This is a genomic window from Pseudorhodoferax sp. Leaf267, assembly GCF_001422405.1.
GTDB lineage: Bacteria > Pseudomonadota > Gammaproteobacteria > Burkholderiales > Burkholderiaceae_C > Pseudorhodoferax.
Map to the genome: position 1 here is coordinate 958,699 of NZ_LMMV01000012.1, position 93,392 is coordinate 1,052,090.

Annotated in this window: 86 protein-coding genes and 2 pseudogenes (1 of these 88 running past the window's edge); 33 read left to right on the plus strand and 55 right to left on the minus strand. The window is 70.1% G+C overall.

What is annotated here, in order from left to right; translation table 11 throughout:
- Nucleotides 1-1,386: the 3' portion of an urea amidolyase family protein gene (locus tag ASF43_RS16295; RefSeq protein ID WP_056183097.1), read on the plus strand. The gene continues 183 nt to the left of window position 1, outside the view; only the last 1,386 of its 1,569 coding nucleotides appear in the window; the start codon falls outside the window, past its left edge; the stop codon is at nt 1,384-1,386.
- The gene (locus ASF43_RS16300) at nt 1,383-3,113 is read left to right on the plus strand and encodes a biotin carboxylase N-terminal domain-containing protein (protein WP_056183100.1); all 1,731 of its coding nucleotides are present in this window, start codon (nt 1,383-1,385) and stop codon (nt 3,111-3,113) included. Before ASF43_RS16295 ends, ASF43_RS16300 begins: the two co-directional genes overlap by 4 nt.
- Nucleotides 3,114-3,204: 91 nt before the next feature.
- Here ASF43_RS16300 and ASF43_RS16305 read toward each other — a convergent pair whose 3' ends face one another.
- The 4 genes from ASF43_RS16305 to ASF43_RS16320 all read right to left on the minus strand — a co-directional run bounded on the left by ASF43_RS16305 (nt 3,205) and on the right by ASF43_RS16320 (nt 8,496).
- Entirely contained in the window at nt 3,205-4,980 is a 1,776-nt protein-coding gene (locus ASF43_RS16305; RefSeq protein ID WP_056183102.1) for a hypothetical protein, read from the minus strand.
- A gap of 113 nt (nt 4,981-5,093) precedes the next feature.
- Nucleotides 5,094-6,350, minus strand: coding sequence for a cyclopropane-fatty-acyl-phospholipid synthase family protein (locus ASF43_RS16310; protein ID WP_056183106.1), 1,257 nt, complete (start codon nt 6,348-6,350; stop codon nt 5,094-5,096).
- A complete protein-coding gene (locus ASF43_RS16315; protein ID WP_056183109.1) occupies nt 6,347-7,129 on the minus strand; it encodes a DUF1365 domain-containing protein in 783 nt (260 codons plus the stop codon). The genes ASF43_RS16310 and ASF43_RS16315 overlap by 4 nt, the downstream gene beginning before the upstream one ends.
- Entirely contained in the window at nt 7,126-8,496 is a 1,371-nt protein-coding gene (locus ASF43_RS16320; protein WP_056183495.1) for an NAD(P)/FAD-dependent oxidoreductase, read from the minus strand. Before ASF43_RS16320 ends, ASF43_RS16315 begins: the two co-directional genes overlap by 4 nt.
- A 111-nt stretch (nt 8,497-8,607) precedes the next feature.
- Between ASF43_RS16320 and ASF43_RS16325 the strand changes: the two genes are divergently transcribed.
- Nucleotides 8,608-9,282 carry a sigma-70 family RNA polymerase sigma factor gene (locus ASF43_RS16325; RefSeq protein ID WP_082497893.1) on the plus strand — a complete coding sequence of 225 codons (675 nt, stop codon included), beginning with the start codon at nt 8,608-8,610 and terminating at the stop codon, nt 9,280-9,282.
- Entirely contained in the window at nt 9,279-9,929 is a 651-nt protein-coding gene (locus tag ASF43_RS16330) for a ChrR family anti-sigma-E factor (protein ID WP_056183114.1), read from the plus strand. Before ASF43_RS16325 ends, ASF43_RS16330 begins: the two co-directional genes overlap by 4 nt.
- A gap of 15 nt (nt 9,930-9,944) precedes the next feature.
- On the opposite strand, the gene ASF43_RS16335 is transcribed toward ASF43_RS16330, so the two are convergent.
- The 4 genes from ASF43_RS16335 to ASF43_RS16350 form a co-directional block, all read right to left on the minus strand.
- A complete protein-coding gene (locus ASF43_RS16335) occupies nt 9,945-10,373 on the minus strand; it encodes a DUF2177 family protein (RefSeq protein WP_056183117.1) in 429 nt (142 codons plus the stop codon).
- Between the two features lie 55 nt (nt 10,374-10,428).
- A complete protein-coding gene (locus ASF43_RS16340; protein WP_056183118.1) occupies nt 10,429-13,137 on the minus strand; it encodes an Hsp70 family protein in 2,709 nt (902 codons plus the stop codon).
- A gap of 130 nt (nt 13,138-13,267) precedes the next feature.
- Nucleotides 13,268-15,091 carry an Hsp70 family protein gene (locus ASF43_RS16345; protein ID WP_056183121.1) on the minus strand — a complete coding sequence of 608 codons (1,824 nt, stop codon included), beginning with the start codon at nt 15,089-15,091 and terminating at the stop codon, nt 13,268-13,270.
- 58 nt (nt 15,092-15,149) lie between these two features.
- Nucleotides 15,150-15,737, minus strand: a complete 588-nt coding sequence (locus ASF43_RS16350; RefSeq protein ID WP_056183124.1) for a DUF2760 domain-containing protein — start codon at nt 15,735-15,737, stop codon at nt 15,150-15,152.
- A 168-nt stretch (nt 15,738-15,905) separates the two neighbouring features.
- Between ASF43_RS16350 and ASF43_RS16355 the strand changes: the two genes are divergently transcribed.
- The 4 genes from ASF43_RS16355 (at nt 15,906) to ASF43_RS16370 (ending at nt 19,692) form a co-directional block, all read left to right on the plus strand.
- On the plus strand, nt 15,906-16,178 hold the full coding sequence (locus tag ASF43_RS16355) for a hypothetical protein (protein WP_056183127.1): 273 nt from the start codon (nt 15,906-15,908) through the stop codon (nt 16,176-16,178).
- Between the two features lie 197 nt (nt 16,179-16,375).
- Nucleotides 16,376-18,829, plus strand: coding sequence for an ATP-binding protein (locus ASF43_RS16360; protein ID WP_056183129.1), 2,454 nt, complete (start codon nt 16,376-16,378; stop codon nt 18,827-18,829).
- 219 nt (nt 18,830-19,048) lie between these two features.
- Entirely contained in the window at nt 19,049-19,279 is a 231-nt protein-coding gene (locus ASF43_RS16365; protein ID WP_056183132.1) for a CopG family transcriptional regulator, read from the plus strand.
- Nucleotides 19,280-19,287: 8 nt separating this feature from the next.
- Nucleotides 19,288-19,692: a PIN domain-containing protein gene (locus tag ASF43_RS16370; protein WP_056183134.1), complete on the plus strand. Its 405-nt coding sequence runs from the start codon at nt 19,288-19,290 to the stop codon at nt 19,690-19,692.
- A 9-nt stretch (nt 19,693-19,701) separates the two neighbouring features.
- Here ASF43_RS16370 and ASF43_RS16375 read toward each other — a convergent pair whose 3' ends face one another.
- Nucleotides 19,702-20,943 (minus strand): serine hydrolase, encoded by a 1,242-nt coding sequence (locus ASF43_RS16375; RefSeq protein ID WP_056183137.1) that lies wholly within the window; start codon nt 20,941-20,943, stop codon nt 19,702-19,704.
- A 97-nt stretch (nt 20,944-21,040) separates the two neighbouring features.
- Complete coding sequence (locus ASF43_RS16380) at nt 21,041-21,781, minus strand: SDR family oxidoreductase (protein ID WP_056183139.1); 741 nt, start codon at nt 21,779-21,781, stop codon at nt 21,041-21,043.
- Between the two features lie 115 nt (nt 21,782-21,896).
- On the opposite strand from ASF43_RS16380, the gene ASF43_RS16385 reads away from it, so the two are divergent.
- Nucleotides 21,897-22,820, plus strand: a complete 924-nt coding sequence (locus tag ASF43_RS16385) for a LysR family transcriptional regulator (protein WP_056183143.1) — start codon at nt 21,897-21,899, stop codon at nt 22,818-22,820.
- Here ASF43_RS16385 and ASF43_RS16390 read toward each other — a convergent pair whose 3' ends face one another.
- From ASF43_RS16390 to ASF43_RS16440, 11 genes are all read right to left on the minus strand, one after another.
- Entirely contained in the window at nt 22,821-23,450 is a 630-nt protein-coding gene (locus ASF43_RS16390) for a DUF6134 family protein (RefSeq protein WP_156373339.1), read from the minus strand.
- The gene (locus tag ASF43_RS16395) at nt 23,447-24,250 is read right to left on the minus strand and encodes a DUF1295 domain-containing protein (protein WP_056183145.1); all 804 of its coding nucleotides are present in this window, start codon (nt 24,248-24,250) and stop codon (nt 23,447-23,449) included. Before ASF43_RS16395 ends, ASF43_RS16390 begins: the two co-directional genes overlap by 4 nt.
- Nucleotides 24,243-24,845, minus strand: coding sequence for a DUF2878 domain-containing protein (locus tag ASF43_RS16400; RefSeq protein WP_056183148.1), 603 nt, complete (start codon nt 24,843-24,845; stop codon nt 24,243-24,245). The genes ASF43_RS16395 and ASF43_RS16400 overlap by 8 nt, the downstream gene beginning before the upstream one ends.
- Nucleotides 24,845-25,903 carry a cyclopropane-fatty-acyl-phospholipid synthase family protein gene (locus ASF43_RS16405; RefSeq protein ID WP_056183151.1) on the minus strand — a complete coding sequence of 353 codons (1,059 nt, stop codon included), beginning with the start codon at nt 25,901-25,903 and terminating at the stop codon, nt 24,845-24,847. The genes ASF43_RS16400 and ASF43_RS16405 overlap by 1 nt, the downstream gene beginning before the upstream one ends.
- Before the next feature lie 93 nt (nt 25,904-25,996).
- Entirely contained in the window at nt 25,997-27,025 is a 1,029-nt protein-coding gene (locus ASF43_RS16410) for an NAD(P)/FAD-dependent oxidoreductase (RefSeq protein WP_056183154.1), read from the minus strand.
- A 13-nt stretch (nt 27,026-27,038) separates the two neighbouring features.
- Complete coding sequence (gene fdxA, locus ASF43_RS16415) at nt 27,039-27,368, minus strand: ferredoxin FdxA (RefSeq protein WP_056183156.1); 330 nt, start codon at nt 27,366-27,368, stop codon at nt 27,039-27,041.
- Nucleotides 27,369-27,477: 109 nt separating this feature from the next.
- Nucleotides 27,478-28,806 (minus strand): sulfate adenylyltransferase subunit 1, encoded by a 1,329-nt coding sequence (locus tag ASF43_RS16420; RefSeq protein WP_235578262.1) that lies wholly within the window; start codon nt 28,804-28,806, stop codon nt 27,478-27,480.
- An 8-nt stretch (nt 28,807-28,814) separates the two neighbouring features.
- Nucleotides 28,815-29,777 (minus strand): sulfate adenylyltransferase subunit CysD, encoded by a 963-nt coding sequence (gene cysD / locus ASF43_RS16425; protein ID WP_056183163.1) that lies wholly within the window; start codon nt 29,775-29,777, stop codon nt 28,815-28,817.
- A gap of 54 nt (nt 29,778-29,831) precedes the next feature.
- The gene (locus ASF43_RS16430; RefSeq protein ID WP_056183166.1) at nt 29,832-30,455 is read right to left on the minus strand and encodes a phosphoadenosine phosphosulfate reductase family protein; all 624 of its coding nucleotides are present in this window, start codon (nt 30,453-30,455) and stop codon (nt 29,832-29,834) included.
- An 18-nt stretch (nt 30,456-30,473) separates the two neighbouring features.
- Entirely contained in the window at nt 30,474-30,884 is a 411-nt protein-coding gene (locus tag ASF43_RS16435) for a DUF934 domain-containing protein (RefSeq protein WP_056183171.1), read from the minus strand.
- Between the two features lie 16 nt (nt 30,885-30,900).
- Nucleotides 30,901-32,697 carry a nitrite/sulfite reductase gene (locus ASF43_RS16440; protein ID WP_056183174.1) on the minus strand — a complete coding sequence of 599 codons (1,797 nt, stop codon included), beginning with the start codon at nt 32,695-32,697 and terminating at the stop codon, nt 30,901-30,903.
- A gap of 207 nt (nt 32,698-32,904) precedes the next feature.
- Between ASF43_RS16440 and cobT the strand changes: the two genes are divergently transcribed.
- Together cobT and ASF43_RS16450 are read left to right on the plus strand one after the other, a co-directional pair.
- Nucleotides 32,905-33,999: a nicotinate-nucleotide--dimethylbenzimidazole phosphoribosyltransferase gene (gene cobT, locus ASF43_RS16445; RefSeq protein WP_056183177.1), complete on the plus strand. Its 1,095-nt coding sequence runs from the start codon at nt 32,905-32,907 to the stop codon at nt 33,997-33,999.
- A 12-nt stretch (nt 34,000-34,011) separates the two neighbouring features.
- A complete protein-coding gene (locus ASF43_RS16450; RefSeq protein WP_056183179.1) occupies nt 34,012-36,210 on the plus strand; it encodes an EAL domain-containing protein in 2,199 nt (732 codons plus the stop codon).
- Here ASF43_RS16450 and nth read toward each other — a convergent pair.
- Nucleotides 36,183-36,821, minus strand: coding sequence for an endonuclease III (nth, locus tag ASF43_RS16455; protein WP_056183182.1), 639 nt, complete (start codon nt 36,819-36,821; stop codon nt 36,183-36,185). The genes ASF43_RS16450 and nth overlap by 28 nt on opposite strands.
- Nucleotides 36,822-36,917: 96 nt before the next feature.
- Between nth and ASF43_RS16460 the strand changes: the two genes are divergently transcribed.
- Genes ASF43_RS16460 through ASF43_RS16475 form a run of 4 tightly spaced genes read left to right on the plus strand, consistent with a single transcriptional unit; the run spans nt 36,918 to nt 41,082 of the window.
- Nucleotides 36,918-37,889: a tripartite tricarboxylate transporter substrate binding protein gene (locus tag ASF43_RS16460; protein WP_056183185.1), complete on the plus strand. Its 972-nt coding sequence runs from the start codon at nt 36,918-36,920 to the stop codon at nt 37,887-37,889.
- A 27-nt stretch (nt 37,890-37,916) separates the two neighbouring features.
- On the plus strand, nt 37,917-39,527 hold the full coding sequence (locus ASF43_RS16465; protein ID WP_056183188.1) for a gamma-glutamyltransferase family protein: 1,611 nt from the start codon (nt 37,917-37,919) through the stop codon (nt 39,525-39,527).
- Between the two features lie 23 nt (nt 39,528-39,550).
- Nucleotides 39,551-40,726 (plus strand): PLP-dependent aminotransferase family protein, encoded by a 1,176-nt coding sequence (locus ASF43_RS16470; RefSeq protein WP_056183191.1) that lies wholly within the window; start codon nt 39,551-39,553, stop codon nt 40,724-40,726.
- Complete coding sequence (locus tag ASF43_RS16475) at nt 40,723-41,082, plus strand: translation initiation factor Sui1 (RefSeq protein WP_056183194.1); 360 nt, start codon at nt 40,723-40,725, stop codon at nt 41,080-41,082. Before ASF43_RS16470 ends, ASF43_RS16475 begins: the two co-directional genes overlap by 4 nt.
- Here ASF43_RS16475 and ASF43_RS16480 read toward each other — a convergent pair.
- Nucleotides 41,079-41,705, minus strand: coding sequence for a glutathione S-transferase family protein (locus ASF43_RS16480; protein ID WP_056183197.1), 627 nt, complete (start codon nt 41,703-41,705; stop codon nt 41,079-41,081). The genes ASF43_RS16475 and ASF43_RS16480 overlap by 4 nt on opposite strands.
- 162 nt (nt 41,706-41,867) lie before the next feature.
- On the opposite strand from ASF43_RS16480, the gene ASF43_RS16485 reads away from it, so the two are divergent.
- Nucleotides 41,868-42,392, plus strand: coding sequence for a hypothetical protein (locus tag ASF43_RS16485; protein WP_082497896.1), 525 nt, complete (start codon nt 41,868-41,870; stop codon nt 42,390-42,392).
- Here the strand turns inward: ASF43_RS16485 and ASF43_RS16490 are convergent, their stop codons facing one another.
- On the minus strand, nt 42,393-43,115 hold the full coding sequence (locus tag ASF43_RS16490; RefSeq protein WP_082497897.1) for a ProQ/FINO family protein: 723 nt from the start codon (nt 43,113-43,115) through the stop codon (nt 42,393-42,395).
- Nucleotides 43,116-43,282: 167 nt separating this feature from the next.
- Here ASF43_RS16490 and ASF43_RS30750 point away from each other — a divergent pair, with 167 nt between their 5' ends.
- Nucleotides 43,283-43,465, plus strand: coding sequence for a hypothetical protein (locus tag ASF43_RS30750; RefSeq protein ID WP_156373340.1), 183 nt, complete (start codon nt 43,283-43,285; stop codon nt 43,463-43,465).
- Nucleotides 43,466-43,468: 3 nt separating this feature from the next.
- On the opposite strand, the gene ASF43_RS16495 is transcribed toward ASF43_RS30750, so the two are convergent.
- Together ASF43_RS16495 and ASF43_RS16500 are read right to left on the minus strand one after the other, a co-directional pair.
- Complete coding sequence (locus tag ASF43_RS16495) at nt 43,469-44,455, minus strand: LLM class flavin-dependent oxidoreductase (protein WP_056183203.1); 987 nt, start codon at nt 44,453-44,455, stop codon at nt 43,469-43,471.
- 49 nt (nt 44,456-44,504) lie between these two features.
- Complete coding sequence (locus ASF43_RS16500) at nt 44,505-45,203, minus strand: haloacid dehalogenase type II (protein ID WP_056183205.1); 699 nt, start codon at nt 45,201-45,203, stop codon at nt 44,505-44,507.
- A gap of 296 nt (nt 45,204-45,499) precedes the next feature.
- Here ASF43_RS16500 and ASF43_RS16505 point away from each other — a divergent pair, with 296 nt between their 5' ends.
- The 5 genes from ASF43_RS16505 to ASF43_RS16525 all read left to right on the plus strand — a co-directional run bounded on the left by ASF43_RS16505 (nt 45,500) and on the right by ASF43_RS16525 (nt 52,444).
- The gene (locus tag ASF43_RS16505; RefSeq protein WP_082497898.1) at nt 45,500-46,780 is read left to right on the plus strand and encodes an efflux RND transporter periplasmic adaptor subunit; all 1,281 of its coding nucleotides are present in this window, start codon (nt 45,500-45,502) and stop codon (nt 46,778-46,780) included.
- A gap of 18 nt (nt 46,781-46,798) precedes the next feature.
- On the plus strand, nt 46,799-49,969 hold the full coding sequence (locus tag ASF43_RS16510) for an efflux RND transporter permease subunit (RefSeq protein WP_056183208.1): 3,171 nt from the start codon (nt 46,799-46,801) through the stop codon (nt 49,967-49,969).
- Complete coding sequence (locus tag ASF43_RS16515) at nt 49,969-51,411, plus strand: efflux transporter outer membrane subunit (RefSeq protein WP_056183209.1); 1,443 nt, start codon at nt 49,969-49,971, stop codon at nt 51,409-51,411. Before ASF43_RS16510 ends, ASF43_RS16515 begins: the two co-directional genes overlap by 1 nt.
- A 66-nt stretch (nt 51,412-51,477) precedes the next feature.
- The gene (locus ASF43_RS16520) at nt 51,478-52,095 is read left to right on the plus strand and encodes a 2-hydroxychromene-2-carboxylate isomerase (RefSeq protein WP_056183211.1); all 618 of its coding nucleotides are present in this window, start codon (nt 51,478-51,480) and stop codon (nt 52,093-52,095) included.
- A gap of 34 nt (nt 52,096-52,129) precedes the next feature.
- Nucleotides 52,130-52,444 (plus strand): putative quinol monooxygenase, encoded by a 315-nt coding sequence (locus ASF43_RS16525; RefSeq protein ID WP_056183215.1) that lies wholly within the window; start codon nt 52,130-52,132, stop codon nt 52,442-52,444.
- A 1-nt stretch (nt 52,445) separates the two neighbouring features.
- Here the strand turns inward: ASF43_RS16525 and ASF43_RS16530 are convergent, their stop codons facing one another.
- The 3 genes from ASF43_RS16530 to ASF43_RS16540 are packed head-to-tail and all read right to left on the minus strand — an operon-like array spanning nt 52,446 to nt 55,467.
- Nucleotides 52,446-53,441, minus strand: coding sequence for a ketopantoate reductase family protein (locus tag ASF43_RS16530; RefSeq protein WP_056183218.1), 996 nt, complete (start codon nt 53,439-53,441; stop codon nt 52,446-52,448).
- Nucleotides 53,442-53,444: 3 nt separating this feature from the next.
- The gene (locus tag ASF43_RS16535; RefSeq protein ID WP_056183221.1) at nt 53,445-54,224 is read right to left on the minus strand and encodes a 3-hydroxybutyrate dehydrogenase; all 780 of its coding nucleotides are present in this window, start codon (nt 54,222-54,224) and stop codon (nt 53,445-53,447) included.
- 40 nt (nt 54,225-54,264) lie between these two features.
- Nucleotides 54,265-55,467 carry a patatin-like phospholipase family protein gene (locus ASF43_RS16540; protein WP_082497899.1) on the minus strand — a complete coding sequence of 401 codons (1,203 nt, stop codon included), beginning with the start codon at nt 55,465-55,467 and terminating at the stop codon, nt 54,265-54,267.
- A gap of 133 nt (nt 55,468-55,600) precedes the next feature.
- On the opposite strand from ASF43_RS16540, the gene ASF43_RS16545 reads away from it, so the two are divergent.
- Entirely contained in the window at nt 55,601-56,041 is a 441-nt protein-coding gene (locus ASF43_RS16545) for an FKBP-type peptidyl-prolyl cis-trans isomerase (RefSeq protein WP_056183224.1), read from the plus strand.
- Between the two features lie 8 nt (nt 56,042-56,049).
- Entirely contained in the window at nt 56,050-56,430 is a 381-nt protein-coding gene (speD, locus tag ASF43_RS16550; RefSeq protein WP_056183227.1) for an adenosylmethionine decarboxylase, read from the plus strand.
- Here the strand turns inward: speD and ASF43_RS16555 are convergent.
- The 6 genes and pseudogenes from ASF43_RS16555 to ASF43_RS16580 all read right to left on the minus strand — a co-directional run bounded on the left by ASF43_RS16555 (nt 56,427) and on the right by ASF43_RS16580 (nt 63,317).
- Complete coding sequence (locus tag ASF43_RS16555) at nt 56,427-58,001, minus strand: FAD-dependent oxidoreductase (RefSeq protein WP_056183230.1); 1,575 nt, start codon at nt 57,999-58,001, stop codon at nt 56,427-56,429. The two genes, speD and ASF43_RS16555, sit on opposite strands and share 4 nt — an antisense overlap.
- A 58-nt stretch (nt 58,002-58,059) precedes the next feature.
- The gene (locus tag ASF43_RS16560) at nt 58,060-59,583 is read right to left on the minus strand and encodes a polyamine aminopropyltransferase (RefSeq protein WP_056183232.1); all 1,524 of its coding nucleotides are present in this window, start codon (nt 59,581-59,583) and stop codon (nt 58,060-58,062) included.
- Nucleotides 59,584-59,587: 4 nt separating this feature from the next.
- Complete coding sequence (locus tag ASF43_RS16565; RefSeq protein WP_056183234.1) at nt 59,588-59,809, minus strand: DUF350 domain-containing protein; 222 nt, start codon at nt 59,807-59,809, stop codon at nt 59,588-59,590.
- A gap of 25 nt (nt 59,810-59,834) precedes the next feature.
- Entirely contained in the window at nt 59,835-61,337 is a 1,503-nt protein-coding gene (locus tag ASF43_RS16570; RefSeq protein WP_056183237.1) for a DUF4178 domain-containing protein, read from the minus strand.
- A 52-nt stretch (nt 61,338-61,389) separates the two neighbouring features.
- Nucleotides 61,390-62,423, minus strand: a pseudogene (locus tag ASF43_RS16575) (SPFH domain-containing protein).
- 54 nt (nt 62,424-62,477) lie between these two features.
- Nucleotides 62,478-63,317 (minus strand): IclR family transcriptional regulator, encoded by an 840-nt coding sequence (locus ASF43_RS16580; RefSeq protein ID WP_056183240.1) that lies wholly within the window; start codon nt 63,315-63,317, stop codon nt 62,478-62,480.
- 134 nt (nt 63,318-63,451) lie between these two features.
- On the opposite strand from ASF43_RS16580, the gene ASF43_RS16585 reads away from it, so the two are divergent.
- Together ASF43_RS16585 and ASF43_RS16590 are read left to right on the plus strand one after the other, a co-directional pair.
- Nucleotides 63,452-64,480: a TRAP transporter substrate-binding protein gene (locus ASF43_RS16585; protein WP_056183243.1), complete on the plus strand. Its 1,029-nt coding sequence runs from the start codon at nt 63,452-63,454 to the stop codon at nt 64,478-64,480.
- A 2-nt stretch (nt 64,481-64,482) separates the two neighbouring features.
- Entirely contained in the window at nt 64,483-65,160 is a 678-nt protein-coding gene (locus tag ASF43_RS16590; RefSeq protein ID WP_056183244.1) for a hypothetical protein, read from the plus strand.
- Here ASF43_RS16590 and ASF43_RS16595 read toward each other — a convergent pair.
- The 12 genes from ASF43_RS16595 to ASF43_RS16650 form a co-directional block, all read right to left on the minus strand.
- Nucleotides 65,157-65,570, minus strand: a complete 414-nt coding sequence (locus ASF43_RS16595) for a VOC family protein (RefSeq protein ID WP_056183247.1) — start codon at nt 65,568-65,570, stop codon at nt 65,157-65,159. The genes ASF43_RS16590 and ASF43_RS16595 overlap by 4 nt on opposite strands.
- Before the next feature lie 51 nt (nt 65,571-65,621).
- Nucleotides 65,622-66,602, minus strand: coding sequence for an isopenicillin N synthase family oxygenase (locus ASF43_RS16600; protein ID WP_056183251.1), 981 nt, complete (start codon nt 66,600-66,602; stop codon nt 65,622-65,624).
- Nucleotides 66,599-67,090 (minus strand): nucleoside deaminase, encoded by a 492-nt coding sequence (locus tag ASF43_RS16605; protein ID WP_056183254.1) that lies wholly within the window; start codon nt 67,088-67,090, stop codon nt 66,599-66,601. The genes ASF43_RS16600 and ASF43_RS16605 overlap by 4 nt, the downstream gene beginning before the upstream one ends.
- The gene (locus tag ASF43_RS16610) at nt 67,087-68,103 is read right to left on the minus strand and encodes an ABC transporter substrate-binding protein (RefSeq protein ID WP_056183257.1); all 1,017 of its coding nucleotides are present in this window, start codon (nt 68,101-68,103) and stop codon (nt 67,087-67,089) included. Before ASF43_RS16610 ends, ASF43_RS16605 begins: the two co-directional genes overlap by 4 nt.
- A 122-nt stretch (nt 68,104-68,225) precedes the next feature.
- The gene (locus tag ASF43_RS16615; RefSeq protein WP_082497901.1) at nt 68,226-69,479 is read right to left on the minus strand and encodes an EAL domain-containing protein; all 1,254 of its coding nucleotides are present in this window, start codon (nt 69,477-69,479) and stop codon (nt 68,226-68,228) included.
- A gap of 127 nt (nt 69,480-69,606) precedes the next feature.
- Nucleotides 69,607-70,527: a LysR family transcriptional regulator gene (locus tag ASF43_RS16620; RefSeq protein ID WP_056183259.1), complete on the minus strand. Its 921-nt coding sequence runs from the start codon at nt 70,525-70,527 to the stop codon at nt 69,607-69,609.
- 10 nt (nt 70,528-70,537) lie between these two features.
- On the minus strand, nt 70,538-71,326 hold the full coding sequence (locus ASF43_RS16625; protein ID WP_056183262.1) for an amino acid ABC transporter ATP-binding protein: 789 nt from the start codon (nt 71,324-71,326) through the stop codon (nt 70,538-70,540).
- Nucleotides 71,310-71,963 carry an amino acid ABC transporter permease gene (locus ASF43_RS16630; RefSeq protein ID WP_056183264.1) on the minus strand — a complete coding sequence of 218 codons (654 nt, stop codon included), beginning with the start codon at nt 71,961-71,963 and terminating at the stop codon, nt 71,310-71,312. Before ASF43_RS16630 ends, ASF43_RS16625 begins: the two co-directional genes overlap by 17 nt.
- 3 nt (nt 71,964-71,966) lie before the next feature.
- Nucleotides 71,967-72,629 carry an amino acid ABC transporter permease gene (locus ASF43_RS16635; RefSeq protein WP_056183267.1) on the minus strand — a complete coding sequence of 221 codons (663 nt, stop codon included), beginning with the start codon at nt 72,627-72,629 and terminating at the stop codon, nt 71,967-71,969.
- A gap of 34 nt (nt 72,630-72,663) precedes the next feature.
- Nucleotides 72,664-73,461: a transporter substrate-binding domain-containing protein gene (locus ASF43_RS16640; protein WP_056183269.1), complete on the minus strand. Its 798-nt coding sequence runs from the start codon at nt 73,459-73,461 to the stop codon at nt 72,664-72,666.
- Entirely contained in the window at nt 73,458-74,252 is a 795-nt protein-coding gene (locus ASF43_RS16645; RefSeq protein WP_056183272.1) for a GntR family transcriptional regulator, read from the minus strand. Before ASF43_RS16645 ends, ASF43_RS16640 begins: the two co-directional genes overlap by 4 nt.
- A gap of 81 nt (nt 74,253-74,333) precedes the next feature.
- The gene (locus ASF43_RS16650; protein WP_056183503.1) at nt 74,334-75,359 is read right to left on the minus strand and encodes an amino acid ABC transporter substrate-binding protein; all 1,026 of its coding nucleotides are present in this window, start codon (nt 75,357-75,359) and stop codon (nt 74,334-74,336) included.
- A gap of 371 nt (nt 75,360-75,730) precedes the next feature.
- On the opposite strand from ASF43_RS16650, the gene ASF43_RS16655 reads away from it, so the two are divergent.
- The 3 genes from ASF43_RS16655 to ASF43_RS16665 all read left to right on the plus strand — a co-directional run bounded on the left by ASF43_RS16655 (nt 75,731) and on the right by ASF43_RS16665 (nt 79,528).
- Nucleotides 75,731-77,596 (plus strand): diguanylate cyclase domain-containing protein, encoded by a 1,866-nt coding sequence (locus ASF43_RS16655; RefSeq protein ID WP_056183274.1) that lies wholly within the window; start codon nt 75,731-75,733, stop codon nt 77,594-77,596.
- Nucleotides 77,597-77,652: 56 nt separating this feature from the next.
- Nucleotides 77,653-78,144 (plus strand): cupin domain-containing protein, encoded by a 492-nt coding sequence (locus tag ASF43_RS16660; RefSeq protein WP_056183277.1) that lies wholly within the window; start codon nt 77,653-77,655, stop codon nt 78,142-78,144.
- A 133-nt stretch (nt 78,145-78,277) separates the two neighbouring features.
- Complete coding sequence (locus tag ASF43_RS16665; RefSeq protein WP_056183280.1) at nt 78,278-79,528, plus strand: D-amino acid dehydrogenase; 1,251 nt, start codon at nt 78,278-78,280, stop codon at nt 79,526-79,528.
- Here ASF43_RS16665 and ASF43_RS16670 read toward each other — a convergent pair.
- Nucleotides 79,522-80,088 carry a restriction endonuclease gene (locus ASF43_RS16670; protein ID WP_235578264.1) on the minus strand — a complete coding sequence of 189 codons (567 nt, stop codon included), beginning with the start codon at nt 80,086-80,088 and terminating at the stop codon, nt 79,522-79,524. The two genes, ASF43_RS16665 and ASF43_RS16670, sit on opposite strands and share 7 nt — an antisense overlap.
- 138 nt (nt 80,089-80,226) lie before the next feature.
- Between ASF43_RS16670 and ASF43_RS16675 the strand changes: the two genes are divergently transcribed.
- On the plus strand, nt 80,227-84,141 hold the full coding sequence (locus ASF43_RS16675; RefSeq protein ID WP_156373341.1) for a response regulator: 3,915 nt from the start codon (nt 80,227-80,229) through the stop codon (nt 84,139-84,141).
- Nucleotides 84,142-84,153: 12 nt separating this feature from the next.
- On the opposite strand, the gene ASF43_RS16680 is transcribed toward ASF43_RS16675, so the two are convergent.
- Together ASF43_RS16680 and ASF43_RS16685 are read right to left on the minus strand one after the other, a co-directional pair.
- Complete coding sequence (locus ASF43_RS16680) at nt 84,154-84,606, minus strand: hypothetical protein (protein ID WP_156373342.1); 453 nt, start codon at nt 84,604-84,606, stop codon at nt 84,154-84,156.
- Nucleotides 84,607-84,633: 27 nt separating this feature from the next.
- On the minus strand, nt 84,634-85,317 hold the full coding sequence (locus tag ASF43_RS16685) for a response regulator transcription factor (RefSeq protein ID WP_056183292.1): 684 nt from the start codon (nt 85,315-85,317) through the stop codon (nt 84,634-84,636).
- A 166-nt stretch (nt 85,318-85,483) separates the two neighbouring features.
- On the opposite strand from ASF43_RS16685, the gene ASF43_RS16690 reads away from it, so the two are divergent.
- The 3 genes from ASF43_RS16690 to yjjJ all read left to right on the plus strand — a co-directional run bounded on the left by ASF43_RS16690 (nt 85,484) and on the right by yjjJ (nt 87,875).
- A complete protein-coding gene (locus ASF43_RS16690) occupies nt 85,484-85,876 on the plus strand; it encodes an MAPEG family protein (protein ID WP_056183294.1) in 393 nt (130 codons plus the stop codon).
- A 54-nt stretch (nt 85,877-85,930) separates the two neighbouring features.
- Nucleotides 85,931-86,437, plus strand: coding sequence for a DUF1993 family protein (locus ASF43_RS16695; RefSeq protein ID WP_056183297.1), 507 nt, complete (start codon nt 85,931-85,933; stop codon nt 86,435-86,437).
- A gap of 106 nt (nt 86,438-86,543) precedes the next feature.
- A complete protein-coding gene (yjjJ, locus tag ASF43_RS16700; RefSeq protein ID WP_056183300.1) occupies nt 86,544-87,875 on the plus strand; it encodes a type II toxin-antitoxin system HipA family toxin YjjJ in 1,332 nt (443 codons plus the stop codon).
- On the opposite strand, the gene ASF43_RS16705 is transcribed toward yjjJ, so the two are convergent.
- From ASF43_RS16705 to ASF43_RS16725, 5 genes and pseudogenes are all read right to left on the minus strand, one after another.
- Complete coding sequence (locus ASF43_RS16705; protein WP_056183302.1) at nt 87,872-88,825, minus strand: spore coat protein U domain-containing protein; 954 nt, start codon at nt 88,823-88,825, stop codon at nt 87,872-87,874. The two genes, yjjJ and ASF43_RS16705, sit on opposite strands and share 4 nt — an antisense overlap.
- Before the next feature lie 25 nt (nt 88,826-88,850).
- Entirely contained in the window at nt 88,851-91,214 is a 2,364-nt protein-coding gene (locus ASF43_RS16710) for a fimbria/pilus outer membrane usher protein (RefSeq protein ID WP_056183305.1), read from the minus strand.
- A 10-nt stretch (nt 91,215-91,224) separates the two neighbouring features.
- Nucleotides 91,225-92,019, minus strand: a complete 795-nt coding sequence (locus ASF43_RS16715; RefSeq protein WP_056183307.1) for a molecular chaperone — start codon at nt 92,017-92,019, stop codon at nt 91,225-91,227.
- Between the two features lie 10 nt (nt 92,020-92,029).
- Nucleotides 92,030-92,599 carry a spore coat U domain-containing protein gene (locus tag ASF43_RS16720; RefSeq protein ID WP_056183310.1) on the minus strand — a complete coding sequence of 190 codons (570 nt, stop codon included), beginning with the start codon at nt 92,597-92,599 and terminating at the stop codon, nt 92,030-92,032.
- A 169-nt stretch (nt 92,600-92,768) separates the two neighbouring features.
- Nucleotides 92,769-93,379 (minus strand): annotated as a pseudogene (locus ASF43_RS16725) (spore coat U domain-containing protein); the annotation flags it as partial.
- Nucleotides 93,380-93,392: the final 13 nt, after the last annotated feature.

A 93,392-nucleotide genomic window follows, 5' to 3' on the forward strand; every position in this document is an offset into this window, starting at 1 on the left:
CGCGCCATCGCCGCGCGGCGGCTGGACGGCCCCGTCGAGCGCAACGCCACCTTGGTCGAAATCCCTGTGCACTACGACGGCGAAGACCTGGACGAAGTGGCCGGCCTGCTGGGCGCTACGCGCGAGCAGGTGATCGGCTGGCACTCGGGCAGCGACTACACCGTGGCCTTCGTGGGCTTCGCGCCCGGCTTCGCCTACCTGAGCGGGGGCGACCCGCGCCTGGATGTGCCGCGCCGCGCCACGCCGCGCACCCGCGTGCCGGCTGGCGCCGTGGCGCTGGCCGGCCGGTTCAGCGCCGTCTACCCGCAGGACAGCCCGGGCGGCTGGCAGTTGATCGGCGTGACCGACGAGCCCATGTGGGACCTCGCACGCGAAGTGCCCGCGCTGCTGCAACCCGGTGCGCGCGTGCGTTTCGTCGATGCCGGTGCCCGGCGGCCACGGCGCTCGCCGGCGCCCGCCCAGGCCGAGCCGGCCGCCATCACCGGCCCCGCGCTGCAGGTGCTGCAGCCCGGCCCGCAGTCGCTGCTGCAGGACCTGGGCCGCGCCGGCCAGGCAGGCCAGGGCGTGTCGGCCTCCGGCGCCATGGACCGTGGCGCGCTGCGTGCCGCCAACCGCCTGGTGGGCAACGCGGTGGACGCGGCCTGCATCGAAGCCGCCCTGGGCGGCCTGCAACTGCGCAGCCGTGGCGAGCACGTGGTCGCCGTCACGGGCGCTGCCGGCCCGCTGACGCTGACCAGCGCCGACGGCCGTTCCTGGCCCGTGCCGCGCCATGCGCCGCTGGCGCTGGCCGATGGCGATGTGCTGCTGCTGGGCGCGCCACAGGCCGGCCTGCGCAGCTACGTGGCGGTGCGCGGCGGCTTCGACGTGCCGCCGGTGCTGGCCAGCCGCAGCACCGACATGCTGGCGCGCCTGGGGCCGCCGCCACTGGCCGCAGGCACCGTGCTGCCAGTGGGCCCAGCCGTTGGCGTCGTCGGCATGCCCGACACTGCGCCCGCCAGCCTGCCCACGCTGGATGCCACCGTCACGCTCGACGTGGTGCTGGGCCCGCGCACCGACTGGTGCACGCCCGAGGCCGTGGCCCTGCTGGCCACGCAGGACTGGACCGTCACGACGCAATCCAACCGTGTCGGCCTGCGCCTGGCCGGCGAGCGGCCGATCACACGCGCCAACACCGCCGAGCTGCCCAGCGAAGGCGTGGTGCGCGGCGCCATCCAGGTGCCGCCGAGCGGCCAGCCCGTGCTGTTCCTGGCCGACCACCCGTTGACCGGCGGCTACCCCGTCGTCGGCGCCGTCGCCCCGCACCACCTGGACCTGGCGGGGCAGATCCCTCTTGGCGCCCGCATCCGCTTCCACCCCATCCGTTCGTTCGAGGTCATCGCGCCATGAAAAAAGTTCTGATCGCTAACCGCGGCGAAATCGCCGTGCGCATCGCCCGCGCCTGCGCCGACTACGGCGTGCAGTCCGTCGCCGTCTACGCCGACCCCGACCTGGATGCGCTGCACACCCGCGTGGCCGACGAGGCCTGGGGCCTGGAGGGCAGCCGCCCGGCCGACACCTATCTCGACATCGACAAGCTGCTCGCCATCGCGAGGAACAGCGGCGCCGACGCCGTGCACCCCGGCTACGGCTTCCTGTCCGAGAACGCCGGCTTCGCCCAGGCCGTCATCGACGCCGGCCTCACCTGGATCGGCCCGCCGCCGTCCGCCATCGCCGCACTGGGCGACAAGGTGCAGGCCCGCAAGCTCGCGCTGGAGGTCGGCGCGCCCTTGGTGGCCGGCACGCCCGGCCCGGTGCAGGGCGCCGACGAGGTGCTGGCCTTCGCCGAGCAACACGGCCTGCCGATCGCTATCAAGGCCGCCTACGGTGGCGGCGGCCGTGGCATCAAGGTCGCGCGGCGCATGGACGAGGTGGCCGACCTGTACGAGTCGGCCGTGCGCGAGGCCATCGCCGCCTTCGGCCGCGGCGAGTGTTTCGTCGAGCAGTTCCTGGACCGGCCGCGCCATGTGGAGGCCCAGGTGATCGCCGACCAGCACGGCCACGTCGTCGTGCTCGGCACGCGCGACTGCTCGCTGCAGCGGCGCAACCAGAAGCTCGTGGAGGAGGCGCCCGCGCCCTTCCTCACGGACGCGCAGCGCGCCCGCATCCACCAGTCCGCCAAGGACGTGTGCGCACGCGCCGGCTATGTGGGTGCCGGCACGGTGGAGTTCCTCCTCAGCACCACGGGCGCCATCTCGTTCCTGGAGGTCAACACGCGGCTGCAGGTGGAGCACACGGTGACCGAGGAGACCGCAGGCATCGACCTCGTGGTGGAGCAGCTGCGCGTGGCCGACGGGTTGCCGCTGTCCATCACCGAGACGCCGGTGCCGCGCGGCCATGCCTTCGAGTTCCGCATCAACGCCGAAGACGTGGGCCGCGGCTTCCTGCCCGCGCCCGGCCCGGTGCGCGTGTTCGAGGCGCCCGGCGGCATCGGCGTGCGCGTGGATTCGGGCGTGGTGGCGGGCTCGGTCGTGGCCGGCCAGTTCGATTCCATGATGGCCAAGCTCATCGTGACCGGCGCCACGCGCGCCCAGGCGATGGCGCGCGCACGCCGCGCGCTCAGGGAGTTCCGCATCGAAGGCCTGGCCTCGGTGCTGCCGTTCCACCGCGCGGTGATGGACCACCCGGACTTCACGGACGAGGGCCAGTTCAAGGTCCACACGCGCTGGATCGAAACCGACTTTGCCAACGACCTGGCGGCCGCGCTGCGCGCCGAGCCGCAGGGCGATGCGCGGCTGCTGCGCACGGTGGCCGAGATCGACGGCCGGCGCGTGGTGCTGGGCTTGCCGGCGGCGCTGCTGAGCGGCCTGCAGGCCGGCTCGTCCGCCCCTGCAACGGCGCCGGAACCAGGTGCCGACCCCGCCGTCGTGGCGGCCCCGGTGGCAGGCACCGTGGCGGCCTGGAAGACCGAGGATGGCGCCACGGTGGCCCAGGGCGACCTCATCGCGGTGATGGAGGCGATGAAGATGGAAACCCAGGTGATCGCGCACCGCGCGGGGCGGCTGGTGCGGATGGCGGCGCAGGGGGCCTATCTGGCGGAGGGCTCGGCGGTGGGCAGGGTCGAAGCCATCGCTTGAAGCCACCTGTCGGGCGCGCCGTGGTCACGCGTCGACGGCGCCCTGAGGGGGGCCTTGGCGCTCCAGCGTCGCCGAGCGCGCAGCCCGACGCTCAAGGCGCCGGCTTGTGGAACAGCACCATCTGCGTGCTCACCGTCACGTCCTCGGTTGCATTCGCTTCGCTGCGCGTCGTGAATTCCTTCGTGGCCATCACGTCGCCGCCCACGATGCGCCAGTCGCCGATCGCCATGCCCAGCGTGGGGTCGGCGAAGGGGTTGAGCCAGGTCGGGTAGGCGTAGTTGACCCAGTTCTCCGGCAGTGTGGCGGTGGCGGGCTGATCGCAGCCGCTGGGGGCGCGCGGGGACGACAGCGTCACGCTGTAGCTCGACCCGAAGCCGTTCGGCACGACCGGCAGCGTCAGGTAGAAGTCCTGTACCTCGGCGCGCTGCGCCACGCCGCCGGACTTGGCCGTGAAGCCCAGCATGCCCATCACGCCGGCGTTGACCGGCGCCGTGCTGTTGACCGAGGCGCACACGTGCGGATAGGCCACCTCGTAGCGCACCGAGTTCAGCGGCGCGGGGCCGGTGGTGCCGGACACGTAGGAGCCGCCGCTGGCGAAGAACGCGATGCCCAGGTTGAAGGGCATGGGCACGCGGGCGCTGACGTTCTCGCGCACGGTGTGCGCGTCCACGTCGGCGCCAGTGCTCAGCACCATCTGCGAATCGACCTGCAGCTCGAAGTTCAGGCAGTTGGCCGTGGCGGCCTCGGCGTTCTGCAGCCAGGCAGGGTCGGGCGTGCTGGCGCTGCCGGCAAGGCCCAGCAGCTGCGCCTGGCGCGACAGGCCGAGGTAGTACGGCAGCATGCGCGTGATGATGTGCTGGTCGCGGCACAGCGCGTATTCCTCGCGCGTGCAGGCGTCGCTGGCCTGGCCGAGCACGGTGCCGAACGTGGCGGCGTCGCTCAAGGCGTCGTCGGGCAGGCCCATCAACTGGCGCTGACGGGTGCGGCCCAGCAGCGTTTGGACGGCCAGCCGGCCCGCGGCGCAGCTGCTGCCGGCGGCGGCCAGGCGCGGCTTGAGCACCTCCTCGTCGTACTGGCGCATGAGGTCGCCGAGCACGGTCTCCAGGTCGGTCGCCGGCTGGCCGGCCAACTGGCGCTGGCGTTCCTGCAGCAGGCGTTCGGCGGTGGCGCTGGTGAGCCGGGCCTCGGCATCGCCGCCCAGCCGGTGGCGTGCGGGCTCCAGCGTGGCGTTCGTGCCGTTGCGCGCCAGCAGCAGCGCGTAGCCGCTGAAGTGCAGCAGCTTCAGGTGCACCTCGCGCGAGGTCTTGTCCAGCGAGGCCAGCGCCACGACGTTCTGCTCGCCGGCCCAGCCGATCGGGATCTGCTGGTCGATCGGTGCGCTGGTGCCGGGCGGTGGCGTGATGGTGAGCGTCACGAAATTGCTGAAGCGGGCGCCGTCCGGCCCGAGTTGCACGCCATAGGCGGCGTTCGCGGGCAGGTCGGCGACCGACAGGCTGGCCAGCGGCGTGACGGTGATGTCGGTCGGCGCCAGCAGCGCATCGGCCGGCACGGTCAGCGTGTAGAGAGCGCCGTCGGCCCCCGTGGCCACGATGCTGCCGCCGGCCAGGGGCACGGTCTGCGTGACGCTGCGCGCAGTGTCGGGCACCACGGTGGCGCGCAGCGGGTTGGCGTCCACGACCAAGCCGGTGCCCGTGCTGCCGCCGCCCGTCCCGCCGCCGGTGCCGCCACCCGCGCCGGGCGCGGGCGCCGCGTTGTCGTCACTGCCGCCGCCGCAGGCCGCTAGGGCCATCAACGCGCAGCACAGCAGGGCGGCGAGGGGGCCGCGCAGGCGGCGGCGAGGGGCGGTGGGCGATGCGCTCTCGTGCATGGGCTCTCCAGTGCGGCGCCAGGCGAGGGGCCGACGGCCGCGTATGGTAAGCACGATCAGTGCCGCCGAACAGGGGAGCGGCATCCCGTGGATGCGCGATGACGGGCGCGCGTTCAGCCGGCCGGTGACGCGGCCGCGTGCCGCAGGCTGTACAGCCCCACATCGACGCGACCGCTTCGGAAGCCGGCCTCGCAGTAGCTCAGGTAGTACTCCCACAGCCGCCGGAAGTTCGCGTCGAAGCCCAGCGCCTCGATGGCCGGCCAGGCCGTCAGGAAGCGCTGGCGCCAGTCGACCAGCGTGGCGGCGTAGCTGGCGCCGAAGGTCAGCTCCTCCTGCAGCACCAGGCCGGCGCGCGCCGCGTGCTCGCGCAGCGCCGTGGGCGAGGGCAGCATGCCGCCCGGGAAGATGCAGCGCTGGATGAAGTCCGCCCCGCGCCGGTAGCTCTCGAAATGCGCATCGGCGATGGTGATGGCCTGCACGACGGCATGCCCGCCGGGTTGCAGCCGCGCGCGCAGCGTCTCGAAATAGGTGGGCCACCAGGCCTCGCCCACGGCCTCGACCATCTCGATGGAGACGATGCGCGCGTACTGGCCCTGCACGTCGCGGTAGTCCTGCAGGCGCAGGTCCAGCTGCGGGGCCAGGCCCTGCTCCACGGCGCGCTGCTGCGCGAACGCGAGCTGCTCGGTCGACAGCGTGAGGCCGGTCACGCGCGCGCCGTGCTGGCGCGCCAGGGCCAGCGCCAGTGCGCCCCAGCCGCAGCCGATCTCCAGCACGTCGGCGCCCTGCGGCACATCCAGCAGCGCCACGATGCGGGCCAGCCGGGCCGCCTGGGCCTGCTCCAGCGACTCGTCGCCGCGCGCGTACAGCGCGCTCGAATACAACATGCTGTCGTCCAGCCATTGGGCGTAGAACGCGTTGCCCAGGTCGTAGTGGAAGGCGATGTTGTCGCGGCTGCCGCGCCGCGTGTTCGCGCGGCGCATGTGCGCCAGGCGCGACAGCCAGCGCGACCAGCCGCGCCCCTGCAGCGCGGCACCGGCCGCCGCGTCGTTGGCCGCGCCGAACTGCAGCAGCGCCACCAGGTCGGGTGTGGACCAGTCGCCATCGCGGTAGGACAGGGCCAGGCCCAGGTCGCCCTGCGCCATCAGGCGGCGCAGCGGGCGCCAGCGGTGCAGCACCAGTTGCGCGTGCGGGCCGGCTTGCGCGCCGCGTGCCACCAGGCGTTCGCCATGCGGCAGCACGACGACGAGCTCGCCGCAGGGCAGGCGGTCCAGCAGGGAGCGCAGCACGCGCCGCAGCGGCCAGCTCAGCTTCGATGGGCGCCCGGCGGGCGGCAGGGAGGCGGTGGCGGCGGGGTTGGTGCCGAGCTTCATGGCGTCTGGGATTCCTTGGCGACCAGGGTCACGCCCTGTATGGGTGCGGGTGGGTGGGGATGCAGGCGGGCGCCCTTGAGCCACAGGCGCAGGGCTTCCCAATGGATGGCGGCGACGACCTTGATCGTCAGCAGCGGGTGGGTGCAGAACGCGCGCAGCAGCGCGGCATCGCCGAGCGGGCGGCGCTGCGCGTCGAAGCGGGCGAGCAGCATGGGCCCCAGAGTGTCGTGCGCCTGCACGCCGATGGACAAATCCTCGCCGGGCGGGCGGATGCGGAAGCGGTAGTGCATGTCCAGCCCCAGGAAGGGCGAGACATGCATCTTCTTGTCGCATCGCTGAGCGATCCAGTTCTGGTCCTGGTCGGAGGCCACCTCGATGAAATAGCTATGGCGCTCGCCGAAGGTGTTGTTGACCTCGTACAGGATGGCCTGCAGCGCGCCGCCGGGCGCATGGCAGAAGTAGACCGACAGCGGGTTGAATGCATAGCCCAGGATACGCGGCATGGCCAGCAGGCGGATCGCCCCGCCCGTGGGCAGGCCGGCCGCGCGCAGCTGGCGCTCCACATGCGCGCGCGGGCCGGCGGCCTCGCCAGCGCCATGGTCGCGCAGGTGGATGCTGAACAGGTTGAAGCGGTCCACCGACAGCAAACGCAGGCGCTTGGCCAGCGCCGGCAGCTCGTCCAGGTCCACCAGCAGCGAGAACACCCGGTAGCGCAGCCTGTGCCTGAGCGGGCGCAGCCGCTGGTGCATGACGGTGCCGGTGTAGAGCGCGCTGTTCATGGATGGACGGCGACCGGCTCGCCCAGGTGGATGCGGCCTGACTCGTCGGTCACCTGCCAGGGCCGGCGCACGCCGCCCAGGGCCTCGGCCACGGCCAGGCCGGCCTGCAGGCCGTCCTCATGGAAGCCGGCGCCGAAGTAGGCGCCGCAGAACCAGGTGCGCTCGCGGCCCTGCAGCGACCACAGCCGGCGCTGCGCGCGCAGTGCGGCGGCATCGAACAGCGGATGCTCGTAGACCTCGGTGCGCAGCAGATGCTCGGGCCGGGGCGGCTGGATCGGGTTCAGCGTGACGAACAGCGGGTGCTCTTCGGCGATGCCCTGCAGCCGGTTCATCCAGTAGCTGACGCACAGCGCATCGGGCCGCGTGCGGTCGGCCAGGTAGTTCCAGGCCGACCACACGGTGCGGCGCCGCGGCATCAGCGCCGGGTCGCGGTGCAGCACGGCCAGGTTGCGGCCGTAGCCGAACGCGCCCAGCAGCTGCGATTCGTCCGCGCTGGCATCGGGCAGCAGGCGCAGCGCCTGGTCGGCATGGCAGGCCAGCACCACTTGGTCGAAGCACTCCGGGTGCCAGCCATGGCGCGTGCGCAGCCGCACGCCGCTCTCGCCGCGCTGCAGCTCCAGCACGGCGCTGTCCAGGTGCAGGCGGTCGGCAAAGCTGGCTGTAAGCCGCTGCACATAGGCACGGCTGCCGCCCTGCACGGTGCGCCATTGCGGCCGGCCGCTGACCTGCAGCAGGCCATGGTTCTGGCAAAAGCGCACGAAGGCCTCGGTCGGGTAGCGACCGACCTGGGCGGCCGGGGTCGACCAGATGGCTGCGGCCATCGGGTAGAGATGGTCCTCCCGCATGGCGCGGCCGTAGCCATGGGCGTCCAGGTAGTCGTCCAGCGGCTGCAGGCCGGCGGCGGCCGCATCGCGCGGCGCCTCGCGGTAAAACCGCATCAGCTCGCGCAGCATGGCCCAAAAACGCGGGCGCAGCAGGTTGCTGCGCTGCGCGAACAGCCCGTTCAGGTCGCTGCCTGCGTATTCCAGCGCGCCATCGTCCAGGCTCACGCCGAAGGACATGTCGGTCGCCTGCGTCGGCACGCCCAGGTGGGCGAACAGCGCTGTCAGGTTCGGGTAGGCCGGCTCGTTGTAGACGATGAAGCCGGTGTCCACCGGCACGCTGCCGCGCGGCGTGGGCGCATCCACCGTGTGGCTGTGGCCGCCCGGGCGGCCGGCGGCCTCGAACACCCGCACGCGGTGGCGTTGCGCCAGCAGCCAGGCCGCCGACAGGCCCGCGATGCCGCTGCCGACCACGGCCACGCGCAGCGGCGCGCCTGCGTGCGGCGTGACGGGATGGGCGGCGGTGGTGTCGGTGGCATCTGGCATCACGGGTCCTGCGGTCGCACGGGCGACCCTTAGGCTGCATTACGCAGGGGGCTGTAGTTTGGATCAATCGCGCGGGTGATCCAGGCGCGCCATGCGTGCGTAAGATGGTGCATGGACCTGCAGCCCCAACCCGCCACGCCATCGGAACCGGTGCCGTTGCGGCCGCGTGCCAGCCATCTGTCGGTCGTGCCCGAGGCCGCCCCGCGCAGTGGCGTGCCCACCCCCGACCAACTGGCCCTGTGGATTCGCGACGTGGCCCATGCCGGGGACCGTGAGGCCTTCTCGGCGCTGTTCCTGCATTTCGCGCCCCGGGTCAAGTCTTACCTGCTGCGCGCCGGTGCCGGCGACGAGCAGGCCGAAGACCTGGCCCAGGAAACGCTGGTGATGCTGTGGCGCAAGGCGGCGCTGTTCGATGCGCGCCAGGCCGGCGCATCGACCTGGGTCTTCACCATCGCGCGCAACCTGCGTGTGGACCGCTTCCGGCGCCAGGGCGGTGCCGCCGCGCTGCAGGTCGACGACACCGACATGGACACGCTGCTAGGCGACGACCCTGCGCCCGAGACCCGGCTGCACACGGTGCGCATGGAGCGCCATGTGCGCTTGGCCATGGGGCAGCTGCCGCCCGAGCAGGCCCAGGTGCTGCAGCTGTCCTTCTACGACGACGAGCCGCATGCGCGCATCGCCAGCCTGCTCGGCATTCCCCTGGGCACCGTCAAGTCGCGTGTGCGGCTGGCCGTGGCCCACTTGCGGCGCCTGCTCGCCCAATTCGACGATTCCACGCCATGAGCATCCAACACCATCCTGGCGACGATCTGCTGCTGGCCCAGGCGGCCGGGCAGCTGCCGATGGGCCCCTCGCTGGTGCTGGCGAGCCATGTGGAGAACTGCGCGCGCTGCCAGGCGCAGCTGCGCCTGCTCGAATTCGCCGGCGGCGCCTTGCTGGAGGCCCTGCCCGAGGCCGGCCTGCGCAACGACGCACTGGCGCGCACCCTGCAGTGCATCGACGCATCGCAGAGCGTGCCCATCACGCCCGTGCAAGGCCCGCCGCCGCTGCCGGCCGGCACGAGCTGGCCGCGCGCGTTGACCGGCTGTGCGATTGCGCGCTGGCGCTGGGTGGCACCGGGCATCCACTACAGCCGCGTGCAGGTCGCGCAAGACCCGGACGCCAACCTGTTCCTGCTGCGCATCGCGGCCGGCAAATACCTGCCGCAGCATACGCACAGCGAGCGCGAGTTCACCCAGGTGCTGCATGGCAGCTTCCATGACGGTCGCGCCCAGTTCTCGGCCGGCGACTTCGACGCCACCGACGGCCGCGTGCACCACCAGCCGGTGGTACAGGCCGGCGGCGAATGCATCTGCCTGGCGTCGGTGGAGGGGCGGGTGCTGTTCGACGGGTTCTTCGCGCGCCAGCTCGGGGCGCTGATGGGCATGTGAAGCTGGGCCTGTGGCTCAGTCCTTCGCGAGCCACCCATACACCCACGGCGCCAGCGCGGAGGCTGCCGCGGCCGAGACACCGGTCACGAAACTGCCCCAGGCCAGGTCGGCCAGTGTGACGCGCCAGGGCCAGTCCTTCAGCGTGGCCTGGTTCGTCAGGTCGTACGTTGCATAAGCCAGCAGGCCGAGCAATGCCCCCAGGCCCAGCGCAGCCAGTACCGGGCGACGCATGCCCTGCGCCGGTGCCACGGCGAAGAACACGATGCCTGCCACGTACAGCACATAGAAGATGACAGCCGGTGCCAGCGCGAAGCTCGGCGCCATCAGGTGGCCGATGGCCGGCCGGTACAGCCGGTCGGCCATGGCGCCGAGCCAAATGGCGTCCAGCCCGAGGAAGACCACGGCGGTCACGGCGTAGGCGATGGCGATCTGGGGCAATGGCATGCGGGGCTCCGGCGGTGGTTGTTGCCCCAGCGTACGCAGTGCAAAGCGCCGTGGATCACTGCGGCAGCAGCACCAACCCGGGCGGCAGCGCCTCGCCGAACACGCGCCGCTGGTCGGCCTCGTCCAGCACCATCACCTCGCGCACCATCGCTGCCCAGCGCGGGGCGGCGTGTGCGGCCTCCAGCTGCGCCGCGATGGCCAGGCGCTGGGCCTCGGGCAGGTCGCGTGCGCGGTCGCCCGTGGCCTGCGCGATCTGGGCCACGGCGAAGGCGGCTGGCTCGGTGCGCGCCCAGTCGGGCGTCTGCTGCGCGATCCGCGCGAGCCAGGCCTGTGCGGTGTCGGGCGGCAGCACGTGGTGCAGGCTGGCATACAGGGGCTGGCGCGCACCGACCCGGCCCAGCGCCCACCAGATCTCGGCACCGCCACCGTCCTGCAGGCGCTGCAGCAGCCAGCCGCCGAACTGCGTCTTGGCGGCCACGCTTAGGCGCTCGAACGAGGCCGCCATGCGCAGCAGCTCGTCCACGGCCTGCATGGGCGGGCCTTCGGGCTTGTCGATGTCGGTGCCGCCGGCCGGCTGCAGGTAGTACGCAACGGCCTCGAACACCATCTCCTGCTGCTCGGCGTCCAGCCCGCCGGCGATGCGGCGCCACAGGGTCCACCACTCGGACCACTGCTGGCTGTCGTGGCTGTGCGCGATGCCGGGGCCGAACAGTTCCCACATCTGCGCCATGCGCCAGCCGTCCAGTGGATCGCCGTAGCCGGGGCGCAGCGTGTAGCCCACCAGGCTGAACCAGCTGCGCTCGTGCGGCAGCGTGCGGCGCCGGCGTTTGGCGCCTTGCAGCAGTGCGCCAAAGAGGGCGCGCAGCAGCGGCGCCGCCCAGGTCTCGCGCTTGCCGAGCAGGTGCTCCAGCGTGGCGCGCAGCTGGCGCACCTCCTTGGCGTCCACGCCTTGCTTGCGGTCGCCATACACGCGCGCGATGGCCACGAGCGCATCGGGCAGGCGCGGGTGGGCGGCGACGGGCGCGTCGGCGGGCTCGGCAGCGGCCTGGCCGCGCAGCTGGAACTCCAGCTTCCAGCGCTGGCGCGGGTTGTCGGCGGCCACGCAGTGCATCTCCAGCGTGCCGACCTCGGTGATCTGCGTGGACAGCAGCACCTGCACGTCGCCGGCCGCGCCGGCCTTGGGGTGGAGCACGGTGGCGATCGGGGGCAGGCGCAGGAACTCGCCCGCGGCCAGCGGCACAACGTCGCCGGGGCGGTGGTGCAGGTCGGCCGCGCTTGTGGCCAGGTTGAAACGCACGGGGCGGCCCAGGCGCAGGCTGAAGCGCTGGGTGTCCAGCGTGACGGGCGCCGCCTCGGGCGTGCCGTGCGGCAGCAGGCAGATGCCCTGGCCGTCTTCCAGCACCAGGTAGTAGCCGCGCGCCGCGCCGCTGCGGATGCGCGGCGCCGTGCCGGCGCGGGCCATGGCATAGGCAACGGCGCCGCGGGCCACGGCGGCGTCGAGCTGCGGCGTGTCCAGCAGGCGCAGCGGCGGGGCGCCCGCGCTCTGCCAGCTGCGCAGCGTGGCGAGCAGGCGCTCGCGCAGCGCTTCGGCATGGAACACGCCGCCGTTCAGCAGCACGGTGTCGGGCAGCGCGCCGCCGCTGCGGCGCAGGAAGGCCGCAATGTGGCGCGTGATGGCCGCGTCGCTGGCGTAGGGCAGGCCGAACTCGACCAGGGCGCCGCGTGCGCGCTGGGGTTGCGCGTCCACGCCGACCTGCGGGAAGAAGCCTTCGACGAGCAGCTGGTCCAGGTCGGCGCGCGTGAGCACGGCCGAGCGCGCGCCGCCGATGAGCTTGCTGCCGCTGCCCTGCAGCGCGACGGTGGTCTCGGGCGGCGCGTTCGGCGCGAGCAGCCGTTCCTTGGCGCTGCGGCAGCGCTGTGTCAGCTGTGCGAGCTGGATGGCGGACAGGCGCCCGCTGCCGCTCAGCCGTGGCTCGATCCAGTGCGCCAGCGCCAGGTCCATGTTGTCGCCGCCCAGCACCAGGTGGTCGCCCACGCCGGTGCGGGCCAGCTGCGGCTGCCCGTCCTGTAGCGTGATGTCGATCAGCGTGAGGTCGGTGGTGCCGCCGCCCACGTCCACCACCATCAGGCGCTGTGTGCCGGCCAGTTGCTCGGCGAGGCGGTCGCGGTGCGCGTAGACCCAGTCGTAGAACGCGGCCTGCGGCTCCTCGATCAGGTGCACGCGGGGCAGGCCGGCCAGGGCGGCGGCCTGCAGCGTGAGCTGGCGCGCGCCCTCGTCGAACGAGGCCGGCACGGTCAGCACGATCTGCTGCTGCGCGAGCGGGGCTTGCGGGTGGGCCAGGTCCCAGGCCTGGCGCAGGTGGCGCAAATAGCTCGCGCTGGCGTCCAGCGGCGAAACCTTGGCCACGTCCTCGGGCGCGCCCCAGGGCAGGATGGCGGCCGTGCGATCCACGGCCGGGTGCGACAGCCAGCTCTTGGCGCTGGCGACCAGGCGGCCCGGCGTCTGCTGGCCGAGTTCGCGTGCGAAGGTGCCCAGGATGGCGGGCTCGTCGGAAGGCCAGGGCAGCAGCAGGTCGGCCGCGGCCAATGCGCCCTGGGCGGCGTGGAAGCGCAGCGAGGGCAGCAGCGGGCGCGGGGCGACCTCGCCGGCCGCGACGGTCTGCGCAATGGGGAAGACCTGGATCTCGCCGCCGGCGAGCGGCGCGAAGGCCAGCACGGTGTGGGTCGTGCCGAGGTCGATGCCGATGCGGTAGGTGGGCTTCACTCCCTCTCCCCTCGTGGGAGAGGGTGGGGGAGAGGGGGCCGTTCAGCCCACCGGCCGCGCCAGTCGCTCACGCCCCCTCTCCCCAACCCCTCCCCCGCGAGAGGGGAGGGGCTAAAAGACAGGCCCCGCCTCATCCGTTCTCGCGCACGTCGAACTCCACCTTCCACTGCTGGCCACCGGCCGCTTCGGCCAGCAACTCCAGCGTGCCGATCTCGGTCACGCGCGCGCGCAGCTGCACGGGCACGACGTCGCCCACGGCGCGGCCTTCGGCAGGCAGCAGGGCCTCGATCTGGGCCAGCTCCTGCAGCTCGTCGGGCGACCAGAAGTCCAGCAGCGTGCCGGGCTGGTCCTCGCGCCGCACGGACGAGCCGAAGAAGCGGAAGCGCACCGACTCACCGACCACCAGGCCGAGCTGCTGCGGCGGCAGCGGGGCTTCCGTGCCTTCTTCCATGCCGAAGGGCGCGACGCACAGCGCCTGTACCGGCGGCTCCAGACCCGGCACGGCCGGCATGCTGGACTCGATGCCCACGTAGTAGGCCTGGGCCGTGCCGCCGCGGATGCGGATGCCCTGGCCCCGGCGCACCTGGCCGTAGTAGGCGGCGCCGCGCGCGACGGCGAAGTCCAGGTCGGCGCCTTGCAGCAGCCGCGCCTCCGGTGCACCGTCGGCTGCGAGCCAGGCGTTCAGCGTGGACAGCACGCGCTGCGTGAGCAGGTCGGACTTGAATACGCCCCCGTTGAACAGCACGGCCGTGGGGTGCAGGAAGCTCGCGCCTTCGCGTGCCGTGAAGCCGGCCAGCGCATCGGTGGCGCCCCCCTGGCGGCCCAGCAGCGCGGCGAGGTGGCGGGTGATGGCGGCGTCCTGTGCATAGGGCAGGCCGATCTGCGTGAGGCCGGCGCGGGGCCGGCTCACGGGGCGCGCATCGCTGGCGACGACCGGGAAGAAGCCTTCGAGCAAGATGGTGGTCAGCAGCTCGCGCTTCAACTCCGTTTTGATCGCGCCGCCGATGAGCTTGGAGCCGCGGCTGGGCACGACCAGCGGCACGCTGTGCAGGTCGGCATCGCTCAGCAACTGTTCCTTGGCCAGGCGGCAGGCATAGGTCAGCGCGCGCATCTGCCACGGGTCCAGCGTCTTGCCGCCGGCCGCGAGTTCGCGCGCCACGCCATGGGCCAGCGCCAGGTCCATGTTGTCGCCACCCAGGAGGATGTGGTCGCCCACGGCCACGCGGTGCAGCTGCAGGTTGCCGGCCTCCTCGACCACGGCGATCAGCGAAAAGTCGCTGGTGCCGCCGCCCACGTCCACCACCAGGATGATGTCGCCCACCTGCACCTGCTTGCGCCAGTGGCCCGCGCTGCCGGCGATCCAGCTGTACAGCGCGGCCTGGGGTTCTTCGAGCAGCGTCACGCCCTGGTAGCCTGCGGCCTGCGCGGCCTCGGCCGTGAGTTCGCGCGCGCCGGGGTCGAAGGACGCGGGGATGGTCACGCTGACGGACTGCTGGTCGAACGGCGCATCGGGGTGGCGCTGGTTCCAGGCGTCGCGCAGGTGCTGCAGGTATCGCGTGCTGGCGGCCAGCGGTGAGATGCGCTCAACCTCGGCCGGCGCATCGGCCGGCAGGATGCCGGCACGCCGGTCCACGCCCGCATGGCCGAGCCAGCTCTTGGCGCTGGAGACGAGTCGGATCGGCGTCAACGCGCCGTGGCTGCGCGCCCATTCACCGGTGATGGCATCGGGCGCGGCGCTCCACGGCAGGGCCAGGTCGCCGGCCGCGAATTCGCTGGCATGCGGCAGGTACAGGAAGGAGGGCAGCAGGCCGTAGTCCTGCACGGCGCCCGGGCCACTCTGCTGTGCGATGGGCAGGATCTGCGGGGTGGCCTCGGGCGTCTGCAGGTCGACCCACGAGAGGGCGCTGTGCGTGGTCCCCAGGTCGATGCCGATGGCGTACTTCGCTTGGGTCATACGAAAACCTCCGCGCTGCGCGCTGCGGTGCAATCGCCTTCGGGCGGCCGGGCGGCGATCAAAGCTCCACCTCCGCCGGCGCGATCACACGCGTGTCGTGCCCGTCGGTCAGGCCAGGCAGACGCACCGCCTTGGCGCGCCAGCCCTTGTGTTGCAGCGCGCCCGTGAACGGCGGCTGGCCGACCACGTTGCCCGTCACGCGCACGGCGGCAGCGTCGAAGCCGGCCGGCAGCGTGATGCGGCTGCCTTCTTCTTCCGTGCGGATGGGTTCGAGGTCAAAGATGTCCTTGAGCACCTTGCGGCAGCCCGTGTGCAGCAGGCGCGCGGCGCCGCCCACGTCGGCATCGGAATAGGCGGCGATGTCTTCCTGCAGGAAATCCACCAAGCGGGCCTCGCGCTGCAGCAGGCCCAACAGCTGCAACGCCGCGTCGACCTGGGCCGTGGCGCGGATGTGCGAGGGCGCTGGCGGCGGCGGGGGCGGGGGCGCAGCCACGGGGGCCGGGGCCGGCACCTCGGACGCCAGCAGCGCGCCGCTGCGCAGCGTTTGCACCCGTGCGGCCAGCCGGCCGTCGCCCAAGAGGGCGAAGAAGGTGCCGAAGGCCAGGGCCAGGCGGGAGAAGAAGGGGAGGGGTTGTGGTTCGTTCATCTGGTGGTTCGCAGCAAGGCAAACGGCCGGCAGAGACGCGCTGGCCGTGGCGCTATTGTCGCGGGCCGCAAATTCCCGCTGCGGCTGGCGCCAAAACGTCGTCAAATTCTGACGTGCATTGGCGCTTGAATTGCGCATACTGGAGGCATCGAAGTCAGGAGGTGCCACATGTTCGACTTTCTTCGCCGTAGCCCCGCGGAACACCTGAAGCGCGCGGACACCCTGTTGCGCGAGGCGCACATGGCGCGCATCGACCACCAGGCCGCGGCCGAGCACCATGCCGCCCTGGCCGAGATGTACGCGCAGCGCGCTGCGCGGCTGGAGCGCGAGATCTATGCGGCCCGTGCCGTCGCCTGGCCCGTCGCCGCCGACGCGCCAGCGGAGATCGAAGAGAGCAAGGTGCGCCCGTTCAGCCAGCCCGACCGCATCGACCGGCGCTGAGCACGGCGCAGCCGGCGCCTGGGCACGGCGCCGACCCACGCCACTGACCGCGCAGGGCGGGGACGCGGCCCGCTCCAGGGCTTCGCGGCAGATGGACATTCATGACGGCTTGATGAATCATCTGCCACCCGATGCCCGCCCCCCATTGCCATGAAGCCACACTGCCGATGCCTTCTTCGCCGGGACCTGCCGCTGCCTTGAAGTCTGCGGCACGGCCGGGCCTGCAAGCAGCCGCCCGCTCGGTGCCGCGCCGCACCTGGCTGCTGCTGTCGGCCTCGCTGCTGGTGCTCGCACTGGGCTGTGCCGTCCTCATCCACCGCGAGACATTGCGCGGCCTGGCGCTGGCCGTGCGCCATGCCAATGCCCAGCTGGCCGACCAGGTCGACCGCAGCCATGGCGAGCTGACCGGGGCCATGGTGGTCCAGGGCCTGCTGGACCGGGACCTGAAGGACGTGCTGGCCGGCACGCGACAACCCGATGCGGCGCTGTACCAGGGCTTCTCCACGGTCATACGCCAGTTCGCGCTGGACAACATGCAGGTGGTCGACGCCCAGGGCACGACCGTGGCCTACGTGGACAAGGCCGGCAGGCACGACAGCCTGGGTAGCAACCGTACCGTGCGCGCGTTCGTGGACCGCGGCATGGCCGGGCTGACCAGCCGCGACCCCATGATCGGCCGCAGCTCTGGCGTGCGCGGCATCTATGTCGCCGCACCGGTGCGGGCCGACCGCTCGCCGAGCGCCCCGGTCGCCGGCATCGTCGTCGTGCGCATCGGCCTGGGGTCGGTCGACCGTCTGCTGCAGCAGCAGCGAGACCCGGCCATGCTGCTCTCGCCCGACGGGCTGGTGTATGCGACCAACCGCGCCGACTGGGCGATGAAGCTGGCCGAGCCCCTGAGCGACGAGCGCCTGCAGGCGCTGCGGCGCAGCCAGCAGTTCGGCAAGTTGCTGGCCACCAGCCGGCCCGATGAACTGCCCTTCGTATTCAGCCCGGGCACGGCCCGCCTCGACGGCCGGCATTACGACCTGGCCGAGGAGCGCCTCGCCTGGGCGGACGAGGGCCGCGGCTGGCGCCTGCTGCTGTTGCGTGAGCGTGGGTTCGCCGCCGAATGGGGCGCCGCGCTGGCCGGGGGCGGCGGCGTGCTGCTGGCCGGGGCGCTGGCGGCGCTGGTCTGGCTGCGCCGCCAGGCGCGGCGCATGGCGGCCGAGCAACAGCAGGCCGCGGTGCGCGCCGACCTGCAGGCGCGCGAGCAGCAGTTGCAGCACGTGCTGGAGTCGGCGCCGGGCGCAGTCATCGTCACCGGGGCTGGCGCCGAACTGCTGTTCCACAACCGCCATGCACTGGAGTTGCATGGCGAGCGGGTGCGCGACGTGCGCACGCTGTATGTGGACCCGGCCGCAGGCGCCGCGCTGAGCGACGCCGTGCGCCGCGATGGCCATGCGCAGAGCCAGGCGGTGCAGATGCTGCGCGGCGACGGCAGCCCGTTCTGGGCCCAGGTCACGCTGAGCCGGGGCCAGTTCGCGGGCCACCCGGACGCCATCTTCGGCTGGGCCGTGGACGTGACCGAGGCCCGCCAGGCGGCCGAGGCCATGCGCCGGGCCAAGGAGGCGGCCGAGGCGGTGGCGGCCACCAAGTCGGCGTTCCTGGCCAACGTGAGCCACGAGATCCGCACGCCCATGAACGCCATCATCGGCCTGGCGCATCTGGCGCTGCAGACCACGCTCACGGCGCAGCAGCGCGAGCACATCCAGAAGGTCTACAACGCGGCGCGCGCGCTGCTGCGCGTGGTCACCGACATCCTGGATTTCTCCCGGATGGAGGCCGGCAAGCTGGTGATCGAGCAGGCCGATTTCGATCTGGACGAACTGCTGGGCCAGGTGGCCACGCAGGCCGGCGAGCAGGCTGCGTCCAAGGGCCTGGCGCTGGCCTTCGAGGTGGACGCGGCGGTGCCCCGCCAGCTGCACGGCGATGCGCCGCGGCTGGCACAGGTGCTGGCCAACCTGCTGTCCAATGCCGTGAAGTTCACGGCCACAGGCCGCGTCACGGTGCAGGTGGCGCTCGCGCCGCAACCCCCGGGGCACGACGGCATGGCGCTGGACATCGCGGTCAGCGACACCGGCATCGGCATGGGCGCCGAGCAGCTCGCGCGCCTCTTCACGCCCTTCAGCCAGGCCGACGAGTCCACCACGCGCCGCTTCGGCGGCACCGGCCTGGGCCTGTCGATCTGCAAGCGGCTGGTCGATGCGGCCGGTGGTGAGATCGCGGTGGTCAGCACGCCAGGCGAGGGGTCGTGCTTTCGCGTCCGCTGGCCCTGCACGCGCGCCGAGATGCAGCGGCCAGCTGGCACGGAGCTGTTTCCAGCTGGCGCATCCGTCGACAAATCCGTGGAAGCGGCCGTGGACGCGGCAACCAATGGCCGCGTCGCGCTGGAGGACCCGGCGGGCGCCTTGCAGCGCCTGCGGGACATGCTGGAGGCCATGGACGGCGACGCCAACGATCAGCTCGCGGCCATGGCGCCGTGGCTGGCGTGGCAGTTGAGCCCGCCCGAATGGGTGGCGCTGCAGGCGCATGTGCGCAACTACGACTACGACGAGGCGCTGGCAGTGCTGCGGGCGGCACCGGGGCTGGTGGTGAAGGCCGAGCCGGTGTGAGGACTGCGAAGTCGTCTTGCTCGAACACCTGAGCGGTGCTACCCCGGGTTGGCCTGAGGGAAGGCGCTGTGTTGACCGGGTCGACCAGAGGCAGTAGCCAGCCCAGTCTCCCCCACGGCGCACTGTTGCCCTTGGCCCGCGCCGCTTGACGATGCACTGCCAAAAAATATACTTGGAAATATAAGTGTCGACGGCCGACGCATGCACGGAGCGAGCACCATGTCCCAAATTACCCTCTACCTGGACGACGCCACCCAGGCCCTGGTGGACCAAGCCGCCCAGGCCAACGGGATGTCCAAGAGCCGCTGGGTGGCCGAGATCATCCGCAAGTACGCGTCCCACGAGTGGCCCCAGGACTGTCTGGCGCTGGCGGGGCGGTTTGCCGACTTTCCGCTACGGGAAGCAGAACCGGCCGGCACGACTGCGGACGTGCCGCGTGTCGGCTTCTGAGCGCGCCCATGCTGGTGCTCGACAGCAACACGATCAGCTACTACTTTCGGGGCGACCCGCAGGTCGTGCCGCGCTTGCAGGCCGTCTCGCCTGCCGACCTCGGCGTGCCGGCCATCGTGGAGTACGAACTGCGCTACGGCTTGCAGCGCCTGCCGCAAGACGCAGCGGCTCCGCGGCTGGAGGCCTTGGCGCAACTGCTGCGGCCGATGCAGATGCTGCCGTTCGACAGCGCATGCGCCGCGCACGCGGCCAGCATCCGGGCTGCGCTGGAGGCGGCGGGCTCGCCCATCGGCCCGCACGACACCCTGATCGCAGCGACGGCCCTGCGCCATCAGGCCACGCTGGTGACCCGCTACGCGCGCGAGTTCTCACGCGTCGCAGGACTGCAGTGGCTCAACTGGCATTCGAGCTGAAGTCGCCCCTCACGACACCGCGCCGTACACCAGGTTCTTGTACAGCATCCGCGTGTGGATCCGGTTCGACGGGCACTGCGCCATCAGCACGCCCACCAGTTGCTCGCGCGGGTCGATCCAGAAGCTGGTGCCCCAGGCGCCGGCCCACATCGCGTCGCCCACGCTGCCGGGCGTCCAGCCCACGCCGTCGTACAGGCGCACGCCCCAGCCCAGGCCGAAGCCGTAGCCCGGGCCGGTGGTGGCGGTGGGCACGCCGGCCTTGCCGACCAGGTGGTCGGACAGCATGAAATCCACCGTCTTGCGCGACAGGTAGCGCGTCTTGCCGTCGGTGCCACCGTTCAGCACCATCTGCGCGAACTTGAGGTAGTCCGCGCCCGTGCCGACCAGGCCGGCGCCGCCCTTGAGGTACTGGCGCGGGGCCGGGTCCGTGTCGTGGCGGTAGGCGCGCAGCATGGACGCCTTCTGCGCGTCGCTGTCCAGCGTCTCGGCCAGGCGCGCGCGCTTGGGCTGCGGCACCCACCAGGCGGTGTCGACCATGCTTAGCGGGCCGATCAGCATCTCCTGGTACAGCACGTCGAGCCGCTTCTTGGTCACGCGCTCCAGCAGCAGGCCCAGAACGTCGGTGGCGATGGAATAGAACCAGGTGGTGCCGGGCTGGTAGGCCAGCGGGATGGTCCCCAGGCGCTTGAGCATCTCGTCGCCTGTGATGTCGGTCTCCAGGGACTCGATGTTGAGGTCGGCGTACATCTTGCCGATGCGCGCCGAGGGGCTGGCCGGGCCGTAGACGAAGCCGGCCGTGTGCATGAGCAGGTCCTGCACGGTGATCATGCGCGTGGGCGCCACGTCGCCCTGCGGCGTCTCGACCTTGAGGTTCTTCAGCTCGGGCAGCCAGTTCGTGACCGGGTCGTTGATCTTCATCTGGCCCTGCTCGACCAGCATCATGGCCACCACCGAGGTGATGGGCTTGGTCATCGAGGCCAGCCGGAAGATCGCGTCGCGCGGCATGGGCCGGGTCTTGGCGGCGTCCAGGAAGCCCACCGCCTCGTGGTGCACCAGCTTGCCCTCGTGCGCCACCAGCGACACCGCGCCCGGGAAGGTGCCGATCCCCACCTGGGCATTCAGCGCCGGGGCGATGCGGCCCAGCCGGTCGGGCAACACCATGGGGCGCGGCACCGCCGGCATGCTGCTGCATCCGGCCAGAAAGGTGCTGCCCAGGGCCGACAAGGTCAGCGCGCGACGCGAGATGGTCATGAATTTGTCCCCATTCGTTGTTGATTGGTGGCAAATTCTTTCCATCTTTCGCGTGGTTGGTGAATGGGTAAACCCGCGTGCCCTGTCGCGTGGGCGATCAGGCCGCAAAGCCGCCGTCGATCAGCAGGCTGGCGCCCGTGACCATGCCGGCCTCCGGCCCGACCAGGTAGGCCACCATGCCGGCGATCTCCTCCGGGTGCGCGTGGCGTTCCAGCGCCATCAGGCCGTGCATGCCGGCCGCCATCGGGCCGTCGGCCGGGTTCATGTCGGTGGCGGTGGGGCCGGGCTGCACGTTGTTGATGGTGATGCCGCGCGGGCCCAGGTCGCGTGCCAGGCCGCGCGTGAGGCCCACGATGGCGGACTTGCTCATGGCGTAGACGCCGCCGCCGGCCCAGGGCATGCGCTCGGAGTTCGTGCTGCCGATGGTCACGATGCGCCCGCCGTCGCCCATGTGGCGCGCAGCCGCCTGCACGGCCACGAACACGGCGCGCACGTTGACCGCCAGCGTGCGGTCGAAGTCGTCCAGGCTGAATGTGTCCAGCGGGCCCATCACGGCCACGCCGGCGTTGTTGACCAGCACGTCGAGCCGGCCGAAGCTGGCGGCGGCCTGGTCGATGGCGGCCGTGAGCGCGACGGCGTCGGCACTGTCGGCCTGCAGCGCCAGCGCGCGGCCACCAGCGGCTTCGATCTCGCCGGCCAGGGCCTGCGCGGCGTCGCGCGAGCCGGCATAGGTGAAGGCCACGGCCGCGCCGTCACGCGCCAGGCGGCGCACGATGGCCGCGCCGATGCCGCGTGCGCCGCCGGTGACGAAGGCGGCCTGGGGTGTTGGGGTGTTCATGGTGGAAGCTCCGGAATGGTTGGGAAGGAAGCACTGCAGTGTCCGCCTGCCATTGCGTTGCCGCTAGCCATGAGTGGGCTGGATCAATTTCAACTGCGGGTTGAGAATCTGCGCCATGCAACCCCTGAGCCATCTCGAATGCTTCGTGAAGTCTGCGCAGGTCGGCAGCTTCTCGGCCGCGGCCCGGCTGCTGGAGCTGACGCCCGCGGCCGTCAGCAAGAAAGTGGCGCGGCTCGAGGCGTCTCTGGGCGTGCGTCTGTTCCAGCGCAGCACGCGCAAGCTCACGCTGACCGAGGGCGGCGAGCGCTTGCTGCAGCAGATCGGCGGGCCGCTGGCGGCGCTGGCCGACGCCATCGACCATGCGGCGGAAGAAGACAAGCAGCCCGCCGGCACGCTGCGCGTGAGCATGGGCCAGGCCTTCGGGCGGGCCTACGTGGTGCCGCTGCTGGACGAGTTCCTGCGGCGCTACCCGGCCGTGGTGCCGGACTGGCGCTTCGACAACCGGCAGGCCGACCTGATCGGCGAAGGCTTCGATGCCGGCATCGGCAGCGGGTTGGACCTGAAAGCCGGCATGGTCGCGCGCGAGCTCGGGCGCATCCAGGTCGTGGCCGTGGCCGCGCCTGCCTACCTCAAGGGCCGGCCGCGCGCGCGCCACCCGGCCGACCTTGCGGCGCTGGACGGCATCGTGCGCCGCTCCAGCCAGAACAACCGCCTGTACCAGTACACGCTGCGCCACCAGGCTGGCGAGGTGGCGCCGGCGCTGCTGCGCACGCGCGTGGTGTTCGACGACCCCGAGGCCATGTGCCAGGCTGCGCTGATGGGCCTGGGCGTGGCGCTGGTGCCCATGCCGTTCGCGGTGCCGGGCCTGCAGAGCGGTGCGCTGGTGCGTGTGCTGCCGGGCTGGGCCATGGACGCCGGGCCCGTCTCGCTGTATTACCCGGCCAAGAAGCTGCTGCCGGCGCGCACGCGGGTGTTCGTGGACTTCGTGGTGGAGCAGTTCCGCGAACGCGGCTTCGCGCGGCTGATCCAGGCGGGCTGATCAGCGCAGCCGGTAGCGCAGGACGCGCCCGCCGCGCACGACGGAATCCAGGCCCACCCAGTCGCCGTTCGGCAGCGTCCAGACATCGATGGGCTGCTGCGGCCCGGTGATGCGCCAGCGCTCGGCAGGCGTCGATTGGCCGCGCACGTCGATGGGGCCGCTGCCCATGGCCTGGATGCGCACGCGCTCGTACTGGCCGGTCTGCGCGTTGAGCAACTGCGTCTGCGTGCGGATCGCCGGGCTCCAGTAGGCAAAGCTCATCACGCAGCCGGGCAGTGCCTGGGTGCCGGCGGCCGTTGACACCTCCAGTGCCTGGCCGCGCGCTTGGGCCTGCACGCGGCCGGCCTCGCCGTCGTCGTCGGTGGTGGCGGTCAGGCCCGCCAGGCAGTGGCCGCGCCATTGCTCGGTGGCCCGGTGCTGGTAACGGTAGACGGACAGGCCCAGCAGCCTCACGTCGAACTGCGCCTCGCTGGTCACGCTGCGGGCGTCCGCGGGGCCGGTGATGCGGAAGCGGTGCTGGCCGATGGGCTTGTCGTCCAGCGACACGCTGAAGTCCAGGTCCTGCGCGAACGAACAAGGCACGGCCAGCAACAGGCCCACTACGCCCACGTACAGGCGCAAGCTGCTCACGAGGCGCCCTTGCGCACCGGCCCGGGGATGAAGGCGTTGGTGCGCGCGATGTAGGCGCGGTAGGCTGGCCGGCGTTCGGTGATGTCCTTTTCGGTCAGGCTGACGCCGGAGACCTTGAGCAGCAGCACGGTCATCAGCAGCGGCGAGACCATGGTCCAGGCACCGCCCCAGCCCGCGCCGGCCACTGCCACGAGCCACAGGCCCCACCACACGCAGGCCTCGCCGAAGTAGTTGGGGTGCCGCGTGTAGCGCCACAGGCCACGGTCCATGACCTGGCCCTTGTGCGCGGGGTCGGCCTTGAAGCGCGCGAGCTGCCAGTCGCCCACGGCCTCGAACCCCAGGCCGAAGACGGCCAGCGCCAGGCCGATCGCATCGAGCACATGCAAGGCGCTGCCGGCCTGCGCGCCCGCGAGGAAGGGCGCCGACACCACCCAGGCCAGCACGGCCTGCAGGGCGAACACCAGGTACAGGCTCTTGAATGCGAAACCGGGCTCGTTGCGTGCGCGGATCTCCTGGTAGCGCCGCTCTTCTCCGTGGCCCCAGTTGCGCCAGGTGATGAACAGGCTGAGCCGCAAGGCCCACGCACTGGCCACCAGCAGCATGGCCAGCCCGCGTGCACCGGCCGTGGGCAGCAGCACCAGGTAAGCCCAGCCCGCGCCGACGATCAGCACCGACCAGACGCGGTCGACCAGGCTCACGTCCGAGCGCAGCAGGCTGGCGAGCCAGGTCAGCACGGCCAGGCCGGCCGTGAGCGCCAGGCCGGCCAGGGCCGCATGCAAAGGTGATCCGGCGTCAGGCATGGATGGCCTCCGGTTCCGTCACGCCGTCCAGGCGCGCCGACAGCCGCACCAGCACCGGCAGCACCACGGCCCAGACCAGCGCCAGCGTGGCAACGGCCAGGCCTGGGTGCAGGAACTGCGCGCCGCCCATCCGCACGCCGGCGCTGAAGGCCATCGGCCCTGCCACCGCGCCCACTGCGGCGGCCAGCCACCAGCGCCCGCGCAGCCAGCGCAGCGTGACATTCAGCGCGATCGCCAGCAGCGCCCACAGCGCCACCATCCAGTACGGCGGCAGGTCGGAGAACGGCTGGCCCGACGGATAGGCCACATTGCCCTGCAGCACCACCAGCGTCTCGACCACGGCGCCGACCAGCCCGGTCAGCAGCACCAGCTTCGCCTCCTGCGCGGGCCGTGCCGACACCGCCAGATGCCAGGCGATTGCCGCTGCCACGCAGGCCGTGCCCGCCATGGGATGCTGCGCGGCTGCGCCCAGCACGGCAGCGAACCAGGCCGCTTGCGATATGACGACGTTGGCCAGCTGCATGGCGCGCGTCGGCCGGGTGGTGGCGCCTGCGCCGGTCGGCGCCGCCGGGGCCTGAGGCCAGATGCTGGCCATCACGCGCGCGGCTCAAACAAGTAGTGGCTCACCCACCACTGCTGGCCGCCCGCGTAGCCGAACAGCTCTTCCACGGCCAGGAAGAACAGCCGCCAGCGGTTCCACCAGACGGTGGCCTGGTATTCGCCGTAGGTGGCGGCCAGGATGGGCATCAGCGTGGCGCGGCTGGCGTCCATGTTGGCCAGCCAGGCGGCGGACGTGCGCTGGTAGTGTTTGCCGTCCCAGCGCCAGCGCTGCAACAGGCGCAGATCGTCCTGGCACCACAGGGCCAGGTCGTCGCTGGGCATCATGCCGCCGGAGAAGAAATACCGGCTCATCCAGTCGCTGTCGTCGCGCGCCTCGAAGGGGTAAGGCGCCTCGCGGTGCGCGAACACGTGCATGAAGAAGCGCCCGCCCGGCTCCAGCCAGCGGGCCACCTTGGCGAAGGCGCGCGGCCAGTTGCGCAGGTGCTCGAACATCTCGACCGAGACCACGCGGTCGAACTGCTCTTCGGTGTCGAAGTCGTTCATGTCGCGCGTCAGCACGCGCAGGTTGGCCAGCCCGCGCCGCGCGGCTTCGGCCTCGATCCAGGCGCGCTGCGACTGCGAGTTGGACAGCGCCGTGATCCAGCTGCCCGGGTAGTGCTCGGCCATCCACAGCGACAGCGAGCCCCAGCCGCAGCCCAGTTCCAGCACGCGCTGGCCGTCCTGCAGTTGGGCGCGGCTGCAGGTGGCGGTCAGCGCGGCGGCTTCGGCCTCTTGCAGCGTCTGCACGCCGGGCGCCCAGTGGCAGCTGCTGTATTTGCGGTGCGGCCCCAGCACCTGCGCGAAGAACGCGGCCGGCACCTCGTAGTGCTGCTCGTTGGCTTTCTCGGCCAGCGGCGCCACATCCGCTGCGCGCATGTGGGCCAGGAACGCGCGTGTCAGCGAGGCGCAGGCTTCGGCATCGCCACTGTCCAGTTCGGCAAGCCGCTGGCGCAGCAAGTGGCGGATGCCGACCCGCAGAACGCGGTCGGGCAGGCGGCCCTGTTCGGCCCAATGCAGGGCAGTGGCCGTGGACAGGCTGGGGTTGCGGGACATGCGGGTATCCAGGCAAGAGGCACGCCGGGATGGCGGCCGTTGCCGGTCGTACGCAGGAAGGCGGGGTTTGGATCGCCCGCGCGGCCGAAAGGCTCAGACGCCCAGCAGGCGATGCAGCCGCGTGGACGTGGTCGTGTACTCCACCACCACCTTGCGCCCGGCCTGCAGCCGCTCGGCCGCGTCGTAGGCGGCCAGCGTGGCCTCGTGGAAGGCGCACAGGATCAGCTTCTTCTTGCCGGGGTAGTGGTTGATGTCGCCGACCGCGTAGATGCCGGGCATGGCGGTGGCGCAAGTGGCGGGGTCGACGACGAGCTGCTTGCGCTCCAGCGCCAGGCCCCAGTCGGCGATGGCGCCCAGGCGGGGTGACAGGCCCTGGCGCACGAGCAGCAGGTCCAGCGCCAGCCTGGTGTCGGCGCCTTCGGCGTGGCTGAGGACGAGTTGCGCAAGCCGGCCGTCACCGGCCAGCTCGAAGCCCGTGGGCTGGCCGATCGCGACCTGGACGCGGCCGGCGTCGCGCAGTTGCTGCAGCGCGGCGAGCTGGGCGGCGTCGGCCTCGAAGCCGTCGCGCCGGTGCACAAGCGTGATGCTGGCCGGTGGCGGTTCGGCCTGGGCGAAGTGCAGCGCCGAGGCCACGGCTTCCTCGCCGCCGCCGGCGATCGCCAGGTGCAGGCCGGTAACCGGCGCATCGTCCGGCAGGTGGTAGTGCAGTTGCCCGCCCTCGAACGTTTCGATGCCGGGAATCCGCAGGCGCCGCGGCTGGAACGCGCCGATCCCGGCGGCGATGAAGACAGTGCGTGTCAGGAACGCTGTACCGGCGCTGGTCGTGAGCCGCAGGCGGCCGTCTGCCTCGGTGGCCAGCGTGGCGATCTCCTGGCCCAGGTGGAAAACCGGGGCGAACGGCGCGACCTGTCGCTGCAACGACGCAACCAGCTCGCGCCCCGTGCACACCGGCACCCCGGGAATGTCGTAGATGGGCTTGTCGGCGTAGAGCGCCGCGCACTGGCCGCCCACGTAGGGCAGCACGTCCACGATGTGGCTGTGAGCTTCCTGCAGGCCGAGCTGGAAGGCCTGGAACAGCCCGGCCGGGCCGGCACCGATGATCAGCGCATCGGTTTCGATCACGGCCGTGCGGGGCTCAGCGGACGAGTTCGGACAGCTTGCCCGTCTTGTCCTTCCAGTCGTCGGCATCGGGCAGCGCAGCCTTGCGCTTGGTGATGCTCTTCCAGCCATCGGCCAGCGCGAGTTCGGCGTTGAGCTTGATGAAGGCGAGCTGGTCCGCCGGCAGGTCTTCCTCGGCAAAGATGGCGTTGACCGGGCACTCGGGAATGCAGACTGCGCAGTCGATGCATTCGTCCGGGTCGATCACCAGCATGTTCGGGCCTTCGCGGAAGCAGTCCACGGGACACACGTCGACGCAGTCGGTGTATTTGCAGCGGATACAGTTTTCGGAGACGACGTGGGTCATGGTGGTCGGGGTGCGGGCGGGTGGGCCGCTGGGGAAAACCCGCGATTCTAGGGAAATTTCCGCCGCAGGGCCTGGCGCGGCCTCGCGGCGGTCATGGATGTGGCGCGGATCAGCGCACCAGCACGGCTGCCGCCGTCTTGTGCGAGGCCTGGTCCACCAGCACCAGCGCGCCCAGCGTGCGCGATTGCTGGTAGGGCAACGTGGCAACGGCGTCCTGCAGCAGCAGCTCGACCTGGCCGATGGCGTTGGCCTCCAGTTGGGTTGCGTCTTCCTCGGCCAGCGTGTGGATGTCGAGCCGGTGCACGATGCGGCGCACCTTGGCCTTGACCCAGCGGTGGCCGTGCAGCGCCCAGTAGGCGCGGCCAGGCACGAGCGGCTCGTCGTCCATCCAGGCGACGGTGGCGTTCAGCTCGCGCGAGACGGGCAGGGCCGCGCCCTCGTCGGTCTCGGCCAGCAGCCAGTCGCCGCGCGACACATCGACCTCGCGGTCCAGCACGATGCCGGCGCTGTGGCCCGCGGCCACGGCCTTTTCGTCGCGCACATGGGTCAGCACGCGGGCGATGCTGGCGCTCTTGCCGCTGGGCATCACGCGCACGCGCTGGCCGGCTTCGGCCTTGCCCGTGGCCACGCGGCCCCAGAACACGCGCCTGCCCTGCGAGGTGTCGGACGAGGACGAGAACTTCTCGACCCACTGCACCGGGAACGCCAGCGGCAGCGCGGTCTCGGCCGGCGTATTGGACAGGCCCTCCAGGATGCGCAGCAGGGTGGCGCCGTGGTAGCCGCACCAGTGCGCCTCGGGCGCCGCGTCGACCACGTTCCAGCCCTTGAGCGCCGACACCGGCACGATGGCTTCGACGGCGATGCCGGCCTCGGCGGCGAAAGCCGTGAGGGCCGCCGAGATGCGCGTGAACGCCTGCTCGGGGTCGGTCACCGCGTCCAGCTTGTTGACGGCGAACACGATGGCCGGCACGCGCAGCAGCTGCACCAGCAGGGCATGGCGACGCGTCTGCTCCAGCAGCGGGAAGCTGGCGTCCTGCCAGGCCAGCTTGGTCGCGTCGACCAGCAGCACGGCGCAGTCGGCGCTGGATGCGGCCGTGACCATGTTGCGCGTGTACTGCTCGTGGCCCGGCGTGTCGCCGATGATGAACTTGCGCCGGGTGGTCGAGAAATAGCGGTAGGCCACGTCGATCGTGATGCCTTGCTCGCGCTCGGCCGACAGGCCGTCGGTCAGCAGCGCAAGGTCGGTCACGCGGCCGTCCTGGCCCTGGCGCTGCACGCCAGCGAGCTGGTCCGACAGCACGGCCTTGCTGTCCACCAGCAGGCGGCCGATCAGCGTGCTCTTGCCGTCGTCGACCGAGCCGCAGGTGATGAATTTCAGGGCGGCGGCGGGTGCCGCATCGTTGGAGGCCTCGGTCACGGCGGGGTGCTCAACAAGCATGGCGGTCATCAGAAATACCCATCTTTCTTGCGCTTCTCCATCGAAGCCTCGGAGGTCTTGTCGTCCATGCGCGTCGCGCCGCGCTCGCTCACGTCGGACAGCAGCGTCTCCACCACGATCTCGTCCGGCGTGCTGGCCAGGCTCTCGACCGGGCAGGTGCAGGTGATGTCGCCCACGGTGCGAAAGCGCACCTGGCGGCGCTCGGCGGTCTCGCCTTCCTTGAGCGGCGTGAGTTCGGTGACGGGCACCAGCAGGCCGCGGCGCTCGACCACGGTGCGCTCGTGGCTGTAGTACAGCGAGGGCAGGGCGATGTTCTCGCGGGCGATGTACTGCCACACGTCCTGCTCGGTCCAGTTGGAAATCGGGAACACGCGGAAGTGCTCGCCGGGCTGCAGCCGGGTGTTGAACAGTGTCCACAGCTCGGGCCGCTGGGCCTTGGGTTGCCATTGGCCGAAGCTGTCGCGGTGCGAGAAGATGCGCTCCTTGGCGCGGGCCTTCTCTTCGTCGCGGCGGGCGCCGCCGATCAGCGCGTCGAAGCGGAATTCCTCGATGGCCTCCAGCAGCGTGACCGACTGGTGCACGTTGCGCGACTCGCCCGGGTGGGCCAGGCGCACGGTGCCGCGGGCCATGGAATCTTCCACGCTGCGCACGATCAGTTCGGCGCCCAGTTCCTTGGCGCGCAGGTCACGGAAGTCGGTCACTTCATGGAAGTTGTGGCCCGTGTCGATCATCAGCAGCGGGTAGGGGATGCGGCCGGCGCCGAAAGCCTTCTCGGCGCACTTGAGCAGGACCAGCGAGTCCTTGCCGCCCGAGAACAGCAGCGTGGGGCGCTCGAAGGCGGCGGCCACTTCGCGCAGGATGAAGATGGCTTCTTCTTCCAGCGCGTCCAGTTGGGCGTTGGCCAGTGGGGCGTGGGCGACAGGCGGTTGCAGCATGTCGGTGTGTTCTTCGAATTGGGTGCGCGCGTTCATGGTGGGGTCTGTGTTTCGGTGAGCCGGGAGGGGCCTGATCGGTGCAGATGGGCTTCAGTGGCTCAGGTGCAGGCCGCATTCGCGGTTGTCTTCACCCTTGGTCGGATCCACATAGTCGAAGTTGTTGGGCAGGTCGTGGGCCTTGCAGTAGTCGTGCAGTTCCTTGGACGACCAGTGCAGCAAGGGCGCGACCTTGATCAGCCCGTCGGGGTTGAGGCTCACCGGCTCCATCTGGGCACGCACGGCGGTGTCGGTCGCGCGCAAGGCGGTGAACCAGACCTTGGGCGCCATCTCGCGCAGCGCGCGGGTGAAGGGCTCCAGCTTCACTTCCTCGGTGAAGGCTTGGTGCCGCGGGTCGTCCAGCGTCGGCGTAGCGCCTTCCACGGCTTCGCGGTGCGCGCGCGAGCGGCGCGGCAGGTACACGTGCAGGTTCAGCTTCAGGCGCTCGGTGACTTCGTCGACGAAGCGGTAGGTGGCCTCGGTGTTGTAGCCGTTGTCCATCCAGACCACCGGCACATCCGGCTTCGCCTGCGTGACCAGGTGCAGGATGACCGCCTCGAACGGTCGGAAGTTGGTGGTCAGGATGGCCGGCTGGTGCAGGCCGAGCGCCCAATCCACCAGCGCGGGCGCGTTGCGGCCGAGTTCTGTGTTGATGCGGGCGAGGTCGATCTGGGACATGGTAGGTTTCTCCAGCGCTCAGGCGGCGACCCGGCGCTCGACCTCGGCCTCGGCCTCGGCGAAATGCGGCTCGGCGTGCACGGCATCGCCCTGGTAGAAGCCGTGGAAGCGGTCGAACTGGCGCTGTGCGGCCTCCGGGCCCAGGCCCTGGCGCAGTACGGCGACCGTGAAGCCCGAGCGCGCCATCTGCACCAGCTGGTCGATCAGCACGTCGCCCGTGGCACGGATCTCGCCCTGGTAGCCCAGACGGCGGCGCAGCAAATAGGCCTGGCTGTAGGCGCGGCCATCGGTGAACTTGGGAAAGTTCAGGTCGATGCGCTGCACTCCTTCGAGCTGCACGTCGCGCGGGTCGATGGTGTTGTCCAGCACCAGCGTGCTGGCGTCGCCCTCGGCGGGGGCCTGGTGGTCTTCGAATTTCAGGATCTGCATCGTGGTCTCTCTGCGCTCAGGCGGCCTGGGCTTCGCCCTTGGGGGCGCGGGCCGTGCTGACGCGCGCGGCGTTGGCGGCGAGCTTGAACGGGTCGTGGCCCACGCGGCGCAGCGTGTTGATGAAGGTCTCGCCGGCTTCGCGCTCGCGACGGTAGGTGTCCAGCAGGGCTTCGATCACCTCCGGCACTTCGGCCGCGGCGAACGAGGGGCCGACGACCTTGCCAGCTACGGCCTGGCCCGACAGGTTGGAGCCGTCGGAGCCTGCCAGCGTGACCTGGTACCACTCCTGCCCATCCTTGTCGACGCCCAGGATGCCGATGTGGCCGCTGTGGTGGTGGCCGCAGCTGTTGATGCAGCCGCTCATGTGCAGGTCGATCTCGCCCAGGTCGTGCAGCTCGTCCATGTCCTGGTAGCGCGCGGTGATGGCCTGCGCGATCGGCAGCGAGCGGGCGTTGGCCAGCGCGCAGAAATCGCCGCCGGGGCAGACGATCATGTCCGTCAGCAGCCGGATGTTGGGCTTGGCCAGGCCCAGCTTGCGCGCGGCCTTCCACAGCTCGGGCAGCGCGTCGCAGCGCACCCAGGGCAGGACCAGGTTCTGGTCATGCGTGACGCGGGTTTCGCCGCCGCTGAACTGCTCGGCCAGTTCGGCGGCGCGGTCCAGCTGGTCAGCCGTCGCGTCGCCGGGCGCGAAGCCCAGGCGCTTGAACGACAGGGTGACGATGCGCAGGTCGGGGTTCTTGTGGGGTGCCACGTTCTGCTGCAGCCAGCGCGAGAACTCGATGTCGTCCTCGGCAGCCGCGCGCAGCACATTGGCGATCTTGCGTTCCGCGTCGCTCTTGTCGCAGTTCAGCGTGGCAGGCGCCACGAAATTGGCCGACACGCGGTCCAGCTCGGCCTGGCTGATGGTGTGGGCCGCGCCGTCGTTGGCGAGGATCTCGGCGTATTCCTCTTCCACCTCGTCGATGTAGCGCTGGCCCTCGGCCTTCACGAGAATCTTGATGCGCGCCTTGTAGATGTTGTCGCGCCGGCCCCAGCGGTTGTAGACGCGGACCACGGCTTCCAGGTAATTGATGATCTGGTTCCAGGGCAGGAACTCGCGGATCACGGTGCCCACCACCGGCGTGCGGCCCATGCCGCCGCCGACCATCACGCGAAAACCGACCTCGCCGGCCTCGTTGCGCACCACATGCAGGCCCACGTCGTGCCAGGCCGTGGCGGCGCGGTCGTCGGTGGCGCCGGTGATGGCGATCTTGAACTTGCGCGGCAGGAACGCGAACTCGGGGTGCAGCGTGCTCCAGTGGCGCAGGATCTCGGCGAACGGGCGCGGGTCGACGATCTCGTCCACGGCGATGCCGGCGCGCTCGTCGCTGGTGATGTTGCGGATGCAGTTGCCGCTGGTCTGGATGCCGTGCATGTGCACGCTGGCCAACAGGTCCATTACGTCGGCGCTTTTTTCCAGCGGAATCCAGTTGAACTGCACGTTCTGGCGCGTGGTGAAGTGCGCCACATGGTCGGGCAGGCTGGTCAGGTCCGACAGGCCGGCATTGGCGGCCGACAGGTCGTGGTCGGGCTTGTTGTCGTAGTCGCGGGCGATCTTGGCCAATACGCGCAGCTGAGCCGAATTCAGTTCGCCATAGGGCACGGCGACACGCAGCATGGGCGCGAAACGCTGGACATACCAGCCGTTTTGCAGCCGCAGCGGCCGGAATTCGTCCTCGGCCAGCTCACCGCGCTGCCAGCGCTCGAGCTGGTCGCGGTACTGGGCGGCGCGAAGTTTGACGAATTCGTGGTCGAAATCTGTGTATTGGTACATCGTGGTTCTGGAGGCTGCCGGCCCGGCGGGCGGGCGGCACGGGCCGAAGAATCGGTGAAAACCCGCGTACTCTAACGAGGGTGGCCTTAGAACCAAACTACATATTTGTTTTGGCGCTATGCGTGGCTGGTTATAAGCAAAGTGCGCAACCTGTCCGTAGGGCAGGCTCCGGCGCCTCGCCAGGGCGGCCAGGGGCTTGCCGCGACAATGCATAGGGTGAACGCACCTGACCGCCTTTCCACCCTGCGCCTGCCTGCCATTGCGGAGGTCGGCGACGCCGCGCGCGGCGCCCAGCTGCAGCGCCTGCTGGACGGCAAGACCAAGCCGCAGGGCTCGCTCGGCCGCATCGAGCAGCTCGCGCTGCAACTGGGCTTGGTCCTGGATACCGACGCGCCGGTGCTGCAGGCGCCGCAACTGGTGGTCTGCGCAGCCGACCACGGGCTGGCGCAGCAGGGCGTGTCGGCCTATCCGCCAGAGGTGACCTGGCAGATGGTGGAAAACTTTCTGGCCGGGGGCGCCGCCGTCAGCGTGCTGGCACGCCAGCACGGCATCGCGCTGACGGTGGTCGATTGCGGCGTGGACCATGATTTCCTGGCTGCGACCGCGGGCCAGGCGCGGCCCGGCCTGCAGGTGCGCAAGACTTCACGCGGCACGGCCGATGCGGCGCGCGGCCCGGCCATGCGGCTCGCGCAGTGCGAGGCCGCCATCGTCCAGGGCATGGAGCTGGTGCGTGCGCTTCCGGGCAATGTGGTGCTGCTGGGCGAGATGGGCATTGCCAACAGCTCGGCCGCGGCCTTGCTGACGGCCCGGCTGACAGGGGCGGACATCGCCGACTGCACGGGCGCGGGCACCGGCGTCGCGGGCGAGGCGCTGGCGCACAAGCTGCGTGTGCTGCAGGCCGTGTGCGTGCGCCATGCCGACGCCCAGACGCCGTTGCAGGCGCTCGCCGCTTTCGGCGGCCTGGAGATCGCGACCCTGGTCGGCATGGTGCTGCAGGCCGCGCGCGAGCGCCGCGTGGTGCTGGTGGACGGCTTCATCACCACCGCCGCCGTGCTGGTGGCGCAGGCGCTGGCACCGGCCGTGCGGGGGTACTGTGTGTTCTCGCATGTCTCCGGCGAGCGTGGCCACGGCGTGGCGCTGGCCCACCTGCGTGCGCGCCCGCTGCTGGACCTGGGCCTGCGCCTGGGCGAGGGTTCGGGCGCTGCGCTGGCCTGGCCGCTGCTGCAGTCGGCCAGCCTTTTATTGCGCGAGATGGCCAGTTTCGAGGGCGCTGGCGTGTCGGACGGCGGCCAGGGGCGCTGATAAACTGCGGCGATGCAAGACGATGACCGCACGCAAGCCTTGGCTTCGTTGGTTGTCGAGCAAACCGACAACGCCGTTGTCGTCTGCGGACCGGATGTCCGCGTGCTCTATGTCAATCCCGGTTTCACGCGCCTGTTCGGCTACACGCTCGACGACCTGAGCGGCCAGCGCGCGGTCGACATGCTGGCCGGCCCGTCCACCGACCGCCAGGCGCTCGATGCGGTGCTCGACCCGGCGCATCTTTCCAGCTTCCGTCTCGAATTGCTGCTCTACACACGCAGCGGCCAGCCGCTGTGGACGTCCATCGTCGCCAACGCGGTGTGCAACGCGGCTGGCAAGGCCGAGCACTTGGTCGGCGTGCTGTCGGACATCACGCTGACCAAGATGCACGAGGTGCTGCAACACCGCGCGCTCGACGCCATGGTGCGCGAGCTGCCGGTGGCCGAGCTCATGAACCTGGTCTGCGAAGAAGTCGAGCGCATCGCGCCGGAGATGCTGTGCTCGGTGCTGGCCGTGGACGAGCACGGCCTGGTCCATCCGCTGGCCGGCCCCAGCTTGCCGGTCTCCCTGGGCGAAGCGCTGGAAGGTGAGCCGATCGGGCCGGAAGCCGGCTCCTGCGGCTGCGCGGCCTGGCGCGGCGAGCCGGTCGAGGTCACCGACATCGCCAGCGATGCCCTGTGGGACCAGCACCGCCACCTGGTGCTGCCGTCCGGCCTGAGGGCCTGCTGGTCCTGCCCGATCTGCGCCAGCGACGGCAAGGTGATCGGCTCCTTCGCCATGTACTTCCGCGAGCGGCGCAGCCCCAGCCCGTTCCACCTGCGGCTGGCCGAGATCTGTGTGCGACTGTGCGCGCTGGAGCTGGAGCGCGAGCGCGCGCGCCTGCGGCTGGAGCAGCTGTCCTCGTTCGACATGCTGACCGGCCTGGCCAACCGGATCGCGCTGAAGCACCGCGCCATCCTGGTGCTGGCCGAGCAGTCGCAGTCGGGCACGCCGATGGCGGTGCTGTGCATCGACCTGGACCGTTTCAAGCTCGTCAACGAAACCCAGGGCCACACGGCCGGCGACGCGATGCTGCGCGAGATCGCCGGGCGGCTGATGCGCTGTGTACGCAGCATCGACCTGACCGGCCGGCTCGGCGGCGACGAATTCGCGGTGATCCTGCCGGCCTGCTCGGTCCAGCAGGCGGCCACGGCGGCCGAGCGTTTGCTGCTGGCCCTTTCCGCGCCGCTCACCCTGGAAAACGTGACGCTGCAGCCTGCGGCCAGCATTGGCGTGGCCATGTTCCCGGACGACGGTACCGACATCGACACCCTGCTGCACCATGCCGACATGGCCAGGGTGCAGGCCAAGTCCGGCACCACGCGCGGTGGCGCGCGCTTCTTCAACGAGGAAATGCAGCAACGCACGCGCGAGCGCGTCGCGCTGGAGGCCGCACTGCGCCACGGCCTGCGCGACGGCGGGTTGCGCCTGCACTACCAGCCGCAGATCGACCGCCGCTCCGGCACCTTGTACGGCGTGGAGGCGCTGGCGCGCTGGATCCACCCGGAGTTGGGCGAGGTGCCACCGGCCCGCTTCATCCCGCTGGCCGAGGAGGCCGGCATGGTGGTCGACCTGGGCCGCTGGGCGCTGTCCGAGGCCTGCCGGCAGATGGGCCAGTGGCGCCGCGCCGGCCTGCATGTCGCGCGGGTCGCAGTCAACATGTCCACGCACAGCTTCCAGGACGAGGGCCTGGTGGCCCGCGTGGGCGGCCTGCTGGCATCCAACGGTTTGACCGCCGCCGATCTGACGCTGGAGATGACCGAAAGCATGCTGCTGGACGCCACGCCCGACGTGCTGGCCACGCTGCATGCGCTGCGCCAGATGGGGGTGCACCTGTCGCTGGACGATTTCGGAACGGGCTATTCCAGCCTGTCCTACCTGCACCGGCTGCCCATCCACGAGCTCAAGCTGGACCAAAGCTTCGTGCGCGACCTGACCGAGAGCGCCACCGCGCGCACGCTGACCAACACCATCTTGCGCATCGGCGACAGCCTGAAGCTGACGGTGGTGGCCGAGGGCGTGGAGACCGTCGAGCAGGCGCAGCTGCTGGCCGAGCGCGGCAGCTCCATCGTGCAGGGCTACCTGTACGGCCGGCCGATGCCCGCCGACGCCCTGGCCAGCTGGCTGTCCGACGGCGGCCTGGATCAGGGCGCCGTGGTCTTGGGCGTGTAGTCGCACCAGCGCGCCACGGCGCAGCGCCAGCACTGCGGCTTGCGCGCCTGGCAGACATAGCGGCCGTGCAGGATCAGCCAATGGTGCGCATCCACGAGATAGCGCGCCGGCACACGTTCGAGCAATCCCTGTTCCACCTTCTCGGGCGTCTTGCCCGGCGCCAGGCCCGTGCGGTTGGCCACGCGGAAGATGTGCGTGTCCACCGCCATGGTGGGCTCGCCGAAGGCCACGTTCAGCACCACGTTGGCGGTCTTGCGTCCCACGCCGGGCAGGGCCTGCAAGGCCTCGCGCGTGCGCGGCACCTGGCCGCCGTGCTGCTCCACGAGGATCTGGCAAGTGGCCATCAGGTGCCGGGCCTTGCTGCGGTACAGGCCGATGGTGCGGACGTAGCTTTCCAGCCCTTCCAGGCCCAACGCCAGGATCTTTGCTGGCGTGTTGGCCACGGGGTACAGCCGGCGCGTGGCCTTGTTCACGCCCACATCCGTGGCCTGGGCCGACAGCAGCACGGCCGCCAGCAGTTCGAACACGCTGGTGTATTCCAGCTCGGTGACGGGTTGCGGATTGGCGGCCTGCAGCGTGGCGAAGAAGCAGTCGATGTCGGAGGCGTCCATCGCGGGGAGTCTACGAAAACCGGCGTCCTACAATCGCCGACGCATCGGGACTGGAGGTCCGCCACGCGGCGCGGACCGGTGCCGATGCCGCGACCCATGAAACCCCTGTTCTCCCTGTTGCTGGCGGCCGCCTCGCTGTGCTGCGCACCGGCTTGGTCCCAAACCGATGCGGCCTATCCCACCAAGCCGATCCGCCTGGTCGTGCCGTTCCCCGCCGGCGGCGCCACCGACCTGTTCGCCCGCATCCTGTCCACCAAACTGGGCGAGCAGCTGGGCCAGACGGTGATCGTCGACAACAAACCGGGCGCTGGCGGCGCGATCGGTTCCGACCAGGTCGCCAAGGCTGCGGCGGACGGCTACACGCTGCTGCTGGCGACCACCAGCACGCACTCCGTCGGCCCGGTCCTGAACCCGCGCCTGCCCTATGACACGGTGCGCGATTTCACGCCGATCGCCCATGTCGGCAATGCGCCCAGCATCATGCTGGTGCCCAACAGCTCGCCGGCCAGGACTGTCAAGGAATGGATCGCGCTGTCGCGCCAGCAGCCGGGCAAACTCAACTATGCGTCCAGCGGAAACGGCACCATCGTCCACCTGACGGCCGAGCTGTTCAAGGCGCAGGCCGGCCTGTTCCTCGTGCACATTCCGTACAAGGGCACGGCCCTGGCCATTCCCGACCTGGCCGCGGGCCAGCTCGACGTGCTGTTCGATTCGCTCCCGACCGGCCTGCCGCATGTGCGCGAAGGCCGCTTGCGCGCGCTCGGCGTCACCTCGCTGCGGCGCACGCCGATGGCGCCCGAGCTGCCCGCGATCGCCGAGACGCTGCCGGGCTTCGAGTCCAGCACCTGGTTCGGCCTGTACGGCCCCCGGGCGCTGCCGCCCGCCCTGGTGGCCCGGATCAATACCGCTGCCAACAAGGCCCTGGCCGATGCGGATGCACGCGAGCGACTGGCGCGCCTGGGCATCGAGCCCGAAGGCGGCACGCCCGGCCAGTTCGCCGCGATGGTCGCGGCCGACCTCGCCAAATGGAAAGCTGTCGTGGTCGAACGCAAGATCACGCTGAACTGACGCGCCTTCATCCGAACTGGACCTCCCATGCACTTTGACTACGCCAATCCCTACACCTCCGTGCGCACGCCCGTGTTCGCGCGCAACGTCTGCAGCACCTCCCATCCGCTGGCCGCACAGGCCGGCCTGCGCATGCTGCAGCAGGGCGGCAATGCTGTCGATGCCGCCATTGCCGCGGCCGCGGCCATGACCATCGTCGAGCCGGTCAGCAACGGCCTGGGCAGCGATGCCTTCTGCATCTTGTGGGACGGCAAGGAACTGCACGGCCTGAATGCCTCGGGCACGGCACCTGCGAGCTGGACGCCCGGGTACTTCCGCAAGAAGTACGGCGCTGACGCCACCACGCCGCCCAAGCGCGGCATCGATTCCGTCACCGTGCCGGGCGCCGTCAGCGCCTGGACGGCCCTGTCCACGCGCTTCGGCAAGCTGCCGTTCGCCGACCTGCTGCAGCCGGCCATCGAGATCGCCGAGCGCGGCTACCTGATGCCCGTGGTGGTGCAGCAGAAGTGGGAGGCCGCTACCGAAGAGCTGCGCGTGCAGCCCGGCTTCAGCGAAGGCTTCCTGCCCTGGGGCCGCGCCCCGCGGGTGGGCGAGCTGTTCCAGTTCAAGGCTGCGGCACGTGCATTGCGGGCCATCGCCGAGACCAAGGGCACCGCCTTCTACGGCGGCGAGATTGCGGCCGCGATCGAAAAGTATTCGGCGGCCCACGGCGGGAGCCTGACGGCGGGCGACTTCGCCGGCTACCAGCCCGAGTGGGTCACACCCATTGCGCGCGACTACCGCGGCTACACGCTGCACGAGATTCCGCCGAACGGGCAGGGCATCGCCGCGCTCATCGCGCTCGGCATCCTGGAGAAGTTCGACATCGCCGGCATGGCCGTGGATGGCGTCGATTCGCAGCATGTGCAGATCGAAGCCATGAAGCTCGCCTTCGCCGACGTCTACCGCTACGTGGCCGATGGCCGCACGATGGAAGTGACGCCCGCGCAGATGCTGGACGATGCCTACCTGGCCTCGCGCGCGCGCTTGATCGACATGAAGCGCGCGCAGAACTTCGCGGCCGGCAACCCGGTCAAGGGTGGCACCATCTACCTGACCGCGGCGGACGAGAACGGCATGATGGTCAGCTTCATCCAGAGCAACTACATGGGCTTCGGCTCGGGCGTGGTCGAGCCCACGTTCGGCGTCAGCCTGCAGAACCGCGGCCATGGCTTCAGCCTGCAGGCCGGTCCTAACCAGGTCGCGCCCGGCAAGCGGCCGTTCCACACCATTATCCCGGCCTTCCTCACCAAAGACGGCCAGCCGGTCATGAGCTTCGGCGTGATGGGCGGCAACATGCAGCCCCAGGGCCACATGCAGACGCTGGTGCGCATGCTGGACTACGGCCAGAACCCGCAGGCTGCCTGCGACGCGCCGCGCTGGCGCTTCAATGCCGGGCTGGAGCTCAACGTCGAGGCGGCCATGAACCCGGCCGCGATCCAGGGCCTGGCCGCGCGCGGCCACCAGCTGGACGTGATCAACGATTCCTACCAGGACTTCGGCGCCGGCCAGTTCATCTGGCGCGCGGGCGACCCCAAGGTCGAGGGCTACGTGGCCGCCAGCGACGCGCGCCGCGACGGCCTGGCCGCAGGGTTCTGACCACGACAACAAGGAGAAGCAGCGTGCAATTTGCCGACCGTCTGAAGAACGTGGAGACCTCTGCCATCCGCGAACTGTTCAAGTTGCTGGGCAAGCCCGGCATCATCAGCTTCGCGGGCGGCTTTCCCGACCCCGCCTTGTTCGATGCCGAGGGCATTGCCCAGGCCGCCGCCGCCGTGCTCAAGGACACGCCGGGCCCGGTGCTGCAGTACGGCGCGACGGAAGGCTACGGCCCGCTGCGTGAGCAGCTCAGCGGCTTCATGGCGAACAAGGGTGTGAAGGTCGCCCCCGAGGGCCTGATCGTCACCACCGGTAGCCAGCAGGCGCTGGACCTGATCGGAAAAACCATGATCTCGCCGGGCGACAAGGTCATCGTCGAGGCGCCGACCTTCCTGGCCACGATCCAGTGCTTCCGGCTCTATGGCGCCGACCTGATCGGCGCGCCCATCGATGCCGATGGCGTGCAGGTCGACGTGCTGGAGCGGCTGATCGAGGAACACAAGCCCAAGCTGGTCTACCTGATCCCCACCTTCGGCAACCCCAGCGGCGCCACGCTGAGCCTGGAGCGGCGCAAGCGCATCCTTGAGATCGCCGCGCGCACCCGGACGCTCATCGTCGAGGACGACCCCTATTGCGAGCTGTACTTCGGCAAGCCGCCGCCGCCGTCGATGCTGGCGCTCTCCGGCGAGGTGCCGGGCAGCCGCGACTGGCTGGCGCACTGCGGCTCCATGAGCAAGATCCTCTCGCCCGGCCTGCGCGTGGGCTGGCTCATCGCGCCGCCGGCGCTGTTGGCCAATGCCACCATGTGCAAGCAGTTCAGCGATGCACATACCTCCAATCTGACGCAGGCCACGGCCGCGCACTATTTGACGCTGAACCGACTGGACGGCGCGCTGGCGGCGGTGCGCAAGGTCTACGCCGAGCGCGCCCGCGTGATGGCCGAGAGCCTTCAGCGCGAGCTGGGCGATGCCATCGGTTTCAACCCGCCGCAAGGCGGCATGTTCTTCTGGGCCCGGCTGAACGGCGGGCGCGACGCGGCCGAGTTCGCGCAGCGTGCCATCGAGCAACTGGTGGCCTTCGTGCCCGGCGCGCCGTTCTACGCCGCAGAGCCCGACCGTTCCACCCTGCGCCTGAGCTTTGCCACGGCCGACCTCGCCAAGATCGAGGAAGGCATCGCGCGGCTCGGCCGGGCGCTGTGAAGCCGGCCGCCGGCCGCGGCGGCCTGGTCTATTCGACCGAAGCCGGTCGCATGTGCCCGGACTGCCGCCAGCCCATCGCGCAATGCACCTGCCGGCAGGCGGCCCCACCCAAGACCGATGGCATCGTCCGCGTGTCGCTGGACACCAAGGGTCGCAAGGGCAAGGGCGTCACGGTGGTCAAGGGCGTGCCCGTCGATGCGCAGGCGCTGCTGGCGCTGGGCAAGCAGCTCAAGGCCGCCTGTGGCTCGGGCGGTACGGTGAAGGACGGGCAGATCGAGGTGCAGGGCGACCACTGCACATTGGTGATGGATGCCCTGCGCAAGCAGGGATACACGGTCAAGCGCGCAGGCGGCTAGGCCGCGCCGGCCTCTTCCGCCAGCGCCTTTTGGACGGCCGGGCGCTGTTCCATGCGCTGGTGGTGCGCGTGGGTGGCGGGCAGCCCGGCCAAGTCCACGCCATCGCCGGGCAGCCAGCTCGCGATCGTGTAGAGGTAGGCGTCGGCCACCGAATAGGTCTCGCCCAGCACCCAGGGCCCCTTGAACATGTGCGCTTCGATCAACTCGAAACACTCGCGCATGTTGCTCGCCACTTTCAGCTGCATGGACTTCTGCGCGGCCGGGTCGTCCGACCAGCGCGCGCCCCGGAAGCGGTGGGCATGGGCCACATGGACCGTGGCGCACAGGTAGCTGTTGAAGGCCTGCAGTTGCGCGAAGGCGAAGGGGTCGTCCAACGGCGCCAGATGCGCTGCCGGGAAGCTCTGTGCGATGAACGCCAGGATCGCGGGCGTCTCGGTCAGCGTGCCCTGCGGCGTGACGAGCGCCGGCACGCGCGCCTTGGGGTTCACGGCCAGGTAGGCCGGCTTGCGTTGTTCGCCTTCCAGGAAGTTGAGCTTGACCAGTCCATACGCTGCGCCGCTTTCGGCCAGAGCGATGTGGGAAGCGCGTGCGCACGTGTTGGCACCGTAATAGAGCGTGAGCATGGTGGGGCCTTAGACAAGAAGCGCGCAAGTGTAGCCCCGGGGCGCTTGTCCTACAGGGGGGCAAGCGCCTGGGAGGGCGCAGGGGCCGGTGCCGTCCGGCTTGGTGCAAACGGCTGGAAACATAGACTTGCTGTATTCCGAAAAACACCTGAGAGGCTGACCATGTCCGCACCCCAACGCCACAACGGCAGCGCCCGTACCTCATTCCTGTCCTTTGGCTTGGTCTGTGTCCTGGCCGTGGGCGCTGCCACGGCACAGATCTCCGCGCCTGCACAGCCGGCACCACCGGCCCAGATCTCCGAGCCTGGCAATACGGGCATCGACCGGTCCGGCAGTTTCGAACGTGAGCGCGCCGCCTGCATGAACGGCGCCACGCAGCAGGCGCAGGACACCTGCCTGCGCGAGGCGGCCAACGCTGCCGCCGACAAGCGCAAGGGTGAGATCGGCACGGCGCCGTCGCCAGAACTGACGGCCAATGCCATGCGCCGCTGCGAAGCGCTAGGCGGCGAGGACCACGCCGCCTGTACGGCCCGCGTCCTCGGCTACGGCAATGCGCGAGGCAGCGTGGCCGGCGGCGGCGTGATCCGCGAAGTCGAAACTGTGGTCGTGCCGCCTGGGCAGTCCGAAGTGACCATCGTGCCCAAGACCGACAACCCGGTGTTGGTGATGCCCGCTCCGGCAAAGTGATTAGCGTGCGGCCTTGACGCGGCGATCGTCCGCGGCCTGGGCCAGCGCTTTGGCCACCACGCCGGGCTGCATGCCATAGCTGTCGGCAAAGGCTTCCATGCTCGTGCCACTGGCTTCGAAAGCGCGCATCAACGCTTCCCGGCGCGCGATCTCGCCGGCTTGGTCCAGGTCCGACTGGTCCAGCAGGGCGCCCAGCACATCGGGGTTGATCTTGGCCGCCGCTGCATAGCCGGCCCGGTCTAGGCCGCTGGCGACGAACAGTTCTCGCAGGCGTGCCCGCATCGCAGGCTGCAGGTCTTCCGTGCTGCGGGCCTGGCGTCTGCGGAACAGCTCCATCGCGGCGTGGTGCACGTGGTCGATCGCGAGTTCGCCGGCAGGCTTTCCGTCAAGATCATGGCGCGGCACACCCCGTGCGATGCTCTCCAGGTACCGAGTAGAGCGCGTGTGCTGGCCCAGCGCCTCCTTCAGCGCGGCAGCTTCGAAAACGCCGGCGTGGCGTTCCATGATGTCCTGGAAGGTGCCCAATTTGAGCGGCAGGAACCGGGAGCCAAACAGCTGCGGATGCAGCGCGGCCAGTTGCTCCAGCACGGGATGCACGGGACGGCCGCGGCGCGCTTGCGCGGCCGGGTCAGGGCGCTGGTGGCGCCTGCGGCTCTTGCCGGGTTTGCCCTCGGCGACGGCGTCGGCAGGCTCAGTGGCAGGGGACAAGTTGTCGGCGCTCATGGGTTGGGGCTGTTCGAGGAAAACCGCGCATTGTAGAAAGGCCGCCATGGCGCGCTGCGCTGGCCCGTGTGTCCTTGTGTCACAAGGCGGGGATGTGGACAAAAGTCACGAAAACTTCATGGTGCGCTGCCTACACTGGCCCGGCCCGCACAGCAGGAGATGCCGCCATGTTCCGCCCCTACGACCCGCCGCCGTCCCGCCCGCCTTCCCGGCCAGGCCATCCGGTGCCGGCGCCCCATGGCTCGCCGGCTGCGGCCGTCCCCGCACCGCCGGCCTACGTCCCGCCGCTGCCCAGCAACTGGGACCAACTGGACCCGGACCAACGCGTGCGCAGCATCGGCGAGTGGTAAGGCTCAACCGGCCTGCACCTGGGCGAGGATCTCGTAGGACCTCAGCCGCGCGGCATGCGCGTGGATCTGCGAAGTGATCATGAGTTCGTCGGCGCCGGTGCGGGCCACGAAGTCCCGGACCTGGCGGCGCACGGTGTCTGGTGAACCGATGGCCGCACAGGTCAGCGTCTGCGACAGGATCGCGCGCTCGGGCGGCGTCAATCCTTCTTCATAACCCTCACGCGGTGGCTGCAGCCGCGACGGGCGGCCACTGCGCAGGTTCACGAAAGCCTGTTGCATCGAGGTGGCGAGGAAACGGCCTTCCTCGTCCGTGTCGGCTGCAAACACATTGAATCCCAGCATCACATGCGGCTTGGCCAGTTGCGCCGAGGGCTTGAACCGCGCGCGGTAGATGGCCACCGCATCCATCATCGCGGCCGGCGCGAAGTGCGACGCGAACGCGTAGGGCAGGCCCAGTTCGGCGGCCAGTTGCGCACCGAACAGGCTGGAGCCCAGAATCCAGATCGGCACCTGCAGGCCCGTGCCGGGCACGGCCTGGATGCGGCTGTGGGCCGCGGCGGGCGACAGCAGGTGCATGAGCTCGACCACGTCCTGCGGGAACATGTCGGCCGTCTCGATCGCGTCGCGCCGCAGCGCGCGGGCTGTGGCCTGGTCAGACCCCGGCGCGCGACCCAGGCCCAGGTCGATACGGCCCGGGAACAGCGACTCCAGCGTACCGAACTGCTCGGCGATGACCAGCGGCGAATGGTTGGGCAGCATGATGCCGCCAGCGCCCACGCGGATGGTGCGCGTGCCGGCCGCCACATGGCCGATCACGACCGAGGTCGCGGCGCTGGCAATGCCGGGCATGCCGTGGTGTTCGGCCAGCCAGAAGCGCTGGTAGCCCCAGCGTTCGGCGTGCTGCGCGAGATCGCGGCTGTTGTGGAAGGACTGGGCGGCACTGCCGCCCTCGGTGATGGGGCACAGGTCGAGAACGGAGAGAGCGGTCATGGTGCCGGCATCCTAGCCGCGCAGCGCAGATGCTGCTGGCGTGCGGTCTTCAGGCCCCGAGCTGCTCCGCCAGGTCGATGAAGTCGCGGCTGTGCCAGGTGTTGCCCGGCTGGGGCGCGACGTCCTTGGGCTGGCCCGGGCCGAACTCCAGCGGGCGCTCGACGTAAGCGGTCTGCAGGCCGCAGCCACGCGCGGCGGCCAGGTCGCTGTGGTGCGCTGCCACCAGCATGACCTGCTGCGGCGCCACGTCGAACACCCTGGCCACGCCCAGGTAGGTGGCCGGGTCGGGCTTGTAGGCGCGGAACACCTCGGCCGACAACACACAATCCCAGGGCAGGCCGGCGCGCTTGGCCATGTTGGTGAGCAGGCCGATGTTGCCGTTGGACAGCGTGCAGATCGTGAAGCGCGCCTTGAGCCGCGCCAGGCCGGGCACCGCGTCGGGCCACGGGTCCAGCCGGTGCCAGGCCTTGTTCAAGTGGCGGCGCTCCTCCTCAGGCATGTCGGCCAGCCCGAAGCGCGGCAGGATCTCGTCCAGGATCATGCGGTGCAGGTCGTCGATCAAGGTCCAGCCCAGCTCGCCCGAAGCCACGCGCCGCATGGCCGGCGCATAGCCGGCGCGCCAGGCCAGGGCGAAGGCGCTGGCGTCCACGGCAGGGCGCAGGGCCGCAATCTCCCGTGCGATGCTGCCGTGCCAATCGACCACGGTGCCGAAGGTGTCGAAGGCCAGGATGTCGGGCAAATTGCGCATGGATGGGATTCCTCGTCGATCGGCTGTTGCCGCAAGCCGGACATTTGCTTCGGCCCTCGCACCGAAATGCAGCAGAAAGTGTATCGTTCGGTGTTTTTTTGAGATGACCGTCTGGCACCGGGCTTGCATGCGGCCGGGCAGCGACGGATTGTGTCGGGTTTGCAAAGCTGGCGCGCCAAGCGCCATGGCAGGGAACTCGGCGCAGCCCGCGCTGTCCACCGTTTGCCGACAGCGACACCCTGTGCACTGGCCGTTCAGCCCCACCGACCAACCCGCGGGCGCCGTCCCGTTGATCCATGCCGACCCAATCACGCTTTGCGCAGCCCTACCGTCTGCTGGTTCCCCTTCTGATGGCGCTGGCCGTCGCGGGTTGTTCCAAGGGAGAAACGGACAAGGCCGCGCCCAAGGCGGCCGCCGCGCCGCAGGCCAAGGACGTCGGCGTCGTGACGCTGAAGGCCGAGCGCCTGGCCTTCACCACCGAACTGTCCGGGCGCACCGCGGCGCCTGTCGTGGCTCAGATCCGCCCGCAGGTCGGCGGCATCGTGCAAAAGCGCCTGTTCACCGAGGGCTCGCTGGTCAAGGCCGGCCAGGTGCTGTACCAGCTGGACCCGGCCAGCTTCGACGCCACGCGCGCCAGCGCCCTGGCCAATGTGCGCAAGGCCGAGACCACGCTCGCCACGGCCCGCAGTGTGGCCAGGCGCAATGCCGAGCTCGTGAAGATCGACGCCATTAGCCAGCAGCTCAACGAGCAGACCGCGGCGGCTGCACTGCAGGCCGAGGCCGAGCTCGCCGTGGCCCGCGCCACCGAACAGACGGCCCGCATCAACCTGGACCGCACGCGCATCGTGGCGCCCATCAGTGGCTGGATCGAGATGTCCAGCGTGACCTCCGGCGCGCTGGTCACCGCCGACCAGGCCACGCCGCTGACGACCATCCAGCAGCTCGACCCCGTCTATGTGCACGTGACCCAGTCCAGCGCCGAACTGCTGCGCTTGAAGCGCGATCTGGCCAGTGGCCGCCTGTCTCGCGGCAAGTCCGACGAGGCACCGATCCGCCTGCTGCTCGAAGACGGCAGCACCTACCCGCACCCCGGCCGGCTGACCTTCAGCGGCGTGACCGTGGACCCGGGCACCGGCAGCGTGACGCTGCGCGCCGTCGTGCCCAATCCCGACCGCATGTTGATGCCCGGCATGTACGTGCGTGCCGTCCTGCAGGAGGGCGTGGCCGAAGATGCGCTGCTGGTGCCCCAGCAGGGCGTGACGCGCGCGCCCGACGGCAGCGCCTCGGCCATCGTGGTCGGGCCGGACAACAAGCTGGTCAAGCGCGACATCAAGGTCGGCCGCGCACTGGGCAGCCGCTGGCAGGTGCTGGACGGGTTGGCCGCTGGCGACCGCGTGATGGTCGAAGGCTCGCAGCGCGCGCGCGTGGGCGATCTGGTGCGCGCGTCCGAGGTCGTGCCCAAGGCCGACCCGGCAGCGCCCGGCAATGGCGCGAACGGCGCCAACGGCGGTGGCAACGGCACCGGCCCGGGCCCCGTGGCCAGCGCCGGCCCGGCTGCGGCCAAGCTCGCTCCCTGAGCGTCAGGAGTCTCCGACATGGCGCAGTTTTTCATCGAGCGCCCCATCTTCGCGTGGGTGCTGTCCATCATCATCATGCTCGCCGGCCTGATGTCCATCCGGACCTTGCCGCTGGAGCAGTACCCCGACATCGCGCCGCCGCGCGTGTCCGTCGGCTCCACCTACACCGGAGCCTCGGCCAAGACCGTGGAAGACTCGGTCACCCAGATCGTCGAGCAACAGATGAAGGGGCTGGACAACCTGCTGTACATGCAGAGCACCAGCAACTCGTCCGGCCAGTCGCGCATCACGCTGACCTTCGCACCCGGCACCGACATCGACGTGGCCCAGATGCAGGTGCAGAACAAGATGCAGCCGGCCTTGTCGCGGCTGCCGCAGCAGGTGCAAAGCCGCGGCGTGTTCGTGACCAAGGGCGGCAATGACTTTTTGATGGTCATCGCCTTCTACTCTGGCGACCGCAGCGCCTCGGCCGTGGACGTGGGCGACTACATCAACAGCAACCTGGTCGACGTGATCAGCCGCGTCGATGGCGTTGGCGAGGTGCAGGTGCTGGGCACGGGCTACGCCATGCGCATCTGGCTGGACCCGGACAAGCTGCGCAAGTACTCGCTGATGCCGTCCGACATCAACACCGCGCTGCAGGCCCAGAATGCCCAGGTCTCGGCTGGCCAACTTGGCGCGCTGCCGGCGGTGTCGGACCAGCAACTCACCGCCACCATCACCGCGCGCAGCAAGCTCGAGACCGTGGAGCAGTTCGGCAACGTGGTGCTGCGCGTGACGCCCGACGGCGCCGTCGTGCGCCTGAGCGACGTGGCTCGCATCGAGCTGGGCGCCGAGAACCTGACCGTGCGCTCGCTGCTGCGCGGCCAGCCCGGCGCCGGCCTGGGCGTGGTGCTGGCGGACGGTGCGAACGCGGTCAAGGTGGCCGAGGCCGTGAATGCCAAGATCGCCGAGTTGCAGCCGTTCTTCCCGAACCAGCTGCAGACCTTCGTGACCTACGACACCACGCCGTTCGTGAGCGCCTCGATCGAGGAAGTGGTGAAGGCGCTGCTCGAAGCTGTGCTGCTCGTGGTGCTGGTGATGTACGTGTTCCTGCAAAACTTCCGCGCCACGTTGATCCCGGCGATCACGGTGCCGGTGGTGCTGCTGGGCACTTTCGGTGTGCTGTCGGCCGCGGGCTACTCGATCAACACCTTGACCATGTTCGCCATGGTGCTGGCCATCGGCCTGTTGGTGGACGACGCCATCGTGGTGGTGGAGAACGTCGAGCGCGTGATGAGCGAGGAAGGCCTGTCGCCCAGGGAGGCTACCAAGAAGTCCATGGCCGAGATCACGCCGGCGCTGGTCGGCATCGCGCTGGTGCTGTCGGCCGTGTTCATTCCCATGGCCTTCTTCGGGGGGTCGACGGGCGTGATCTACCGGCAGTTCTCCATCACCATCGTGTCGTCCATGGTGCTGTCGGTGCTGGTGGCCCTGTCGCTCACGCCGGCCTTGTGCGCCTCGCTGCTCAAGCCCATTCCCAAGGGCGCGCACGGCCCGCACGGCGCGGCGCCGCGGCGCGGGCCGCTGGGCTGGGTGGACCGCTTCTTCGCGGGCTTCAACAAGGGCTTCGACCGCAGCGCTAACCGCTACCAGCGCACCGTGGGCGGCATCCTCAAGCGCAGCAAGCGCAGCTTGATCGTCTACGCGCTGATCCTGGTCGGGGTGGGCGTGCTGTTCACGCGGTTGCCGACCGCCTTCCTGCCCGACGAGGACCAGGGCTTCGTCTCCGTGCTGATCAACCTGCCGCCCGGTGCATCCAACGCGCGGCTGCAGCCCGTCGTGACCCAGGTGCAGGACTACTTCGCCGCACAGCCGGATGTGGTGAGCGTCAACGTGCTGACCGGCCAGAACGGCGACCAGAGCTCGGCACGCGCTTTCGTCAAGCTCAAGGAATGGGACGAGCGCTCGCGGCCGGAGCAATCGGCCGCTGCCATCGCCCGCAAAGCCAGCGCCGACCTGGGCAAGGTGCGCGACGCGCGCATCATCGTGCAGCTGCCGCCTGCGGTGCGCGGCCTGGGCGCGGCCGCCGGCTTCAACTTCTACCTGAAGGACATCAACGGCCTGGGCCATGACGCGCTGGTGGCCGCTCGCCAGAAGGCAATGGAGCTGTTGCAGGCACGGCCCGAGCTGCGCAACGTGCGCATGAACGGCCTGGAGGACACACCTGAGTTCCGCATCGACATCGACGATGCACGTGCCGGCGCGCTGAGCCTGTCGACCAGCGCGGTGGACAGCACGCTTTCCACCGCCATGGGTGGCACCTACGTGAACGACTTCCTGAACAACGGCCGCGTCAAGCGCGTCTACATGCAGGGCGATGCGGCCTTCCGCATGCTGCCGTCTGACATCGAGCGCTGGAGCGCGCGCAACACGTTGGGCCAGATGGTGCCGTTCCATGCCTTCTCCAGCACGCGCTGGAGCTACGGTTCGCCGCAGCTGGCGCGCTACAACGGTGCCCCGGCCTACGAATTCACGGGCGAAGCGGCGCCGGGCATCAGTTCGGGCGCGGCCATGATGGCGGTGGAGGAAGTGATGAAGCAGATGCCGGTCGGTATCGACTACGAATGGACTGGCGCGTCGTTCCAGGAGCGGCTGTCCGGTGCGCAGGCGCCAATGCTCTACGCCATCTCCATCCTGTTCGTGTTCCTGTGCCTGGCAGCACTGTACGAGAGCTGGTCCGTGCCGTTCTCGGTCATCCTGGTGGTGCCGCTGGGGATCATCGGCGCGCTGCTGTTCACCAGCACGCGCGGGCTCACCAACGACGTGTACTTCCAGGTCGGCCTGCTGACGACCGTCGGGCTTTCGTCCAAGAACGCCATCCTGATCGTGGAGTTCGCCAAGCAGCTGCAGGAGCAGGGCAAGAGCGTGTTCGACGCCACCATGGAGGCCGTGCGGCTGCGGCTGCGGCCCATCCTGATGACCTCGCTGGCCTTTGGCTTCGGCGTGCTGCCGCTGGCCATCGGCACCGGCGCGGGCGCTGGAGGCCGCCAGGCCATCGGCACCTCGGTGCTGGGCGGCATGGCCGTCGGCACGGCCTTGGGCATCTTCTTCGTGCCGCTGTTCTTCGTGCTGATCCGCGGCTTCCTGGAGAAGCGGCGCAAGCCGGCGCCCGAGCCTGCGGCCCTGGCCGGACAGGGGAGCCACTGATGCGCGCTCGTTTTCCGCTGGCGTCACTGGCCGCCGCACTGGCCCTGAGCGGCTGCATGAACCTGGCACCGCGCTACGAGCAGCCAATCGCCCCGGTGCCCACGGCCTGGCCATCGGCGGCGATGCAGCCCGCGAACGCCACGGTGGCCGTTCCCGCCCTGACCGGCTGGCGCGACTTCTTCGTGGACACGCGGCTGCGCGAAGTCGTGGCCCTGGCCCTGCAGAACAACCGCGACCTGCGTGTGTCCACGCTCAACATCGAGCGCGCCCGCGCCATTTACGGCATCCAGAGCGCGGCGGCATTGCCCACGTTCGACATCGGCGCCGGCGCGAGCCGCGGACGCACGCCGGGCGGCCTGACGACCAACGGCCAGCCGCGCATCTCCGAGAGCTTCAGCGCCGACCTGGGTTTGACGGCCTACGAGCTCGACTTCTTCGGCCGGGTGCGCAACCTGTCCGAAGCGGCGCTGCAGGACTTCTTCACGACCGAGGAGACGCGCCGCAGCGCGCAGATCAGCCTGGTGTCGTCGGTCGCCGCAGCCTGGCTGCAACTGGCCACCGACCAGCAGCGCCTGCAGCTGGCGCGCGACACCTTGGCCAACCAGCGCCGCTCATTCGACCTGGTCCGGCGCGCGAACGAGCTGGGCGCCCAGTCCGGCGTGGCTGTGGCCCAGTCGCAGACGACGGTGGAGTCGGCGCGCGCCGACGTTGCCGCCTACGACGCGCTGGTCGAGCAGGACCGCAATGCGCTGGCCCTGCTGGTCGGCGCCAGCGTGCCGGCCGAGCTGCTGCCCGGCAGTGCGACCGATGTCGTCAGCCTCTTGCCGGCGCCGCCGGCCGAGCTGCCGTCCAGCGTGCTGCAGCAGCGGCCCGACGTGCTGGCGGCCGAGCATGCGCTGCGTGCGAGCAACGCCGACATCGGTGCAGCACGCGCGGCCTTCTACCCACGCATCGCCTTGACCGGCTCGGCCGGCGTTGCGTCCAGCAGCCTGGGCGACCTGTTCCAGGGCAGCAGCCGCGCCTGGAGCTTCGGCCCGTCGATCAGCCTGCCGATTTTCGACGGGGGTGCGCGCCGCAACAGCCTGCGCGCGGCCGAGGTACAGCGCGACATCCAGATCGCCACCTACGAGAAGACCATCCAGACCGCATTCCGCGAAGTCGCCGATGCGCTGGCCGCCCGCCGCACGCTCGCCGAGCGGCTGGACGCGCAGCGCGCGCTGGTCGCGGCCAGCACGCGCAGCTTCGACCTGGCGCAGGCCTTGTTCAAGGGCGGCAGTGGCAGCTATCTGGACGTGCTGGACGCGCAGCGCACGCTGTACGGCGCGCAGCAGTCGCTGATCAGCCTGCAGCTGACCGAGCAGGGCAACCGGCTCACGCTGTACAAGGTGCTGGGCGGCGGCTGGAGCGAGCAGACGCCTGCGCCGGCCGCGACAGCCGGCTGAGCGCGCGGGCGGCACAATCGGCGCGCGGTGGCCAAAGAGCCGCCGCGTTCACGAGGAGACAAGCCCATGCCCGCGCCCCAGGTGCAATTCCTGTACGACTTCGGCAGCCCCAACGCCTACCTGAGCCACCGCGTCATCCCGCAGATCGAGGCCCGCACTGGTGTGCGCTTCGACTACGTGCCCGTGCTGCTCGGCGGTCTGTTCAAGCTGGCCAACAACCGCTCGCCGGTCGAGGCCTATGCCGAGATTCCGAACAAGCTGGCCTACGAGCGCCTGGAGATGCAGCGCTTCATCGCGCGCCATGCGCTGACGGCCTACCGCCACAACCCGCATTTCCCGGTCAACACGCTCCAGGTGATGCGCGGCGCCACCGCCGCGGCGCTGGACGGCCAGCTGGCCGCCTACAACGAGGCCGTATTCAGCGCCATGTGGGAGCAGGGCCTGAAGATGGACGACCCCGCCGTGATCCGCCAGGCGCTGGACGCCGCCGGCCTGGATGGCGCGCGCACGCTGGAGCGCATGCAGGACCCGGCGGTCAAGGCACAGCTGCTGGCCAGCACCCAGCAGGCCTACGAGCGCGGCGCCTTCGGTTCGCCGACCTTCTTCGTGGGCATCGAGATCTACTTCGGCAAGGACAAGCTGCCCGAGGTCGAGCGCGAGATCACGCGGGCCGCGCAGGCCTGAACCCCATTCGTTTTTTCAACAGGGAGACCGACCCATGATCCAGGTACTGGCCATCATCACCACCCAGCCCGGCAAGCGCGCCGACGTGCTGGCCGCCTTCAACGAGAACCGCCCCGCCGTGCTGGCCGAGGCCGGCTGCGTCGAATACGGCGCCGTGGTCGATGCGGCGAACCTGCCGTCCGGCTGGGCCAGCTTCGGCCCCGACGTGTTCGTCGTCGTCGAGAAATGGGAGAGCATGGACGCGCTCAAGGCCCACGCCAAGGCGCCGCACATGGCGGCCTACGGCGCCAGGGTCAAGGACTGGCTCGTGAACCGGGCCATCCATGTGATGGAGCCCGTGGGCGGCTGACTCAGTTCGAGACCTCGGGCCGCGACCACAGGCCCGCGTTCGCGGCGCGCTCCTGCAGCAGGCCCAGCACGGCGTCGATGAAGGGCGTGTCCATGCCCAGCCGGTCGCCCACCTCGGCCACGGCGCCGATGATGGTGTCCAGCTCCAGCGCGCGGCCGGCTTCCATGTCCTGCTGCATGGAGCTCTTCACGCCGGCCAGGCGCTGCATGGCCTGCAGCCGCTGTTCGACTTCCATGCCCAGATCCAGGCCCAGCCGCTGCGCCAGTGCCTGGAATTCTTCCATCATGCGCGTGGCCAATGCTCTGAGCAGCGGGTTGGCCAGCACGCCGCCGATGGTGGTGCCCGTGAGCGCGCCGATGGGGTTGGCCGTGAGGTTGCCCCACAGCTTTACCCAGGTCTCGCGCTGGATCGACGCAGCCCGCTCGGGCGCGAAGCCGGCGGCGCGCAGCAGCTCGACCACCTGGGGTGCCCGCGGGGCATCTGTGGAGACCGCATCGCCCAGCACCAGCTTGTCGCCGGGCGCGGGGCAGATCACACCGTCGGCATCCACATGGGCGGCCACGTAGACCACGCACCCCACGCACTGCGCGGGTGGCAACACGCGCGCCAGCTCGCCCTGCGGGTCCACGGTGTCCAGGCGCTCGCCGTGCAGCGGCCCGGGCAGGCCCGCGAAGAACCACCACGGGATGCCGTTCATGGCCGAGACGATGGTGGTCTGCGGCCCGATCAAGGGCGCCAGTTGGGCTGCAGAGGCGACCAGCGCAGGCGCCTTCACGCTGATGAACACCAGGTCTTGCTGGCCCAGCTCCGCGGCGTCGGCCGCGATCCGGTGCCGCGTCGTGTGGAACCGCTCCCCGTCACGCATGCGCAGGCCGCGTTCGGCGAGCGCTGTCGCCTGCGTGGGGCGCACCAGCAGGCTCACGTCCTGGCCGCTGCGCGCCAGCCGCGACGCGATGCAGCCGCCGATGGCGCCCGCGCCGACCAGCGCGACCTGCAAGGCTTACTCCATCGCCCAGCCGTGGCTGACGATCAGCGACTGGCCGGTCAACGCATTGCTCGGGAAGGCGGCGAACAGCAGCGCCACTTCGGCCACGTCGTCCACGGTGGTGAACTCGCCGTCTACGGTGTCCTTGAGCATGACCTTCTTGATCACGTCCTCTTCGCTGATCTTGAGCGTGGCGGCCTGTTCGGGGATCTGCTTTTCCACCAGCGGCGTGCGCACGAAGCCCGGGCAGATCACGTTGGCGCGCACGCCGTGCGGGCCGCCTTCCTTGGCCAGCACGCGGGCCAGGCCCAACAGGCCGTGCTTGGCGGTCACGTAGGGCGCCTTCAGCACCGAGGCCAGCTTGGAATGCACCGAGCCCATGAGGATGATGGAGCCGCTCTTTTGCGCGTACATCAGCGGGATCACGGCCTTGGTCGTGAGGAAGGCGCCGTCCAGGTGGATGGCGAGCATCTTCTTCCACTCGGAGAAGGGGAACTCCTCGATCGGGTGCACGATCTGCACGCCGGCATTGCTGACCAGCACGTCCACGGTCTTCCAGGCCGCGACGACCTCGGCCACGCCCGCGTTGACCTGCTCCTCGCTGGTCACGTCCATGGCCACGCTCATGGCCTGGTGGCCGGCCTTGCGCAGCTCGGCGGCCGTGGCCTCGGCGGCGGTCTTGTTCATGTCGGCGATCACGACGCGGGCGCCTTCCTGGGCGTACTTGATCGCGATTTCCTTGCCGATGCCGCTGGCGGCACCGGTGACGAGGGCGACTTTGTCTTGGAGTTTCATGGCCTGGTCCTTGAAGAGTGGGGGAGGGGGTTGCGAAAAATCAGTTGCGGCTGCCCAGGGGCGGCACGAGGTCGAGCACGGTGATGCCGCCGCGCTTGCGTTGGCGATGCGTCCAGCGTGGGTCGGCGAAGCTGGCCTGCACGTCGGCACGGCCCGCGGCCCAGTGGTCGCGCACGGTCTGGCGCGAGAACTCGTAGTCCTTGGACTGCTGGGCGTGCAGCTTGCTGCGGTGGATCAAGTGCATGACCGTGATCGCCTGGCACGAGCCCGCGTTCAGCAGCGCGTGCAGGTCCGGGTCGTCCTTGAAGTTGGCCGGCAGCTTGTCGGCCAGGCGCTGCGCGGCCTCGGCCAGCTTCTGCTGCTGGGCGATCAGGTCGGTGTTCATGCGCGTGCGGCTGGCGTATTGGATGTCCTTGGCGCGCTCGGCCACTTCGTCCAGGTTGCGCGGCACGGCGCCGCGCGCGCTGAACAGGTCGACCTGGAACACCAGCAGGTCGTCGGTGGCCGGCTGGTCGATCACGTACTGCAGCGGCGTGTTGGACACCAGCCCGCCGTCCCAGTAGCTGCGCCCGTCCATGGTCACGGGCGCGAAGCCCGGTGGCAGCGAGCCGCTGGCTAGCACGTGCTGCGCGCTGATGGGGCGTTCGCAGGTCGGGTCGGCCGAGTCGAAGTACACCGAGTTGCCGGTGGCCACGTCGACCGCGCCGACCGACAGCCGCACCTTGCCCGCGGCCACGTCGGTGTTGATGAGGTCGAAGTCCACCAGCCGCTCCAGCGTGGCCAGCAGCGGCGAGGCGTCGTACCAGCTCAATGCGCCGTCCGTGCCCTGCGGCTGGAACGGCGCGGGCGGCAGGCGTGGCGTGAAAAAGCCCGGCACGCCGAACATCGCCACCTGCGCGGCGCTGGAGGCGTTGTACAGGCTGCGCAGATCTTCGCCGATGCGCCCGGGCGGTGGCTGCAACAGCAGCCGGGAGGACACGCCTTCCCAGAATTCGCGCAGCCGCGCCACGCGGTGCTCGGGCCGGTTGCCGGCGATCAAGGTGGCGTTGATGGCGCCGATGGAGACACCGGCCACCCACTCGGGTGCGATGTCGCGCTCGGCCAGCGCCTCGTACACGCCGGCCTGGTAGGCGCCGAGCGCGCCGCCGCCTTGCAGCACCAGCACGCAGCGCTCGGGCGGCTCGTTCTTGGGTCGCGCTTCGCTGCGCAGGGACGAGGAAGATGCGGACGCTGAGAGGGCCATGGAGGAAGCGGGTGCGGTGCCGGAATGCTGCGATGCAGTATAGGGGTGCACCATGGCGCAATGGTTCCGCCAGGCCGGCACCGCGGCCCTGGACATAATGGCCGGCTCTGCTTTTCAGCCTTCAGGAAATCGCATGCACAAACTGCTCTCCACCGCCCTGTTGACGGCCGCGCTCGCGCCCGCCGCCTGGGCCCAGTCCGCCGCCACCACCGCTGCCGATGCCGCCAAGGAAGCCGGCGCGCAGGTCACGCCCTCGGGCCTGGTCTACCGCGCGCTGACCGAAGGCACGGGCGCCAGCCCCGGCGCCAGCGACAAGGTCAAGGTGCATTACCGCGGCACCTTCCTGGACGGTAAGGAATTCGACAGCAGCTACAAGCGCAACGCACCGATCGAGTTCCCGCTGAGCGGCGTGATCCCGTGCTGGACCGAAGGCGTGCAAAAGATGAAGGTCGGCGGCAAGGCCAAGCTGACCTGCCCGGCGGCGATTGCCTATGGCAGCCGTGGCGCGGGCCCGATCCCGCCGAACAGCACGCTGCAGTTCGAAGTGGAACTGCTGGGCATCAACGGCCGCTGAGCCCATTCATGCAGGGCCTGCACCTGACGGCCGACCTGCACGGCTGCCGCTGTGCGCCCGAGTGGCTCGTCGATGCGCAGCGGCTCGGCGAGGCCTGCGTGCAGGCCGTGCGCGACGCGGGCCTGCAGCCGGTGGGCCAGCTGTTCCACCGCTTCCCCGGCACGCTGCAAGGCCCCGGCGGCGTGACGGCCACGGTGCTGCTGGCCGAGTCGCACCTGTGCGTGCACACCTGGCCCGAGCAGGCGGCCGTGACGCTGGATGTTTATGTCTGCAACTTCGGCGGCGACCACTGCGCGCAGGCCCATGCGGTGATGGATGCGCTGGTGGCGCGCTTCGATGCCCAGACGGTGCTGCGGCAATCGCTGGAGCGTGGGCGGGTCCCGGCTTAGCCGATCTTCTGCGCCGCCAGGTGGCCGCGCGTGAAGGCTTCTTCGAACACCGAGTAACCCGACCAGTCCGCATGCGCGAACAGCAGCGGGCCGGCCTGCGGTGTTGTGGCGCGCGCCTTGTGCAGGCTGCGCATGAGGCCCGGCACCGGCATTGCCATGGCATGGCCGTAGCGCGTGATCGCGATGCGCGTGGCCTTGGCGCGCAGGTCGGGGTGGGCCTCGCGCAGTTCGTCGAACAGCAGTTCGGCCCAGTGCTGCCAGGGCTGATGCAGCAGGGCATTGCGCGCCTCGGGCACGTCGCCCAGCGCGTGGTACCAGGTCAGCACGCGCGGGCTGCCGTGTGCGCGCTGTTCCAGGCTCTGGTGGCCGGCGTCCACGTAACCCAGGCCGCGGCTGCCGTAGACCACGTTGTCCCAGCTCGGTGCCGCGCCATCGCGGTCGTGCAGCGCGGCGCGCAGGTGCACGTTGGCCACGAGCCAGGGCGCATAGCGCAGCGCGGCTGCGGCGTCGCGCAGGAAGCCAGGTGCATCGGCCACCACATGGGCGGCCACGAACACGGGCAGAGCGACGATGCAATGCTGGGCCTCCCACTGTTCCAGCGTGCTGCTGGCCGTGTCCAGTGCCTGCACCGTGACGCCGTGGCGGTGGGTGGCGATGCGGTGGATGACACGCGCGCAGTGCAGGCGCTCACCCAGCGGCTGCGCCAGGCGTTGCGTGATCCAGCCGTTGCCCTCGGGCCAGGTGAGCACGCCTTCTCGCTCGGCGGCTTCGTCGCCTGGCGCATGGAAGCCGTGGCGGCTGGCGAAGTAGTGGATGCCGGCCCAGGCCGAGACGGTAGTCAGGCCAGCGCCGAAATCGTCGCGGCAGCAGTAGTCCAGGTACCACCGCAGGTGGGCATCGTCCAGGCCCTCGGCGGCCAGCCACTGCGCCATGGTCTGCGCGTCCAGCGCCGCATGCACGGGGCCGAAGGCGGCGCGCTGGGTGGGCAGGGCGAACGGCGCCGCGCGCTGCAGCTGCGCCACGCGCGTGGCAAAACGCCGGTACTGCGCGAGCGTGCCGGCCGGCACGTTCTGCATCGGCAGCAGGCCGTCCTGCCACTGGCCGCGCAGGTACAGCCGCTCCTGCGGGCTGTGGCACAGATGGCGTTCGTCGTACTGCCAGCGCCCCGCGATGCGGCGGCGCAGGCCCAGTTCCTCCAGCAGATCCTGCACCTCGTGCCCGGCGTCGGTCGGCACGGGCAGGTAGTGCGCGCCCAGTGGGCAGGGCAGGCCTTCGAGCTGCGTGGCGCGGCTGTTGCCGCCGGCCTGGTCTTCCAGCTCCAGCACGGCGAAGTCCTCGATGCCGCGCTGGCGCAGTGCGCGCGCGGCGGCGAGGCCGGCGACTCCGCCACCGGCGATCAATACGCGCGTGCGCTGGGTTCGGCTCACCACGTTCGAGGAGGGTGAACGCAGCAGATGGCCGCGCTCCGGGCTCGTCCCCGTGAAGCCACCCGACAGCGGTGGCGCAGCAGGCTCGCAGCCCAGCAGCGGCAGCGCCGCGCTCGCCAGCCACGCACGCCGCGAAAGGTTCACCGAAGTACCTCCGGCTTCGCCTTCGGTGCGGGCTTGCTTGGGGCGGCTTGGCGCACGCTCATGGCCGTGCCGCTCCCCATTCGTACTCGTACAGGTTCACCAGTACCTGGTTCGACAGCCGCTGGACCTCGGCGGGCACGCGCGCCATGTCCTTCGGGAAGTCGAACAGCAGCGGCACGCCGGCCACGTCGAGAAAGCGCAGGCCTTCGGGCAACTGCGAGGGCACGCGCCAGGGCCGGCGCCCGGCCAGCACGAAGCCCCATTCGCCGAAGCTGGGCACATGCGTGTGGTACGGATGTGTCTGCAACCCCACGGACTCGACGGTGGTGACCACCGTCCAGAAGCTGCGCCGCGCCAGCAGCGGCGAGGTGGACTGCACGACCACGTAGCCACTGGCCGCCAGGCGCTGCTCCAGCAGCGCGTAGAACGAGTTGGTGTAGAGCTTGCCGATGGAGAAGTTGGTCGGGTCCGGGAAGTCCACCACGATCACGTCGAAGATGTCTTTCGTCTCTTCGAGCCAGCGGAACGCATCGGCGTTCACGACCTTGAGCTTGGGGGAGCGCAGCGCGTGCCCGTTCAGCGCGGCCAGCGCCTCGTGAGTGCCGAACAGCCGTGTCATCGCCGGGTCCAGCTCCACCAGCGTGACCTGCTCGACGCTGGGGTACTTCAGGATCTCGCGCACGGCCATGCCGTCGCCGCCGCCCAGCACCGCCACCTTGCGCGGCGCACCGTGTGCGGCCATGGCGGGGTGCACCAGCGCCTCGTGGTAGCGGTACTCATCGTGCTCGGCGAACTGCAAATTGCCGTTCAGGTACAGCCGGTGCCCGCTGCGGCCGTGCGTGACGACGATGCGCTGGTAGGGCGTCTGCGCGCTGAACACGGCGCGGTCCTGGTAGAAGCGGTCTTCGGCGAGCGTGGTGATGTGGTCCGCGCCCACGAAGCCGGCCGCCAGCACGGCCAACGTGAGCCCGCAGGCCACGGCATGCGCTTGGAGCCGCCGCAGCTCGTGCCGGAACAGCCACAGCGCCCACAGCGCCACGGCCGCGTTCATGAAGCCGAACAGCAGCCCCGTGCGCACCAGCCCCAGCTGCGGCACCAGCAGCAGCGGGAACGCCACCGACACGGCCAGCGCGCCCAGATAGTCGAAGGTCAGCACCTGCGAGACCAGGTCCTTCAGCGCCACGTCGCGCTTGAGGATGCGCATGACCAGCGGAATTTCCAGCCCCACCAGCGTGCCGACCAGCAGCACCAGGCCGTACAGCAGCAGGCGGAACGCGTCCGGCGTCCAGGCGTTGGCGATGAACAGGACGGCCGGGAGCGCGCCGCCCACCAGCGCCACCAGCAGCTCGATGCGCAAAAAGTGCGCCGGCAACTGGCGCTCGAAATAGCGCGACAGCCACGAGCCCACGCCCATCGCGAACAGGTAGGTGCCGATGATGGTGGAGAACTGCAGGATCGAGTCGCCCAGCACATACGAGGCCAGGGCGCCCGCGGCGAGCTCGTACACCAGCCCGCAGGCCGCGACCACGAACACGCTGGCCAGCAGCGCGACCGCCACTGGCCGCGAGGCGGCAGTGGTCACCTGTTCAGCCTTGTACTGCCGCGGCGACGATGATGGAAATGCCCAGGCACATGGCACCCACCACGATGCCCAGCGCCACGTTCTGCTTCTCGACCAGCTCTTCCCACAGGTCGTAGGGCGTGATCTTGTCGATCACGATGAAGGCCAGCCAGAACACCACGACGCCGATCAGCGCGTACAGGATGGAGCCGAAGAAGGCGCCGGGTTTCAACCATTCGAGTCCCATGGGAAGCTCCTTCAATAAAAGTGGTTCATTTGTGGCCGCCGCCGGTGCTGAAGCCGCCGTAGGAGCCGCCGCTGGAGCGGCTGCTGGTGCTGTTGCAGTTCTCGCGCGAGGGGTCGCAGTCGTTGCAGCTGGACATGATCACCATCACCACCAGCAGCACGATCACCAGCGTGACGATGGTGCCGCGGCTCACGCCGGCCGCAGCGCTCAGCGGCGCGGCGTCGCTGCGCTGGAACAGGTCCTTGCGGCCTTTCAGCTTGAACGCCTGCGCCACGGTGTCGCTGTTGAGCTGGCTGCCGCTGGACCAGGTGATCTCGGTGGCGGTCTGCTCCATGGACAGCAGCGTGCGGCCCTTGGCGAAGTCGCGGTTCTTGGTTTTCTGCCCGCGCTGCACGGGCCAGTAGAACTCGCCCGCCACGTAGTCGGTCTTGGCCTCGTAGGCCTCGCGCAGCTCGTAGCGGCTGCCCAGGTAGCCGGCGCTGCTCTTGTTGCCGGCCAGCTTGGGCGCGCCCGTGGTGGGCTTGACCATGCTCCAGCCGTCCACCGAATCGACCAGGAACGCGAAGCCGCGCTTGGCGTTGTAGAGCAGGTATTCGCTCCAGCCGAAGCGCTCGTCCGGCTCCGCCGGGTCCCAGCCCATGCGGTGCTGGAAGCCCACGACCTGCCAGGCCACGCCCTCCAGGTGGCCGATGGAGCCCAGCGCGATCAGGGGCTGCAGCGGCTCGTGCTGTAGCGCGTGGCGCAACTCGCCGCCGGTGCCCGAGGCCACGTCGATGATGGCGCTGCACTGCGTGCAGGTGACGGTCTTGGTGGTGGCCAGCGTGATCTGAACCGGTGCGCCGCAGCTGGGGCAGGCGAACTGGCGCGCGCGCTCTTCGCGCACGGCGCCTTCGCGCAGTCCCGTGAGCTTCAGGTCGTCCAGCAACACGGCGTGGCCGCGCGAGACGCCGGGCGGCTGGCGGCCGAAGTCGATGCTCAGCACCTCGCCCTGGTCGTTGCGCAGCTCGACCATGTCGAAGGGCTGGTTCAGCGGCGGCAGGTGCGGCAGCTCGCCTTGCGCCGAGAGCAGCACGGCCTGGTCGTTGGCCGCCACGCTGAAGCGCGTGCCGTCCACGCTCACTGTGGTGCCCACGCGGTGCTTCAGCGCCGAGGGGCTGGTGCTTTGCAGCGTGGCTGCGCGGCTCCACACGTAGGCGCCGTTGTCCTCGCCCAGCGTGGCCATGCTGCCGTCGGCGAGCAGCGCCTCCCACTCGGTCCAGGTGCCGGTCGGCGCGCGGTATTGCAAGCGGCCGATCAACGTGAAGTCCTGCCCCTGCCAGCGCCCGCGCGCGTGCAGCTGCAGCGGGCTGTGGTCGTCGAACAGCTCGGCCACCCTGCCAACGCGGCACAGCACCTCGCCATCGCGCACCACGGTGCTCTGGCAGTAGGCGCAGACGGCGTGCGTCGATTGCGCGTGGCGGAACTCGACCGGCGCGCCACAGCCAGGGCAGGGCGCGCGGTAGGTGCGTTGCGGGGTGTCGTCAGCCATGGGCGTGCACGCGGCAGCCGAGGCGCGGGCAGCCTCGGCGTTGGCGGTCGGGTCAGACCAGCTTCTTCAGCAGCTCGGCCTTCTTGTTCGCGAATTCCTCGTCGGTGAGGATGCCCTTGGCCTTGAGGTCGCCCAGCTTCTCGAGCGTGGCCAGCACGTCCTCGGGCTTGAGCGCGGCCACCGCCACGGTGGGCGCGGCGGCGGCAGGCTGCTGCAGCCCTTGCGACAGGTTCTGCGCCAGCACCTGGCCCAGCGCCACGCCGGCGCCCAGGCCCATCGCGTCGCCGGCAATACCGCTGCCGCCTGCGCCGCCCTCGGCCATCTTTGGGATGGCCTGCGCGGTCTGGTACTGCATGAACTTGCCCATGTCCTGACCCACCATGCCCATGCCGATGCGCTGATCCAGGATCTTCTGCAGTTCCTCGGGCAGCGACACGCTCTGCACCGTCATGCCGTCGAGCTTGAGGCCGAGCGCCGCGAAAGCCGGTGTCAGCTCTGTGGCCAGCGCCTTGGCGAACTCGATCTGGTTGGCCGCCAGATCGAGGAACGGGATGCCGCTGGCGGCGATGCCGTCGGAGATGTGCTGCAGGATCAGCCCGCGCAGCTGCCCGTCGACATCGGCCACGCGGTACTCGGCGCGCGTGCCCGAGATCTCGGTGTGGAACAGTTTCGGGTCGGCAATGCGGAACGCGTAGTTGCCGAAGGCGCGCAGGCGCACGGCGCCGAAGTCCTTGTCGCGGATGCTGATGGGCTGGGGCGTGCCCCATTTCTGGTCCACCTGCTGGCGCGTGCTGAAAAAGTACACGTCGCTCTTGAACGGGGACTCGAACAGCTTGTCCCAGTTCTTGAGGTTGGTCAGCAGTGGGATGTTCTGCGTGGTGAGCTTGTACAGGCCAGGACCGAACACATCGCGACCTGACCCTCGTTCACGAACACCGCCAGCTGCGACTCACGCACCGTGAGCGAGGCGCCGTACTGGATCTCCATGTCCTGCATCGGGAAACGCCACGCGAGCGTGCCGTCGTCGGACTCGGTCCATTGGATGACATCGATGAACTGCTTCTTGATGAAATCCATCAGCGCCATGCTGTTTCTCCTTGTTCTGGGCGGTGCCGGGCATGATACCCGTGGCCCCCGGCGTCACGCGCGGTTGCGCCCCCTCGCCACGGGCTGAGCCGCCACGTTGCCCCAGGTGCCCACGTTGGCCGATTTCAGCAGTGGCGAGGCATGGCCCGTGACGGCCAGTTCCGCTGCCGCGGCCAGCAGCTCGGGGCCGCATTGCAGCATGCGCTCCAGCGTGAGCCGCGCGGACGGCCCGGCCAGCACCAGCACCCCCGTGGCCCGCTCGCCCTGGCGCTGCACGGGCGCGGCCATGGAGCTCATGCCCGGCGCGTAGGCGTCCTGGATGATGCTGAAGCCGCGCTTGCGGTGCGCCTCCAGCAGCTTGAGCAGCGCCTTGATGGAGGTCGGCGCGTTCGGCCCGTAGTGCTGGGGCAGGCCCATGCCCTGGCGCGTCACATACTCGATGGCCTGGTCTTCGGGCAAGGTCATGAGCCAGGCCTGGCCGGCGGCGCTGCATGACAGGCGCAGGTCGATGCCCATGTCAGGGTCGTACAGCAGGCCCGAGCGTGCGCCCTGGGCCTTGGCCACCAGCGTCAAGCGCTCGCCATCGACGATGGCCAGCCGCGCGAGTTCTTCCGTCGCCAGTGCCAGCCGCTGCACCACGGGCTGCGCGATGTCGACCACGCCGGATTTGCTCAGGAAGCTCAGGCCCATGGAGGCCATCTTGGTCGTGAGCGCGTAGTCGCCGCGCTGCGGCATCTGGCGCACGTAGCCGTAGCCGATCAGCTCCTGCAGCGTGCGGTGGCAGCCGCTGCGCAGCTGGTTCAGATCTGTGGAGATCTGGGCCAGGCTGATGCCGTCGGGGTAGGCCGTGAGGTACTCCAGGATCGCGAGTGATTTTTCGAGGGCACCGCTCATGTGTGTGTTTTCAAAGGGTTAGGGCGTTCAAAAGTTGAAAGATATCAAAAAGTTGGAAGCGGTTCAACTTTCTGGCAGCATGCCGCCCGGTGCGGCCGATGGCTCGGCCGCTTTCACTTCCACAAGGAGACTTCATGAACCCCCGTCAACCTCTGCGGCGCGCCTTCGTGGCAGCCCTCGGCGCCGCCGCCATGCTCGCCACCGTGCCCAGCCTGCACGCCCAGGAGATCAAGGAGCGCACGCTGCGCTTCGCGTTCAGCCTGGCCAAGGACCACCCGCTGGGCGTGGGCGCGCACAAGTTCGCCGATGCCGTTGCGCAAAAGAGCGGCGGCAAGATCAAGGTCAACGTGTTCCCCAACGCCGTGCTCGGCAGCGACCCGCAGAACCTGTCGGCCGTGCGCGGCGGCACGCTGGACTTCACGTCCATGGCCACCGGCATCGTGGCCTCGCTGGATAAGCGCTTCATGGTGTTCGACTTCCCGTTCCTGTTCAACGACGCGCAGGAGGCCTACGCCGTTGCCGACGGCCCGGTCGGCACGCAGCTGCTGACCGACCTCCACCAGCACGGCCTGGTGGGCCTGGGCATCTGGGACCTGGGCTTTCGCAACATGACCAACAGCAAGCGCCCGATCGCGCGGCTGGAGGACGTGCAGGGCCTGAAGATCCGCGTGATCGGCTCGCCCATCTTCATCGACCTCTTCAACGGCCTGGGCGCCAACCCCGTCCCCATGACCTTCGGCGAGGTTTATGGCGCGCTGGAATCGCGCGCCATCGACGGGCAGGACAACCCGCTGGGCGTGATCGAGTCGGCCAAGTTCGCCGAGGTGCAGAAGTTCCTCTCGCTCACGCGCCATGTCTACACCGGCATGCCGGTGGTCATGAGCAAGAAGACCTGGGACGGCATGTCCGAGGCCGAGCGCCGCGTGATCCGCGAGGCGGCCGACGAGGCCAAGATCGAGCAGCGCAAGATCACCCAGGCCAAGGAGGCGCAGTCGGTGGACACGCTCAGGAAGAGCATGCAGGTCAACGAGGTCAGCGCGGCAGAGACAGCGCGGCTGCGCCAGAAGGTGCAGCCCATCAACGACAAGTTCGCGCGCGAGGTCGGCGAGCCGCTGGTGCAGCAGGTCAATGCGGAGCTGGCTCGCCTGCGCGCGGCCAAGTAGCCATGGCATTGCTGGGTGAAGCGGCGCTGGCCATGTGGTGGGACATGGCGGCCGACGCACGTGCCGATTTCGAGCACTGGCATGCGCATGAGCATTTCCCCGAGCGGCTGGGCATCCCGGGCTTTCGGCGCGCGTCGCGCTGGCGCGCGGCCGATGGCGGGGAGGGCGTGTTCGTGCTGTACGAACTGGCGGACTATGGCGTGCTGTCGTCGCCCGCCTACCTGGCGCGGCTGAACGCGCCCACGCCCTGGTCCACGCGCATGATGCCGCACCACCGGCATATGGTGCGCAGCCAGTGCCGCGTGCTGGAAAGCCGGGGCGCGAGCACGGCGCGCCATGCGCTCACGGTGCGGCTGTCGCCCGCGGCGGGGCGTGACGAGGCACTGCGCGCCGGCCTGCGTGCGCTGGCCGAAACACTGGTGCAGCGCCCCGGCCTGGTGGGCCTGCACCTGCTGCGCCACGCCACGCCGCCGATCGCGCAGACCGAGGAGCAGAAGATCCGCGGCCTCAATGACCGCGTGGCCGACTGGGTGCTGGTCGCGTGCGGCTATGAGCTGGAAGCCGTGCAGGCGCTGGCCGAACTCGAAGAAGCCGCGCTGTGCGCGCTGGGTGCCGCGCCAGGCACCGAGCGGGGCGTCTACACGCTGGCCTACACGGCGACGCCCGCGGACATGAACTAGGCGTCGTACACCGTCTCCAGCGACGCGAAGCCCTTGACCTCCATCGGGTTGCCGAAGGGGTCGCAGAAGAACATCGTCCACTGCTCGCCGGGCTGGCCCGCGAAGCGCAGCTGAGGCTCCAGGATGAAGGCGGTGCCGGCCGCCTTCAGCCGCTCGGCCATGCCCTGCCAGTCCGCCAGTTCGAGGATCAGGCCGAAGTGCGGCATCGGCACCAGCGCGTCGCCCACGCGGCCGGTGCGCGCGGTGGCGAAGGGCTCGCCCAGGTGCAGCGAGATCTGGTGGCCGAAGAAGTCGAAATCGACCCAGGTCTCGGTGCTGCGGCCTTCGCGGCAGCCCAGCACGTCGCCGTAGAAGCGGCGTGCTTGACCGAGGTCACGGACATTGAACGCGAAGTGGAAGATGCTCTTCATGGTGGGCAGGAACTCAGGGGGTGGCCGCCCATTGTGACCTGCCATCCACGCTCAATACTTCTTGAAGTTCGCCGCGATGCGCTGGTTCAGGTAGTCACCGGCCGTGATGCTGGGGTACTTGCCCGACGGGCTGTCGATCACCACGTCGCGGTTGGCCTGCGCAAAGAAGGCCAGGCTGTAGCGCGCGCCCTGGTACTCATGGGCCGCGGGGTTCTTCACGCGGTGGAAGTTGCTGGGCAGCTGGTCGTCGCTCCAGCGCATCAACATGTCGCCGATGTTGCAGGTGATGAGATCGTCCGACGGCGTGATCGAGGTCCAGGCCTGGCTGTCCATGTCCTTGCCCGGCAGCAGCTGCAGGCCACCCTGGCCGCTGCGCTGGAACAGCAGCGTGAGGCAGTCGAAGTCGGTGTGCGCGCCGGCACGCCACAGGCCCAGGCGGTCGCGCTCGGCCGGGTCGATGGCGAAGTAGTGCAGCATGCGCAGCGTGCTCTGGTAGCTGGGGCGCGCGGGGTCGTGCGCCTCGGTGAAGAATTCGCGCGCAAAGCCCAGCTTCACGGCAAAGCACGACAGCACGCGCATCGCCACCGTCCAGGCCTCGGCTTCGAAGGCCAGCATCGTGTCCTGGAAGTCGGGCAGCGCCGCCTCGCCGGGCCACAGGCCTTCCATGTGCGGGCGCGTGATCTGGTAGCTCTCCTTCTGGTCCGGCGTGCCGGTGGAGGGGCGAACCTGGGCGCGGCTTTCCCAGCCGGCGTTCAGGCCCTTCTTGAGCGGGTGGCGGGCCTTCACCTCTTCGGGCAGCGCGAAGAAGCGCTCGGTCATCTCGAAGGCGCCGCGCACCTTGTCCAGCGCGATGCCGTGGTTCTTGAGCTGGAAGAAGCCCACGTCGACCGCGGCGTCCCACAGCTGGTCGGCGATCTCGGCGTGGCGGGTCTCGAAGTCGGCCAGGTCGATCACGCGCACCTCGCGTGCGGCCTCGGTGCCGACGGCACCCATGGTCGATTCCTTGGCCAATTCGTGCAGTGCAAAACTCATTTCATTCCCCAGTAAGCGTTGTGCGGCGCGGCCGCTTCATCGTCGAGCACGGGGCCGATCACGGTGAACGGCTCCGCGCTGGTGGCAAACACGTCGCGGCAGGACATCTGCAGGTCGGCCGCGCCGGCCTGCGTGGCGCGAAAGGCGCGCAGGCGCACCGCGTCGATGCCGAACACCACGCGGCGGATGCCGCTCCAGAAAATGGCGCCCGCGCACATCACGCAGGGTTCGCCCGATGCGTAGAGCGTGGCGCCCGCCAGCGCGCTGCGTGGCTGGCCCGTGGTGGCCAGGCGCAGCGCATTGACCTCGGCATGCGCCGTGCAGTCGCCCGTGGCGGCGTTGTCGTTGAAGGCCTCGGCCAGCACCTCGCCCGTGGCCGACACCACGACGGAGCCGAAGGGGCGGTTGCCCTGCGCGCTGCCCGTCGCGGACAGCGCGATGGCCTGGCGCAGGTAGCGGCCATCGGCTTCGGAGAAGGCCGCGCTCATGCTTTCACCGCCCGTTCTGCTGCAGCCGGCAGGAAGGACGCATTGAACACCGCATCGGCTGCGGGCCGCGACTTCAGGCCGAAGGTCTGCTCCAGCTCCTCGATCTGCTTCTTGAGCAGCTCGGGCCGCACCGCACCCAGGCCGTGCGCGCGGGTGTCGGCCGTCACCATGTACTGCGCCGTGATGCCGAAGCGCTGGCCTTCCAGTTTCTCGTCGAGCATGGGCTCGCGCTGCTTCACATAGGTGGCCGCGGCCATGGGGTTGGCCAGCGCTCCCTGCACGCCGCGGTTGGTGGCACGCAGGAAGGCGCGCACGAGCTCGGGGTTCTTGCCCGCGAACGCGGTGGACGCGAGGATGGCGTTGCCGTACAGGCTGGCGCCGATGTCGGCGTAGGCCAGCACGGCCAGCTGGTCCTGCGGGACGCGCTGGAACAGCGACAGGGCCGAGTCGTGGAAGTAGGTGGCGCCGTCCACGTCGCCGCGGATGATCACGTTGTCGCGCTGCGAGAAGTCGGTCGTCACCCATTCGAAGGCGTTGGGCTGCATGCCGGCATGCTTGGCCGCAATCGGCCAGGCGCGGCGCGTGGACTCGACGGCCGCCGCGGCGATGCGCTTGCCGGCCAGGCTCTTGAAGTCGCGCACGCCGCGGTCCTTGCGGCCGATGATGACGAAGGGCGCGCGGTTGTAGTACTGGTACACGGCCTGCACCAGGGGCCCCTGCGTGGCGTGGAACTCCACCAGCGCGCCGGTGTCGCCGAAGCCCATGTCGTAGGCACCGCTGGCCACGCGGGTGATGGCTGCCACCGAGCCGCTGCCCACGTCGAACTGGGGCGCCAGGCCCTCCTGCGCGTAGTAGCCCTTGGACAGGGCCAGCAGGAACGGCGCGACCTGGCCGCTGATGCGGAAGTCCAGCGTGAACTTGAGTGGCGTCAGCTCGCGCTGGGCGTGCACGAACGGGGCGGCAGACAGCGCGGCGAGGCCGGTGCCCAAAGACAGGAAATGGCGGCGTTGCATGGAGGAGCTCCGAGTGGGGATGGGCACGAGTCTAGAAACACCGGGCCCATGGCAACAGCCACGACCGGGCCATGGCGGCCATGGCCTGGATGTTATGGCGCAGCCTGGCTTGCAGGCGTGTGTCAGCCGCAGCGGCCGTGTTCGATCGGCCCGCGGCAGCGCACCAGGGCCTGCTCGAAGTCCATCGGCCGGTCGAGGTGGTAGCCCTGTGCGCAGTCCACGCCCAGGCTGGCCAGCATGGCCAGCTCGGTAGCCGTCTCCACGCCCTCGGCCACCACCAGCGAGCCGATTTCGTGCGCGAAGCTGGTCAGCCCCTTGGCCAGGGCCTTGCGCTTGGGGTCGGCGTCGATGCCGTGGGTCAGCTCGATGTCCAGCTTGATGATGTCGGGCTCCAGGCTCAGGATGTGCCGCATGCTGGAGTATCCGGCGCCCGCATCGTCCACGGCCAGCGTCACGCCCTGGGCGCGCAGCGGCTGCAGGGCCTGGGACAGCGCGGCATAGTCGCGCACCACGGCATGCTCGGTGACCTCCAGCACCACCCGCGCCAGATCGTGCCCACTGTCGCGCAGGGCCAGTAGCTGGCCGGACAGGATCATCTCGGGCGAGCTGTTGATGTTCATGCACGGCCCCACGGGCATGCGGTCCAGGTGCGCCAGCGCATTGCAAATGGCCTGGAACTCCAGCTCCAGCCCGACGCCCGCGTCGTGCGCCGCCGCAAACCATTTGTCGGGTGAGCGCCGAGGTTCTGCATCGAAGCGCGACAGGCATTCGAAGCCATGCAGCCGCATGTCGGGGATGTGGTAGACCGGCTGGAACACGATGCGCGGCGCGCCCTGGGCCACGACGGCCCGCACCGTGGCCGCCGTGTAGGCCTTGTCGCGCGCATGCCGCGCGGCGGCCTGCAGATGCAGCGCCAGGAACTCCGCGCAGGCGCGCAGCAGCATCACATCGCGCTCGTCCAGGCTGTGGTTGGGCTCGTAGCTGAAGCAGCACAGCGTGCCGTAGACGTGGCGGTCCGGCAGCACGATGGGCACGCTCAGGTGCGAGCCGATCGGCACTTCAGTAGTGGCCGGCAAGGCGCGCGCCACGGCGTTGCGCGACGTATCGGGGATGAGCTCGGGCAATTCGCCGCGCACCACCTTGAGGCAGTAGCCTTCGGTCAGCGCAATGCTCTGGCCCAGGTGCAGCGGGCCCTGCGTCTCGGCGTCCAGGACCTCCAGCAACCGGTCGTCCTCGCGAAAGCGCGACACGAAAGCGACGTCCATGTTCAGATAGCGCCGCACGATGCGCAGGATGGCTTCCACGCCCTCTGCGTGCTCGGCGCTCTTCCCCCCGCCGGAGTCGCCAGCGCCACGCGCCGCGTCTTGTGTGTACATGCTGACCGTTTCTGCCCAGATGCCGGGCGGAGCCCAATCGGAGTGGCAACTTATTCGTTATCGGCGCCGATGGCGGCCTGCGGCATCGGCCTGCGCCGGGCGCCGCTGTAGGCCGGCGCGATGGCTATCAGGCCGCGGGCGTGGCCTGGTGCTGGACCTGCGCGCGCAGCCAGCGGCTCGCCGCGCTGGCATGGCTGCGCTCGTGCCACAGCTGGTAAAAGCGCATGGGCGGCAGCTCGGCGGGTGCCGGCGCCAGCAGCAGCGGGAGCCGCGCCACGTAGTGTTCCGCGAACCGGCGCGCCGTGGTGAACACGAGGTCGCTCTCCAGCAGCGCATAGGGTGCCAGATTGAACTCGGGCACCGTGGCGACGATGTTGCGCTGGTAGCCGGTCTTGGCCAGCTCGCCGTCGATCGGCCCGCTGCGCGGCTGCGACCCCGTGTGCGGCGCCAGGTGCCGCATGCGCAGGTAGCGCGCCAGCGGGATGCGGCGCTCCTGCGCGAGCGGGTGGCCCTTGCGCATCAGGCACACCACCTCGTCTTCGAACAGCACGGCCATGCGCAGGTCTTCGCGCGGCCGCGGGTCGTTGTTGATCACCAGGTCCACGCTGCCGTCGTCCAGCGCCTGGGCCAGGTCGAACGACGGGTCGGCCGGCCGGATGTGGGCCGTGATGCGCGGGCCCGCGCCCGACAGCCGCGTCACGATGCCGGGCAAAAAGTCCGGCGGCAGGCAGTCCGAGCACACGATGTGGAACGCGCGCTCGGCCTTGGCCGGGTCGAACTGGCCACCCACTTCCAGCCGCGCCGCCTGCGCCATGATTTCGCGCAGCGGCTCGCGCAGGGCCTGCGCGCGTTCGGTGAGCACCATGCGCGCGCCGCTGCGCACCAGCAGCGGGTCGGCCAGCAGCTCGCGCAGGCGCTGCAGCTTGCGGCTCACGGCCGGCTGTGCCTGGCCGCTGGCATCGGCGGCGCGGGTGACGCTGCGCTCGGCCAGCAGCAGGCTCAGCAGCCGCAGGTCGTGCAGCGTGAGCGCGTGCAGGTCGTCCGACACAGCGCCCGGGTCAGTCGTGCAACGACGACAAAAACTGCTTCAACTCCGGCGTCCGCGGGTTGCCGAACAATTCGCTCGGTGGCCCCATCTCGTGCACGCGGCCCTGGTGCATGAAGATCAGTCGGTCGCTGACCTTGCGCGCGAAGCTCATCTCGTGCGTGACCATGAGCAGCGTCATGCCCTCGTCGGCCAGGCTCTCGACCACACGCAGCACCTCGCCCACGAGTTCCGGGTCCAGCGCGCTCGTGATCTCGTCGCACAGCAGCACGGCTGGCTCCATGGCCAGCGCGCGCGCGATGGCCACGCGCTGCTGCTGGCCGCCCGAGAGCTGGTCGGGCCAGGCGTCGAACTTCTCGCCCAGGCCCACGCGGGCCAGCAGCTTCTTCGCCTGCTCGGCACCGGCGGTGGCGTCCTTCTTCTTGACGAGCGACGGCGCCAGCATCACGTTCTTGCCCACCGTCAGGTGCGGGAACAGGTTGAAGCCCTGGAAGATCATGCCCACGCGCTGGCGCAGCGCGCGCATGGCGGCCGCGTCATCGTGCAGCAGCGGTTTGCCGTCCACCGTCAGGCTGCCGGCCTGGAACGCTTCCAGCCCGTTGATGCAGCGCAGGAGCGTGCTTTTGCCCGAGCCGCTCTTGCCGATGATGGCGATGACCTCGCCTTGCTTGACCTGCAGGTCGATGCCCTTGAGCACCTCGTTGCTGCCGTAGGACTTGCGCAGGCCCTGGATGTCGACGATGGGGCTGCCAGATGCCGTTGTGGCGGCGGACGCGCCGGGGCGCTCAAGCACGGATTGCATGGAATTTCCTTTCCAGGGTCTTGGCGTACAGGCTGATCGGGAAGCACAGCGCGAAGTACAGCAGCGCCACGCAGCTGTAGACCACGAAGGGCTTGAAGGTGGCGTTGGTGATCATGGTGCCGGCCTTGGTCAGCTCGATGAAGCCGATGACCGACGCCAGCGCCGTGCCCTTGACCACCTGCACCAGGAAGCCCACGGTGGGCGGGATCGCGATCTTCACGGCCTGCGGCAGCACCACGTGGCGCAGCTTCTCGCCGAAGGACAGCGCCAGGCTGTCCGCTGCCTCCCACTGGCCTTTGGGGATGGCGGCCACGCAGCCACGCCAGATCTCGGTGAGGTAGGCACTCGTGTAGAAGATGAGCGCGGCCGAGGCCGCGACCCAGGCCGAGGTCTTGATGCCGAACAGCGCAATGCCGAAGTAGGCCAGGAACAGCTGCATGAGCAGCGGCGTACCTTGGAACAGCGACACATAGCCCGCGACGAAGGGCTCGGTCCCCGGCTTCTTCGACAACCGCGCCACCAGCAATGCCAGCCCCACCAGCCCGCCGCCCACGAAGGCGATCAGCGAGAGCACCACCGTCCAGCGCAGCGCGAGCAGCAAATTGCGCAGGATGTCCCACAGGGAGAAATCGACCATGGACTATCTCCCGTAGACGAAGCGCGGACCGAGCCAGTTCATGAGCCGGCGCACCGCGATCGACAGCACCAGGTACAGCGCGGTTGCGATGATGAAGGCCTCGAACGCGCGGAAGTTGCGGCTCTGGATCACGTTGGCGGCAAAGCTCAGCTCGGGCGTGGAGATCTGGCCGCACACGGCCGAGCCCAGCATCACGATGATGATCTGGCTCACGAGCGAGGGCCACACTTTCTTCAGCGCCGGGGGCAGCACCACGCGCGTGAAGGTCTGCATGCGGTCCAGCGCCAGGCTGTGCGCGGCCTCGATCTGCCCCTTGGGCGTGGCGTCGATGCCGGCGCGGATGATTTCGGTCGCATAGGCCGAGAGGTTCACCACCATGGCGATGACGGACGCCGTCTCCGGCGTTAGCTTCACGCCCGCGGCCGGCAGGCCGAAGTAGATGAAGAACAGCTGCACGATGAAGGGCGTGTTGCGGATCAGCTCCACGTAGGTGCCGACCACCCAACGCAACCACGTGGGCCCGTGCGAGCGCACCCAGGCGAACGCGATGCCGATGGCCACGCCGATCAGCGCGGCGATGGCCGTGAGGGCCAGCGTCCACAGCACGCCGCTCAGCAGCAGCGGCCATTGCGCCAGCACGGCGCCGAAGTTCAGTTCCACCCGCATGGTGCGCTGCTCTGTCGTGGTGCGGTGGTGCGGCTTACTGCGGCAGGTCGCCGGCCGGCCGGCCCAGCCACTTGACGGCCATCTTGTCCAGATCGCCGGCCTTCTTGGCCTCGGCAATGATCTCGTTCACGCGCGCGCGCAGCTTGTCCTCGCCCTTGGCCACGCCGATGTAGTTGGGCGAGACCTTGAGCAGCAGCTTGTACTCGGTGCCCAGCTGCGGGTTCTTGGTCATCATGTTGCCGGCCACCGAGGCGCCGGTCGCAATCGCCTGCACCTGGCCCGCGACGAAGGACGAGACCGTGGCGTTGTTGTCCTCGAAGCGCTTGATGTCGGCATTGGGTGGCGCGAGCTTGCTGAGCTCCTGGTCTTCGATGGCGCCACGCGTCACGCCCACGCTCTTGCCGCTGAGGTCGGCGAAGCTCTTGATCGGCAGCGTCTTGGCGGCGAACACGGCCTGGAAGAACGGCGAGTAGGCGGCCGTGAAGTCGATCACCAGTTCGCGCTCGGGGTTCTTGCCCAGCGAGGAGATCACGAGATCGGCCTTGCGGCTTTGCAGGTACGGAATGCGGTTGGTGCTGGTGACGGGCGCCAGCTCCACCGCCACATTGAGCTTGCCGGCGATGTAGTTCGCCATGTCGATGTCCAGGCCTTGCGGCTTGAGGTCGGTGCCGACGAAGCCGTAGGGCGGGAAGTCGGTGGGGATGGCGATGGTGATCTTCTTGGCCTTGATGACGTCGTCCAGCGCGGTCTGCGCATGGGCGCCGGTGGCCAGGCAGGCAAGGGCGGTGAAGGCAGTGGCAGCCAGCGCGAGGCGGCGGGTGGGGTGGCTCATAGCAAAGCTCCGAGATAGGTGGATGGTTCGTCGGGCGCGGTGCCCGAAGCTGGTGCGCCGGCAGGGCGCGCGGCGCGTGCCCGTCTTGTACGCAAGACTTGTGCCTCAGAGGCGTCGACCGGGCCTGCCACGGGCGCGAGCGCCTGGCGCAGCTGGGCCAGAGGGTCGTAAGCGATGGGCAGGCGCAGCGCGTCCTGCACGGTGCCGATGTGCGCGGCCATCAACTGCTCGGCCTGCGCGAAGTCGCCGCGCTCCAGCGCCGCGACGATCTGCACATGGTCTTCGCACGAGGCCACGGCGTTGTGCGGCGACTGGTAGAGCATGGCGATCAGCGTGGTGCGCGCCGTGAAGTCGCGCAGCGTGTCGGCCAGCAAGGTGTTGCCCAGGCATTCGGCCAGGCACACATGGAAGTCGCCGAGCAGGAAGCTGCGCATGCCCACGTCGCTGCCCGTGAGCGCGGCCTTCTCACGCGCCAGGTGCGCCTTGAGCCGTTTCAGTGCGGGCTTGTGCACCGTCTTGAGGCTGCGGATCAGCCCGGTCTCGATCACGCGGCGCGCCTCGAAGGCCTCGCGCGCATCGTCTTCGGAGGGCTCGATCACATACCAGCCGCGCCGCGCGCTGACGGTGACGATGCCGCGCGCGGCCAGCCGCGTGAGGGCCTCGCGCACCACGGTGCGGCTGCAATCGAACAGCATGGCCAGCGGCTGCTCGCCAAGGCGGGCGCCGGGCGCGAGTTTCTGCGCCATGACGGCTTCGACGATGCGTTCACTGATTTCGGATGCGCTGGCCATGCACCTGCTTGAGCAGGTTCCGTGCCGGCTGATATACAAGCTGCGTGCACCAAAGCGGGCACGCGGCACGCCAAGCGGGCGTCAGCGGATCGGCATCGCGTACATGAGCCCGCCGCGCTGCCACTGTGCGTTGAGCCCGCGCGGCAGGCCCAGTGGCGAATCCGGCCCCATGTTGCGCGCGAACATCTCGCCGTAGTTGCCCGTGGCGCCGATGGCGCGCACCAGCCACTCGCGGTCCAGGCCCAGCAGCTTGCCGGTGTCCTCGCTGTGGCCCAGCATGCGCAGCACCTCGGGGTTGGCATTGCCCTTTTGCTGGCCGACGTTGGCCTGCGTGATGCCGTGCTCCTCGGCCGCGATCAGGCCGTAGACCGTCCACTTCACGATGCTGGCCCAGGCGTCGTCGCCGCGCCGCACCATGGGGCCGAGCGGCTCCTTGGAGATCAGCTCGTTCAGGATCACGTGCGCGGCCGGGTCGCTCGCCGTCATCTTGCGCACCGACGCCAGGCCCGAGGCGTCATTCGACGTGGCGGTGCACTCGCCTGCCATGTAGGCCTTGTGCACGTCCTCGGAGCTCGTGAAGGTGATGAGCTTCAGATTCAGCCGGTTGGCGCGCGAGAACTCCCGCAGCGTCCTCTCGGTGTCGTTGCCGGCCCGCACGCACACGGTCTGTCCCTGCAGCTGCCGCGTGCTCTTGATACGGCTCTTGAGCGGCACCATGAAGCCCTGGCCGTCGTAGTAGGTGGGGGTGGTCACCTGCACGCCCATGGCGGCGTCGCGCGACATCGTGAACGTGGTGTTGAACGACAGGATGTCGATCTCGCCGGCCTGCAGGCTGGGCAGCCGCCTGGATACGTCCAGCGGCACGTACCGCACCTTGTCGGCGCTGCCCAGCACGGCGGCCGCGACCGCGCGGCACACGTCCACGTCCATGCCAGCCCACTGGCCGTTGGCATCTGGATGCGAGAAGCCCAGCAGACCGGTGCTGACGCCGCAGCGCAGCGCACCGGCGGCGCGCACGGCGTCCAGCGTGGGGCCAGCCTGCGCGGTCGCGGGCAGGGCTGCGGCGCAGGCGGCAAGCAGCGCAGTGCGCAGGATGGCGTGGGCCATGTCGACGCCCAGGCACAGGAGTGCGCAGGCCGGCGCGCAGGTGGCGCGGTGCAGCCAGCGGTGCATGCCCCGGGCGTGCAGGGCGGTTCGTCGATCGGACATCCGGTCACCGTGAGGAGGTGGTGCGCGATGCGTCGCGGCGCGGCTTCATCGCACCGGCAGAGCGTAGTGCAGTCCGCCCCGGTTCCACAAGTACTTCAAGCTGCGCGCACGCCTGGCGTGGCCCGCGCGCCCGCCCCGGCGCGGAACGAGGTGCCGGCGGGGTCGCGCATGTCGTACCTTCCGGTTGCACGATGCTGCGGCTATTTCCGCAGCGCAACATGCAGTCATAGAATGCCGCGCACCCGCCGCTTCGAGGATCGCCGCACTCCATGGACGCCGACGAACGCTCTGTCAGTCCCTTCAAGCCCGCTCCGGCCTGGCTGGCCTACGCCGTCGGCCCGGTGCTGATCATCGTGCTGGTGTCCCTGCTCGCCGGCATGGCGATCTGGACCGAGCAGATGCGCTACCGCGAGCGCGCCACCGCCAGCACGCAGACCATGGCGCGCCTGACGGAGACGCAACTGTCCGACACTTTCGACAAGATCGACATCTATCTGCAGCTCGTCGCGTTGCAATACCGCGACGGCCTGACGCTCGACACCGGCGGTGCGGCGCCGTCTGTCGTGCAGCGCTTACCGCTCATCGATTTGGACAGTGTGAAGGTGGCCGACGCTGCGGGCCTGGTCCGCGCGCGCCCGGTGCCGTCGCGTAGCCGGCCGCAGAGCGTGGCCGAACAGGACTTCTTCAAGCGCGCCATCGCCGAGCCCGACTCCGACATGGTCATCAGCGGCCCGCAGCGCCCGGCCGACGGCAGCTCGCCGGTCATGGTGTTCGCCCGTGCGGCGCGTGACGGTGCGGGCACGCTGGTCGGCGTCGTCTACGCCAGCATGAGCGTGCCGCATTTCGACAGCCTGTTCGCGGGCATCGAGCTGGGCACCAACGGCGCGGCCGTGCTGCGCACGGAGGACCTGCGGCTGGTCCACCGCCATCCGACCAGCGACGAGGCCCGCGAGGCGGTGGGCTCCACGCGCATGTCGGGCGCGCTGCGCGAGGCGCTGGCCCGACAGCCGAACGACGGCCAGTACGAGTCCACCAGCGTGCTGGACATGCGCGAGCGCGTGGCCGTGTACCGCAAGCTGCGCAACTACCCCTTCTACGTGATCGTGGGGCAGGACACGCACGAAATGATGGAAGGCTGGCGCATCAACGCCTTGCTGTTCTTGGCGCTGGCCGGCATCACCATCGCGCTGACGCTGCTGGCCTGGTATGCACCGTACCGCTGGTCGCGCCAGCAGATCCAGGCCATGCACAACCGCTTCGAGGCCATCGTGCAGACCTCCTCGGACAGCATCGTGAGCAAGACCGTGCGCGGCATCGTGACCACCTGGAACCGCGGCGCCCAGCAGATCTTCGGCTACACGCCCGGCGAGATGTTGGGCCGCCATGTGAACCGCCTGGCCCCGCCGGACCGCCGCGACGAGGAGGCCATGCTGGTCGACCGCGTGCGCCGCGGAGAGCTGGTCGAGGCCTTCGAGACCGTGCGCGTGCGCAAGGACGGCTCGCTGGTCGACGTGTCGATGTCGGTCTCGCCCGTGCTGAACGACCGCGGCGCCGTCGTGGGCATCTCCACCATCACGCGCGACATCAGCCGCAACAAGGCGCTGGAGGCGGAGATCCGCGCCATGGCCTTCAACGACCCGCTGACCCGGCTGCCGAACCGGCGCCTGCTGATGGACCGGCTGCGGCAGGCCCAGCTGTCCAGCGGCCGCCAGCGCAGCTTCTTCGCCGTGGCCTTCATCGACCTGGACCGCTTCAAGCAGGTCAACGACAGCTTCGGCCACGAGGTGGGCGACCAGCTGCTGATCGAGGTGGCGCGCCGGCTGCAGGCCGCCGTGCGCCAGCACGACACGGTGGCGCGGCTGGGCGGCGACGAGTTTGTGGTGCTGCTCGAAGACCTGGGCGCCGACGAGAAGTCCGCCGCCGACCACGTCAACACCGTGGCCGACAAGATCCTGGACACCATCGAGCGCGACTTCCACCTGCGCGGCAAGCTGCACCGCTGCTCGGCCAGCATCGGCATCCGCCTGCTGGTGGGCAGCCAGGACAGCCCCGAGCAGGTGCTGATGGACGCCGACGCGGCGATGTACCGCGTCAAGCACCAGCGCCGCGCGCTGCGCTCGTTCGCATTCGAGTGAGCGGGGCGGCTGCCGCAGCCGCACCGCACCCCCCAACCCGCAAGCAAGGGCACCCCATGGCACACGAGCACCACGAGCACCCGCACGAGCCGGCCTGGAAGCACGACGGCGTGCGCGTCGTCCCTGGTAACCAGCTGGACGGCAACACCGCGCAGACGCCCGGCATGGACCGCAAGGCCGCCATCAACTTCGCGCGCGTAGGCGCTAGCAAGCTGTGGGCCGGCACTGTGACCATCCACGCCAACGCCAAGACCGGCGCGCACCACCACGGCCACCTGGAGAGCGTGATCTACGTGGTGCGCGGCCGCGCCCGCATGCGCTGGGGCGAGCAGCTGGAGTTCACGGCCGAGGCCGGCCCGGGCGATTTCATCTACGTGCCGCCCTATGTGCCGCACCAGGAGATCAACGCCAGCGAGACCGAGCCGCTGGAATGCGTGCTGTGCCGCAGCGATGGCGAGGCGGTGGCCATCAACCTGGACATCGCGCCGGTCGAGAAGCCCGACACCGTGCTGTGGGTCGACCCCACGCACCCGCAGGGCGGCATCTAGCACCGCGCCGGCCGCGCCGATCAGCGCGGCTAATGGACGATGGCATTGGCATCCGCGCGGCCTGCGCAGGGGTGGCCGAAGGGGCTTCGCCGCCACAATCTCGCCCACAACGAACGAGCGCGGAAGGGCGGGCATGAAGATTCTGATTCTGGGCAGCGGCGTGATCGGCACCACCGCGGCGTGGTACCTGTCGCAGGCCGGGCACGAGGTCACCGTCGTGGACCGCCAGAGCGGCGCCGGCATGGAAACCAGCTTCGCCAACGCCGGCGAAGTCTCGCCCGGCTACTCCGCACCCTGGGCGGGCCCGGGCGTCCCGGTCAAGGCCATCAAGTGGCTGCTGATGCACCACAGCCCGCTCGTGATCCAGCCCTTGATGGACCCGTCGATGTGGCGCTGGGGCCTGTCCATGCTGCGCAACTGCACGGCCGCGCGCTACCGCGTGAACAAGGCGCGCATGGTGCGCCTGGCCGAGTACAGCCGCGACTGCCTGCAGGCGCTGCGCTTGGATACCGGCATCGCCTACGACGAGCGCAGCCAGGGCACGCTGCAGCTGTTCCGCACCCAGGCGCAGCTGGACGGCACGGCCAGCGACATCGAGGTGCTGAACCAGTACGGCGTGCCCTACGAGGTGCTGGACATGGACGGCTGCGTGCGCCATGAGCCCGCTCTGCAAGGCGTGCGCGCCAAGTTCGTCGGCGGCATGCGCCTGCCGGGCGACGAGACTGGCGACTGCTTCCTGTTCACGCTGCGCCTGGCTGCGATGGCGCAGGCGCATGGCGTGCAGTTCCGCCAGGGCGTGCAGATCCAGGCGCTGGAGCATGCGGGTGGCGACATCACGGGCGTGCGCACCGACGCCGGCCTGCTGCAGGCCGACCGCTACGTGGTGGCGCTGGGCAGCTTCTCTCCGCTGCTGCTCGCGCCGCTCGGCCTCACGCTGCCCGTCTATCCGGTCAAGGGCTACTCGCTCACGCTGCCGATCATCGACCCGTCCGGCGCGCCGGAATCCACGGTCATGGACGAGACGCACAAGGTGGCCGTCACGCGGCTGGGCGACCGGATCCGCGTGGGCGGCACGGCCGAGCTGACCGGCTACGACACCAGCCTGAAGCCTGCGCGCCGCCGCACGCTGGACCATGTGGTCACCGACCTGTTCCCGCGTGGCGGCGACCTGGCACAGGCCAAATTCTGGACCGGGCTGCGCCCGATGACGCCCGACGGCACGCCTGTGATCGGGCCGACGCGCTACACGAAGCTGTGGCTGTCGACCGGCCATGGCACGCTGGGCTGGACCATGGCCGCCGGCAGCGGGCGGCTGCTGGCCGACTGGATGGGCGGTGCCAGGCCAGGCATCGACACCGAAGGCCTGAGCCTGGCGCGCTACTGATTCCTCAGCAGTGCGGCCAGGTCGGCGCCCTGCAGCACGCGGATCGGCGCGCTGCGCGCGAACGCGGTGGCGTTGTCGCTGAGCGGCCCCAGGCTCAGGAACACGGCGGCGTCGGCGTCGTGGGCCTGGCGCGCGGCGTCCAGCTCACGCAACGGCTCCACGCCCTGGCGCGCGGCCTTCCAGCGCTTGGCGCAGACCAGCGTCGTGCGGCCGCCCTTGTCCAGCACGAAGTCGGCGCCGCCGCTGGTACGGCGCACCGTGTAGCCCGCGCTGCGGTAAGCCGCCTCCAGCTTGGCGCCGAACTCCGCCCACGACATGGCCGCGGCCTGGGCCAGGCTGGCCTCGACCTGGCGGGCGCTCGGCGCGCCCCACTGGCGTGACAGCGCAATGCCGCCGATCACCACGAACGGGATGGCGCCCAGGGCACCTGCCAGCGCATACTCGCGCGGCAGCAGCGCCATCGCGACCGTGAAGATGCCCGCCGCCACGAGAAAGCTGATCCACCAGCGCGAACGCAGCAGGATCGCGAACAGCGAGTTGTCGGCCATCTTCCATTTCATGCGGGTCTTTTCCAGGTGCGCGGAGAGGCCCGGTTTGTAGCACGCCGCAACGGCGGTTCGCGAACACAGTTCTGCCACATTTGGCCGGGGCATCTGGCGCCCAATCGTCAGATGGCCTTATCTGAAGGGATCTCACGCGTGTCCGCAGACGACGGAAAAGTGCTCGAGCCCTCCGCCGCCCTCGGCATGCGGCCGGGCGCCCCCTCGGCCACGCGCATGCGCACGCAATGGTTGCTGCTGGCGGCCGTGCTGCTGAGCGCCCTGGCCGTGCTGGCCATGGCCGCCTTCGATCGCTTCCAGGCCGACAGCTTCGAGCAGCACATGCGCCCGCTGCGCCAGCTCGGCGTGGCGCGTGCCGAACTGGCGCCCCAGGTGCCGCGCCAGGGCGGCCTGGCCACCGACACTGCCAGTCCCGGCGCCGACCAGACCGCGCGCGCCAACTGGCTGCATCTGCTGGAGCGCCTGGCCGTGCTGGGCAGCATGATGGCGGCCCAGCCGGTCGGCATCCCGAACACGCTGGCCGACCAGGCCCGCGCGCTGCACACGCACTGGGCCAGCGCCGACCTGGCGCGCGCCCCGGGCCGCGAGGGCGACGACATGCAGGCGGCCCTGACCAGCTTGTTGCAGGAAATCGACCGCGTCGAGCTGCGCACCGAGGACAACCTCGCCCAGCTGCGCGAATCGCAGAAGAGCTGGTATGCCGCGGGCTGGACGCTGTTGGCCGCGGCGCTGGTCGCCGCTGGGCTGCTTGCCCGGCACTGGCAGCGCCTCTGGCATGCGCTGCAGGCCAGCGCTCACGAGGCGCAGGCGCAGCACTGGCGCATGCTGGACATCCTGCCCCAGCTGATCTGGATCTGCGACGCCAACGCCAAGGCCGACTTCCTGAACCACCGCTGGGTGCAGTTCAGCGGCCAGCCCATGGACCAGCTGATCGGCGAGGGCTGGCTCGGGCTCGTGCACCCAGACGACATCGACCGCGTGATCCGCGAATGGCGCGATGCCCAGGCCAGCGGCGCGGAGCATCTGCCCGACTTCCGGTTGCGCCGGGCCGACGGCAGCTACCGCTGGTGCAACGCCCGCTTCGGCGTGGCGCGCGATGAGCAGGGCCGGCCCGTGCGCTGGTTCGGCACCAGCATGGACATCCACAACGTCTACGAGGCGCACGAGGCGCTCAAGCGCAGCGAGCAGTTCCACCGTTCCACGCTGGCAGCCCTGAACGAAGGCGTGATCACCTTTGACGACCAGGCGCGCGTGACGGGCTCCAACCCCGCGGCCCAGCGCATGCTGGGCCTGCGCGCCGACCAGCTGCAAGGTGCCTTCTCCCCCGCCTGGGGCCTGGTGCTGAAGGACCAGGACGGGCAGCCGCTCACCACCGACAAGCTGCCCACCACCCGCGTGCTGGCCACCGGCCAGGCGCAACGCGACCAGCTGGTCGCGGTCACGCGTGCCGACGGGCTGCGGACCTGGGTCTGCGTGAACGCCGAGCCCGTGCACGGCGGGCCCGATGGGGCGCTGAGCGCCATCGTGTGCTCGTTCGGCGACGTGAGCGCGCAGCGCCGCGAACACGAGGCCAGCCTGCTGCAACGCGGCCAGCTCGAAAGCGAAGTCGATGCCCGCACGCGTGAGCTGCAAGTGTTGAACCTGCAATTGCAGGAGACGGAGCGCTTCGCCCGGCTGGTGGCCGACAGCGTGCCGGGCCGGCTCGTCTACTGGGACAGCGCGCTGCGCTGCCGCTTCGTGAACCGCACGCAGTCCGAGTGGTTCGGCGAGGCGCCCGAGCAGGTCATCGGCCGCACGCTGCGCGAGATCCGCGGCAACGAGTTCGTGGAGCGCGCCGCCGGGCGCATCAACGCCGCGCTGGCCGGCGAGACGCTGGAGTTCGAGCAGGTGGAGTACAGCGTGCGCGGCGTGCGCGCCGACACGCGCGTGCAGTACATCCCCGACCGGCGCGAGGGCGAGGTCAAGGGCTTCGTGGTGCTGGCCACCAACGTGACGCGCCACAAGCAGGCCGAGCAGCTGCTGCGCCTGCGCAACGAGCAGCTGGAGCAGGCCCGCGACCGTGCCGACGCCGCCAACGATGCCAAGACCACGTTCCTGGCCAACATGAGCCATGAGATCCGCACGCCCATGAACGCCATCCTCGGCTTCACGCACATGCTGCGCCGCGACATCGAAGACCCGGTGCAGCAGCAACGGCTGGGCCGTATCGCCGGGGCCGCCGGGCATTTGCTGCAGGTCATCAACGACATCCTGGATTTGTCCAAGATCGAGGCCGGCAAGCTCACGCTGGACCGCTCGGACTTCTCGCTCGACGCGCTGCTGGCCCGCACCAGCGCCATGGTCACCGAATCGGTGCGCGTGAAGAACCTGGAACTCGTGGTGTTCGCCGAGCCCGTGCCCGACCTTCTGCACGGCGATTCCACACGGCTGATGCAGGCGCTGCTGAACCTGCTCAGCAACGCTGTCAAGTTCACCGAGCGCGGCGTGATCACGCTGCGCGTCGAACTGCTGTCACAGAACAAGGACGAACTCATGCTGCGCTTCGAAGTCCGCGACACCGGCATCGGCGTCGGGCCCGAGGCCCTGGCCCAGCTGTTCACGCCCTTCGCGCAGGCCGACGCCTCGCGCACGCGCGAGCATGGCGGCACCGGCCTGGGCCTGGCCATCACGCGGCGCATCGCCGAGCAGATGGGCGGCGAGGCCAGCGGCCACAGCACGCCGGGGCAGGGCAGCCGCTTCTGGTTCACCGCCCGCCTGGGCCTGGCCGAACGGCAGGAGACGACCGACCTCACCGCCCTGGCCGGCCTGCGCGCGCTCGTCGTCGACGACCTGCCCGAAGCCCGCGAGGCGCTGGCCGACATGACGCGCAGCCTGGGCCTGCGCGTGGACAGCGCCGACAGCGGGGAGCAGGCGCTGGAGCAGGTCGCCCATGCGGCCGAGACCGGCGCCCCCTACGACCTCGTGCTGCTGGACTGGGCCATGCCCGGCCTGGACGGCCTGCAGACCGGCGCCCGCCTGAGCGAGGCGGCGCAGCCCCCGCGCGCCATGGTGCTGGTCTCCGCCAACGAGCGCGCCTCCATCCACCAGCTGGCGCGCGATGCCGGCTTCGGCGCCGTGCTCATGAAGCCCGTGACCTCCTGGCTGTACCGCGACGCGCTGCTGCGCCTGCTGGCCGCCGCGCCGCCTGCCGGCGCCGCGCCCGTGCCGCAGGAGCGCGCACGACCCCAGCTCTCGCGCACCGCTGGCGCACGCATCCTGCTGGCCGAAGACAACCCCGTGAACCAGGAAGTGGCCGTGCAGCTGCTCGAGGCCGCGGGCGTGACCGTGGAAGTGGCCGCCGACGGCGAGGAGGCGCTGCAGATGGCGCTCAGCCGGCCCTACGACCTGGTGCTCATGGACATGCAGATGCCACGCATGGACGGCCTGGAAGCCACGCGCCGCATGCGGCAGGAGCCCACGCTGGCGCACCTGCCCATCGTGGCGATGACCGCCAACGCCTTTCCCGAAGACCGCCAGGCCTGCCTGGACGCCGGCATGAACGACCACCTGGCCAAGCCCGTCGACCCGCGTGTGCTGCAGGCCGCGCTGGTGCGCTGGCTGCCCGCCCCGCTCGAAAGCAGCCGCGTGCCGGCGCCCGCGCCGCTGCCGCCGCCCGAAGCGGCCCCTCAGGACGTGCCCGCGCCCGTTACCTCGGCCCAGATCCTGGCGCGCATGGCCGACCTCGTGGACCTGCCGCAGGCGCTCGAATACGCCGCCGGCCAGCCAGACATCCTGCTGCGCGTGCTGCAGCAGTTCGTTGCGCACTACCGCGACATGGGTGCGACGCTGGTGGCCCAACTGGCGGCCGGCGACCGCGAAGGCCCGGCGCGCAGCCTGCATTCGCTGCGGGGAGTGAGCGGGATGATCGGCGCCGGACGGGTGCGCGAGATGACAACGTCGCTCGAGTTGGCGTTGGTCGAGGGGGCGGCGCTGGAGGGGTTGCATGCGCCGGCGGCGGCGCTGCGGGCCGAGCTCGATGCGCTGGTCGGTGCGGTGGCGGACCGGCTGGGGTGAACTCCGGGCCGATCATCGGCTGAACGCGAACTCGCAGACGCGCCCGGTCAGCCGTTGCCCGACCCCGCTGTTCGGTTGCAACTGGGCCTTGACCCGGTAGGTGTACTCCTTGCCGCGCTCGGCATCGTGGATCGCGTACTTCGCATTGCTGACGATGCCATCCAGACGCAGCACCGCACTTCCATCGAGGTTGATCTTGCCGTGCAGGTAGTGCCAGCCCGGCTCACCCGGCTTGCCATGCGTGGCACGCATGCGGCCGTTCTGGATCTCCGCCGGGAACCGATGGGTGTACCCCTTGGCATCGTCGTCGGCGGCATTGTGGGCAGGGCATGTCATCACGACGGACCATGCGCCATCGAACACGGTTTCCTGGGCCTGCGCCGCCGCAGGCCCGACCAGGCAGGCAACGACCGGGAGGCACGCCACGGCCTTGTGCACAAGAGGAAAGTTCATCAACTGTTCCACGTGTGGCCTGGGCTCGGCCGGACGGGCCTACTCGTCCAGCCGCTCGAACCGATACCCAAACCCATAAATCGACACCAGCTTCCACCCATGGCTGCCATCGAGCTGCAGCTTGCGCCGCACGCGGCTGACGTGGGTGTCCACGGTGCGCATGTCCACGTCGGCTGACACGCCCCAGACCTTGTCCAGCAAATAGTCCCGCGACAGCAGCTTGCCCATGTTCTGGAATAGGCAGACCGAGAGGTCGAATTCCTTTTGCGTCAACTCCACGGCCTTGCCGGCGACGGCCAGGCGCTGGCGGGCGATGTCGATCTCGTATTCGCCTGCGCGCAGCACGGGCAGGGCGTTGGGGCGGGCGCGGCGTGACGCGGCGGTGATGCGGGCGAGCAGCTCCAGCGGCTTGGCGGGCTTGACGATGTAGTCGTCGGCGCCGGCCTCCAGCGCGGCCACGACCACGGGCTCCTCTTCGCGCGCGGTGATGACGATGCTGGGCATCTGCCAGCCCACGGTCTTGCGGATCCAGCGCAGCACCTCGCCGCCGTTGCCGTCGGGCAGCATCCAGTCGATCAGCGCCAGGTCGAAGGTCTCACCTTGCAAGCCAGTTTCGAACGCGGCGACCGTGTCGAAGCACTTGCAGCTGTGCTGGCCCTGCTGCACCAGCATGCACAACAGCTCGCGCTGCACGGGGTCGTCTTCCAGGATGGCGATATGCATGACGTGTCCTCCCTGCTGCATCTTCGTGGATTTGTAACTGATTTTGTTGTAGTGGTTCTGCCTATAGGTACGATTTTCGGCCAGATTGGGGTCCGATTCGCTGGACGGTCAGAATCAGGCGCACGGTGCTCTGCCGTGCAACTCCCATACCAAGGAACCGAACCACATGACTTCCAGCCATCTGACCCTGGCCTACTGGTGCCTGCTGGCCGCCATGGTGCTGCCCTACGTGACGGCGTGGATCGCCAAGGCCGGCGCCTTTCGCCCGGACGACAACCGCTCGCCGCGCGAATGGGCGGCGCGCCAAGGCGGCTGGCGTGCGCGGGCCATCGCGGCGCAGAGCAACGGCTTCGAGGGCCTGCCGCTGTTCATGGCCGGCGTGATCGCGGCGCACCAGTTCGGCGGAGCGCAAGGGCGCATCGATGCGCTGGCGCTGTCGTACGTTTTGTTGCGCGTGGTCTACATCTCGCTGTACATCCGCGACAAGAGCTCGCTGCGCAGCCTGGTCTGGGTGCTGGGCCTGGCGGTCAGCGTGGCGCTGTTCTTCGTCGCGCGCTGAGGGGCCTAAGATGCGCCGCCCGGCGCTCGTGCCGGCATCACCCGAGACACTCCCATGACCATTTCCATGTACCAGGCCAGCGTGCCCCGCTTCGTGAACATCCTCGGCAACCTGTCGAAGATCCTGGACAAGACGCAGGCCCACATCGATGCGAAGAAGATCGCTGACGCCACGCTGACCGGCTACCGCCTGTTCCCCGACATGCTGCCGCTGACGTCGCAGGTGCAGATCGCCTGCGATGCGGCCAAGGGCGTGGTGGCGCGGCTGTCGGGCGTGGACGCGCCGGTGTTCGAGGACAACGAGAAGACCTTGGCCGAACTGAAGGAGCGCATTGCCGGGACCGTCGCCTTCCTGCAGAGCGTGCCGGCCGAGAAGATCGACGGCACGGAAGACAGAGCCATCGTCGTGCGCCGCGGCGAGAAGGAAACGCACTATGTCGGCCTGCAATTCCTGCTGGGCCATGCCGTGCCGAACTTCTACTTCCATGTCACGACCACGTACAACATCCTGCGCCACAACGGCGTGGAGATCGGCAAGCGCGACTACCTCGGCAACCCCTGAGGCCCGCCCGGGCCAGGTGATGGGCCGGAGAATCTATTCAATCAACTGAGTAGATCATTGATTTTGATGGATTTTGTCTAGAATCTATCTATTCAATCCATCATCCATGCCGAGCAATTCGACGTCCACCGCCGCCGCGCTGCAGGCCTTGCGCCAGCAGGGCGGCGTGGCGAGCAGCGCCGCGCTGCAGCAGGCGCTCGGCGTGAGCCAGCCTACGGTGTCGCGCGCGCTGGCGCCGCTGATCCAGGTCGGCACGGTGCGCAAGGTGGGGGCGGCGCGTTCGCAGCGCTATGTGCTGCCGCGCACGGTGGCCGGCGTCGGCGCCGAGGTGCCCGTCATGCGCGTGGACGCCCAGGGTGAGCCCTCTCCGTTCGGCCGCATGCTGCCCCTGGAAGGCGGCGGCTTCTGGGTCGACGAGGCCGATGGCGTGAGCGAGCGCCATGCCGGCCTGCCCTGGTTCCTGGACGACATGCGGCCGCAGGGCTTCATGGGCCGCACCTTCGCGCACGCCCACCCCGAATTGCAGCTGGGCCACGACCCGCAGCACTGGAGCGACGACGACGTGCTGCGTGCGCTCGCCCTGTTCGGCGACGACCTGCCGGGCAACCTGATCGTGGGCGAGGCCGCGTTCCAGCGTTTCCACACGCTGGCGCAGCGCGCCTCGCGCGTGGAGACCGCGGCCGACTACCCGCGCCTGGCCGACGCCGCCATGCGCGGCACGCACCCGGGCTCGTCGGCCGGCGGCGAGCAGCCCAAGTTCTGCACCATCCGCGCCGGCCGGCCGGTGCTGGTCAAGTTCTCGCCGGCCGATGCCACGCCGCTGGCCGAGCGCAGCCGCGACCTGCTGGTGTGCGAGCACCTGGCCTTGCAGACGCTGGCCGCCGACGGCCTGCCGGCCGCGCGCACGCAGATCCACACCGGGGCGGGGCGCGTGTTCCTGGAGTCCGAGCGCTTCGACCGCAGCGCGCAGGCGGGCCGCATCGGGCGCATCGGCATGGTGTCGCTGCAGGTCTACGACGCCGAGTACGTGGGCGAGATGGACAACTGGGCGGCCACGGCCAACCGCATGGCCGCCCGCAGGCTGCTGCCGCAGGCGGATGCCGACACGCTGCGGCTGCTGGAGGCCTATGGCGTGCTGATCGCCAACACCGACCGGCACTACGGCAACATCTCGCTGCTGCTGGACGCGGGCGGCGACTGGACGCTGTCACCCACCTACGACATGCTGCCCATGCTCTACGCGCCCGTGGGCGGCGAACTGGTGGCGCGCGACTTTGCCGCCCGCCCGCTGCAGCCCACGGCCGCCACGCTGGCGCAGTGGGCGCGGGCGCGGGCCCTGGCGCTGCGCTTCTGGCAGGCCGCGGCGGGCGATGCACGCATCTCGGCCGGCTTCCGGGCCATCGCCGCTGCCAACGCCGCGCACCTGGCCACGCTCTAGAAGCTGATGTCCACCACCACGTTGTCGGTGTAGACGCCGGGCGGCGGGTTGCTCTGGTCGGTGTAGATGCGGGCCGTGTACGGGATGGTCTGCACCGTCGTGCCGTTGGCCGGCGCCGGGCTGCTGGCGCGGGCCGTGCCGACCTTGCCCCAGACCGTGGTGTCGGCCTTGAAGATGTCGTACTGCAGCCGGTTCGTGCCCGAGGCCATGCGGCGGCGCCCGCCGCTGGGGTACAGGCCGTCCGACAGCCCCACGGTGTAGGTCATGTCGCGGCTGCACAGCAGCTGGATGTTCTGCGACACCGTCGCGAAGCTGGCCACCAGCGGCGCCGTGCCGAAGTTCACCGTCGGCGCCGTCACCGTGCAGTCGTTGGTGACGACCAGCGTGACCACGATGGACCGCAGCACGGGCGTGGTGTTGGGATTGCCCAGGCAGATGCCGAACGCGCCCAGCAGGCCCTCGCAGATGGCGGTGGGCGTCCAGGTGAACTGGATCGTGTCGGTGTAGGTGCCCGCGGGGATGTTGGCGCCCGGCGTGACGGCGATGTAGAAGGGCACGGTCTGCGCATTGCCGTTGCCCAGCAGGTTCAGCACCTGGGCGCCCTGCAGGTTGACCTGCACCAGGCCCGTGAACGCCGTCGTGTAGCCCGCGTCGCGGTAGATCTGGTAGGGGATGGTGTAGCCGCCTGCGGCCTTGAGCGTCAGCCCGGTCAGCGCGGTCGTGAATTCGCCCCGGATCGAAGGCGTTCCGCTGGCAATCGCCAGCAGGTTGCCGCTGCACGCGAACGAGAAACTGGCCGAGGTCTTGATGGCCGCGGTGCTGTAGACGTTCTGCGAGGTGTACGAGCCCAGCGGCCCGCCGGTCTCGGTCGCTGTGCACGCATGGGCCGCGGGCCCGGCCAGGCAGGCGAGCACTAACAGCAGCGCGCGCAGGAACGATGGATTGGGCATGGCAGGCGTCCTCGTGTTCGGTGAATCAATGCCAGCGGCTCGCCATCGCCAGCGACGGCAGGGGGCGGCAGACCAGCGGCCCGATGCGCGCGACGCCGGGCTCGGTGTTGGGCAGGTCGAAACGCACGCGGCAGGGCGTGAAGCCCGCGCCGCGCACCAGCAGCTCGTTCTCGCGCGCCAGGCCTTCCAGGTAGACCTGGCCGTCCCATCCCAGCGTGGCCGTGCGGCCCGAGCCCACGTGCTGCACCAGCAGGCCCACCGGCAGGTGCTGCCGGTCTTCGTTGACCAGCGTGATGTTGGCCGCCAGCACCTGCTGGATCTCAAAGCGCAGCAGCGCGCCGCTGCCCGCGCGCAGCAGCACACGCTGCTCGGCCTGCTCGGACTGCATGAATTCGGGCAGCTCCAGCGTGTCGATCTCGAAGCGGGCCGGGTAGTAGGCGTTGACGCCGGTCACCAGCAGGTGGCCGCGTGCATCGGTGCTGCCGATGACCTGGTTCTCAAAGCGCACCGTGACGCCGGGCACGCCGGTGGAGACCAGCGCGAACGCGTCGTTGATGCGGTTGGCGGCGAACCAGCTGCCGTCCATGACCACCAGCGAGCCCGTGGCGCCGGCCCAGGTGGCGCTGCGCCCGCCCTGGGCATAGGCGCCGCCTTGCAGCTGCGTCGTCTGGCCGCGCCAGATCGCGCTGGCCTGGCGGTAGTCGCTGGGGCCGGCGCTGTTGGCGTACGACACGTTCCAGCCCAGCCCCCCGGAGGGCGGCGGCGTGCGGCTGTACTGCAGCTGCGTGCCCGTGCCGTTGCGGTCGCGCGTGGCCAGCGTGCTGACGGCGCCGTGCTCACCCAGCAGCAGCGTCCACTGCAGCTGCACCGTGTAGTCGCGCCCGCCCACCGCCTTGTTCAGGTTCAGCGACACGAAGCTGTGGCCGCCGATGCCGCGCGACCACGAGGCCGTCGCCAGCCGGCTGCGCTGGCCGTCCAGCTGCGCGGCGTCGAAGTAGCCCATGGCCACGGCGCCGGCCTCGCCCAGCGCCATGCTGAGCGTGGCCTGCGTGGTGCTGCGCCCGCCGCCCGAGGTGTCGTCCAGCTCCAGCCGGGCCAGGTCGCGCCAGCCGCGGTTGCGCTGCGTGTGCTGCACCGCCAGGCCGAAGCGCTGGGCGTTGTACTGGTAGCCCAGGCTCCACTGGTGGCCCTCGCCGCCATGCGCAACGGCCGCGTTGAGCACGCCCACATGGCCCAGCGTGAACACCGCGCCGGCGCCGGCCAGCGCCAGGTCGCGCGCCAGTTCGGTGCGGGCCTCCAGTGTCAGCGTGTCGCTATAGCCGTAGCGGTAGTTGCCGCTGGCCACGGGCGGGCCGTAGCCGAAGCTGTCCACGCCGTAGCGGCGCCGCAGTGCGCCGGCCGAGAAGCTGTAGTCGGTGCTGCCGGTCTTGAGCAGGGTGCTGGCCACATAGAACGGCACGGTGGTCAGCACCTGGCGGCCCAATGCGTCGGTGGTCACGACCGAGGCCTCGCCCGCGCCGTTGATGAAGGGCATGGTGTTCAGCGTGAACGGGCCGGGCTGCACGCTCTCGCGGCCGGCGCGCTGGCCGTTGATGAACAGGTCCACCGCCGACGGCACGGCCGCCTGGCCGGAAAAGCGCGGCAGCGGGAACGGTACCAGGTCGGGCCGCACCGAGAAGTTGCGCGCGATCTGGATGCCGCCGATCCGCACGGCGCTGCCCCAGGGAAGCGTGCCGGTGATCAGGTCGCCGGCCGTGTAGGTGCGCACGGCCTCGGTATCCGAATAGCGCCAGGTGGTGTCGTAGCGCAGGTAGCCGTCGGCGCCGCGCTGCGCCTGCGCGCCGTGGGTGCGGCGCACGATGCCGGTGTTGGACGCCAGGCCCCAGCCGCCGAACCAGCGCTGCTCGGTCCACAGCGAACTGGTGGAGCCGTCGCGCCCGGGGTTGCTGGCATAGAAGTCGTAGTTCAGCAGGAAGCCCTGGCCGGCCAGCGGCGGCAGCGGGCCCACCGGCCGGTCGTCGCCCAGCTCCTGCGACGGCAGCCAGTTCGGCGGCAGGTTCAGCTCCAGCCGCTGCGCGATGCTGTCGTAGCGTACGCCCAGGCCTTCGATCAGGTTCACGTCCACCAGCTGCGCGCCCGTGGCCGGCGTGCGCACATGCAGGGCGCGCAGCGTGTCGGCGGCGACCAGGTAATGCCCGTCGCGCACCAGCACGGGCACGACCTGGCCGGTCGGCTGCTGGTTGATGACCAGCTCCAGGTACAGCGTGATGCCGGCAAGCGTGGCACCGGTGCCCGGCATCGGCGCCGGTGGCAGGCCCTGCGCGAGCGTGCGTGCCGGGGGCGCCAGCAGCGCGGCCGCCATGCCGGTGGACAGCAGCAGGGTGCGCATCGGCCGCCTGCTATTGCGCCGGCAGGGGCATGGGCGTTTCGCTGCCGTTCACGCGCGCATGCGGCACGTGGCCCATGGGCGGCGGCGTGGTGAGCTTCCAGCGCATCTCCGCGCCGGGCAGCACATAGCCCAGCAGGCCGGCGTTGATGGGCACGGCGTCGCTGCCGCGCACCCATTGCACGTTCGTCAGGCGCGCATGGGCCAGGCCTGCGTTGCGCACCACCAGGTAGTTGCCGTCTTCGGCGCGCTCGGTGCGCCAGCGCAGGGCGGGCTGGGCGGCGGTGGCCGCGTCGCGTGTGCGGTCGGGGCGCGGCTTGGTCCAGTGGCCCTTGCCCGAGACGAACAGCGGTACCGAGTAGCGGATCTGCAGCTTGATGCCCATGGCGCTGCCCTGGCGCGTGCCCTCGCCATCGGCCGGGTCGGCATTGGGCAGCTCGTCGACGAGCACGCGGTAGGCCTGCTCGGTGCCGGCCGGCGCGGGGCGGGTGTTCATGAGCCGCACCAGCTGGCGCTGGCCGGGCGGGATGACGGCCATCGGCGGGCTGGGCACGACGTTGTCCTGCGGGGCGTAGCCGTCCTCCCGCGTGTCCTGGTTCCAGGCCAGCACGCGCACCTGCAGCGACACGGGCTGGGCGCCCCGGTTCTCCAGCCACAGGGCGGAGGCGCGCTGGTCGTCCTCGATGACCGGGTCCAGCGGCCAGATCATCAGCGAGGATTGAGCCAGGGCGCCGGCCGTGCAGCCGGCCAGGGCCAGGGCGGCGAGCAGGCGCCGGCCGTGCAGGGCGAGGGGGGAGGTCAGGGTCATGGCGGGTCTCCTACCAACTGAACACGACTTGCAGGGTGTCCGTGTACTGCCCGGCCGGCAGGCCGGTGCCCGGCGCGATGGCGCGGCCGTACACGGGCAGCAGCGTGGGCCCGGCGCTGGCGTCCACGCTGACGCCCACGCCCGGCTGGATGAGCACGCTGCCGCCGGGCAGGGTCGTCAGGTTGTAGGGCAGGTAATAGGTGCCAAAGCGCATGCGGCGCTGTGCGCCCTGCGCATTCTGGCCCCCGTCGATGGTCATCGTGGCCGTGACGCCCGGCGTGCACTGCACCTGGGCCGGGCTGCCGGCCAGCGCGATGCTGGCGGTGTAGCTGCCGGCCTGCATGGCCGGATGGCTGCCGAAATCGAGCAGGCCGAAGCCGACGCCGGTGGTCTGCGACACATTGCCGACCACCCAGCAGCCGGACGACACCGTGGCGTTGACGGCGAAGGTGGCCTTGTTGTCCAGCGTCGTCAGGGCCTGCGCAGCCGGACCGATGGCGCTCAACGAGAGCGCCAGCAGCCCGCTTGCGGCCAGGGCCAGCCACCGCTTGGCGTGGAAGTGCAGCGTAGTTGCTCGCATTTCGAACTAATACTACGCGGTTTTAGAGCGATGCCCGCCCAAATAGGCGTGTGGTGGGCTTACCAGGCCAGCGTGACTTGCAGCACGTCGGTGTAGGTGCCAGCCGTCAGCGCAGCCGGGCTGGTCTTGTTCACCTTGGCGAAGATGGGCAGCGGGAAGGACGCGCCGNAGCGATGCCCGCCCAAATAGGCGTATGGTGGGCTTACCAGGCAGCGTGACTTGCAGCACGTCGGTGTAGGTGCCAGCCGTCAGCGCAGCCGGGCTGGTCTTGTTCACCTTGGCGAAGATGGGCAGCGGGAAGGACGCGCCGGTGCCTGGCAGCACCACGCTCACGGCGTTGGCGCTGGTCGGGTAGGGGGTGGCCAGGTTGGAGTCGCTGTAGACGTCGTAGGGCAGGTAGGTGGAGGTGCCCAGCTTCATGGCGCGGGCGCCCGTGCCGACCGCGCCGCCCTGGCCGGCGTTGTTGCCGGCGCTGACGCTGACGGACAGCGAGGTGACATCGGGCGAGCAGGTGATCTCGGTGGCGCCCGCRCCGCCGACGCCGCCGCTGGCCGTGGCCAGCAGCACGCCGGTGAAGGTGGCCGGCTGGCTGCCGAAGTCCAGCGTTCCGAAGTTCACGCCGGAAGTGCCGGCACCGGGGGCACCGGAGACGATGCAGCCGGACTGCAGGACCATCTTCGCGTTCAGCTGGCCGGCCATGTTGCCAGCGGCCTGGGCACCCGGGGCCACCATGGCCAGGGCGGTGGACAGAGCCAGGATGAACTTGGAAGTGGTGCGCATGGTGGGCCTCGTG

What these genes read in the sequence shown, in the direction of transcription:
- ASF43_RS16300 (WP_056183100.1), top strand. Translation starts at nt 1,383, where the DNA reads ATGAAAAAAGTTCTGATCGCTAACCGCGGCGAAATCGCCGTGCGCATC.
- ASF43_RS16305 (WP_056183102.1), bottom strand. Translation starts at nt 4,980, where the DNA reads ATGCACGAGAGCGCATCGCCCACCGCCCCTCGCCGCCGCCTGCGCGGC.
- ASF43_RS16310 (WP_056183106.1), bottom strand. Translation starts at nt 6,350, where the DNA reads ATGAAGCTCGGCACCAACCCCGCCGCCACCGCCTCCCTGCCGCCCGCC.
- ASF43_RS16315 (WP_056183109.1), bottom strand. Translation starts at nt 7,129, where the DNA reads ATGAACAGCGCGCTCTACACCGGCACCGTCATGCACCAGCGGCTGCGC.
- ASF43_RS16320 (WP_056183495.1), bottom strand. Translation starts at nt 8,496, where the DNA reads ATGCCAGATGCCACCGACACCACCGCCGCCCATCCCGTCACGCCGCAC.
- ASF43_RS16325 (WP_082497893.1), top strand. Translation starts at nt 8,608, where the DNA reads ATGGACCTGCAGCCCCAACCCGCCACGCCATCGGAACCGGTGCCGTTG.
- ASF43_RS16330 (WP_056183114.1), top strand. Translation starts at nt 9,279, where the DNA reads ATGAGCATCCAACACCATCCTGGCGACGATCTGCTGCTGGCCCAGGCG.
- ASF43_RS16335 (WP_056183117.1), bottom strand. Translation starts at nt 10,373, where the DNA reads ATGCCATTGCCCCAGATCGCCATCGCCTACGCCGTGACCGCCGTGGTC.
- ASF43_RS16345 (WP_056183121.1), bottom strand. Translation starts at nt 15,091, where the DNA reads ATGACCCAAGCGAAGTACGCCATCGGCATCGACCTGGGGACCACGCAC.
- ASF43_RS16350 (WP_056183124.1), bottom strand. Translation starts at nt 15,737, where the DNA reads ATGAACGAACCACAACCCCTCCCCTTCTTCTCCCGCCTGGCCCTGGCC.
- ASF43_RS16355 (WP_056183127.1), top strand. Translation starts at nt 15,906, where the DNA reads ATGTTCGACTTTCTTCGCCGTAGCCCCGCGGAACACCTGAAGCGCGCG.
- ASF43_RS16365 (WP_056183132.1), top strand. Translation starts at nt 19,049, where the DNA reads ATGTCCCAAATTACCCTCTACCTGGACGACGCCACCCAGGCCCTGGTG.
- ASF43_RS16370 (WP_056183134.1), top strand. Translation starts at nt 19,288, where the DNA reads ATGCTGGTGCTCGACAGCAACACGATCAGCTACTACTTTCGGGGCGAC.
- ASF43_RS16375 (WP_056183137.1), bottom strand. Translation starts at nt 20,943, where the DNA reads ATGACCATCTCGCGTCGCGCGCTGACCTTGTCGGCCCTGGGCAGCACC.
- ASF43_RS16380 (WP_056183139.1), bottom strand. Translation starts at nt 21,781, where the DNA reads ATGAACACCCCAACACCCCAGGCCGCCTTCGTCACCGGCGGCGCACGC.
- ASF43_RS16385 (WP_056183143.1), top strand. Translation starts at nt 21,897, where the DNA reads ATGCAACCCCTGAGCCATCTCGAATGCTTCGTGAAGTCTGCGCAGGTC.
- ASF43_RS16395 (WP_056183145.1), bottom strand. Translation starts at nt 24,250, where the DNA reads ATGCCTGACGCCGGATCACCTTTGCATGCGGCCCTGGCCGGCCTGGCG.
- ASF43_RS16400 (WP_056183148.1), bottom strand. Translation starts at nt 24,845, where the DNA reads ATGGCCAGCATCTGGCCTCAGGCCCCGGCGGCGCCGACCGGCGCAGGC.
- ASF43_RS16405 (WP_056183151.1), bottom strand. Translation starts at nt 25,903, where the DNA reads ATGTCCCGCAACCCCAGCCTGTCCACGGCCACTGCCCTGCATTGGGCC.
- fdxA (WP_056183156.1), bottom strand. Translation starts at nt 27,368, where the DNA reads ATGACCCACGTCGTCTCCGAAAACTGTATCCGCTGCAAATACACCGAC.
- ASF43_RS16420 (WP_235578262.1), bottom strand. Translation starts at nt 28,806, where the DNA reads ATGCTTGTTGAGCACCCCGCCGTGACCGAGGCCTCCAACGATGCGGCA.
- cysD (WP_056183163.1), bottom strand. Translation starts at nt 29,777, where the DNA reads ATGAACGCGCGCACCCAATTCGAAGAACACACCGACATGCTGCAACCG.
- ASF43_RS16430 (WP_056183166.1), bottom strand. Translation starts at nt 30,455, where the DNA reads ATGTCCCAGATCGACCTCGCCCGCATCAACACAGAACTCGGCCGCAAC.
- ASF43_RS16435 (WP_056183171.1), bottom strand. Translation starts at nt 30,884, where the DNA reads ATGCAGATCCTGAAATTCGAAGACCACCAGGCCCCCGCCGAGGGCGAC.
- ASF43_RS16440 (WP_056183174.1), bottom strand. Translation starts at nt 32,697, where the DNA reads ATGTACCAATACACAGATTTCGACCACGAATTCGTCAAACTTCGCGCC.
- cobT (WP_056183177.1), top strand. Translation starts at nt 32,905, where the DNA reads ATGCATAGGGTGAACGCACCTGACCGCCTTTCCACCCTGCGCCTGCCT.
- ASF43_RS16450 (WP_056183179.1), top strand. Translation starts at nt 34,012, where the DNA reads ATGCAAGACGATGACCGCACGCAAGCCTTGGCTTCGTTGGTTGTCGAG.
- nth (WP_056183182.1), bottom strand. Translation starts at nt 36,821, where the DNA reads ATGGACGCCTCCGACATCGACTGCTTCTTCGCCACGCTGCAGGCCGCC.
- ASF43_RS16460 (WP_056183185.1), top strand. Translation starts at nt 36,918, where the DNA reads ATGAAACCCCTGTTCTCCCTGTTGCTGGCGGCCGCCTCGCTGTGCTGC.
- ASF43_RS16465 (WP_056183188.1), top strand. Translation starts at nt 37,917, where the DNA reads ATGCACTTTGACTACGCCAATCCCTACACCTCCGTGCGCACGCCCGTG.
- ASF43_RS16480 (WP_056183197.1), bottom strand. Translation starts at nt 41,705, where the DNA reads ATGCTCACGCTCTATTACGGTGCCAACACGTGCGCACGCGCTTCCCAC.
- ASF43_RS16485 (WP_082497896.1), top strand. Translation starts at nt 41,868, where the DNA reads ATGTCCGCACCCCAACGCCACAACGGCAGCGCCCGTACCTCATTCCTG.
- ASF43_RS16490 (WP_082497897.1), bottom strand. Translation starts at nt 43,115, where the DNA reads ATGAGCGCCGACAACTTGTCCCCTGCCACTGAGCCTGCCGACGCCGTC.
- ASF43_RS30750 (WP_156373340.1), top strand. Translation starts at nt 43,283, where the DNA reads ATGTTCCGCCCCTACGACCCGCCGCCGTCCCGCCCGCCTTCCCGGCCA.
- ASF43_RS16495 (WP_056183203.1), bottom strand. Translation starts at nt 44,455, where the DNA reads ATGACCGCTCTCTCCGTTCTCGACCTGTGCCCCATCACCGAGGGCGGC.
- ASF43_RS16500 (WP_056183205.1), bottom strand. Translation starts at nt 45,203, where the DNA reads ATGCGCAATTTGCCCGACATCCTGGCCTTCGACACCTTCGGCACCGTG.
- ASF43_RS16505 (WP_082497898.1), top strand. Translation starts at nt 45,500, where the DNA reads ATGCCGACCCAATCACGCTTTGCGCAGCCCTACCGTCTGCTGGTTCCC.
- ASF43_RS16510 (WP_056183208.1), top strand. Translation starts at nt 46,799, where the DNA reads ATGGCGCAGTTTTTCATCGAGCGCCCCATCTTCGCGTGGGTGCTGTCC.
- ASF43_RS16515 (WP_056183209.1), top strand. Translation starts at nt 49,969, where the DNA reads ATGCGCGCTCGTTTTCCGCTGGCGTCACTGGCCGCCGCACTGGCCCTG.
- ASF43_RS16520 (WP_056183211.1), top strand. Translation starts at nt 51,478, where the DNA reads ATGCCCGCGCCCCAGGTGCAATTCCTGTACGACTTCGGCAGCCCCAAC.
- ASF43_RS16525 (WP_056183215.1), top strand. Translation starts at nt 52,130, where the DNA reads ATGATCCAGGTACTGGCCATCATCACCACCCAGCCCGGCAAGCGCGCC.
- ASF43_RS16535 (WP_056183221.1), bottom strand. Translation starts at nt 54,224, where the DNA reads ATGAAACTCCAAGACAAAGTCGCCCTCGTCACCGGTGCCGCCAGCGGC.
- ASF43_RS16540 (WP_082497899.1), bottom strand. Translation starts at nt 55,467, where the DNA reads ATGGCCCTCTCAGCGTCCGCATCTTCCTCGTCCCTGCGCAGCGAAGCG.
- ASF43_RS16545 (WP_056183224.1), top strand. Translation starts at nt 55,601, where the DNA reads ATGCACAAACTGCTCTCCACCGCCCTGTTGACGGCCGCGCTCGCGCCC.
- speD (WP_056183227.1), top strand. Translation starts at nt 56,050, where the DNA reads ATGCAGGGCCTGCACCTGACGGCCGACCTGCACGGCTGCCGCTGTGCG.
- ASF43_RS16565 (WP_056183234.1), bottom strand. Translation starts at nt 59,809, where the DNA reads ATGGGACTCGAATGGTTGAAACCCGGCGCCTTCTTCGGCTCCATCCTG.
- ASF43_RS16570 (WP_056183237.1), bottom strand. Translation starts at nt 61,337, where the DNA reads ATGGCTGACGACACCCCGCAACGCACCTACCGCGCGCCCTGCCCTGGC.
- ASF43_RS16580 (WP_056183240.1), bottom strand. Translation starts at nt 63,317, where the DNA reads ATGAGCGGTGCCCTCGAAAAATCACTCGCGATCCTGGAGTACCTCACG.
- ASF43_RS16585 (WP_056183243.1), top strand. Translation starts at nt 63,452, where the DNA reads ATGAACCCCCGTCAACCTCTGCGGCGCGCCTTCGTGGCAGCCCTCGGC.
- ASF43_RS16590 (WP_056183244.1), top strand. Translation starts at nt 64,483, where the DNA reads ATGGCATTGCTGGGTGAAGCGGCGCTGGCCATGTGGTGGGACATGGCG.
- ASF43_RS16595 (WP_056183247.1), bottom strand. Translation starts at nt 65,570, where the DNA reads ATGAAGAGCATCTTCCACTTCGCGTTCAATGTCCGTGACCTCGGTCAA.
- ASF43_RS16600 (WP_056183251.1), bottom strand. Translation starts at nt 66,602, where the DNA reads ATGAGTTTTGCACTGCACGAATTGGCCAAGGAATCGACCATGGGTGCC.
- ASF43_RS16605 (WP_056183254.1), bottom strand. Translation starts at nt 67,090, where the DNA reads ATGAGCGCGGCCTTCTCCGAAGCCGATGGCCGCTACCTGCGCCAGGCC.
- ASF43_RS16610 (WP_056183257.1), bottom strand. Translation starts at nt 68,103, where the DNA reads ATGCAACGCCGCCATTTCCTGTCTTTGGGCACCGGCCTCGCCGCGCTG.
- ASF43_RS16615 (WP_082497901.1), bottom strand. Translation starts at nt 69,479, where the DNA reads ATGTACACACAAGACGCGGCGCGTGGCGCTGGCGACTCCGGCGGGGGG.
- ASF43_RS16625 (WP_056183262.1), bottom strand. Translation starts at nt 71,326, where the DNA reads ATGCAATCCGTGCTTGAGCGCCCCGGCGCGTCCGCCGCCACAACGGCA.
- ASF43_RS16630 (WP_056183264.1), bottom strand. Translation starts at nt 71,963, where the DNA reads ATGGTCGATTTCTCCCTGTGGGACATCCTGCGCAATTTGCTGCTCGCG.
- ASF43_RS16635 (WP_056183267.1), bottom strand. Translation starts at nt 72,629, where the DNA reads ATGCGGGTGGAACTGAACTTCGGCGCCGTGCTGGCGCAATGGCCGCTG.
- ASF43_RS16640 (WP_056183269.1), bottom strand. Translation starts at nt 73,461, where the DNA reads ATGAGCCACCCCACCCGCCGCCTCGCGCTGGCTGCCACTGCCTTCACC.
- ASF43_RS16645 (WP_056183272.1), bottom strand. Translation starts at nt 74,252, where the DNA reads ATGGCCAGCGCATCCGAAATCAGTGAACGCATCGTCGAAGCCGTCATG.
- ASF43_RS16650 (WP_056183503.1), bottom strand. Translation starts at nt 75,359, where the DNA reads ATGGCCCACGCCATCCTGCGCACTGCGCTGCTTGCCGCCTGCGCCGCA.
- ASF43_RS16655 (WP_056183274.1), top strand. Translation starts at nt 75,731, where the DNA reads ATGGACGCCGACGAACGCTCTGTCAGTCCCTTCAAGCCCGCTCCGGCC.
- ASF43_RS16660 (WP_056183277.1), top strand. Translation starts at nt 77,653, where the DNA reads ATGGCACACGAGCACCACGAGCACCCGCACGAGCCGGCCTGGAAGCAC.
- ASF43_RS16665 (WP_056183280.1), top strand. Translation starts at nt 78,278, where the DNA reads ATGAAGATTCTGATTCTGGGCAGCGGCGTGATCGGCACCACCGCGGCG.
- ASF43_RS16670 (WP_235578264.1), bottom strand. Translation starts at nt 80,088, where the DNA reads ATGAAATGGAAGATGGCCGACAACTCGCTGTTCGCGATCCTGCTGCGT.
- ASF43_RS16685 (WP_056183292.1), bottom strand. Translation starts at nt 85,317, where the DNA reads ATGCATATCGCCATCCTGGAAGACGACCCCGTGCAGCGCGAGCTGTTG.
- ASF43_RS16690 (WP_056183294.1), top strand. Translation starts at nt 85,484, where the DNA reads ATGACTTCCAGCCATCTGACCCTGGCCTACTGGTGCCTGCTGGCCGCC.
- ASF43_RS16695 (WP_056183297.1), top strand. Translation starts at nt 85,931, where the DNA reads ATGACCATTTCCATGTACCAGGCCAGCGTGCCCCGCTTCGTGAACATC.
- yjjJ (WP_056183300.1), top strand. Translation starts at nt 86,544, where the DNA reads ATGCCGAGCAATTCGACGTCCACCGCCGCCGCGCTGCAGGCCTTGCGC.
- ASF43_RS16705 (WP_056183302.1), bottom strand. Translation starts at nt 88,825, where the DNA reads ATGCCCAATCCATCGTTCCTGCGCGCGCTGCTGTTAGTGCTCGCCTGC.
- ASF43_RS16710 (WP_056183305.1), bottom strand. Translation starts at nt 91,214, where the DNA reads ATGCGCACCCTGCTGCTGTCCACCGGCATGGCGGCCGCGCTGCTGGCG.
- ASF43_RS16715 (WP_056183307.1), bottom strand. Translation starts at nt 92,019, where the DNA reads ATGACCCTGACCTCCCCCCTCGCCCTGCACGGCCGGCGCCTGCTCGCC.
- ASF43_RS16720 (WP_056183310.1), bottom strand. Translation starts at nt 92,599, where the DNA reads ATGCGAGCAACTACGCTGCACTTCCACGCCAAGCGGTGGCTGGCCCTG.